Source organism: Janthinobacterium woesei (assembly GCF_051380875.1).
GTDB lineage: Bacteria > Pseudomonadota > Gammaproteobacteria > Burkholderiales > Burkholderiaceae_D > Janthinobacterium.
Window position 1 is genome coordinate 1 of the sequence record NZ_JBNYXW010000017.1, and the last position, 110346, is coordinate 110346.

109 protein-coding genes, 3 tRNA genes and 1 pseudogene (1 of these 113 only partly in view) are annotated in these 110346 nt (G+C 61.2%); 46 read left to right on the plus strand and 67 right to left on the minus strand.

Going from position 1 to position 110346, the window contains the following annotated elements; all coding sequences use genetic code 11:
- Positions 1-71: 71 nt before the first annotated feature.
- Together ACQ4W6_RS19405 and alaC are read right to left on the minus strand one after the other, a co-directional pair.
- Positions 72-926: an HNH endonuclease gene (locus ACQ4W6_RS19405; protein WP_436568813.1), complete on the minus strand. Its 855-nt coding sequence runs from the start codon at positions 924-926 to the stop codon at positions 72-74.
- Between the two features lie 341 nt (positions 927-1267).
- Positions 1268-2485, minus strand: coding sequence for an alanine transaminase (gene alaC, locus ACQ4W6_RS19410; protein ID WP_436568814.1), 1218 nt, complete (start codon positions 2483-2485; stop codon positions 1268-1270).
- 305 nt (positions 2486-2790) lie between these two features.
- On the opposite strand from alaC, the gene ACQ4W6_RS19415 reads away from it, so the two are divergent.
- Both ACQ4W6_RS19415 and ACQ4W6_RS19420 read left to right on the plus strand, forming a co-directional pair.
- Complete coding sequence (locus tag ACQ4W6_RS19415) at positions 2791-3474, plus strand: pentapeptide repeat-containing protein (RefSeq protein WP_436568815.1); 684 nt, start codon at positions 2791-2793, stop codon at positions 3472-3474.
- A 115-nt stretch (positions 3475-3589) separates the two neighbouring features.
- Complete coding sequence (locus ACQ4W6_RS19420; protein WP_436568816.1) at positions 3590-3751, plus strand: hypothetical protein; 162 nt, start codon at positions 3590-3592, stop codon at positions 3749-3751.
- A gap of 205 nt (positions 3752-3956) precedes the next feature.
- Here the strand turns inward: ACQ4W6_RS19420 and ACQ4W6_RS19425 are convergent, their stop codons facing one another.
- The gene (locus ACQ4W6_RS19425) at positions 3957-6230 is read right to left on the minus strand and encodes a carboxy terminal-processing peptidase (protein ID WP_436568817.1); all 2274 of its coding nucleotides are present in this window, start codon (positions 6228-6230) and stop codon (positions 3957-3959) included.
- A 537-nt stretch (positions 6231-6767) separates the two neighbouring features.
- Between ACQ4W6_RS19425 and ACQ4W6_RS19430 the strand changes: the two genes are divergently transcribed.
- Together ACQ4W6_RS19430 and ACQ4W6_RS19435 are read left to right on the plus strand one after the other, a co-directional pair.
- Positions 6768-8738 carry a methyl-accepting chemotaxis protein gene (locus ACQ4W6_RS19430; RefSeq protein ID WP_436568818.1) on the plus strand — a complete coding sequence of 657 codons (1971 nt, stop codon included), beginning with the start codon at positions 6768-6770 and terminating at the stop codon, positions 8736-8738.
- A 63-nt stretch (positions 8739-8801) separates the two neighbouring features.
- Entirely contained in the window at positions 8802-9074 is a 273-nt protein-coding gene (locus tag ACQ4W6_RS19435) for a putative signal transducing protein (protein WP_436568819.1), read from the plus strand.
- 66 nt (positions 9075-9140) lie between these two features.
- Here ACQ4W6_RS19435 and ACQ4W6_RS19440 read toward each other — a convergent pair whose 3' ends face one another.
- Positions 9141-9689, minus strand: a complete 549-nt coding sequence (locus ACQ4W6_RS19440) for a thymidine kinase (RefSeq protein WP_436568820.1) — start codon at positions 9687-9689, stop codon at positions 9141-9143.
- A 433-nt stretch (positions 9690-10122) separates the two neighbouring features.
- Here ACQ4W6_RS19440 and ACQ4W6_RS19445 point away from each other — a divergent pair, with 433 nt between their 5' ends.
- Together ACQ4W6_RS19445 and ACQ4W6_RS19450 are read left to right on the plus strand one after the other, a co-directional pair.
- Positions 10123-11520, plus strand: coding sequence for a pyridoxal-phosphate dependent enzyme (locus ACQ4W6_RS19445; protein ID WP_436568821.1), 1398 nt, complete (start codon positions 10123-10125; stop codon positions 11518-11520).
- A complete protein-coding gene (locus tag ACQ4W6_RS19450) occupies positions 11517-12698 on the plus strand; it encodes a trans-sulfuration enzyme family protein (RefSeq protein WP_436568822.1) in 1182 nt (393 codons plus the stop codon). Before ACQ4W6_RS19445 ends, ACQ4W6_RS19450 begins: the two co-directional genes overlap by 4 nt.
- A gap of 24 nt (positions 12699-12722) precedes the next feature.
- On the opposite strand, the gene ACQ4W6_RS19455 is transcribed toward ACQ4W6_RS19450, so the two are convergent.
- Together ACQ4W6_RS19455 and ACQ4W6_RS19460 are read right to left on the minus strand one after the other, a co-directional pair.
- Positions 12723-14981 (minus strand): penicillin acylase family protein, encoded by a 2259-nt coding sequence (locus ACQ4W6_RS19455; protein ID WP_436568823.1) that lies wholly within the window; start codon positions 14979-14981, stop codon positions 12723-12725.
- 27 nt (positions 14982-15008) lie between these two features.
- Positions 15009-15845, minus strand: coding sequence for a hypothetical protein (locus ACQ4W6_RS19460; protein WP_436568824.1), 837 nt, complete (start codon positions 15843-15845; stop codon positions 15009-15011).
- Positions 15846-15969: 124 nt separating this feature from the next.
- On the opposite strand from ACQ4W6_RS19460, the gene ACQ4W6_RS19465 reads away from it, so the two are divergent.
- From ACQ4W6_RS19465 to ACQ4W6_RS19480, 4 genes and pseudogenes are all read left to right on the plus strand, one after another.
- Positions 15970-16422, plus strand: a complete 453-nt coding sequence (locus ACQ4W6_RS19465; protein ID WP_436568825.1) for a DUF2939 domain-containing protein — start codon at positions 15970-15972, stop codon at positions 16420-16422.
- 115 nt (positions 16423-16537) lie between these two features.
- Entirely contained in the window at positions 16538-17041 is a 504-nt protein-coding gene (locus ACQ4W6_RS19470) for a DUF2939 domain-containing protein (protein ID WP_436568826.1), read from the plus strand.
- Positions 17042-17111: 70 nt separating this feature from the next.
- Positions 17112-17324, plus strand: a complete 213-nt coding sequence (locus tag ACQ4W6_RS19475) for a hypothetical protein (RefSeq protein WP_436568827.1) — start codon at positions 17112-17114, stop codon at positions 17322-17324.
- 578 nt (positions 17325-17902) lie between these two features.
- Positions 17903-18445 (plus strand): annotated as a pseudogene (locus tag ACQ4W6_RS19480) (TonB-dependent receptor plug domain-containing protein); the annotation flags it as partial.
- Positions 18446-19025: 580 nt separating this feature from the next.
- Here ACQ4W6_RS19480 and ACQ4W6_RS19485 read toward each other — a convergent pair.
- From ACQ4W6_RS19485 to ACQ4W6_RS19610, 26 genes are all read right to left on the minus strand, one after another.
- Positions 19026-19295: a hypothetical protein gene (locus ACQ4W6_RS19485; RefSeq protein ID WP_436568828.1), complete on the minus strand. Its 270-nt coding sequence runs from the start codon at positions 19293-19295 to the stop codon at positions 19026-19028.
- Entirely contained in the window at positions 19292-19687 is a 396-nt protein-coding gene (locus ACQ4W6_RS19490; protein ID WP_436568829.1) for a hypothetical protein, read from the minus strand. The genes ACQ4W6_RS19485 and ACQ4W6_RS19490 overlap by 4 nt, the downstream gene beginning before the upstream one ends.
- Positions 19684-20007, minus strand: coding sequence for a ubiquitination-like system serine protease family protein (locus ACQ4W6_RS19495; protein WP_436568830.1), 324 nt, complete (start codon positions 20005-20007; stop codon positions 19684-19686). Before ACQ4W6_RS19495 ends, ACQ4W6_RS19490 begins: the two co-directional genes overlap by 4 nt.
- Positions 20008-20051: 44 nt before the next feature.
- On the minus strand, positions 20052-20489 hold the full coding sequence (locus tag ACQ4W6_RS19500; protein ID WP_436568831.1) for a D-Ala-D-Ala carboxypeptidase family metallohydrolase: 438 nt from the start codon (positions 20487-20489) through the stop codon (positions 20052-20054).
- Positions 20486-20917 carry a phage holin family protein gene (locus ACQ4W6_RS19505; RefSeq protein ID WP_436568832.1) on the minus strand — a complete coding sequence of 144 codons (432 nt, stop codon included), beginning with the start codon at positions 20915-20917 and terminating at the stop codon, positions 20486-20488. Before ACQ4W6_RS19505 ends, ACQ4W6_RS19500 begins: the two co-directional genes overlap by 4 nt.
- A complete protein-coding gene (locus ACQ4W6_RS19510; RefSeq protein WP_436568833.1) occupies positions 20896-21330 on the minus strand; it encodes a hypothetical protein in 435 nt (144 codons plus the stop codon). Before ACQ4W6_RS19510 ends, ACQ4W6_RS19505 begins: the two co-directional genes overlap by 22 nt.
- Positions 21330-22538, minus strand: a complete 1209-nt coding sequence (locus tag ACQ4W6_RS19515) for a tail fiber domain-containing protein (RefSeq protein ID WP_436568834.1) — start codon at positions 22536-22538, stop codon at positions 21330-21332. Before ACQ4W6_RS19515 ends, ACQ4W6_RS19510 begins: the two co-directional genes overlap by 1 nt.
- 2 nt (positions 22539-22540) lie before the next feature.
- Positions 22541-23395: a hypothetical protein gene (locus ACQ4W6_RS19520; protein WP_436568835.1), complete on the minus strand. Its 855-nt coding sequence runs from the start codon at positions 23393-23395 to the stop codon at positions 22541-22543.
- 1 nt (position 23396) lies between these two features.
- Positions 23397-25841, minus strand: coding sequence for a phage tail tip fiber protein (locus ACQ4W6_RS19525; RefSeq protein WP_436568946.1), 2445 nt, complete (start codon positions 25839-25841; stop codon positions 23397-23399).
- Positions 25842-25846: 5 nt separating this feature from the next.
- The gene (locus tag ACQ4W6_RS19530; RefSeq protein WP_436568836.1) at positions 25847-27346 is read right to left on the minus strand and encodes a hypothetical protein; all 1500 of its coding nucleotides are present in this window, start codon (positions 27344-27346) and stop codon (positions 25847-25849) included.
- Complete coding sequence (locus tag ACQ4W6_RS19535) at positions 27336-32693, minus strand: tape measure protein (RefSeq protein ID WP_436568837.1); 5358 nt, start codon at positions 32691-32693, stop codon at positions 27336-27338. The genes ACQ4W6_RS19530 and ACQ4W6_RS19535 overlap by 11 nt, the downstream gene beginning before the upstream one ends.
- A gap of 148 nt (positions 32694-32841) precedes the next feature.
- A complete protein-coding gene (locus ACQ4W6_RS19540) occupies positions 32842-33021 on the minus strand; it encodes a DUF1799 domain-containing protein (protein WP_436568947.1) in 180 nt (59 codons plus the stop codon).
- Positions 33022-33203: 182 nt separating this feature from the next.
- Entirely contained in the window at positions 33204-33551 is a 348-nt protein-coding gene (locus ACQ4W6_RS19545) for a hypothetical protein (RefSeq protein WP_436568838.1), read from the minus strand.
- Positions 33552-33590: 39 nt separating this feature from the next.
- Entirely contained in the window at positions 33591-34562 is a 972-nt protein-coding gene (locus ACQ4W6_RS19550) for a phage tail tube protein (protein ID WP_436568839.1), read from the minus strand.
- Positions 34563-34565: 3 nt separating this feature from the next.
- Positions 34566-34730, minus strand: coding sequence for a hypothetical protein (locus ACQ4W6_RS19555; protein ID WP_436568840.1), 165 nt, complete (start codon positions 34728-34730; stop codon positions 34566-34568).
- Positions 34727-35170, minus strand: a complete 444-nt coding sequence (locus ACQ4W6_RS19560; RefSeq protein ID WP_436568841.1) for a hypothetical protein — start codon at positions 35168-35170, stop codon at positions 34727-34729. The genes ACQ4W6_RS19555 and ACQ4W6_RS19560 overlap by 4 nt, the downstream gene beginning before the upstream one ends.
- Positions 35167-35487 (minus strand): head-tail joining protein, encoded by a 321-nt coding sequence (locus ACQ4W6_RS19565; protein WP_436568842.1) that lies wholly within the window; start codon positions 35485-35487, stop codon positions 35167-35169. Before ACQ4W6_RS19565 ends, ACQ4W6_RS19560 begins: the two co-directional genes overlap by 4 nt.
- Positions 35487-35816 (minus strand): DUF2190 family protein, encoded by a 330-nt coding sequence (locus tag ACQ4W6_RS19570; protein WP_436568843.1) that lies wholly within the window; start codon positions 35814-35816, stop codon positions 35487-35489. The genes ACQ4W6_RS19565 and ACQ4W6_RS19570 overlap by 1 nt, the downstream gene beginning before the upstream one ends.
- A gap of 58 nt (positions 35817-35874) precedes the next feature.
- Positions 35875-37944 (minus strand): ClpP-like prohead protease/major capsid protein fusion protein, encoded by a 2070-nt coding sequence (locus ACQ4W6_RS19575; protein ID WP_436568844.1) that lies wholly within the window; start codon positions 37942-37944, stop codon positions 35875-35877.
- An 87-nt stretch (positions 37945-38031) separates the two neighbouring features.
- Positions 38032-39582 carry a phage portal protein gene (locus ACQ4W6_RS19580; protein WP_436568845.1) on the minus strand — a complete coding sequence of 517 codons (1551 nt, stop codon included), beginning with the start codon at positions 39580-39582 and terminating at the stop codon, positions 38032-38034.
- Positions 39582-39812, minus strand: a complete 231-nt coding sequence (locus tag ACQ4W6_RS19585) for a DUF6148 family protein (protein WP_436568846.1) — start codon at positions 39810-39812, stop codon at positions 39582-39584. Before ACQ4W6_RS19585 ends, ACQ4W6_RS19580 begins: the two co-directional genes overlap by 1 nt.
- Positions 39813-39898: 86 nt before the next feature.
- Positions 39899-40177: a Mor transcription activator family protein gene (locus ACQ4W6_RS19590; protein WP_436568847.1), complete on the minus strand. Its 279-nt coding sequence runs from the start codon at positions 40175-40177 to the stop codon at positions 39899-39901.
- Between the two features lie 2 nt (positions 40178-40179).
- The gene (locus ACQ4W6_RS19595) at positions 40180-42243 is read right to left on the minus strand and encodes a phage terminase large subunit family protein (RefSeq protein ID WP_436568848.1); all 2064 of its coding nucleotides are present in this window, start codon (positions 42241-42243) and stop codon (positions 40180-40182) included.
- Positions 42240-42752, minus strand: a complete 513-nt coding sequence (locus tag ACQ4W6_RS19600; protein ID WP_436568849.1) for a terminase small subunit — start codon at positions 42750-42752, stop codon at positions 42240-42242. The genes ACQ4W6_RS19595 and ACQ4W6_RS19600 overlap by 4 nt, the downstream gene beginning before the upstream one ends.
- Before the next feature lie 150 nt (positions 42753-42902).
- Positions 42903-43655: a hypothetical protein gene (locus ACQ4W6_RS19605; RefSeq protein WP_436568850.1), complete on the minus strand. Its 753-nt coding sequence runs from the start codon at positions 43653-43655 to the stop codon at positions 42903-42905.
- Between the two features lie 293 nt (positions 43656-43948).
- Positions 43949-46561, minus strand: a complete 2613-nt coding sequence (locus ACQ4W6_RS19610; RefSeq protein ID WP_436568851.1) for a DUF5906 domain-containing protein — start codon at positions 46559-46561, stop codon at positions 43949-43951.
- A gap of 187 nt (positions 46562-46748) precedes the next feature.
- Here ACQ4W6_RS19610 and ACQ4W6_RS19615 point away from each other — a divergent pair, with 187 nt between their 5' ends.
- Entirely contained in the window at positions 46749-46958 is a 210-nt protein-coding gene (locus tag ACQ4W6_RS19615) for a hypothetical protein (protein WP_436568852.1), read from the plus strand.
- Here the strand turns inward: ACQ4W6_RS19615 and ACQ4W6_RS19620 are convergent.
- From ACQ4W6_RS19620 to ACQ4W6_RS19630, 3 genes are all read right to left on the minus strand, one after another.
- Positions 46934-47335: a hypothetical protein gene (locus tag ACQ4W6_RS19620; RefSeq protein ID WP_436568853.1), complete on the minus strand. Its 402-nt coding sequence runs from the start codon at positions 47333-47335 to the stop codon at positions 46934-46936. The two genes, ACQ4W6_RS19615 and ACQ4W6_RS19620, sit on opposite strands and share 25 nt — an antisense overlap.
- 71 nt (positions 47336-47406) lie before the next feature.
- Positions 47407-48018: a toxin YdaT family protein gene (locus ACQ4W6_RS19625; RefSeq protein WP_436568854.1), complete on the minus strand. Its 612-nt coding sequence runs from the start codon at positions 48016-48018 to the stop codon at positions 47407-47409.
- 68 nt (positions 48019-48086) lie between these two features.
- Entirely contained in the window at positions 48087-48437 is a 351-nt protein-coding gene (locus ACQ4W6_RS19630; protein ID WP_436568855.1) for a helix-turn-helix domain-containing protein, read from the minus strand.
- An 83-nt stretch (positions 48438-48520) separates the two neighbouring features.
- Between ACQ4W6_RS19630 and ACQ4W6_RS19635 the strand changes: the two genes are divergently transcribed.
- The 7 genes from ACQ4W6_RS19635 to ACQ4W6_RS19665 all read left to right on the plus strand — a co-directional run bounded on the left by ACQ4W6_RS19635 (position 48521) and on the right by ACQ4W6_RS19665 (position 52852).
- On the plus strand, positions 48521-49306 hold the full coding sequence (locus ACQ4W6_RS19635; RefSeq protein ID WP_436568856.1) for a LexA family transcriptional regulator: 786 nt from the start codon (positions 48521-48523) through the stop codon (positions 49304-49306).
- Between the two features lie 110 nt (positions 49307-49416).
- Complete coding sequence (gene dinD, locus ACQ4W6_RS19640) at positions 49417-50439, plus strand: DNA damage-inducible protein D (protein ID WP_436568857.1); 1023 nt, start codon at positions 49417-49419, stop codon at positions 50437-50439.
- Positions 50440-50561: 122 nt separating this feature from the next.
- The gene (locus ACQ4W6_RS19645) at positions 50562-51173 is read left to right on the plus strand and encodes a hypothetical protein (RefSeq protein WP_436568858.1); all 612 of its coding nucleotides are present in this window, start codon (positions 50562-50564) and stop codon (positions 51171-51173) included.
- A gap of 5 nt (positions 51174-51178) precedes the next feature.
- Positions 51179-51529, plus strand: a complete 351-nt coding sequence (locus tag ACQ4W6_RS19650) for a hypothetical protein (protein ID WP_436568859.1) — start codon at positions 51179-51181, stop codon at positions 51527-51529.
- A gap of 148 nt (positions 51530-51677) precedes the next feature.
- Positions 51678-52304 carry an Lcl C-terminal domain-containing protein gene (locus tag ACQ4W6_RS19655; protein WP_436568860.1) on the plus strand — a complete coding sequence of 209 codons (627 nt, stop codon included), beginning with the start codon at positions 51678-51680 and terminating at the stop codon, positions 52302-52304.
- 30 nt (positions 52305-52334) lie between these two features.
- The gene (locus ACQ4W6_RS19660; protein WP_436568861.1) at positions 52335-52661 is read left to right on the plus strand and encodes a hypothetical protein; all 327 of its coding nucleotides are present in this window, start codon (positions 52335-52337) and stop codon (positions 52659-52661) included.
- Complete coding sequence (locus tag ACQ4W6_RS19665) at positions 52658-52852, plus strand: hypothetical protein (RefSeq protein WP_436568862.1); 195 nt, start codon at positions 52658-52660, stop codon at positions 52850-52852. The genes ACQ4W6_RS19660 and ACQ4W6_RS19665 overlap by 4 nt, the downstream gene beginning before the upstream one ends.
- Positions 52853-52898: 46 nt before the next feature.
- On the opposite strand, the gene ACQ4W6_RS19670 is transcribed toward ACQ4W6_RS19665, so the two are convergent.
- On the minus strand, positions 52899-53111 hold the full coding sequence (locus ACQ4W6_RS19670; protein ID WP_436568863.1) for a hypothetical protein: 213 nt from the start codon (positions 53109-53111) through the stop codon (positions 52899-52901).
- Here ACQ4W6_RS19670 and ACQ4W6_RS19675 point away from each other — a divergent pair.
- The 13 genes from ACQ4W6_RS19675 to ACQ4W6_RS19735 all read left to right on the plus strand — a co-directional run bounded on the left by ACQ4W6_RS19675 (position 53110) and on the right by ACQ4W6_RS19735 (position 60171).
- The gene (locus ACQ4W6_RS19675) at positions 53110-53298 is read left to right on the plus strand and encodes a hypothetical protein (RefSeq protein ID WP_436568864.1); all 189 of its coding nucleotides are present in this window, start codon (positions 53110-53112) and stop codon (positions 53296-53298) included. The two genes, ACQ4W6_RS19670 and ACQ4W6_RS19675, sit on opposite strands and share 2 nt — an antisense overlap.
- A gap of 46 nt (positions 53299-53344) precedes the next feature.
- Positions 53345-53695 (plus strand): YfdP family phage-associated protein, encoded by a 351-nt coding sequence (locus ACQ4W6_RS19680; RefSeq protein ID WP_436568865.1) that lies wholly within the window; start codon positions 53345-53347, stop codon positions 53693-53695.
- Positions 53692-54585, plus strand: a complete 894-nt coding sequence (locus tag ACQ4W6_RS19685; RefSeq protein ID WP_436568866.1) for a DUF2303 family protein — start codon at positions 53692-53694, stop codon at positions 54583-54585. The genes ACQ4W6_RS19680 and ACQ4W6_RS19685 overlap by 4 nt, the downstream gene beginning before the upstream one ends.
- The gene (locus ACQ4W6_RS19690; RefSeq protein WP_436568867.1) at positions 54582-54797 is read left to right on the plus strand and encodes a hypothetical protein; all 216 of its coding nucleotides are present in this window, start codon (positions 54582-54584) and stop codon (positions 54795-54797) included. Before ACQ4W6_RS19685 ends, ACQ4W6_RS19690 begins: the two co-directional genes overlap by 4 nt.
- A 4-nt stretch (positions 54798-54801) precedes the next feature.
- Positions 54802-55179 carry a hypothetical protein gene (locus ACQ4W6_RS19695; protein WP_436568868.1) on the plus strand — a complete coding sequence of 126 codons (378 nt, stop codon included), beginning with the start codon at positions 54802-54804 and terminating at the stop codon, positions 55177-55179.
- A 20-nt stretch (positions 55180-55199) separates the two neighbouring features.
- Positions 55200-55589, plus strand: coding sequence for an Lcl C-terminal domain-containing protein (locus ACQ4W6_RS19700; protein WP_436568869.1), 390 nt, complete (start codon positions 55200-55202; stop codon positions 55587-55589).
- A 36-nt stretch (positions 55590-55625) separates the two neighbouring features.
- Positions 55626-55988 (plus strand): Lcl C-terminal domain-containing protein, encoded by a 363-nt coding sequence (locus ACQ4W6_RS19705; protein WP_436568870.1) that lies wholly within the window; start codon positions 55626-55628, stop codon positions 55986-55988.
- Positions 55989-56006: 18 nt separating this feature from the next.
- Positions 56007-56378, plus strand: a complete 372-nt coding sequence (locus ACQ4W6_RS19710; protein WP_436568871.1) for a four helix bundle protein — start codon at positions 56007-56009, stop codon at positions 56376-56378.
- Positions 56379-56578: 200 nt separating this feature from the next.
- Positions 56579-57742, plus strand: coding sequence for an RNA-directed DNA polymerase (locus tag ACQ4W6_RS19715; protein WP_436568872.1), 1164 nt, complete (start codon positions 56579-56581; stop codon positions 57740-57742).
- Positions 57739-58059 carry a hypothetical protein gene (locus tag ACQ4W6_RS19720; protein ID WP_436568873.1) on the plus strand — a complete coding sequence of 107 codons (321 nt, stop codon included), beginning with the start codon at positions 57739-57741 and terminating at the stop codon, positions 58057-58059. The genes ACQ4W6_RS19715 and ACQ4W6_RS19720 overlap by 4 nt, the downstream gene beginning before the upstream one ends.
- On the plus strand, positions 58056-59603 hold the full coding sequence (locus ACQ4W6_RS19725) for a DNA cytosine methyltransferase (RefSeq protein ID WP_436568874.1): 1548 nt from the start codon (positions 58056-58058) through the stop codon (positions 59601-59603). Before ACQ4W6_RS19720 ends, ACQ4W6_RS19725 begins: the two co-directional genes overlap by 4 nt.
- Positions 59600-59905 (plus strand): DUF4406 domain-containing protein, encoded by a 306-nt coding sequence (locus ACQ4W6_RS19730; protein ID WP_436568875.1) that lies wholly within the window; start codon positions 59600-59602, stop codon positions 59903-59905. The genes ACQ4W6_RS19725 and ACQ4W6_RS19730 overlap by 4 nt, the downstream gene beginning before the upstream one ends.
- Entirely contained in the window at positions 59902-60171 is a 270-nt protein-coding gene (locus ACQ4W6_RS19735) for a hypothetical protein (protein ID WP_436568876.1), read from the plus strand. The genes ACQ4W6_RS19730 and ACQ4W6_RS19735 overlap by 4 nt, the downstream gene beginning before the upstream one ends.
- 21 nt (positions 60172-60192) lie before the next feature.
- Here the strand turns inward: ACQ4W6_RS19735 and ACQ4W6_RS19740 are convergent, their stop codons facing one another.
- The 3 genes from ACQ4W6_RS19740 to ACQ4W6_RS19750 form a co-directional block, all read right to left on the minus strand.
- Positions 60193-61176: a tyrosine-type recombinase/integrase gene (locus ACQ4W6_RS19740; protein ID WP_436568877.1), complete on the minus strand. Its 984-nt coding sequence runs from the start codon at positions 61174-61176 to the stop codon at positions 60193-60195.
- 175 nt (positions 61177-61351) lie between these two features.
- Positions 61352-61438 (minus strand) — tRNA-Leu (locus ACQ4W6_RS19745).
- Positions 61439-61516: 78 nt separating this feature from the next.
- Positions 61517-63016, minus strand: coding sequence for a nucleobase:cation symporter-2 family protein (locus ACQ4W6_RS19750; protein WP_436568878.1), 1500 nt, complete (start codon positions 63014-63016; stop codon positions 61517-61519).
- A 214-nt stretch (positions 63017-63230) separates the two neighbouring features.
- Between ACQ4W6_RS19750 and ACQ4W6_RS19755 the strand changes: the two genes are divergently transcribed.
- On the plus strand, positions 63231-63551 hold the full coding sequence (locus tag ACQ4W6_RS19755; RefSeq protein WP_436568879.1) for a hypothetical protein: 321 nt from the start codon (positions 63231-63233) through the stop codon (positions 63549-63551).
- A gap of 45 nt (positions 63552-63596) precedes the next feature.
- On the opposite strand, the gene ACQ4W6_RS19760 is transcribed toward ACQ4W6_RS19755, so the two are convergent.
- The 7 genes from ACQ4W6_RS19760 to ACQ4W6_RS19790 form a co-directional block, all read right to left on the minus strand.
- Positions 63597-65483, minus strand: coding sequence for a propionate--CoA ligase (locus tag ACQ4W6_RS19760; protein ID WP_436568880.1), 1887 nt, complete (start codon positions 65481-65483; stop codon positions 63597-63599).
- Positions 65484-65557: 74 nt separating this feature from the next.
- A complete protein-coding gene (gene prpF / locus ACQ4W6_RS19765; protein WP_436568881.1) occupies positions 65558-66760 on the minus strand; it encodes a 2-methylaconitate cis-trans isomerase PrpF in 1203 nt (400 codons plus the stop codon).
- A 114-nt stretch (positions 66761-66874) separates the two neighbouring features.
- Positions 66875-69469 (minus strand): Fe/S-dependent 2-methylisocitrate dehydratase AcnD, encoded by a 2595-nt coding sequence (gene acnD / locus ACQ4W6_RS19770; protein WP_436568948.1) that lies wholly within the window; start codon positions 69467-69469, stop codon positions 66875-66877.
- A gap of 14 nt (positions 69470-69483) precedes the next feature.
- The gene (prpC, locus tag ACQ4W6_RS19775) at positions 69484-70638 is read right to left on the minus strand and encodes a bifunctional 2-methylcitrate synthase/citrate synthase (protein WP_436568882.1); all 1155 of its coding nucleotides are present in this window, start codon (positions 70636-70638) and stop codon (positions 69484-69486) included.
- Between the two features lie 151 nt (positions 70639-70789).
- Positions 70790-71677, minus strand: coding sequence for a methylisocitrate lyase (gene prpB / locus ACQ4W6_RS19780; RefSeq protein ID WP_436568883.1), 888 nt, complete (start codon positions 71675-71677; stop codon positions 70790-70792).
- Positions 71678-72019: 342 nt separating this feature from the next.
- Entirely contained in the window at positions 72020-72268 is a 249-nt protein-coding gene (locus tag ACQ4W6_RS19785; RefSeq protein WP_436568884.1) for a hypothetical protein, read from the minus strand.
- Between the two features lie 136 nt (positions 72269-72404).
- Positions 72405-72641: a hypothetical protein gene (locus ACQ4W6_RS19790; protein WP_436568885.1), complete on the minus strand. Its 237-nt coding sequence runs from the start codon at positions 72639-72641 to the stop codon at positions 72405-72407.
- A 177-nt stretch (positions 72642-72818) separates the two neighbouring features.
- On the opposite strand from ACQ4W6_RS19790, the gene ACQ4W6_RS19795 reads away from it, so the two are divergent.
- The gene (locus ACQ4W6_RS19795) at positions 72819-73676 is read left to right on the plus strand and encodes an MBL fold metallo-hydrolase (RefSeq protein ID WP_436568886.1); all 858 of its coding nucleotides are present in this window, start codon (positions 72819-72821) and stop codon (positions 73674-73676) included.
- Between the two features lie 78 nt (positions 73677-73754).
- Here the strand turns inward: ACQ4W6_RS19795 and ACQ4W6_RS19800 are convergent, their stop codons facing one another.
- Positions 73755-75200: a M20/M25/M40 family metallo-hydrolase gene (locus ACQ4W6_RS19800; RefSeq protein WP_436568887.1), complete on the minus strand. Its 1446-nt coding sequence runs from the start codon at positions 75198-75200 to the stop codon at positions 73755-73757.
- A gap of 181 nt (positions 75201-75381) precedes the next feature.
- On the opposite strand from ACQ4W6_RS19800, the gene ACQ4W6_RS19805 reads away from it, so the two are divergent.
- The 3 genes from ACQ4W6_RS19805 to ACQ4W6_RS19815 all read left to right on the plus strand — a co-directional run bounded on the left by ACQ4W6_RS19805 (position 75382) and on the right by ACQ4W6_RS19815 (position 77580).
- Positions 75382-75912, plus strand: coding sequence for a GNAT family N-acetyltransferase (locus ACQ4W6_RS19805; protein WP_436568888.1), 531 nt, complete (start codon positions 75382-75384; stop codon positions 75910-75912).
- A 120-nt stretch (positions 75913-76032) separates the two neighbouring features.
- Positions 76033-76500: a glycine zipper 2TM domain-containing protein gene (locus ACQ4W6_RS19810; RefSeq protein WP_436568889.1), complete on the plus strand. Its 468-nt coding sequence runs from the start codon at positions 76033-76035 to the stop codon at positions 76498-76500.
- Positions 76501-76650: 150 nt separating this feature from the next.
- A complete protein-coding gene (locus ACQ4W6_RS19815; protein WP_436568890.1) occupies positions 76651-77580 on the plus strand; it encodes a PP2C family protein-serine/threonine phosphatase in 930 nt (309 codons plus the stop codon).
- Here ACQ4W6_RS19815 and ACQ4W6_RS19820 read toward each other — a convergent pair.
- The gene (locus ACQ4W6_RS19820) at positions 77570-77752 is read right to left on the minus strand and encodes a hypothetical protein (protein ID WP_436568891.1); all 183 of its coding nucleotides are present in this window, start codon (positions 77750-77752) and stop codon (positions 77570-77572) included. The two genes, ACQ4W6_RS19815 and ACQ4W6_RS19820, sit on opposite strands and share 11 nt — an antisense overlap.
- Positions 77753-77827: 75 nt before the next feature.
- Between ACQ4W6_RS19820 and ACQ4W6_RS19825 the strand changes: the two genes are divergently transcribed.
- Entirely contained in the window at positions 77828-79474 is a 1647-nt protein-coding gene (locus ACQ4W6_RS19825; protein WP_436568892.1) for an FHA domain-containing protein, read from the plus strand.
- 395 nt (positions 79475-79869) lie between these two features.
- Positions 79870-80463, plus strand: coding sequence for a metal-dependent hydrolase (locus ACQ4W6_RS19830; RefSeq protein WP_436568893.1), 594 nt, complete (start codon positions 79870-79872; stop codon positions 80461-80463).
- A 96-nt stretch (positions 80464-80559) separates the two neighbouring features.
- On the opposite strand, the gene ACQ4W6_RS19835 is transcribed toward ACQ4W6_RS19830, so the two are convergent.
- From ACQ4W6_RS19835 to ACQ4W6_RS19850, 4 genes are all read right to left on the minus strand, one after another.
- Positions 80560-81444: a pirin family protein gene (locus ACQ4W6_RS19835; protein WP_436568894.1), complete on the minus strand. Its 885-nt coding sequence runs from the start codon at positions 81442-81444 to the stop codon at positions 80560-80562.
- Positions 81441-81839 carry an OsmC family protein gene (locus ACQ4W6_RS19840; RefSeq protein ID WP_436568895.1) on the minus strand — a complete coding sequence of 133 codons (399 nt, stop codon included), beginning with the start codon at positions 81837-81839 and terminating at the stop codon, positions 81441-81443. The genes ACQ4W6_RS19835 and ACQ4W6_RS19840 overlap by 4 nt, the downstream gene beginning before the upstream one ends.
- 171 nt (positions 81840-82010) lie before the next feature.
- Entirely contained in the window at positions 82011-84350 is a 2340-nt protein-coding gene (locus tag ACQ4W6_RS19845; protein ID WP_436568896.1) for a bifunctional serine/threonine-protein kinase/formylglycine-generating enzyme family protein, read from the minus strand.
- A gap of 21 nt (positions 84351-84371) precedes the next feature.
- Positions 84372-86717, minus strand: coding sequence for a coiled-coil domain-containing protein (locus ACQ4W6_RS19850; RefSeq protein WP_436568897.1), 2346 nt, complete (start codon positions 86715-86717; stop codon positions 84372-84374).
- A gap of 332 nt (positions 86718-87049) precedes the next feature.
- Here ACQ4W6_RS19850 and ACQ4W6_RS19855 point away from each other — a divergent pair, with 332 nt between their 5' ends.
- The 3 genes from ACQ4W6_RS19855 (at position 87050) to ACQ4W6_RS19865 (ending at position 89320) form a co-directional block, all read left to right on the plus strand.
- The gene (locus ACQ4W6_RS19855; RefSeq protein ID WP_436568898.1) at positions 87050-87286 is read left to right on the plus strand and encodes a hypothetical protein; all 237 of its coding nucleotides are present in this window, start codon (positions 87050-87052) and stop codon (positions 87284-87286) included.
- Positions 87287-87487: 201 nt separating this feature from the next.
- On the plus strand, positions 87488-88168 hold the full coding sequence (locus tag ACQ4W6_RS19860; protein ID WP_436568899.1) for a YXWGXW repeat-containing protein: 681 nt from the start codon (positions 87488-87490) through the stop codon (positions 88166-88168).
- A gap of 120 nt (positions 88169-88288) precedes the next feature.
- On the plus strand, positions 88289-89320 hold the full coding sequence (locus ACQ4W6_RS19865; RefSeq protein WP_436568900.1) for a transporter: 1032 nt from the start codon (positions 88289-88291) through the stop codon (positions 89318-89320).
- A gap of 65 nt (positions 89321-89385) precedes the next feature.
- Here the strand turns inward: ACQ4W6_RS19865 and rnk are convergent, their stop codons facing one another.
- On the minus strand, positions 89386-89793 hold the full coding sequence (rnk, locus tag ACQ4W6_RS19870) for a nucleoside diphosphate kinase regulator (protein WP_436568901.1): 408 nt from the start codon (positions 89791-89793) through the stop codon (positions 89386-89388).
- Positions 89794-90377: 584 nt separating this feature from the next.
- Between rnk and ACQ4W6_RS19875 the strand changes: the two genes are divergently transcribed.
- A complete protein-coding gene (locus tag ACQ4W6_RS19875) occupies positions 90378-92270 on the plus strand; it encodes a putative bifunctional diguanylate cyclase/phosphodiesterase (protein ID WP_436568902.1) in 1893 nt (630 codons plus the stop codon).
- A gap of 75 nt (positions 92271-92345) precedes the next feature.
- Here the strand turns inward: ACQ4W6_RS19875 and ACQ4W6_RS19880 are convergent, their stop codons facing one another.
- Positions 92346-94013: a peptide chain release factor 3 gene (locus ACQ4W6_RS19880; RefSeq protein WP_436568949.1), complete on the minus strand. Its 1668-nt coding sequence runs from the start codon at positions 94011-94013 to the stop codon at positions 92346-92348.
- A gap of 174 nt (positions 94014-94187) precedes the next feature.
- Here ACQ4W6_RS19880 and ACQ4W6_RS19885 point away from each other — a divergent pair, with 174 nt between their 5' ends.
- Positions 94188-96242 carry a methyl-accepting chemotaxis protein gene (locus ACQ4W6_RS19885; protein ID WP_436568903.1) on the plus strand — a complete coding sequence of 685 codons (2055 nt, stop codon included), beginning with the start codon at positions 94188-94190 and terminating at the stop codon, positions 96240-96242.
- A 240-nt stretch (positions 96243-96482) separates the two neighbouring features.
- Positions 96483-97292: a Crp/Fnr family transcriptional regulator gene (locus ACQ4W6_RS19890; RefSeq protein ID WP_436568904.1), complete on the plus strand. Its 810-nt coding sequence runs from the start codon at positions 96483-96485 to the stop codon at positions 97290-97292.
- Between the two features lie 78 nt (positions 97293-97370).
- On the opposite strand, the gene ACQ4W6_RS19895 is transcribed toward ACQ4W6_RS19890, so the two are convergent.
- The 12 genes from ACQ4W6_RS19895 to ACQ4W6_RS19950 all read right to left on the minus strand — a co-directional run bounded on the left by ACQ4W6_RS19895 (position 97371) and on the right by ACQ4W6_RS19950 (position 108102).
- Entirely contained in the window at positions 97371-98786 is a 1416-nt protein-coding gene (locus ACQ4W6_RS19895) for a sensor histidine kinase (protein ID WP_436568905.1), read from the minus strand.
- A 144-nt stretch (positions 98787-98930) separates the two neighbouring features.
- Entirely contained in the window at positions 98931-99563 is a 633-nt protein-coding gene (locus ACQ4W6_RS19900) for a response regulator (RefSeq protein ID WP_034783185.1), read from the minus strand.
- Positions 99564-99753: 190 nt separating this feature from the next.
- Positions 99754-100158 carry a MerR family transcriptional regulator gene (locus tag ACQ4W6_RS19905; protein WP_436568906.1) on the minus strand — a complete coding sequence of 135 codons (405 nt, stop codon included), beginning with the start codon at positions 100156-100158 and terminating at the stop codon, positions 99754-99756.
- A 10-nt stretch (positions 100159-100168) separates the two neighbouring features.
- Complete coding sequence (locus ACQ4W6_RS19910; protein ID WP_219114052.1) at positions 100169-100516, minus strand: integration host factor subunit alpha; 348 nt, start codon at positions 100514-100516, stop codon at positions 100169-100171.
- A gap of 170 nt (positions 100517-100686) precedes the next feature.
- A complete protein-coding gene (pheT, locus tag ACQ4W6_RS19915) occupies positions 100687-103113 on the minus strand; it encodes a phenylalanine--tRNA ligase subunit beta (protein ID WP_436568907.1) in 2427 nt (808 codons plus the stop codon).
- Positions 103114-103191: 78 nt separating this feature from the next.
- Positions 103192-104208: a phenylalanine--tRNA ligase subunit alpha gene (gene pheS / locus ACQ4W6_RS19920; protein ID WP_436568908.1), complete on the minus strand. Its 1017-nt coding sequence runs from the start codon at positions 104206-104208 to the stop codon at positions 103192-103194.
- 149 nt (positions 104209-104357) lie between these two features.
- On the minus strand, positions 104358-104717 hold the full coding sequence (gene rplT / locus ACQ4W6_RS19925) for a 50S ribosomal protein L20 (protein WP_010399214.1): 360 nt from the start codon (positions 104715-104717) through the stop codon (positions 104358-104360).
- Positions 104718-104743: 26 nt separating this feature from the next.
- Positions 104744-104941, minus strand: a complete 198-nt coding sequence (gene rpmI, locus ACQ4W6_RS19930; protein WP_010399216.1) for a 50S ribosomal protein L35 — start codon at positions 104939-104941, stop codon at positions 104744-104746.
- A 227-nt stretch (positions 104942-105168) separates the two neighbouring features.
- Complete coding sequence (gene infC, locus ACQ4W6_RS19935) at positions 105169-105729, minus strand: translation initiation factor IF-3 (protein WP_436568950.1); 561 nt, start codon at positions 105727-105729, stop codon at positions 105169-105171.
- Positions 105730-105741: 12 nt separating this feature from the next.
- On the minus strand, positions 105742-107649 hold the full coding sequence (gene thrS / locus ACQ4W6_RS19940; protein ID WP_436568909.1) for a threonine--tRNA ligase: 1908 nt from the start codon (positions 107647-107649) through the stop codon (positions 105742-105744).
- 215 nt (positions 107650-107864) lie between these two features.
- Positions 107865-107941 (minus strand) — tRNA-Val (locus ACQ4W6_RS19945).
- An 84-nt stretch (positions 107942-108025) separates the two neighbouring features.
- Positions 108026-108102: transfer RNA gene (locus ACQ4W6_RS19950), tRNA-Val, on the minus strand.
- 159 nt (positions 108103-108261) lie between these two features.
- Between ACQ4W6_RS19950 and ACQ4W6_RS19955 the strand changes: the two genes are divergently transcribed.
- A complete protein-coding gene (locus tag ACQ4W6_RS19955) occupies positions 108262-108726 on the plus strand; it encodes a hypothetical protein (protein ID WP_436568910.1) in 465 nt (154 codons plus the stop codon).
- On the opposite strand, the gene ACQ4W6_RS19960 is transcribed toward ACQ4W6_RS19955, so the two are convergent.
- Positions 108727-109842, minus strand: a complete 1116-nt coding sequence (locus ACQ4W6_RS19960; RefSeq protein ID WP_436568911.1) for an acyltransferase family protein — start codon at positions 109840-109842, stop codon at positions 108727-108729.
- 150 nt (positions 109843-109992) lie between these two features.
- On the opposite strand from ACQ4W6_RS19960, the gene ACQ4W6_RS19965 reads away from it, so the two are divergent.
- Positions 109993-110346 carry the start of a M14 family metallopeptidase gene (locus ACQ4W6_RS19965; RefSeq protein WP_436568912.1) on the plus strand. The gene runs 609 nt beyond the window's last position, so only the first 354 of its 963 coding nucleotides appear in the window; the start codon lies at positions 109993-109995; its stop codon lies off the right edge, out of view.

Sequence of the window (110346 nt, forward strand, 5' to 3'; positions counted from 1 at the left end):
GTGCCGCGAAGTCGGCGCAGGCGCCGGCCAGCGGCAAGGCGACAACTCAGAAGGATTAACAACAACTCGCTTCACCGGCCAAGATAATTGACGCCGACCGGCCAAGATAGTTGACGCGTACCACCGATGAGTTCACGATGCCGCACCAGCACCGATGGGGCACACAGCATGGCGCCATCATCATCAAAACTGATCAGACCTCGATCAAACAAGGCATCGAGCGTCGCTATCAACGGCAAACCATTGTGGGGATCAAGCCGCTGCTGGTCAGTGGCCCCTTGCCAGGACAAGGCATGCGAAGCACGCAGGACAGACTCAAGATCGCAGCCGGTTACGGCGCATTTCCTGTCCCACAAGGCAAGCAATTCGTCGCGATACCTGCCTTGCCCGCGCCGCGCCTGGCAAAGTATCTCTATCTGCGTTGATCGCCCCTTCCCTCTCGCCATCAAATCATCGATATCATTCTGCTCCACCCTGCTGGCAATCAGGCCCAGGATAGATTCTTTCCCCTTGTTTAAGGCCCCAAACGCCTGTCGAGGATTGGTGCCGTGAAATACGACGACTTCGGCAGCCGAAACAGGCGTGCTGCGCAGATCCGCATACCAGCGCACCATGCGATGATACTCCTCTGGTTCGTTTGGGCTGATCACTGCGCCGCCTCGAAACACCACCACCGGCGCGTCGTCGAGAACCGTACCCGCAGCAACAATTCCCACCTTATTTACCCATAATAAAAGGGTATCGCCACGCTTGGGACGTTTAATCTTTTCCAGGAACTCGGGGCCGCCACTGGTCACCGCAACACCCTTTACCAACCATTCATTGTGAAAGCTGAACGCGTTATTGGACTTTGCGTCGCTATTGATGAAAAACGTGTCCGCTTCAGGGACTTTCTGATGCGCCTCGCTGAGATTTCCCTGTGTCATGCCTGACTTTCATAGGTGGATAGCCGCGCATTGAAACATGCATTGCATTCAGCGTCCATGAAATACATGTCAGACAATCCATAACACCTGTACCCCAACTCAGCGGGGCACTTTTTTTCCAGGCCATATCCAGGTTGGCGAACTTGAACAAGCAAACAGCTGCGGATTTTCAGGCAAAAAAAAGCCCGCTGCGGGAGCGGGCTGAATCTATTTCCTTGGAGGAGATAGAGGAGACAAGACCATGATGCCGCGTCGCAGCATATAAGGCCACTTTATATTCATGATGTCAGAAATAAGCAGCAGTGATATTACGGGCAAGAGATCATTCCACGCGGCAACTTTTACACTATTGTTTCCGTCTTGCCGCCGCCAGAGCGCAACATATTCTTGATGCCGCGCAAGGCCTGGCGCACGCGCGCCTCGTTTTCGATCAGGGCGAAGCGCACGTATTCATCACCATATTCGCCGAAACCGATGCCGGGCGAGACGCTCACCTTGGCTTTTTCCAGCAGCAGCTTGGCGAACTCCAGCGAACCCAGATGACGGTAGGCCTCGGGGATATGCGCCCAGATATACATCGACGCCTTCGGTTTTTCCACCATCCAGCCCGCTTCATGCAAGCCTTTCACCAGCACGTCGCGGCGGCGCTGGTACTGGGCGCAGATTTCCGTCACGCAGCTTTGATCGCCTTCCAGCGCGGCAATGGCGGCCACTTGCACGGGCGTAAAGCTGCCATAGTCATGGTAGCTCTTGATGCGCGCCAGGGCCGATACCAGTTCCGCGTTACCCACCATGAAGCCGATGCGCCAGCCCGCCATGTTGTAGCTTTTCGACATGGTAAAAAACTCGACTGCCACGTCGCGCGCGCCGGGAACCTGCATGATGGACGGCGCCTTCCAGCCATCGAAGGTAATGTCGGCGTAGGCCAGGTCATGCACCACCAGGATGTTGTGCTGTTTCGCCAAGGCAACGACGCGCTCGAAAAACTCCAGTTCCACGCATTGCGCCGTCGGGTTCGAGGGGAAGCCCAGCACCATCATCTTCGGTTTCGGATAGCTTTCGCGTATCGCCCGCTCCAGTTCGGCAAAGAAATCCACGCCCGGGCCCATGCGCACGGAGCGGATATCGGCGCCCGCGATCACCGCACCCCAGATGTGGATGGGGTAGCTGGGATTGGGCACCAGCACCGTGTCGCCCCGGTCCAGGGTGGCCAGCATCAAATGCGCCAGGCCTTCCTTCGAGCCGATGGTGACGATGGCTTCGCTGTCCGGATCGATCTCGACGTCGTAGCGCTTCTTGTACCAGTGGGCAATCGCGCGGCGCAAGCGGGGAATGCCCTTCGAGGTGGAATAGCCGTGCGTGTCGGGGCGTTTCACCGTGTCGATCAATTTGTCCACGATGTGGGCCGGGGTGGCGCCATCGGGATTGCCCATCGACATGTCGATGATATCTTCGCCACGGCGGCGCGCGGCCATCTTGAGTTCGGCGGTGATATTGAAAACGTAGGGAGGAAGGCGATTGATGCGCGAAAAACTGCGCGGAACTTGGCTGTCGGTCATGGTATCTCTCTACGTAAGCGCCCGGATCCGTCCGAGCGACGTTGGCGCAAGGCGCCTGCAACGATACTAACCCGGCGGCGGCGGCGCTGGCAAGGGCAATTCGGACGCGCTACAATACAGCCTGATCGAAAATGAGCGCACCGGTTGGTAACCCGGTAAGTGCCTGGCACCGTCCAGCATGCTCCCGCCCGCGCGGACCCACGGCGCTGACCTTTGGCTGTTACACCAGCCGGGGAGGTGGTCTGGTTCGTGCCTGCCTTTGCGCCGCGCCATCCCTCCCCTGCTTCACTTTAGGAAATAGACGGATGGAAACACACGACACTGTAGCAACTGGCATGACCCTGGACCGCGCCGGGATGGAACAGCAACTGGCGCTATCGGTGCGCCACTTTACGGATTGCGCGTTTGACGGCGAAGACCTGTCGCGCCTCGATTTGCAGGGCTGCACGTTCGAACGCTGCACCTTTGCCGAAACGATTCTTTTCGCCAGCAAGTTGGCGCGCAGCACCTGGCGCCGCTGCCGCGCCGGCAGCGCCGATTTCGAATCGGTGGACGCCGTCGACGCCAGCTTCGAAGGCTGCGACCTGAACAACACGAAATGGCGGCGCGCCAAGCTGGCCTCGGCCACCTACCGCGGCTGCAAGCTGACGGGCGCCGCGTTCGAGGAAGTGGCCCACCTGGGCCTCACTTTCGAAGACAGCCTGCTGGTGGGCGCCGATTTGCGGGGCTTTTCCTTCCGCAAGGCAATCTTGAAACAGCTCGATTTTTCCGACGCCTACCTGGCAGGCTGCGATTTCCGCGACGCCGTCTTCGAAGGGGGCAGCTTGCGCAATGCCACCATCAAACTGGCGAAGTTCCAGGGTGCCGACCTGCGCGGCGCCGACATCGACGGTTTCAAATTGAGCGAAGCGTCCCTGCTGAAGGGTGCCGTCATCACGCACGCGCAAGCGGCGAACTTCATGCGCGCACTCGATCTGGTGGTGATTTAATTTAACAGGCAAAAAAAAGCCCGCTGCAGGAGCGGGCTGAATCTATTTCCTTGGAGGAGATAGAGGAGACAAGTGCATGATGCGGCATCGCGGCATATCACGCCACTTTATATTGATGATGATAGAAATATCCACCAGTGATAACGTGGCGCCAGCTAGCGCTTCAGGCCGTGCGGCGCCTGGTCTGGCCACGCCCAAGCTGCAAGTGTTTACCGCCTGGGTCACGGCCCTGTCCGCCGCGCAGGCCGATGTGCAATTGCCGCCGCATGAAATTTGAGGCAAAAAAAAGCCCGCTACGAGAGCGGGCTGAATCTATTTTCTTGGAGGAGAATAGAGGAGACAAGTGAATTATGCTGCATCGCGGCATATCATGCCAATTGATTGTTGGAATGATAGAAATACGCAGTACATATAACTGTCTTTGCCTTGCACGAAAAAAAACCGGCTCCGCAAGGAACCGGCTTTTGAGCAAGTGAACCGCCTTACTTGGTTGCCGCCACCGGCGTCGCCTTGACGTCGACACCTGCGCCATACGGCAACACCTTGGCTGCCAAACGCGTATCGGCCTTGATCAGCGCCACTTCGTCGGCCAGGATGCGCGCCGTTTCGTTCAGCAGCACGTCCTTGGCGCTTTTCGCGGCCGTCTCGGCGTCGAGTTCGGCGCTAAGGGCACGCTCGTCGCCCTGCAAGCCGTCGTCGGTACGCAAGGCGCCCTTCACGGCGGCGATCTGCCTGGCCGTCTTGCTGGCCGCTTTCGCGCCTTTCAGCACGTCTTTCGGATCAGGAATCACCACCAGGTCGTCGGCAGGATTCGAAATTTGCGCGATCAAGCGTTTTTCACGGGCCTTGGCGCGCGCTTCCTGGCTATCGCGCTCCTTGCGGCGCACGCTTTCATTGAGCGAAATCTGGTTTTCCTTGCGCTGCTTGAGGACGAGGGCGATGTCATCTTGCAAGTACTGGAAATCCTTGTCCTTGGCCACGCGCGCTTCGTGCTTCTTGTCCAGCAGCGGCACGATATCTTTCAGGTCACCCGTCGGCATGTAGGGCGCCGGCTTGATGGCCACCCACGGCAAGGCATTGTCGTAGCTCGATTCGCCGAAGTTTTCCGTATCCGACATGGCTGGCAGCTTGATGTCGGGCGTGACGCCGCGCAATTGCGTGGTGCCGCCATTGATGCGGAAGAACTGCGCGATGGTCATTTTCAGCTCGCCGAAACGGGCTTTCTCGCTGCCGCCGAAACGGTCGAGGCTGAACAAGGTCTGCACCGTGCCCTTGCCGAAGCTGCCTTCACCGACGACAAGGCCACGGCCGTAATCCTGGATCGCGGCGGCGAAAATCTCGGAGGCGGAAGCGGAACCGCGGTTGATCAGCACGCCCATCGGGCCATCCCAGGCCAGGCCGGCGTTGGTATCGCTTTCCACCTCGACCTTGCCTTCGGCATTGCGCTGCATCACCACGGGGCCCTTGTCGATGAACAAGCCCGTCAGTTCGACGGCTTCGATCAGCGAACCGCCGCCGTTGTTGCGCAAGTCGATGAGGACGTTGTCAACCTTGTCTTTCTTCAACTCGCCCAGCAGGCGGGTAACGTCGCGCGTGGCGCTTTTATAGTCCTTGTCGCCACGCTGGCGCGCCGCGAAGTCCTGGTAGAAAGTCGGCAGGGAAATGACGCCGATGCGGCGCTTGACATTGTTCTCGCGCACTTCAATGATCGATTTCTTCGCTGCCTGCTCGTCCATGCTGATTTTCTTGCGCACCAGGGGCAAGAGCAAGTGCTTGGCGTCCGGGCCGGCATCGGCCGGCAGGATGTCCAGACGCACCACGGAATCCTTGGCGCCACGGATCAATTGCACCACGTCGTCGATGCGCATGCCCAGCACTTCGGTGATGGGGCCGCTTTCGCCCTGCCCCACGCCGACGATGCGGTCGCCCACCTTCAGCTTGCCCGACAGGCCGGCCGGGCTGCCCGGCACGACTTCGCGCACCACCGTGTATTCGTCGCGTGTCTGCAGCACGGCGCCGATGCCTTCGAGCGACAAACGCATGGCGATGTCAAAATTTTCCGAGGCGCGCGGGCCCAGGTAATTGGTGTGCGGCTCGATCGACATGGCATACGCATTCATGAAGATCTGGAACACGTCTTCACTGTTGAGCTTGCGCGAACGGGCCGTGTAGCTTTCATAGCGCTTGTCCAGCGTGTCGCGGATGGCCTTGTCTTCCTTGCCCGCCAGTTTCAGGCGCAGCCAGTCATTCTTGACGCGCTTGCGCCACAGGTCGCGCACTTCCTCGTCGTTCTTCGGCCAGGCGGCCTTTTCGCGGTCGAGCTGGTAGCTTTCATCGGCGGTGAAGTCGAACTTGGTTTTCAGCAATTCACGCGCATACGCCATGCGCTCGTCAAAACGCTGCTGGTACAGATTGTAGATAGCGAACGGCGCTGTCAGGTCTTCATTGATGATGGCGTCGTCGAGCTTGGTGCGCAGCGGCGCGAAACGGTCGATATCGGCTTGCACGAAAAACAGTTTTTCCGCGTCGAGCGACTTGAAATAGCGGTCGAAAATCTTTTCCGACATGGCGTCATCGAGCGGCGTGGCCTTGTAATGGACGCGCGTCAACACGCGCGACGCCCACAGGGCGGCCTGCGTTTGCTGGGCCAGCGGCTTCATGGGGGGCGGAGGAGTGGCGCTCTTGTCCGTCTGGGCTGCGCCAGCCTGGGCTGACAGGGCAAGCACCAGGGTGACCAGCATCATTTGCTTCTTCATCGGCTTCTCCGAAAATTAATTGAATCAATTCCAGGCGGCGCAGATTCGCATGCGTCGCCAGCAAGACAGTAAGGGGGAATACACGACTGGTCTGCATATTATTCTACAGGATACGCACTACCAGTCTCCCATGGAATATCAGTTTCTTCCCGGAAGCTTAAACGCGGATTAAGGCCGGCGTTTCATTCATTACAAACTGAAACATCCGTGTGCATGCGCAGCGCGCCACACGATCAACGCAGTTGCAAGTCAAAAAAGGCAACGCGCCATCTTTGCATTGCTTGATCCAAGTGACGTTTTTATGCAAAGTAATGATACTTACGGGAAACACTTAGTAACAAAACACAAGTGCCATGCTATTATCGCGGCCTGTTTCACGGGCTGTTGACACCGCCACAGCCCAGTCTTGCCCCTTTCCAGACGTACCAGCTTCCGCAGATTGCCCTTCTTCACATTGCCTGCCTCTACCTATCCAGCGGCAACGCGCACGGCGTGTGTGCGCTGCGCCGCCAACCCAGACTTGATTTGACTATTGCCATGCAAAAAATTTCCCTTCATCCCCGCCACTGGAGTGTCGGCGGCAAGATTACCGTCTTCACCTTTGCCCTTGTCAGCCTGATCCTGGCCAGCCTGACGGCATTGATCAGTATCAGCACCTCCAGGGTGCTGGAACAGCGGGCCGAAGCGGCCGTAGCCAGCGAACTGAACAGCGTCATGACAACCACCGAAGTGTTCCATACCGCCATGGTCCATGAAGCGGCCAGCTTCGCGCGCCTGTTTGCGGCCGAATTTGCCGCTCCGTTCGCTCTCGACACGGACAATATGGTGGCCGTGGCCGGCAAGGCCACGCCAGCGCTGCGCAATGGCGACAAGGTTCTCAACCTCGATACGGCCCTGGTCGACCGCTATACAGCCCAGACCGGCGCAATCGCCACCATTTTCGCCGTCGACGGCGAGCAATTCGTGCGCGTCAGCACCTCGCTGAAGAAGCAGGATGGCACGCGCGCCATCGGCACCCAGCTCGACCATAATCACCCCAGCTATGCGCCGCTGCGTGCGGGCCAGCGTTTCATTGGCATGGCAACTTTGTTTGGCAAGCAATACATCACGCAATACGACCCCGTGCGCGACGCCGCTGGCAAGGTGGTGGGCGTGCTGTTCATTGGCCTGGACATCAGCCAGAATCTGGCCATGCTGAAAGACAAGATACGCCAGGTCAAGATCGGCCAGACGGGCTACATCTTCATCGTCGACACGGCGCCCGGAGCCAATTACGGCCAGCTGGTGCTGCACCCCAGCAGCGAAGGCAAGAGCGCGCTCGACTTCAAGGCCAGCGACGGGCGTTTATTCATCCAGGAAATGCTGGCGCAAAAGAATGGCGCCCTGCGCTATACCTGGACGGCGCCGGGCGAGAGCAGCGCCAGCGCGCGCGAAAAGCAGCTGAGCTACCGTGCCTTCGCGCCCTGGCACTGGGTCATCGCGGGCGGCACCTTCAGCGACGAGATCACGCTGGAAGCCCGCCAGTTGCGCAACCAACTGGCCCTGTCCGGCTTCATCGCCGTGCTCGTCTTTGCGCTGCTGCTGTACTGGCTGGTGCGCGTGCTGGTGGCGCGTCCGCTGGCACAGGCAGAAGCGGCTGCCGCGCAGATGGCAGAAGGCGACCTGACGGTACACCTCGATACGACCAGCGGCGACGAGATCGGCCGTTTGCTGCGCGCCATGAACCGCACCAGCGACAATCTGTCGCAAGTGGTCAGCAAGGTGCGCGGCAGCGCCGGGCAGATCGCCACGGCGTCGGGAGAGATTGCCGGCGGCAACCTGGATTTGTCGAGCCGCACGGAACAGCAAGCCAGTTCACTGGAAGAGACGGCTGCCTCGATGGAAGAACTCAGCTCCACCGTGCGCCAGAACGTTGATCACGCTCAACAAGCGAGCCGTTTGGCGCGTGAATCGTCCAGCCTGGCAGCCGAAGGCGGCGCCGCCGTGGCGCAGGTGAACAGCACCATGCAAGCCATCCGCAGCGCGTCCGGCAAGATCGCCGACATCATCGGCGTGATTGACGCCATCGCCTTCCAGACCAACATCCTGGCCTTGAACGCGGCCGTGGAAGCGGCGCGCGCCGGTGAACAGGGACGCGGCTTTGCCGTCGTCGCCACCGAGGTGCGCACCCTGGCGCAACGCTCGGCGGCGGCGGCGAAAGACATCAAGGACTTGATCCAGACCTCGGCCAACACGGTCGACCTGGGCCATGCGCAAGTGCACCAGGCCAGCGCCACCATGGACACCGTGGTAGCCAGCGTGCAGCAAGTGAGCGCCATCATGGCCGAGATCGCGCAGGCGAGCGAAGAACAGCGCAGCGGCATCGAGCAAGTCAACCAGGCCATCGCGCAGATGGACCAGGTGACCCAGCAGAACGCGGCCCTGGTGGAAGAAGCGGCAGCGGCCGCCGACGCCCTGCAGGAGCAAGCGCAGGAGTTGCAGCAGGTGGTGGGCGTGTTCAAGCTGTAAGCGCCAGCCGGGTGCTAAGATGGAGCGACATCGACCACGCCAGCGACCGCGCCAGGAGACACCATGCACAACGACTACGTTTTGATAGCCCGGCTGATGATACCCACGGATGCGCATGTGATCCGCGGCTGTTTGGAAGCGGCCGGCATCGACGTCATCCTCACGGACGACCAGCACATGCAGGCGAACTTGCTGCTGGCGCCCGCCATTGGCGGCGCGCGCGTGCTGGTGCGCGAAAAAGATGCGGCGCGCGCGCATGACATCCTGGCCGCCTACGAACGGGGCGACCTGGCCTTGTCCGACGATGCCGACGTCGGCGCGCCGGCGGTGGAGTAAGCAGATGGAGTAAGCAGGTGGCGTAACTAGCTGGAGTAACTAGGTGAAGTAACTTCCTGGCATCGATCAGGAGTAGAAACAGCGCCCGCACGCCTGGCGATAGCTTTCATTGCCGCCAATACTGATCTGCTCGCCTTGCTTGATGCGGCGGCCCTGCTCGTCCACGCGGATGTTCATCGTGGCTTTCTTGCCGCAAGTACAGATATTTTTCAATTCCTCGATATCGTCGGCCAGCGCCAGCAGATAGGCCGAGCCGGGGAACGGTTCGCCCTTGAAATCGGTGCGCAAGCCGTAGCAGATGACGGGTACGCCCTTCACTTGCGCCAGTTGGTGCAATTGTTGTACCTGTGCCGTGCTGAGAAATTGCGCTTCGTCAACCAGCAGGCACGCTACCTGGGGAATATCGGCCAGAAAATTCGTCTCGGCATCGAAAATATCGACCTGGCGCTGCGGCCCCAGGCGCGAAGTGACCCGGCCCACGCCATAGCGGCTGTCGATGGCGGCCGTGTACAGGCGCACCTTCTGCCCCTGCTCTTCATAGTTATGCGCGACCTGCAACAAGGCCGTCGACTTGCCCGCGTTCATCGCGGAATACCGGAAATAAAGTTTTGCCACTGCCGCCTGCCCTATCTGAGTAAATTTCAATACTATTTCGAACACCTAACCAAACCTACTGCGCGTCGCGATTTGCGGCCTACGATGCTCACTGTGCATTCGCACAGCTGCGCTTCTCAGGCCAACGGGGGCGCCGAGCCTCACATCCACTCGCTACGGTTTTGTTAGGCGTTATTAGCACCTCTCGAAGGCGTGATTATAAATCGCAATGGTAACTTGCGGCAGCTTAATCCACGCGCCGACAGCGCGGCAAGCGGCGAAAAAACGGCGCATACTGGCATGGAGAAAGCCGCTGTCCATATGCGAAAGCCGACTATGCAAGCATTAAAACATTCGTTCGCAGGCCAGGTCCGCCAGCCTACACTGCGGCCTTTTGCACGGAAAGCTTCTCGGGACACAATCCGGAGCGGCTGTTTCGCTGACAGGAGCCACCATGAATGACCGCATGCCATCCTCACCCCCCTCCCGGCCGCCAGCGCTATACCAGCTGATCGGCCATACCCCACTGGTCGAAGTGACCAGGCTCGACACGGGCCTGTGCCAGCTGTTCCTGAAACTGGAATCGCAAAATCCGGGCGGCTCCATCAAGGACCGCATCGGCCTGTCCATCATCGAAGCGGCCGAAGCCGATGGCCGTTTGCAGCCGGGCGGCACCATCATCGAGGCGACGGCCGGCAACACGGGTATCGGCCTGGCGCTGGTGGGCCGCATCAAGGGTTACCGGGTGATCCTCGTCGTGCCCGACAAGATGTCGACGGAAAAAGTGCTGCATCTCAAAGCCCTGGGCGCCGAAGTGCATACCACGCGCTCGGACGTGAGCAAGGGCCACCCCGAGTATTACCAGGATTACGCGGCGCGCCTGGCGCGCGAACTGCCGGGCGCCTTCTTTGCCGACCAGTTCAACAATCCCGCCAATCCGCTGGCCCACGAAACCACCACGGGGCCGGAAATCTGGGAGCAAAGCGGCCACGACGTGGACGCCATCGTCGTCGGCGTGGGCTCGTCGGGCACCCTGACGGGCCTCACGCGCTACTTCCGCAAGGCGCAGCCGAAGCTGGAATTCGTCCTGGCCGACCCGCAAGGCTCCATCCTCACCGAATACATCGACACGGGCAAAGTAAGTGACACGAGCGGCTCGTGGGCCGTGGAAGGCATCGGCGAAGATTTCATCCCGTCGATTGCCGACATGGACAGCGTGGCCAAGGCCTACACCATCAGCGACCAGGAAAGCTTCGACAGCGCGCGCGCCCTCTTGCGCGCCGAAGGCATCCTCGGTGGCTCGTCCACCGGCACCCTGCTGGCCGCCGCCCTCAAATACTGCCGCGAACAGAGCACGCCCAAGCGCGTCGTCACGTTCGTCTGCGATACGGGCACGCGCTACCTGTCAAAAGTCTACAACGATGGCTGGATGCGCGACCAGGGCTTGCTGCAGCGCGTCCTGTCGGGTGACTTGCGCGACCTGATCGGGCGCCGCTACGACGAGGGCGACGTCGTCAGCGTAGCCCCGGGCGACACCCTGCTGACGGCCTTCAACCGCATGCGTGCCAGCGACCTGGCGCAACTACCCGTCATCGCCGCAGGTCAACTGGTCGGCATCATCGACGAATCGGACTTGCTGCTGCACGTCTCAAGCGATGCGGCGCATTTCGCTACGCTGGTGGGCGCCACCATGACCACGCAGATCGAAACGCTGGCGCCATCGGCAGGTCTGCCCGCCCTGCGCGCCACCCTGGACCGGGGCTTGACGGCTGTCGTCGCCGACGCTGACGCCTTCTATGGCCTGATCACCCGCTTCGACCTTCTCAACCACTTACGCAGGACACTATCTTGAGCCAGGACACCACCCGCAAGAGCCATCTCGCCACGCGCGTCATCCACGCCGGCCAGTCGCCCGACCCCTCGACGGGCGCCATCATGCCGCCCATTTACGCCACCTCCACCTTCGTCCAGGAAAGCCCCGGCGTGCACAAGGGGCTGGACTATGGCCGCTCGCACAATCCCACGCGCTGGGCGCTGGAGCGCTGCGTGGCCGATCTGGAAGGCGGCAGCGCCGGGTTTGCCTTTGCTTCTGGCCTGGCGGCCATTTCCTCGGTGCTGGAATTGCTCGACGCGGGCAGCCATATCGTCGCCGGCGATGACATGTACGGCGGCACCTACCGCTTGTTTGAACGCGTGCGCCGCCGCTCGGCCGGACATGACTTTACCTACGTAGACCTGACGAATCCGCAAAACCTGCTGGCCGCGCTGCGCCCCGAAACGAAGATGGTGTGGGTCGAGACGCCGACCAATCCGATGCTGAAACTGGCCGACTTGCGGGCCATTGCCGACATCTGCCGCGCACGGGGCATCATCGCCGTGGCCGACAATACCTTCGCCAGCCCGCTGGTGCAGCGCCCGCTGGAACACGGCTTCGACATCGTGGTGCATTCGACCACCAAGTATCTGAACGGCCACTCGGACATCATCGGCGGCATCGCCATCGTCGGCGCGCAAGAGCGCCAGGCGGAATGGCGCGAGCAGCTGGGCTTCTTGCAAAACTCGGTGGGGGCGATTGCCGGGCCATTCGACAGTTTCCTGGCCTTGCGCGGCGTCAAGACGCTGGCCATCCGCATGCAGCGCCACTGCCAGAGCGCCCTGGCGCTGGCGCAATGGCTGGAACAGCAAAAGGAGGTGAAAAAAGTGTTTTATCCGGGGCTGGCTTCGCACCCGCAGCATGCGTTGGCGCAGCGCCAGATGGACGGCTTCGGCGGCATCATCTCGATCGACCTCGATTCCGACCTGGCGGGCGCGCGGCGTTTCCTGGAGCGCTGCGACATCTTCGCCCTGGCCGAAAGCCTGGGCGGCGTGGAAAGCCTGATCGAGCACCCCGCCCTGATGACGCATGCCAGCATCCCGCCAGAACAGCGGGCCAGGCTGGGCATCGGCGACGGCTTGATCCGCCTGTCGGTGGGCATCGAAGACCTGGAAGACTTGCGCCACGACTTGCGCACGGCGCTCGACGCGATTTGATACTGAACGGTAGCGCGATTCAGCTCAATCCGTGGCCGGAATACGCTGCACTGTAGCGTGTTCCCCAGGCCGGTACCTGCGCTCCAGGTGCTGTGCCACGTCTTCAGGATAAAACAGCACGTCCCTGAACTCGCCGCGCGCATACATGGCCGCCTGGTCATTGAAGTGTGGCGAGGTCGGGTCGCCGCTCTGGCCACCGGCAAGGATGCTTTTCGCCTTGATGCGCGGGCCAAATTCCACGGCTGCCACAAAACTGTTGCCCCTTTCCCCATAAATGCGCCGGTTTTTTCCATTCGTGTTCTTGCTGCTTTGCCCAAACGCGGCCAGAGCGCCCCAGTTGCCCGAGGCGTAAGGCACGGGCAAGCTGGCTTGCGCATCGTCAAACGGCTGCAGCACGTCGCCCGTCAGGCGCTGGAAGCGGTTGATGTCGCCCCACGGCGTTTGCCAGTGGCCGAAATCGCGCTGCAGTGTATCCGCAGCGCTGGTCAAAGAGGCGAGGCGCTGCGCCGCGCTGACCTTGTCCGTTGCCATGAAATCGACCACGGGCACGCCCTGCTCGCGCGCCTGTTTGCCCACCAGTTCGGCCAGTTCCTGGCCCCAGAACACGGCCAGTGACGTGGCCGTGGACGTGAGCGAATAACGCCAGTCCCAGGCCCGCAGCAGCGCGATCTTGTCGGCCAGCGCCAGCTTTTGCGCAGCATGCTCCGGCAGCGCATCCCAGGCGGCGAACAAGGGCGGCAGCAAGGACTCGAACGCCGTCAGTTCGCTGTCGTAGGAAGCGGCGATCAGGCTGTCGAGGGTAAAACCCGTCTTGTTCTGGAAGACCTTGAGCGCATGCAGGCCGCGCGCGTTTTCGCCGTACACGGACATGTAGGCGGGATAGTCCTGCTGGCGCGGGCTGTTGCTGCCGGCCGCCGAATACGGCCAGTTATTCGTGTTCTGTATCCAGCCGTTTTTCGGGTTGAACAGGGTGATAGTTTGCGCCACCGTGTGCAAGCCCTGCCATTCGGTAGCCGGATCGCTGCCATCGACGGGCTGCTTCCAGTTGAAGCGCGGGTCGCGCACGGGGATGAAATTGCCGTGGAAATAGGCGATATTGCCGTCCGCATCCGCGTACACAGTGTTGTTCGACGAATTCGTGCGCAGTTCCATCGTTTGATAAAACGCAGCATAATCGCGCGCCTTGGTGCGCGTGTACGATTGCATGAGCGCCTTCAAGGGCGAGTGCATCAGGCGCACGGCTATCCATTTTCCATCCAGCGCCCGCACGATGGGTCCATGGTGGCTGTAGTAGACCGTGATGGTTTTCGTGCCCATGCCGCCACCGGCCAGCTTGTACGGCAAAGTGATTGGCACGGTTTTCAATGGTTTCAAGGCGCCGTCATAGCGGTAGAACCAGGCGCCGTCCTTGTCGACGATGCTTTCCAGGTATTCGTCGATGACATCGCCGCCACCCGAGGTGTGCATCCAGCCGAGTCGCTCGTTGAAACCCTGGTAGACAAAGAACTGGCCCCAGGTGACGGCGCCATACGCATTCAGGCCTTCACCGCTGGCCATCTGCACTTCGGGACGGAAATAAAACGAGGTGTGCGGATTGATCATCAGGAGCGCATGGCCGTTTTTGGTGATGGCGGGCGCGATGGCGAAGCCGTTCGAGCCGCTCGGCTCAGGCTCCATCCCGGTTTCCACGCTGGCCAGCGCCACGGCAGCGGACCCGCCCTGCTGGCCATAAAACGCTTCGAGCTGCGCCAGGTTGATCGATTCGATATCGCCGCCGATGCTGCCTTCACTGAAACTCAAGGCCATCCACGGCTCGAAATGCGTGATCAGGCGCGGTTTCACCTGCGGATGCGTGGCCAGGTAAAAATTGAGGCCATCGGCAAACGCATCCATCAACTTGCGCAGCCAGGGCGGGCTGGCGCGGTACTGCGCCTGCAGCTCTTGCGGATGGATGAAGAGCTTCATGCGCAGGTCGCGGTATAGCTCCTGCTCGCCCTCCACTTCCGCCAGGCGCCCCATGGCGTTGATGTAATTGCGTTCCACGCGCGGGAAGTCATCCTCGGCCTGTGCATACATCAGGCCAAAGACCGCATCCGCGTCGCTCTTGCCCGTCACATGGGGCACGCCCCAGGTATCGCGCGCGATGCTGACATTGGCAGCCTGCGCCTGCCAGCGTGCCATCTCGGTGACAGCAGTGGCAGCGGCGGCGGGAGCGGCCAGCACGGGAGACACGGCAACGGCGCCGCAAGCGATGGCGGCAAACAGGGTACGGCTGTGCAGCATGCACTACTCCAGAATCAGGTCAAACAATCAGGATGCGTCGATTAAAGCCGAAATACGCTGGTTCAGTTCCACATTTTCTGCCTGCAGCTGCACATTGCGCTGCGTCAAACTGGCGATCTCGCCGCGCAGGCGCTCCATTTCGGACGGCGCCTGCGCCGCGTTCTCGGCCCACGGCTCGTTGCCCGTCTCCGGCGTATCTTGCGACACGTGGATCTTCGGCTCGCGCGGCGTGCGCGTGGCGGCGCGCTGTTCGCGGATTTCCTTGGCCGCCTGGCGCAACAGCTTCTTGCCGCCAGCGACGGCTGCCACCTGCTCGTCCTGCGGCAAGGACGCCACGGTAGCCGCCGCATTGATGGAAATCATGCCCGAACGGACCGCTTCCACCAGTTCCGGCGAGGCCGCCTTCTGGATCTTTTCGATCTGGCTGATCTGGTTGCTGCTCAGCCGCGCCGCCTTGGCCACTTCTTCGCGCGTGCTCATGGGGGGCTTGGGCGCATGCTCGCCGTCGGGCGCGTCAAGCGCGTTGACGGGCGCCGGGCTGCGCGCGGCGACGATTTCCTTCTTGCGCAGGGCCAGCACGCCGCGCTGGAAGTCCGACACGCTGCGCCGCGCCAGGTGATTATCGATCATCCACAGCATGACGTCGTCGAGCGAGGTAAAGCTGGTGTTCTGGATGGTCTTGAAGTCGATGCCGTGCTGGCGGCAGATGGCGTAGCGGTTATGCCCGTCGATCAGCACGTCGTTCCACAGCACCAGCGCGTCGCGGCAGCCCTCGGCCAGCAGGCTGCGTTCAAGCGCGGCGTACTCGCTGGCGGTGAGCGGGTCGATATACGACTGCAGCACCTGATTGATAGTGATATTCATGGTTGTCCTCAATATTGCGGCGCGATGGCCCGCGCCGGCACGAATGCTACACCATCTGCCCATCCTGGCCGGGTAAAATCACGGCGGCAAAGATCATCCAACATATCATCACACTACACAGACCATGAAAAGAAAATACGCCGTCGCCGTGATTTTTAGCGTCGCCGCCATCGGCATTACCTGGGTCAGCCCCTACATCGCCATGTACCGCATCAGCATCGCGGCCAAATCGGTGCGCCTGGAAAACCTTGCGCAGCAGGCCGACCTGCCGGCAGTGCGCGCCAGCGTGGCACGCCAGTTGCAGGCGGCCGGCGAAACAAGCAATGCGGACGAACTGAAGGAAATGCTCGACACCATCGTCTCGCCGCCTGGCATCACGGTATTGATCTTGCACGGCAAGCACGGCGCCGATGGCCGGCGCCACGATTTCGGCATGGCTTACCGCTCCTGGAATGAAGTAGTGCTGCGGCGCAAGGGCGCCGGCCCTGCCGCCACCCAGTTCCTGCTGCGCCGCCATGGCATCTGGGATTGGCAACTGGCGGACATCGTCCTGCCACCCGAGCTATTGAAATATTGACTCAGGACAATAATTACCTAAAACGCTATATTGATTTCTAGAAATATTATGTAGAATACCAACACTTCAGGCGCACCGGGTCGCCAGGCATCCGAGAGACTGCATGATGAAAAAAATGTTGCTTCTAGCTCTAGTAGCACTGGCCGCACTGGCCGGCATCTTCTATGGCAGCCCGTATTTCACCATGAACCGGATCCGCACGGCAACCCTGGAGCAAGATACGCATGCGCTCGCTACGCATGTCGACGTACCCCAGCTGCGCGGCAGCCTGGGACAGCAATTGCACGCGCTGTTTTCGGCACCGGAAGTGGGCGACGGCATCAGCCCGGACGTCATCGATCCTCTGCTCGACACCATGCTGATGCCGGAAGGCATCATCGCCTTGATGAAACTCAACGACCGCTACGAAAACCCGGTCACCAAGGTCAGCGATATCAGCGGCCGCAAGCGCAATGCCAAGCCCGACTACACCCTGCGCTACACCTCCTGGAACAGCGTCGTCGTCCAGCGCGCCCACAGCAAGAGCCACATCGGCGAGCTGACCCTGACGCGCGACGGCGTCTGGGGCTGGAAGCTCACGTCAGTGGCGCTGCCCAAGAATCTGCTGGCCGATGCGTGAAGATGCGTGAAGCTGCGTAAAACGCCTGCGCGCTGCTATTATCTGTCCACCCACACTATACGGAGGCAGCATGACTGACCTGGTACAACACGCACTGGCCCACGCGGGCAAACCGGCCACCACGCCCTGGGTCGTGACCTTGGTCAGCGGCGAAAAGCTCACCGGCCCCATCACGCCAATCAACGACGGCTGCTATGCCATCGGCCTGGGACAAATCAAGTATTTTTCCAGCGACAAGGTTGCCTGCCTGAATGTGTCTGGCGCCGGGGCATTCCCCATCTGACGGGAACGGCGGTGCAAGCCAGGCCAGCGCCGCGCGCGCGTGCCTGATGCCTCCCGCACCAGGCAGGCGGCGGCGCGACCGGCAATGTAGCGTTGCAACACCACCACCACCACGAAAAAAATGTTGGGCCGCATGCAAAATTGCCTGCCCCGCAGCCCAATCAACGCTGCAAAATTGATAATTCTTTTTTGCACTGCCGCAGGGAAGATCCCTTCTTCATCTGGCCGTATTTGCGCTGGCACAAGCCTGCCGGCACCCCACTATGCACCCGCCTGATATGGACGACAAATACGATTTTATTGGCCTATTGAGTCGAATTTGATATGAATCGTCGCGCCTGGACAATGGCGTGAATAGCAATACTTTCCGTGCTAGCATGACTTTTCGTCTGGCTGGCCAGCACCTGCCAACAGCGCCCCACCACCCCGAGCGTTAGGAGCCGTTTCATGATGACACCGCATGCCCGCACAGTACGCCGCACCCTGGTCGCCCTGGCAATTACTGCCGCCTTCCCCTTGCAGGCGATGGCGCAGGCACAGGCACCGACGTAGGACGGCGTTCCGGCTACCGCCGCCGACCTGCCTGCCGCCCCGGCGGCACAGGCCGGTCCGGGTCAGCTGGAAACGGTGATCGTCACGGCGCAGCGTCGCGCCGAAAACATCAAGGACGTGCCCATCTCGATCGCCACCTTAAAAGGCGACAAGCTCGACACATTGACGGCCGGCGGCGCCGACATCCGCTTCCTCAACAGCCGTTCGCCCAGCGTCTCGGTTGAATCGGACTACGGCCGCACCTTCCCGCGCTTTTACATCCGTGGCCTGGGCAATACCGACTTCGACTTGAACGCCTCGCAACCCGTGGGCCTGGTGATGGATGACGTGGTGCAGGAAAACGCCATGCTGAAAGGCTTTCCCGTGTTTGACGTGGATCAAGTCGAGGTGCTGCGCGGCCCGCAAGGCACCTTGTTCGGCCGCAACTCGCCGGCCGGCGTGATCAAGTTTGATTCCGCCAAGCCCGTCTTCAAGACGGAAGGCTACCTCAGCGGCGGCTTCGGCAAGGACGGCATGAAGAACCTGGAAGGCGCCTTCAACGTGCCCGTCAGCGACACGGTGGCCTTGCGCTTTGACAAGCGCTGTGCAATGGGCGTGGCGCTAATCAACAACGAGGGCGGGCAAAAAATGACAACCTTCATGCTGCGATATGCGTTCGAAAGCGCTCGTGCAAAGGCGGCGGTGGACAATCCCAAGATCGAAGCGGAAATACGCAACTTCCAGTTTCGAGATTTGCGGGCCAAGGCAGGGACGGATACAGAAGAGGAGAGAGGAATTGATGCGGCCCAGGCCCAGCTGGGGCACTCGACTGCGACAATGACAGCGCAGTATGTCCGGCATCGTCGAGGCAAGCTAGTGAAGCCGACAAAATAGGCGCAGGTGGCTTTTTGCGGAACAAAGCCAGTTTTGCGGAACTGGTGAAGGCTTTAAAAATAGTGAATACTATCTCGGAGAGTTGCATACGCGCTGGTGCCCGGAGCCGGAAGTCGAATGCCAGTAATAATGCGGCCTTTGGAGCGCAGTGGGGATATTTTGGGGAGGTGCGAATTAGATTCCAGAAAAGGGAATGTGCAATCACGCTCATGAGTATATCCACTATACATGCTAACGAGAGGGCTCCCGAATATGACCAAGTGAACTTGACGCCGCGCTACCGGCAACCCGCAATAACCGCCTCCAACTCACCCTCATATTTCCGACCACGCGGCCAGTCTCGCGCCAGCGCCAGGACGATCTCACCATCCGTTGCTGCCGACCCCAGTTTGTCGAATTCGTATGCAGGCGCCTGAATTGCCATCTTTACACATGGTGTAAATACGGGAATTTCGACCAGTTGCGGCGCTGGTGGCGTGCTGGCGCATCCGGCCAGCAGTGCGACCGCTGCGAGTTGTAAAGCATTTCTTGACAACTGCCCCATCATCGGACGCCCTCCAGCAGCAGCCTGACGGCAGGCATAGCCTCGTCGCAGGTGGCGGCGCGCGCGCCAGCGATCTGCGCCAATGCCGCACTGTATTTCCGGCTCGATGCAGCAGCCACCGCCTGCGCCGCAGCGCCGCGCTCCTGCGCTGCCATCGTGGCCTTGGCCATGCCATCGATAGCGACGTTCTGCTCCCCGATCGATGCGCGCAGGGTAGCGCTGGCGCCCTGCTCCACCGCCAGCGCCGCGCGCGCCGTATCGCGGTCGTCTACAGCCAGCCACCAGCCGGTACCGGTGGCGCTGGCCACCATCAGCAGCGCGGCGGCCAATGCGACGGCCGCCGCCTTCCAGATGCCGCTGACGGCGGCGCCCGCCAACGCCGTGACGGCGCTCACGCCCCATCCCCCAGCAAGCCCGTATCCCAATCGGGAATGTCGACCGTCTGGCCGGCCAGCTCATGCGTGCAGTCACCCAGGAACTGGATGCGGCCATCGACCACGAACGAATGACACACGAACGGCACCGGCTCAGGCAGCGATGCCTCGCCACGCATCCATGCCGCATGCGCCTCGTCAGCAAGTGGCTGCGTGCCGCGCACCAGGAGCGACGGCGAGAACGTCGGCCTCTCGGCGTCGCCGTTCCATGCCCATCGTGGGCCGGCGCCGATGCCAACCCAAACCCGGTGCGGCACACCGCAACCGGGGCACTCGAACATGAGCCCGTCGCCCTGCACGCTCCGCAGGATCCGCGAGAGCGCGCTCATACAATACCCGCCACGTAGCTAACAGCGCCGCCGGCGAACTTGGCTGTCAGCACCTGACGCCGCGGTGCGCCTGCCGACAGCGCGATGTGCACCCACGTTCCCTCGTAGATCAGCTGATCGAACACGATGCCGCTTTGCCGGATCAGCATGGCCAGCGCCTTGGGCGCCAGCTTGGCGGTGCTGATGTCGGCGGCCAGGCCGGTCAGGTGCGCGCTACTACCCGCGCCGCCGACCGCTTTATTGAGCGCCGGCGAGCGGTAGCCGCTGGAAATGGTGATGGGCGCGCCCACCAGCTGACGCACCTGCTCGAGCAACGCAGCCAGGCGCGTGAGGTTGACGAGGACATCAGGCGCTGGCGCGTTGTCGATGCCCTTGCGGGTGGCCACCTGCGAGGCGACCAGTTCGCCCAGGGTGAAATTCTTGGTTAAGTTCATGGCGTACCTTCAGGTGGTGGTGGGCCGCCGAGACGGCTATTCAGTTTGGCCAGCGCGCCGGACAGGTACGCTTCGAGCACACGCGCGCCGCCGAAGCCGGCCAGCGGGATCAGCGCCGCCTGCAGCAGGATCGGCACTTCCTGCCAGGCGCACAGGAAATATGTGACCAGGCCGGCCAGCATCGACAGCAGCAGATCACTCGTCACCTCCAGCGGTACCGATTTGATGGTGATGGCCGGACTGGCGATTTTGCGCAGCGTGGCCGAGGCACCGCCGATCAGCGACAGCACGACCGCCACAGCCACAGCCGCCGGCGGGATGGTCGACAGGTCGCTGCCGAACGTGGCCTGCGCCGCCCATGCGCTGGCGCTCCAGAATGAGGCCAGCCAGGCCCAGCAGATTTTTTTCAGTTGCAGACTGTCGAGCATTGGGCGTCCTGGTTGCGTTGGTGGGCGTCGATGAACGCGATGAGCATGATCGTGGCGGCATTCCACAGGTAGTAGGCCAACAGGCCGCCGCTGCGCAGGTTGAAAAACTCGACGTAGAGCTGGGCGATGTAGCAGAACGCGAGCGCCGCCAATATGTAGTGACGCTGACGGCGCCCCACCCGCCAGTGGAAACGGTCGGGCAGCACGTCGTTGACGACCGCGTCGAGCAGCGCGGCCGCGCCGACGGCCATCAGCAGCCAGATCAGCACGGCGCCGTCCCGTGTCGATGCCACCAGGTGCATCAGCGAGCGGTCGTCGGTCATGGCCACGTACCAGGTCACGATGGCATTGCCGCCGACGTACATGCGGAAGGCGCTGCCGGCCAGGTCGATGCCGGTGTGTAGGGCGCGCATTACTGGGCCGCCTCAAGCGCCGCCAGCCGAGCCTCCTGGCCGGCCGCAATAAACATGGCCAGCTCGTCGTAGCGGAATGCGTAGCGGTCGCCAGCCTCCAGCGTGACCTCGGTATAGGCAGCGCGCGCCTCGACGGCCGGGAAACCGGGGCTGGCAGGCATGGCATGCGCGACGATCTGGCCGAACGTGTTCAACACAGCAGGCACCGCCTCGGCAGCAGACACGGCAGGCCGCGCCTCGATGGCCGGATGCTCGACGGTTTGCTGTTCCCATTCGTCGTAGCAAATGAATCCGTAATTGAACGGGTCCAGGCCGTGCGCCTGCATGATCTCGATGGCGCGCTGCACGGTGGGGCCGATGTGTTCGCGCGCATCCTCCCCCTTGCTTTCCACAGCATCGCGCCAGCGGTAGATGCCGATGGCGCGGGCAATGTCACGGGCAGCGGCGATTTCGGTCGAGGTGAGATCGCGGAAATAGCATTTCAGGCGGACGTCGGAGGTGTTGATGGTGCCCGTCCGGGCGTAGACAGTGCTATACGCCAGCGCCGACGAGCCCAGCGTATGCGCGTTGTCCACCAATGGTCCGACCGAACCTGCCGTGAGCGTGGCGCGCGCCACTATCGCGCCAGGCGTCACCGTGAAGGTCGACTCGGCGCCACATTTCACGCCGAAAATGGCAGGTGCCTCATACGCGTCGACCGGAGGGACTGCCTGCTCTGGGATTTGATGCACAGCAATCGACGAGTCGATGTATGGCTCAATGGTAAAAAAATCATTCGTTTTGATGTACACCGAGCCATCCCGCCCAATGCGCACCGCCGACACAGTATTTGTCGGCAGCGCGCCGATTGAATAAAAATGGCCGCGAATTTGCCCATCATTATCATAGCGGAGCGAAATGACCGTCTCCATCGCATTACTCGCCCCCGTAGTATCGTACGACGCCGTGCCAAGCACTCGTACCGACGCCTGCGAGGGGGAGCCCAGCGCATTGAGTTTCGCTACCCGAAACCACATACCGGACACGCCACCGGCATTTACGCCAATCGCACCGCGGATGGCGATAATCGTGCTAGTACTCTCCACTAGCCCGGTCAATTTCCCACCAGTCAGCGGCAGCGCGTTATACGGCCCGGCCGCAAACGCATCCCACATCTGGTTCAATACCTCCAGCACGTTTTTCATACCTGGTAAAAATTTCGATGCCATTTTTAGATCCCTTCAATTTCTAGTGGTACGGAATAGGTTTCGTAATACGGGGTACTGACCGCACCCAGATTGGTGACCCGACCGTAAATCATGTGGTCCTGTTCGAGCAACGGGTCAGCATTCTCGGGAAATAAGCTGAACATCAGCGGCTTGATCGGACCGTACTCGCGCAGGATATGCATCAGGCGCGCGCGGTCCGGTGGTGTCAGGTGCTCTAGGTTGATGCTGAGTTTTTTGCTGGTCGTGCCAACAGCCGTTTTCGGGGAGCCGGCGCTGGTGCGGTAGGCTTCGCTGGTGTCCTGCAGCTGGAGTGATGCACCGTATGATGCGTTGTACTCGGGCGCAAAATAATTGCCCGCCACCAGCCACGACATTTCAATGTAGCCCTCCGGCGTATCAATACCGGTCACGTCGACAACCATCTGACGCACCAGCACGGCGGAAAACCAGCTCACCAAATTACTCCCGCCGCCGCGCGCCCAGGTGTTCACGCCGCCCCATTTGTAGGCATTCCAGCCCAACGGCATCTCGCCAAATGGGTAACTGCCCAGCGGCGCCTCAGGACACGGCATCGTCCAGCCGGTGTCGAGCACTGGCACGGCATCGCCGGGCTGGGCATAGCCACGCACGCGCATGCGAGCGGTGCTGGTGAGGTTGGTGTCGAACATGGCCACGTAGGCAACCACCTCCTGCGTCGGCCAGGTGGCGGTAATGGTCTGCGTCGTGCCGGTGGCGCGCAGCACGGCGCTCTTGCTATCGCGCTGCAGGTTGGCCGGCCCCAGCGCACCGGCCTGGCTCGATGCGGTGAGCACGGCGCGGTCGGCGGCGTTGTCGTGGAGGATGCGAAGATTTGGCATGTTATTCCGTGGTGATGAGGGTGAGCCGCTGGTAGACACTATCCTGATCGGCACTGCCAGTACCACCTGGGCGCGGCGTAACCGTTATCGCCTGAATCGTCAGCGACAGGACAGCGCGGTATGTGCGGTTCAGCGTGCTGGCAGCCGTATCCATATAGGTGAATGACCCCTGAATGGACTGCTGGCAGGTCGATTTCTCCTCAGAGGCCAGAGTGTTAATGATTTCGGTAGGTCCACTAAATGTGCCGGTCTGCACCATTTGTTCCGCACCACCGCCAATCGTGCGGTACAGCGTAATGGTTGCGGTATTTGTGCCAGCACCGGCTGTATATTTATCTCGCGTCGAGGCCCTGGCATATATCCATGACAGGCTGCAAACGACGTTGATAGCACCACCGTTCGAGCCAAATGGGCCATCCACCAGCTGCGCGTTCGGATTGATTTCAGGATTGGTCACGGCAGTTTTGAGCGCGCCTGCCGACAGGGAACCGCCGAAATAGCCGGAGCCACCCCGTTTCAAATAGAAAATAGCGTTGGCATCGGTCTTGGCGCCTGAGCCGGCCCACATGGCATAGATCGGGTCATCCGGTCCCATTTCGACGCGGAATCCAGTTCCTGCGCCTGAGACGACGTTGCCGGAAAAAGTGGCCTTGCCGTTGATGATGGTAAATCCCGGTGCGGCGACATCCCCCTCGCCGTTAATCTGAAAATACCGCCCAGTACCGGGGTTGCCAAGCAGTAGCCCCGCTTCGCCCAGAAAATACCCCAGGCCACCGTTCGCAGGCCATGCGTAGCCAGTAAATGCGCCACCAGCAATGGAGCCACGCGCGCGCAGATTGTTGATTTCCATATCGCCACTGCGATACAGGCGCCATCCGGACGAGCCCGCAACGAAATTGCTCGACCAGATATCCCCGCCGATTTTGGCGTTGGTGATCGAGGCGTTCTGGATATACGCGTTGGCGATATACACACCGATGGGGATGGTGACGCCATCGATCACTATTTCGGTGGTGCGCACGATGAACGGCATCGATGGCGCCACGCCCGGCCCAGATGGGCTAGCGATGTAAAACGCATCCGCACGCACGGCAAATGCCGAGCTCGGCGTGGCGTTGTTCGCCGTGGTCGCCAGGCCGTAGCCGCTGACGTAGCCGTTGACGTCCTGCTTGACCGTGTACTGTGCGTACAGATCGCCGGTCTGCGTGGCCCGTGTTTGCGCCTCCACCTGGATGGCAGCCGTATTGGCGCCTGCACTGGCTGAAATCGTATCGATACGACCAGATAGAGCGCCGTCGGCATTGGCGCGTGCTGTCTGCTCGGCTGTAATGGCCGCCGTGTTCGAGCCGGTGGTGGCCGCGACGGTATCGACGCGCACGCCCAGCGCGCTATCGGCGTTGGCGCGGGTGGTTTGCTCGGCCGTAATCGCGGCCGTATTGCCACTGCTGGTTGCCACAACCGTATCAATACGGGTTCCGAGGGCGCCGTCGGCATTGGCTCTGGCTGTCTGTTCTGCGGTAACGGCTGCGGCGGTGGAGCCGTTGGCTGCCACGACGGTATCAATGCGCGTCGACAGCGCACCGTCGGCATCGGTGCGAGAGGTCTGCTCTGCGGTGATGCCAGTTGTCCGCGCCAGGGCCTCGGCCGCGAGTGCTTGAGTGCGTGCCGTCGCCTCTGTCGCCACGCGCGCCGCCACACTGCCCGCCGTCGATGCTGGGCCGTCGATCAGGTTAATGCGCGCACCCAAGTCTGCATACAGTTGGCTCTGCGTGATCTGCCCGGTCAGCACACCCAGCAGGTGCTCGACCTCGGCGTCGGACGAGCCGATGGTGCCGCTGCCGGCGTTGTACGGGCCAGGGATCGCCGCGCGCGACACATAGCGAATCCAGTAGCAACGCGTAGCACCTGGCCCCACGGGGTCGATATATTCACGGCCATCGGAGCGGCCAGCCAGCGTGGCCATCGCAAAGTTGTTCGATTGCGCGCGCCAGATCTCCGTGTGCGACAGGTTGCTATAGTTGCCAGGCGCCGCGTCCCAGTGCAGCACAATCGTTGCAGGCGTGCCGGTCGCTACAAGGCCGGTCGGTGCCGGCGGCGGCGTCAAGTCCAGCGCCTGTTGCTTGGACACCGTCTGGCGGTCGTAATAGGTCAGGCCGTCAATCACGGTGGTGGCCGTGATTGTGACGATACTGGCCGTCATATCTTCAAATTTCAGCACGGCGTCGCCATTGGCCACCGTCAGCGGCACGGGCGGTACACTGGAAAACGTGATCTCGCCCACGGCGCCCAGCATCAGGGCCGAGAATGTGATCGCCGTCGGCGTCGGTGCTCCGGCCACCGACACCTCGAACATAGTGGCGCTGGGCGTGAGCTTCAGCGCGCGGTCTATCGGCGCCGCATAGCGCGGTACCGTATTCATAATGAGCGTGTCGCGCTCACCTACCACGGCGCTCAAACCAGCACCCCAACGGTCACGCGGCCCGTCAGCCAGTAACGCGCCAGCAGCACCACCACCCCCGGCTTGCCATCCTGCAGGCCATAGCGCGCGTCACGCAGCGTCACGGCCTGCCCCAGTTCCAGCATCATCATCTCGGGTTCTCCGTCAAATTCGTAGATCGTGCGTGGCACGCTGTTCAGGGCCAGGCGCCGCGCTGCTTCGGCATGCGCGTCGGCGCGGGTTTTCAGGCACGTTTCGATCTGCGCGGGGTCGTCCGTCAGGCGGTAGCGCGTGCGTACCGCCTCATCGACCACCGTTTCCGTCAGCCATTCGGTGGCATACAGGTCGGCATGCACTGGCGGGATGGATGTGGTCAGGCTGGGCTGCACTGTGTAATTCCGGTCGAAGGCGATTTTGACGGCCGCCACCACCGCCAGGCGCTCGGCCGGGTGCAGCAATCCCTGCAGCTCCCCCGTCATCTGATCCGGCCCGATCTGTACGGGCACGCCAATGCCAGGCAGCGCGATCTGCACCAGGCGCAGCTTGCCAGTGCGCGACATCAACGCCTGGGCGCCCACGCTGGCAGCCAGCTGTTGAATGGCCTGCGCCTGGTTCGTGCGGTCGGAGATATACAAGCCCACCGTTTGCGGGTGGGCGGCGTCGAAGGCGGCCAGGTTGACCAGATCCAGATCGGCCAGGGCGAAACGCCCGGCGACCGTGCCGTAGGCGGTGGCGATGCGCTGCACCAGCGGCGCGATGCGCGGCGCGTAGCCGCCAACGTTGCCGCCCTGCACGCTGCACGTCACCGTGGCGCCGTTTGGATTTAGTTGCAGGCGGAAGCTGCCAGCCGCTAGGTCGGGAGTGATCGAGACGGGCTTGCCGTTGTAGCGCACCTCCGGACCGAACTCGTCGCCACCCATCACCCGCTCCACTGGGCAGCCGAACCGATACAGCAAATTCGTATCGGAGAGAAGCGGCACCACGTTGCTACACTCGCCGAACGGAATCGGCAAGATGGCGTCCATATTCTGCGTCGTGCCGCCCAGCTTGGCCTCGGTGATCGGCACGTTCAGGCGCTGCAATTTGTCGCGCAGCACCAGGTTGATACTTTCGCGGCTGGAGCTGGCTACGTCACTGATAATGCCGTCAAACACCAGGCGAAAATCCGCGCGCGGCCAGCTCGGGTCGCCGGACCAGGCGCGGATGGCACGATTGCGCCACACCTCGCCCAGCCAGCTATCCAAGCCGCCATCGCCGTTGTCCAGCTCGATATCACCGCCCGACAAGCCCGCCTCGCCCGTCAGGCTGACCTGCTCCGTGAAAGCCAGGCCGCCCGTGGCCAGCGGCAGATACTCCGTGTTGGCCGGCACATCACCCGGCCCGGTGATGTATGGCCGCGAGGCGATATAGCGCGTCACCTCGCTGCCGTCCACGTTCACCTGGGCCTCGATCAGCACCATGCGCACGGCCGACGAGCTTTGCAGCCATTCTAAAAATTGCACATCAGTTGTCATACGCCAACTCCTTTTCACTCGTTTTTTTCCAGGTCGATGTTTTGGCCGATTTCTCTACGCCGGCAACGACAGCTTGCGCTGCCTGCTTGTTCGCATCGAAGTTGCTGGCGACCAAGGCTCCCGTTTGTTTTCCTTGGTCGGCGCGCAGCCCCTTAACCTCTTCGCGCAGGCTCTTGATTTCCGCCACCAGCGCGTCCGTGTTGCCGCCGCCCTGGCTTGGCGAGCCGCCGAAGTAGCGGCGCATGGCAGACGCTGCCTGCGCGTCCACCACCACCTCACCCCGGTGCAGCTCGGCCGCGTAGCCGTCGAATGGCACGTTGGCCAGGCCGCTGGCATGGGAGCCGTCGAACTGCACGCCCAAGCCGGTGGCAAAACCCATCGCCGCCTGCAGGTTGGCAATGCCCTGCGCCACCGTCAGCACGCTGTCGTTGATGGTGATCAGACCCGACACGGATGCTGTGAGCGCATCCAGGCTGGCCTGTTGCACGTCGACCTGCATACCGGCCCATTTCGCTGCCTCGTCGTTGGCCGCCATCACGCGGGCGTAATCTGCGGCGTATTTGGCATCCGACGCGTTGACCACCTGCGAGGCGGTCAGGAATGCCTGCTCAGCTGCGGACAGGCCAGCCTGCGCCGTCGTGTCGCCAGCATTGGCGGCGGACAGGGTTTTCTCGAACTGGGCACGCGCCTCGGCGTATTTCTGCTCTGGCGTCAGGGTCGACTGGCTGCCCAGGGCGAAACTGGCGTTCAGGCTGTTCAAGGTGGTCACCCACGATTTGGATTTCTCCAGCGCCGTCTTGGCCGCTGCCGCCTCAGTGTCGTAGGCTTTGGACAACGCATCCTTGGCCGATACCACAGCCTTGGCCGCCTGCACCTGGTCGAACAACGCCTTGTTGACGTCGGCGATACCGGCGCGCTGGATGGCCAGCAGTTCGGTTTCGCTTTTCGTCAACTCGTTCAGCTGCTGCAGCAAGTCCTTGCGCTCGCTGGCGATTTCGCTGGCTGTTTTGGTCACTGCAGCCAAGTCACCGGTGGCGGTCGCCAGCTCGGCCGCGTAATCAGCGGCCTTCTTGAACGGCTCGGCGATGGCGATCAGCTGCGCATACATGGACTGGCCAGCAGCCGTGTTCAGGTCCTGCGCCAGTACCAGGGACTTGAATTGGTCGGCAGTGGTCACGCCGGACTGGCCCAACGCCGCCATGGCACTCTTCACCGAAGCGGTGATCGGCGCCATTTGCTCGGCTTCGCTCAGGAAGTTCTGCACAAAGAAGTTGGTGCCACTGGTCAATGCCTCGATGTCGCCTGCTGCAGTGATCAGGCTTTCGCTGAGCGCCACCGCGCCCAGGCCAGTGACGTTGAACGATTTGCCCAGTACGGCCAGCACATCCGACACCTGCATGTAGTCATTGGCCACACGCGCCAGCGTTTCTAGGTAGCCCTCGCCCACTGCCTGGTATTGCTCCAGGCCAGCCACGCCGTAGCGCGCCATGTCGTCGCCAGCCTTCGAGAATGCCGTTTCCAGCGCCGCCTGCAGCTCGTCGCCCTTCAGGTCTTTCAGGCTAATCTTGCCCAGGTCGACCACGAAGGTGTTCAACTGGGCAGTAAAGGCGTCACCGCCCAAGCCCAGCATGTCCGCCGCGCCGAGGACGGTCGTGCGCAGGCCAAGGATGATCTTGGTGAACTGGGCACTGGTTTCAGCTCCCAGGCCGGTCAGCGCGGTGTTGTACTTGTCGCTGGAGAACCAGCCGCCGCTCTTTTTGGTGTCGACATACGAGCTGACATTCAGGCCAGAGGTGTCCAGGGCGCCCAGATTGGTCTTGCCCGTGACAATGCCGGCGTCCTGCACGGTCGTCTTGCCGCCAAAGATGCTGCTGACAACACTGCCGAGCCAGCCGCTGGAACTACCCTGGGTGGCCAGTGAGGTGGTCAGCGTATCGGACTGCACCAGCAGGCTGCCAAGCCCGCCGATGCCGCTCACGATCTGCTTGAGCGACACGACCATCGATGAGGAATAGGCCAGGCCCAGGCCGGAGTTTTTCTCCATGATGGCCAGCGAGTGCGCGATGGATTCCGATTTTGCGGACGAGTCGCCCAGCACCGAGCCGGTGCCGTTGGCGGCCTGGCGTTGTTCGGACACGCTGACGCTGCCCCCGCCTGCGCCGCCCATCATCGTGGCGCCGATGGCGACGACAGCGGCCAGCGTGGCAGCACCGGCGGCCAGGTTCCAGGGGAACGGCAGCGATGCAAGTGCCTTGACGACGGCTGTAATACCCCAGGCGCTGGCTTCGGTTGCGGCCAGGCCCTTAGATGCAGCGCTGGCGGCCGCCTCACCGGTCAGCTTGGCGCCGTTCAGCGTCAGGTTGGCGGCGACTTCCGTTTCTTTGAAGAATATCTTCTTGATCATCGACTCGACAGCCATCGCCATTTCGTAGGCACGGAAGGCTTTCTCAGTGGTCTGCATCACCTTGTAGCCGGCGGTGTTTTCCTTGAAAAATCCTTTCGCCGCGCCGGCCATGTCGCCGTAGGATTTGACTTGAGCTTGCGCACTTTGTTGTGCAGCCGCTGCCTTAGCCTTGTCGATCTTGGTCGGATCACCTTTGGCATCACTGGTTGCTGCCGTCAGCTGCGCTGCGATAGCCTGTTGCTGCACGGCATAGCCAGACAATGCCGTCGTCAGGCCGCCAATAGCCTCGCCAACCGAGCCGAACGAGTCGGCCATGCCGCTGGCAGCGGAGCGTGCTGCAGCATCGATCGATTCCAGGATTTTCAGCACTTCCGTGGCGCGCGTGACATCAACGTCGAGCAAGACCTTGGTCGACTGGTTCGCGTACCAGGTATTGAATTCAGTTTGCAACGCCTTTTGCGCATCGGTGCCGGCGCCAGCCAAGGTAATGCGTTCGCGCCACACATCGGCGTCGATCTTCAGCAGCGCATCGGCGCGGGCCTTTGGGTCAGCGATAGATTCGGCGGCGAATTTTTGATTGTCGACCTTCAGCCCGGCTGCGTAGTTCAATGCCGTGGTCTGCGCCAGCGTGGCCTGTTCGACCAGCACGCGTGCGTCTTTTTCGGCCGTGAGACGCGCGATCTGGTCTTCTGTGACGATCTTGCCTTTGATTTTGGCATCGAGCAGGAACTTTTCCTGGTCGGCCTGAGCCTTGACGGCGATCATTTCGATGGCGCGGGCGTCACTGGATTTGCCGTACATGGCATATTCGGCAGCCAGCGCGGCAGTCGATGCGCCGCGCGCGGTGGTGCTTTCAAGCAAGGAGTCTTGCACGTCTTTCTCTTGCTCACGCGCTTTCAATGCTGCCTCGGAAGCTGCCAAATCGGCAATCGCGTCTTTCGCCAGTTGGCGGTGTGCGACGGACAATGCCCGCTTGCCGGTGCCAAGCACCTCATCAAGCTTGATGCGCATTTTCTGGCTTTCGGTCGCATTCTGATCGGTCTTTGCCTCCAGCGTGTTTTCGGCGGCCTTGGTCCGAATGGAGGCAATCAGACTCTCATATGCGGATTGCTCTTTTTTGAGCGCTGCAGCGGTACCTTTATCTTCGTATTTGGCGCGGACGATCTTTTCCACTTCCGGAGTTAGCTCCCCAAATTTCTTTTTGAGCTCATCCAGTTCGGCTGCCATCTTCTGCGCGGCACTGCCGTTTTCTCCCAACCAAGTCTTGATATCTGCATCACGCGTGAATGCTTTATTTTTTGCTTGCACAGTGTCAAAAGTTTTCGCGTCGACGTCCAGCTTATTCAACTTCCCACCCCAAAGTGCCATCAACGCATTTTTAGCGGCGCTATCTAAATCGACTTGCTTCCCAATCGAGTTAATTTCGGCCAGGATTTTTTCGCGGTTCTTTTCATTTTCGGTAACTGGAGCTGCACCGGTTATCATTTTTTTCCCAGCAAGCTCGTTACGCTCTTTCAATTTCTCAATTTGCTTGTTCAAATTCTCCAAATACTCATCAATTTCGCTGGCCAGCGTCGCGGTAACGGCTTTTTCAGCCTCGCTACCTTTGCTACCCCACAGCACCCAAGCTGCAGCCCCCACACTTAGCAGCGTAGTAATGATGCCGATCGGTCCACCGAGAAAACCAAGCGCCTTGGAGGCCAGGCCTGCAGTGACTACGGTACGACCGATGGCGCCATTCAGACCCACCGTTGCTGCGGTGCGGGCGCTTGTGGCGGCCGTGTCGGCAGCCTGCGCGGCGGTGACCGACGCTGTAGCGGTCGTTAATCCGGCCGAGACGCGTCCCAGCGCGATGCTCGACGCTGTGAGTTCAGCCAGTGCTACGGTGCGCGCCTGCTCGGCCACGGCCAAATCCAACGTTGAGGCACGCACCACGCGCAATGCAAAGCTGAGCGCTCCCGCGGACGATGCTGCGGCGATGGCCGCTTCGGCGGATGCAATATTTGCCTTGGCCTGACTATACTGGGCAAATACCATCTCGCGCGCCGCCACCAAGGCGGTTTTTTGCGCCACCAGCCCAGCCAATGTCGCCTGCGTCTCGACCAATTTTGCCGAGGTGGAAGCAGCCACGGCAGTGGTGCTGGCCACCAGCGCCTCCGCCTTTGAAATCAACGCCGCCCTCTCGATCACCAGCAAGGCGGCTAGCTCGGCATTGGCAGCGAAATAGGCCTGAACGGCAGCAACGCCCGTGAAGAAATACCCCGCCAATTTCAGCGTCAACAATCCAGCCGTGACAGCAAACAGCACATTGATGTTGTCTGAAAGTAATTTTATGCTGGTAGTTAAAATATTCACCGTGCCGTTCGCCTGCGCCTTGATGGCCGTGAATTCCATGAATTCATTCTTCAGGACGGTAAAAGCACCACCGATCGTGGCCACTTTCTTGCCTTCTTCACGAAGTGCGGCAAGGGCGTTTGGCAAGACCTCGGCCATGATCTTGGAAGTGATTTTCCCTTCGCCCGCCATGCCCTTCAAGGCGCCAATCGGCAAGCCCATGCCATCAGCCAGGGCCTTCATCAACCGCGGTGCAGCCTCGTTGACGGCATTGAACTCCTCGCCGCGCAAGGTGCCGGAGGCGAAGGCCTGCGACAACTGCAGCTGGGCCGATGCAGATTCCGTCGCCGTGGCGCCGGAAACCTTCAGCGCCATGTTGACGGTTTCGGTTATTTCGGCAACCTGCTTTTGCGTCGTGCCCAGTTCACGCGTGCCGTTGGCAATGCGCGCATACAGCGTGCCGGTGGCGGCCATCGCCTGCTGCGAGGCGTTGGCAATGCGCTTCACATCAGCGTAGGCGGCGTTGTATTCGTTTTGCGACACTGTCGCCAGACGCAGCTGGGCGGTGAATTTCGCATATTCGTCGCTCATGCTAACGATGGCGGCCAAGCCCGTACCGAGACCAATTGCGCCAAGAGCAGCGCCGACCTTGTCGCTGTACGATGCAATATCGCGAAGAGAAGATGTTGACTGCGTGCGGAGGCGATTGAATTCCCGGATCGCCTGGGCCGAGTCGGCAGTAATGATTACGCGTGATTCATTTGCCATCGGTTTTCTCTCTCCAGGCGCTCAAGGTCGCCCGCTCCATACATTGAATTTCATGAAAAACACGTTCTTCGTCGCAGCGCTTGACGCGACACTTGCGCATGACAACTTCCACGCCTGGGTACGACAGGCCGGTTGCGCCGGCCATGCCGACCATCCACTGCGTGCTCATGGCCTGGAACAGGTTCCAGCTGGGCACGTTCTCAGGCCACAAATGAAGCTCGTCGCAGACGACAGGCGCCCGCCGAATCCGCAGACCTATCGCTGCCGCTGCATCTGCGGTCGATTCGCGCCGTTGCTGTTCGTCTTCTTCCGACTCAACCAGGCCGAGCGCCACATGGCGCGCGACCTGACTTAGTTTTTTGCCTTGGCGCCAGCCTCTTTCATGTAGGCGGCGAAGCACAGCATGCCCAGGCCGCTGATATTGAGCAGCGCCGCCAGGGCGTCATCGCAGAAATCCGCAGGCGTGTCGTCGTCTTCCAGCACCAGGCGCTGATCGCGCCAGCCGGTGGCCACATTGGTGACAAACTCGTCCACCTGGGTTTCGCCGCCAGCCAGGGCATCCTTCAGGTCGGCAGCATCCAGGCGCTTGCAGATCAAGGTGAATTTGAAGGGAATGGCCTTACCACCCTCATTGGTATGGGAGCCGGACACCAGCACCGCTACGGTATTGCCAACAACGATTTTGTATTTTTTGGTCATGATGTATTTCCTGATAACGGGGCGCGGTGGCCCCGGGGTTTAAAAACTGGTAACGATGCGGATTTCGTCGTTGCCGACGACTGGGTTGACCAGCAGCTTGTAGCCAATCATGCGGGTGCCGTTGAGGTCTTCCTTGGTCGGTTCGATACGCTGCACACCGGGCATGAACACGGCAACACGGCTGCCTGCGACTGTTCCGTGGATCATGCCGAGACTGGTTTTGGCAGTGGCCAGCACGGCGGCCATGGCGGCAACTTCCTGCGCTGCCGTCAGTTCGAGCTTGACGGCGCCAGTCACTTTGCGCTCGGTGATCGGCACCGATTCGCCACCCAGCAACGACTGAAACGGCGTAGAAATGCCGAGTTCAATGGTCAGGCCCTGGCTGGGGTAGAGGTCGCCGCCAACCAGTGCAGGGGCCGTGGCGATCGCATGCGTAGCGCCCCAGACCAGGCTGCCGGAATTGGCATCGAGGACGATTTCCGGGATTTGCCACTCTTCCAGGTCTGCGGTTGGCGCTGCGGCCACGGCAATGCCGCCGTAAAGACAGACGAATTTGCAAGAGATAACCGGCTTTTCGCCGACGCTGAGCTTGAGCGAGGCAGTGCCGCGCCCACCCAGCCCCTTGTGCAGCACGCCATCGTCGTACCAGTAAATGCTGACCGATTCAAATCCGGTCGAAATTGGCACATAGTCCACGCGCACGCCTGCGGTGATTACCTCGGCAAAGCCGCAGGCGCGCAGCAGCGGGCCCCACGCGGGGGCATCGCCCAGCGTGCCGGCGCCGACCAGTTCGACGTCAAAGCCCATTTCGACGTGGCGGCTGCCGACCAGCTGCTCGTCGCCACCGAGGAAGGGTCGGATATTGTTGCGGTCGACGTTTTGCGCGTTCAGCGGATTAATACTGAGGTTACTGACCAGCAGGGCATTGGCCGCACCAGTGGGCACGGCGTCGGTGCCGTACACGGGCTCTGTTTTGGCGAGGATCGCCGTATTGCGAATGAGGCGCGACATGACTTACTCCTGTTTTGGTTGTGCGGCCGGTGCTGCGTTCTTGACAAGAGCGCCGGTGACGAGATTGCGGGTGTAGCTACCGCCCGTTTTTGGGTCGGCATGCCGGATTGGCGCGGGCACGGCCGGCACTGGTGCGGCGGCCTGCGTTAATGTTTTGGCATCCATCAAGTCAATTTCCTTCCTTTGGTTTTGTGCATCACGATGAATTTGGCGGTAATGCAGGCAATTTTTGAATCAAGTTCGTCCACTTCCCACGACAAGGTGTCGCCAGGAAGCGGCTCGAACGACATGACGGCGCCGTTCAGGGTTGGCGCCAGCGCCAGGCGCTCAAAGACTTCCACCAGCAGCGCGTCGGCAGCAATATCCGGCTCGGCGCCGGTAGCGCGCGCATAGCACTCCACGTTGACCAGGGTGGCCCAGGTAGTGGGACCGCCGATGACGTCTGCCAGGGTGGAGGTGCTGCGCTCGATGCGCACGACGATGGCGCTGGGCTGGTCAACCCCGATGGCGCGGGTTCGCGAACGATGGATGCGGCCAGCCGCCAGCGCGGGCGCGACTTGCAACTGGTCGAGAATGGCGCTGACGACGCCAAATTGCGCGCTGCTCATGGCTGCTCCAGGTAGACCAAAGTGATGCCAGTCGGCTGTTCGCCATCCGGCTGGCGCTCTGCAACCCGCCAGGCCACGGCTTGCGCCTGGCTGCCAACGGTAATCTGGATGATGCTGCCGGCGAAATCGTCCGGCACGTCAGCGTTCATGATCTGCATTTGCGGCGAGGTGGCACCCATGCGCGCGGCGCCCACCGTCGCGGCCGAGTATTCGGCGTCAAAAATCACCGGCACCGCATTGGCGCCGATGGTGGCCATCGCATTGGCCAGTTTTTTATGCGCCGTGCAGTTCATGCGCGCTTCCAGGACGTCGAACATCAGGCGTTGATCTTGATGTTGACCGTGGCGACGCCCGCACCGGCTGGCGCCGCAGCGAAGCCAGCCGCCGTGTTGCCGGCAGCGGTGGTAGTCAGGCGATTATTGGCAGCATCCCAGTACAGCAGATCGCCCTGGCCGACGACGTCGGTGCCCAGCTTCGCGAGGGCCCAAACGTCGGTGACTGAGACGCTACCGCTACCCATCGCTGGAATATCGGCCTGCGAGATGCCGATGCGTTTGCCCATCAGCACGACCGCGCCGGATGGAATGGCGGTGGCGCCGGCGGTGTACGCCAGGATGTCGCCTTCCTGAATGTAGTTCTTGGCCATGGTGGCTCCTATGAAATGGGGGACGTGCCGCCGCAGCGGCACTTGTCAGGTTGGCGGCTTATTGGCCGGGGTTTTTGGTCATGGTGCGGAAATCGAGCGCTTTCACGCCGGCGTCCAGGCGCACCTTGAATTCCACGCCATCGACATTCCAGCCGTTTTGCTGCTCCAGGGTCGGCGCTTCATTGCCGTCCAGATAGCTCACTTCCACAGTGTCATGCACGCCGGCGTTGGCGGTGCTGTACCAGGCCGCCGAGGAATTGGCGTCCAGGCGCGATTCGGCGATCACGTCAAAGGTGCCGCGCACGGAGTTGGGGACTGTGTTGTTCTTGGCGGCGGCGCCCACTTCATATTCGCTGTCGCGCACGACGTTGGCGGTACCTTCCAGTGCCAGCGGCACCAACAGATGCGCCATGCGGATACCGAGCGTGGATGCGCCTTCTTTTTGCAGGCCCATGGCGACGCGCATGGCATCGACGCCGGCGGTGCTGATGCCTGCAGCGGCCAACAGATTTTTATGGTCGGCGTGGAACAGCGCCACACCATCGGACATGGCCGGGTTGCCGGTCAGGATGGCATACACCAGGTCGCCGACCGTGCGAATAGCCGCACGCCCCATGCGCTGCGGGATCTTGACGAACGAGTCCAGGTCGTCGTTGATGATGCCGTGACGGGTGATCGAAAACATCTTGCCGTAAGTGGCCAGTTGCACGGTCTCGCCGCGCTCACCGATGGTGGCGTAGCTGTATTCGCCGCCATCCTGCACCTGCGCAAGGGCCGGGAACATGTTCAGGTCGACGCGCTTGCCCGGTTTGAAGTCGCCCAGCGTGCCTTTGGCGGTCCACAGCTGGAAGGTTTCTTCCGCTTCTTCATAGCCTTTCAGCATCGCCTTGTTGGCAACGTTGGCCAGCAACAGCGGGAAATCGCTGCCAGTGTGTGTGAAGGCGGCAGAAATCAGGCCCATTTTGTCCATGCCGGTGGTTTTGAAACCGGCGTGGACCAGGCTTTCACGGGCGATATCGAGCAAGGTGAAGCTGCGATAGTTGTTGTTGGCCTCGTCCTTGGCCAGCTTGCCGCGTGCCATGATCGAGGCGGCGGCACCGGCGCGGAACTTGTCGCGTGAATCTTCGAGGGTGACGATGTGCGTGCCGGCCACCGGCGTGGCGCCTTGCGCCAGGTGCGCCAGCAACTTGGTATTGGCGTGCTCCAAGCTGCACTGCTGATCGTCGGCGCACGCCGCTTGCAGCGCGGGGACGCCAGCAACGGTGCTGAATTTGGCAAATGCCGCGCCGATATCGGTGCGGCGGGCCTTGTCCGCTTCGAGGGCGGCGGCGACGATTTGGGCGTGCGTCAATACAGGTGCTGCTGGGTTGGGTGCCGCAGCGGCCGGGGCGTTAGTTCCTGGCATGGTAGGGTGCTCCTTTGTGGTGATGGGTGGTGTTGGCGCGGCGGCAGCCGCTGGGGTTTGTGGCAAAGTGAATGAGGCAAAACGGGCCTTGACCGAAAGGGCCAGGCTGGCCGACGCGGCAACCGGCAGCGCAGAAACAGTGACGTCAACCAGGTTGGCGGCCAGCGCCTGTTCGGCGGTATACCAATGGTCCTTGCCGTCGGTCAGCAGTGCCAGGATGTCGGCGCGGTCGCCACCAGTCTTGCTGGCGTAGCTGGTGGACATGGCTTCCGACCAGGTATCGAGCATGTCGGCGTATTCGCGCATGGCAACGCTGTTACCCTGCTGCCAGCCCCATGGCGCATGGATCATCAGGGCGGCGTTTTCAGCCATCTGCACGGTGTCGCCGGCAACTGCAATCAGGCTGGCGATCGAGGCTGCGATGCTGTCGATGATGGTGGTGACGTGCGCCTTGTGGCGTTTGAGTGCGTTATGGATGGCAATGCCGTCGGTGACCGAGCCGCCGTAGCTGTTGATGCGCACGGTCAGGTGCTCGACATCGAGGGCGGCCACATCGCGCACGAAATCCTTGGCAGCGATGGTGTCGCCATACCAGCTTTCGCCGATATCGCCGTAAATCAGGATTTCGGCCGAGGATGCCGACGCGCTTGCGCCGGCCCGTGCGCTGGGGCGGATGGTGTACCAGTTTGCGGCTTGGGTTGGCGCTGTATTCGGGGTAGGCATGCTGTTTTCCTTGGTCGATGCAGACAGTGTCTTTTTAACGGTGTCTCATTTCTAGGGAAAAAATGAGACACCATTAAATATATTTTTTTAGCTCGTTTCCGCCCCGTTTTTCGGCGGCGCTTCATCGCCCGCGACGGGTGGATTTTTTTGCTCATTGGCGTAATCGGACTTGAAGACCAGGCCTTTTTCCTGGGCCGCAGCGCGGTGCGCAGCGATTTGTTCCTGCACGTCGCGCGGGTTGGCGCCGCGCTTGCGGATCACTTCCACCTCGCTGGCAAAGCCGTCCTGCACCAGGGTGTGCCAGGCCAGCGCCTCTTTCAGCGGGTCGATCCATGGCATGGACTGACCGACGAACAGGGCGTCGTCCACGCTGGCCGGGTCGACGTCTTTCGGCGTGCGCACCACGCCGGACAGGTTGGCGACGTTGACGAAATCGATCCAGGTCGGCTGCAGGTATTGACCAACAAATTCGTCCGTCAGCACGGCGTAATTGATCCATTGTTCGACCAGCTCCTGGCGCTGACCGGAATAGGTGCCGGTATAGTCGCGCGCAACGCTGGAATAGCTGGCCTGGATGCCGGCCGAGACGGCGCGCAGCTGGCCCTGGCGGAAGGTGATCAAGTTCGGGTTGGGGCGGTTTGAATCGATCATGCCGATTTCTTCGCCGGCCAGCAGGCTGTCGATGATCATGCCGGGCGCCATGTTGAGCTCACGCGGGCCAGGCTCACCGTTCGGGCCAGTTGCGTTAGGGTCTCCGTAGGTGCTGGGGTCGCCTTTTTTAACGTAGGCAGTCAGGGAGGCCGCCACTTTCGCGGCGATGCGTTCGCTTTCTTCGTAATCCTTGATATCTTCCAGGCGCGTGATGACGCTGGCGAAGACGGAGACGCCGCGCATCTGGCCGATGCGGTCGACCATGGCGATGTGGTGCATGCGCGATACATCGATGCGCTTCATTTCGGTATTGTGTTTGCTCCAGGTGCCACCGTTGGGGAATTCCTTGTAGGTGTAATAGCCGGTCGGCCGGCCCCAGGCGTTGCGCTCGATACCTTGCTGGATGTTGCGGCCGATGTCGTGGTAATCCATGGGAATCAGGTCCGCCTCGATCAACTCCAGCGAGTACGGCACACGGGTACCGTGATCAAGGCCTGGCACCGGCCCGATCAGGCGCTGCGAGAAGCATTCGCCGTCGCGCAGCCAGGTACTGGCCACCAGGCGCTGCACCTTGCTGAAATGGTGACGGTGGGTCACCTCCGGAATCAACTGCCAGTCGCGCCAGGCGTCGCGCAGCGCTTTTGCATATTCTTCGTGAATGGTGCCGTCCAAGCGGCGAGGCTGCGGCTCGATGCCGATGCCATTCGGGCCGATGACGTTATTGACCAGAACACCCAGTGCGCCACGGGCAATATCATGGTTCTCCACCAGGTTGCGCGCCAACGCGCGCACGGTAGTGGCACCGTGCTGCACTACCGCATTCGGCGACAGGGCATCTTTGACCATCTTGCGCAAGCGCGATGGCTTGGCCGCCTCGTATTGGCTCAGCACCTTGCGCGCCTGCATGCGGCGCAAGCCGGTGGCCGGTGAAAAATAGGCCAGCAGGCGATCAAAGGAATTAAATGGGATGTCTACGGACTGGGCCATTATTGCCCCCGGAAGCTGGCAAGCGAGTAGCTCATGCCGCCGATGCTGGGTGCCTTGACGATGGCGGCAGCTTCCTGCTGCACGCGGCGCTCCCATTCTTTTCGGCCGGCGGTGATGCTGGCCAGGTCTTCCATGCGCAGCTTGCGGTCGCCAAGAGAAACTTCTTTCCCTTCCAGCACCGCAGATTCGGCGGCAAGGTATTTGGCGAGCATGTCGGTGGCGATGGTCATTGGGCATTCCTTCAGGTGAATGCCCAACGTTAGCGACGGCGCTGTCTCATTTCTAGGGAAAAAATGAGACTGCTTCAATTATTTTTTCATGCGCCCCTGACGATTCTGTAGAAGTGCCCACGGCTCAAGCCATATTCTTCCATCAGCTCGCGGCGATTGCACATGTTGTATTGGCGACGAATGGCCTCGTCGCGGGCATTGGCGAGGTTGCCGATCTTTTTGACATAGACATCCTGGCCACCCCATTCGATGCGCAGCTTTTCCTCCAGTGCGCGGCGCACGTCGGTGGTGATTACTTCGGCGCCGAGCACGTCGCGCAGCTGATGAAGCATGGAGCCGATGATGTCATTTTTGTGGTAATACATTATTAAAATCCTCTTTTTAACCAGTTGTCTGAAGCGAAGCGGTTGCCGCTACGCTGTTGTGTTGGCGCCGCCAGTTTCGCCGGCGCCATTATTTTTTGTGGTTCGGCCACGCGATTGGTCGCGGCCGGCTCGGCAATGTTCAAAGGTGCACTGAACAGGTCGGCCATCGATGGCTGCACTTCTTCCTCCAGTTGATCCCAAAATTTTGCCGTTTTTTTCGCCAGCTCGAAATGCGTCTCCAGCCATACGGCATAGACGGTGCAGTCCCACGCCTCGACGCGCTTGCGTATCGCCGACCAGCGCGATTCCGTTCCGCCGGCGGTAATTCGCTCAGCACGGATTTCACCGGCCATTTGCTTGAAAAATTCATCGGGCAACTCCTTCGAAAAATGGATGTAGCCAGGGCCCGGCCTGGTGATCTGCAGGCGCCCGTAAATCAGGTCTTTGGCCAAGTTGGTGCCGACCTGCCACAGCAGCGCGCCATGCTTGCGGATGCGGCCGCGCCAGTCGATATCGACCTTGGTGGCGCCGTCCTTGATGTGCTTTTCCTTGCCCGAGCGGCCCTTGACGGCGAACACGCGGCGCGCGGCATTGGCGGCGCAAAATGCGTACACGGCGTGCGTGTTGTGGCCGCCGCTGTCGATGGCGGTGCCGTAAATTTTCAGTTCCTGGCCGCTGGCGTGGCGAAATTTGGTTTCGAACAAATACTCGGCGACGTCGGCCCACACTGCATCTTCGTCCGGATTGCCGTAGAAAATGCGATAGTCGATCAGCCAGGTCTGGCAGCCGCGGCCATAGCCCCAGGCTGCGATCTCGATCCGGTTTGGCTGGGTGTCGGCGCCGGCCAGTAGGCGCACGCAGCCGTGCGGCACTTCGGTCAGCTTGTACGGCTCGGCCCGCTGCTTCAGCTGTTCGGAGTCGGTTTTTTCGACGTCCAGCTCCCAGGTGCGGCCCAAGGTGGTGTTGGTGAAGGTCTTGAGCGATGTGATATCGCCTTCCTGCGCCTTGTTGTGCGCGGCCATGAATTCGCGCACCAGCTTGGCCCAAGTGACCAGCGGGCTGTAGGCGGTCCAGACGTGGAAGGCAATGTGGCGCAGCGCGCTGATCACGGCGCCGCTGGCGTTGCGGAAGACGCCGGCGTGGTCGATGGTGACGCTGGCGTCGTCGTTTTGCCAGCGGCCGGCGGGCGCCGCCGCCAGGTATTGCCCCTGGTCGATCATCGAACTGCAGTGCGGGCACAGGTGGCGCACACTGCCCGGATCGTTATCGAGCCATTTAAAGCCGTGTGTCTCGTCCTTGCCGCCCCAGGTCAGCGCGTGAAATTCGCCGCAGTCGGGGCACGGTATGGCGAACTGGAAGCGCGCATCGGCCAGGATGAAGCGGGCCTCGATCAACGAGAAGCCTTTCAAGCCAGGCGTTGAGCCGGCCACCAGTTTCGGGAAGGTGGCACCTTCGACGCGCTTGGCCGCCAAGGTGATGGGGTCGCCTTCTTTTTCGACGTCGCCATCGAAGGCGTCCAGCTCGTCCAGCAGCGCATTGTCGACGGAAATACGGCGATAGCTGCGCGCCGCCTTACCGCCACGCGTGTGCAGCATGCAGCCGAGGAATTTCTTTTGCTGCAGCGTGTTGTCCTTGTGGCGCGACATGTGCGCCGGGAACGCTTTACGCATCGCTTTCACGTCGCGCAGCATCGGTTCCAGTTCGGTCTTGACGAATTCGTCGCTGTCGCCGTCGGTCGGCTGCCACAGCGCCTGATTGCGGCGTTTGTGCTCGATGAAGTAAGCGATGGCAGCCAGCAGCATCTTGGTGTAGCCGACCCGGGCCGACTTCATGAAATCGACTTCGCCGATGTCGTCATTACTGATGCAGGCCATAATGGCGCGCTGGAACGGCCACGCCTCCCAGGCCTGCTCGACGTACGACGACTCTTTCGACAGGTAGAAGTGCTTGCCCGCCCATTCGTCCAGCGTCATTGGATCAGGTACGCCGAAGGTACTCAGCCCGCGCGTCAGGCAGGCGGACAATTCGGGCGAGCGCCAGTTGAGGACTTCGGCCAGATCGCTCATTCGCCCTGGCCCTCGATCACCTGGTGCTCGGGCGCCACACCATCTTCTTCTTCGTCGTCGTCGCGCAGGTCGGCCAGCGATATGTTGGCGACGATGTTCCGGACCTTGGCGATCTCTTTTTCGATGTTGCCGATCTCGTCCGACGAAAGCGACGGCACGCGGCGCTTGACGGCGCCGGGGATGGCATCGAACAAACCGCCGATACGCGCACCGGCCTTCGACAGCACCTCTTCGATCAGCACCACCGGCGCCAGCTCGCCGCGCGTCACGCCGTTTTGCATTTCGATGCGCTCGCGCTGCACCTTGGCCAGCATGGCGCGCTCAGCCACCAGGTCGAGGTCTCCACCGGACGAGCGGCCAGCGGCTGTTTCGCGCAGATGGGAGCAGTAGGCGTGCAGCATCTGCTGGCCGGACATGCTCGAATCGAGCACGCCGCGCCCTGCGAGATTACCGACGGCCTGCTGGCTTACGCCGACCAGCGCGCCGAAGGCAGCTTGCGTCATTGGCATAGACAAATCAGACAACACAACCCCCTTGCAAAACATCCCTGACTAGCGAAAAAAGGGGGTTCGAATTACCCTTGCAAGCCCCCTCGCCGGAGTACCTTTTGAGAATTATTCTCATTTGATATTGATTCTCATTTGATGTTGTTGTAAGCATCACCTTGCAGTCCGCATCGCTTCGGCATAGGCGCGCGCGAACTGGCCGCCAAACTCTTTCTCGACCGTCTTCTCGACCACGTACGTGAAGTCAAAGTTCTTGTGGTAGCTGGCCCAGCGGACGAAGATCATCACCGGCTTGAGTGAGCCGGGGCCGCCGCCGCGCAGGCTTTGGTACACGCCCAGCGCCCCACGGTCACCTGGCCGGCCAACGAAGTAGCGGAAGCCTGCGCGCTTCTTCGTGCCCAGTGCCAACTTGGTGCGCCCGCCCGCTGTCATGTTGGCCTTGTAGCCAGCCTCGGGGAATGATCGGAAATAGGCCAGGATCTGCACGATCTGGCCCCGGTTCATATTGCCGTAGCTGTCCATCTTGGCACCGGCGCCTGGCACGATGCGGTAGCCAGGTGGCAACGCGCCCACCGACTGCATGGCGCGCTCGAAGCGTTTCATTGGCCGTGTGCCGCCCTTGATCTGCGGCGCCAGGTAGGTGGCTGCTGGCGTGGCCTTGGCGGCGAAGTCCTTCAACTTGACTTCGGCAGTGAGGTTCTTCGCGGTAGCCGGCCGCACGAACAGGCTCGACAAGGTGTAAGGCGTTGGGCTGCGGAAAATGTCGCGCATCTCGTGCTTGAGGCTCGCGCTCGCCAGCTGGGCCGTGCGCGTCAACGCCACACGCGTGGCGAACGTGATCTGCTTCTTGCCAGCATCCGTGAAGGCTGTCAGTTGCTGAATGGCTGGGCCTACATTAATCGTCATATCGTTATTACCTTCGTTTTCTACAATTTCAGCCATAAAGCAGGGTATGTCATACTTCAATTCAAACCCTGCATCGCTATAACCCGCATCTACACTCACTCTCAGCAGGCTATATAGGGTATGCATGGTTATTTGGTAATCATGGGATAAAAAAACACAAACAAATATCAACCATATAAATATCCGCACATACGTGTAACAAGCCTGCAAACCCTGCGTACCCTGCTGCAACCTATAAGCCATGCGGGTTTGCGCGATGCAGGGTATGAAAAGAACCCTGATGAAGCCGGCAATCAACCCTGCGCAGTGCCCAAGCCGCGCACATCGGCAGTAGACCGGAAGCGCTCAATCTGCTGGTCCAGCGTGCCAGTTTCGGCGTCATTCTTGATCTCGAACACCATCCGTGATGCCTTGCCCTTGCTGCCAACCGATACCGTGCGCTTGACCTTGTGCTCCCTGCTGGCCACCAGGCCGGCGAACTTGCACAAGGTGAGCGGCTTTTCTCCGGTCTTGTCGCACCAGCGCTTATAGATGGTGAACAGGTCTTCGGACAGGCAAGAGCAGTACGGTGCGGTCAGGTAACCGTCCTTCCAGGAGCGATGGAACGACATCCAGCCGTTCAGGCCGAATTCGATCACGCGCTCTTTCGCCAGTGTCATCATCGGTTTGGTATGCTCATTGAAGCCGTCGAGCGGGAAGTTGAGCAGGAACTGATAAAAGGCCTCGATTCCGCCCATCTTTATCGAATCGCTGACCCGGTCGTAGAATTCTTGCTCTTGCTTTGCCCTGGCCTCGATCACCATGAAGCGGCGGTCTTCCAGCTCGATGGGGATCGGCTGCGGCTCATTGGACAGAAACGCCCCATTCATATGGTTCCGCTCTGTGCGTTCCGGCAAATTCTTCTGGTTGATGCTCATCGACTTGCCGGTGATCATGTATTTCAACGTGCCGTTGTGGCTGTACTTGTCGTCACGCGACAGCACCTCTTCAAACAGCACAAACAGCTTGCGCGAACGCCAGGCTGTAAATGTCGAGTCGAGTTGATGCTGGCTGGCGATGGTGCCGTACTCGCCGTAGATCGGCGCGATCACGTCCTGGAAAAACAGGCTTTTACCTGTGCCCTGCTTTTCGCCGAACATCAGCAGCGCCGTTTGCATTTTGGCACCAGGGTTTTGCAAGGGGAACGCCAGCCAGCGCAGTATCCAGGCCACGCATTCATCAACGTTATCCTCGGCGCCGCACAACGATTCAAGGAGTGCGAGGATCGGCATCACCAGGTCGATATTCGCCTTCGGGACCAGCGGCCAGCCCAGGAAGATATTGACGTGCAGCACCGGGTCTGATTGCTGGGTTGGATCAAATACCAAGTTGCGCGCCTCAATGGTTTTGCGCAGCGCGTTTTCCTGCCATTTCAATGTCAGGTCGGCGGTGTAATCGGCCCGGACGGCGCCCAGCGTCATCACCTGCTGGCCGATTGCGTCCCACACCGTTTCGGTACCGCGCAACAGCGTCAGGTTGTCGAGCATCTCGCCAAGCTTGCCGCCCCCGGCGCCCCCAGGGATGGCGCGGCCGCCGACCAACATAGGCAAGCTGTCGCGCATGACGGTGCGGCGCTTGGGATCCTTTTCCCATGTCAGCGCCGCATCCTTGCCGACCCAGGCGTTCAGTGCTGAGCGCTTCATGCGCTGCTTGCGCAGGCCATCCCAAATATCCGTCGTTGGCCAGATCAGCGAGAAGTGCGCAATAAGCTGTTCAGCGGTCGGCGCGTTGATGCCGACCGGGTCCGCGATATCGTCGTCAGCCGGCATTTGCCCTGGCGCGTCATCCTGCAATGAGGGCGCGGGAGAATTAGCCAACACCTCGACCGGCGCAATGGCGGCAGGCGGCAGAACAATGGCGGCCGCCGCCAGCGCCGCCTCGATCTGCTCCGTGACAACCGCCAATGACTCATTCACCTGCAAATCATTGAAGTCGTTCAGGTCTGGCAGAGACTCGTCATTTTTCTTTTGGCGCCGCGGATTCTTGAACACCGGCAGGATCACCAGCGCATTGCCCTCGGCTGTTGCCGCCGCTTGCGCTTTCAGGAGGCCAGCGTGGCCCGTCATGTGATCATCATCGGCAAAGAACACCAACCGGCTGTTCGGGAACAGGCGGCGCAGCATCGCGGCCACATGCACCAGGTTGCCGGCGTCGAGCGCCATATACACGGCGAAGCGATGGTCAATGGCCATGCGCGCAGTCAGGCAGGTGGCATAGCCTTCGCCGATACCGATATCGTCGCCATCCATCGGCACGTCGCCCAAGCGGCAGGAGGCAGCGAACTTGTCCATGCCGCCGCTGTTTTTCTTGCTACCGTCGGCAGCAATCGCCTGCTTGCCGACCATTTTGGGTGGATTGAAATCGTAACGCATCAGGGGAATGAACAGCCCACCATCAGCCAGGTAGCGGCACGCCTCGGGCGTGACCTGCTTGCGCACCAGGTAGGGCGATTCACCCTCGCGCGCGGCCATGCGCCACTGCGCCGGCGCGCGCACGGCAGCTGCTTGCGCACGGGCCAGTCGGTCAGCCTCTTCCTTGGCCTGGCGTTCAGCACGCGCCTTGCGGTCTGCTGCCAGCTTTTCCGGCGACACCTCGACACCGTCGGCGCCGAACTTGAAGCCTTCGGCCTGGGCTTCGGCAAACAAGCTACCGATGCCGACCTTGCCGGCCTTGAACGAGCGCCACGATGCATTGGCGGCACCGGCGTCATAGCCGTCGTAAGCCTGACTCCACTCCAGCCACATGTCCTTGGCTGTGTCGCCAAATTCCGCCTTCAGGGCCATGCCCATACGCACCCATACGTCGCGCACCATCGGGCTGACGAAATGCAGCGCCTGGCGCGCGGTTTCTAAGGATGCGGGAATCACTTGGACTCCATCTTGCTGGCATAACCCGAAAAATTACTCATGCTCGTCCAGTCAAATAATGATAAATGAAACTTGTAAAAAATATAGGGGCGTTGCATTACGTTAATATCTCAACTCCATCACCGCGAAGGCGCCCGCTCCACATTGTTGGCGCCACAACATCAACCTGTCTAAGATCGGAAACAGCATGAAAGAACTTGTCACCATGACGCTTTGGGAGCTGCGCTTGAAACTCAAAATCCTTGACGACCTGCCAGATGACACGCTGGTCACTTTCGGATCGGGTGATTTGTCCATTCACCGCGCCCGTGAGCTGAGGTATCCGCCAGAAAAAAACATCCCGCCGATGGTCAATATCGAGTTCAACGAAATTTACAAACTGATCCCGACCGAATAATCGCGCTCAGCCTGCACCATGCGCGCAAAGTCGGGCTTCCAGGTGCCGCCATTGCGGATGAACGAATCGACAGCGATACCAGCCGAACCGAGTGGCCGCGAAAAGAAATCGGAAATCACCCCTTCGCGGCCAAAGGGGGCGTAGCCTGGCGCATAGCTGACCGCGTCCCAGCGATCAGTGCCAAAGCGCAGCACCAGCGTACAGCCGGCGACAGGATGCGTTTCGCCGCAGTAATCACGCATGTCGGCATTCGCTTGGTCGGCGCCAGGCCACACGTGTGATGCGCATCCTTTCATGCGCGCAACCTGGACCTCGGCCAGGCGTGCCGTAGCCCGCTGAACGTCGTCTTTTGCCGCTTGTTCATCTTGCTCAGTCATAATTAATTTCCTCATTGCAACATTTTAGACACAAAAATACCGGCCTCATCAGACCGGCCACTGAAAACTGTTTAATGCTGCCGCGTCGGGTGCAGCACCTTGGCGATGACGGCTTTGGTGCGGCTCATGGCGCGCTTGGCGCCTTCGAGCATGCGGCGCACGCGGGCCTTCTTTTCGTCGGCGCGCGCGGTGCGGCGCAAGGCCAGCTCCACATTGGCCTGCGTCGGCTGGGCAATTGCGGCTGCCACGGCTGCCAAGGCCTCGGCGTCTGCGCTGGCCATCTCGCACACGTCGGCCAGGCCCAGGCCGATTTCCTCGGCCGTCTCCAGCGAGCGCACGCACAGGCCGAAGCGGTGCAGCAACTCGTTCAGGCAATCCATGCGCTCGGCGGGCGGCAGGCCGGCCAGCGCCGACAGCACGAAATTGGCGGGCAGCAGGTTGTTTTCCTTGGTTTCATCGTCAAGCCAGCGCAGCACGCGGTCGCCGTTGTTTTTCATGCGCTGATATTCGTCCGGATGCGGCTCGAAGCGAATGCCGGTGGCCGACGGCCCGCCGATGTCGTCATGCGCCTGGACGATCACGTTGATCGCGCTGTAACTGGACAGCCCAACATCCTTGCGCCAGGCACTGACATGCTCGCGCAGGATGGCGATCAAGGTTTTTTTGTGCGAATCGTTCCGCATGCTATTTCTCTCCGGAATGGGTATTCTTGAAACATGAACAAAACAACAAAGACGAACAGCCACGCATTTCAACCGCCCGAGGCGCCAGGGACACGCGGCGCGGCGCCAGCGACCACAATCACCGCATGTTCTGGCACCGTGTCCAGGATGTTGTTGGTAGAGGGTGGCTGGCGGCCGGGGTGGCCGGGCGCGGGGTCGGTGGCGAGGCGCGACACAGTTATAGGCTCGCCGTAAATGTCGTTGTATGTCACCACCAACCCAAGTGAAGATGCAAACTTAATCAGCAGCTTCGCGACTGACGGCGGCACCTCCTGGCCCTGCTCGTAATGAGATACGTTGCCCTGCGTGACACCAAGTTCCTTGGCTAGAGAAGCTTGGGTGACGCGCAAGCGTCTGCGAATTGTTTGAATTGGGTTCATATAACGAATATTAGTCCGACTGTTTGACTATGTCAACAGTCTGACTGTTTGAAAAATATTAGCTTTACTTATAGCCTTGCACAATGCCAGCACTCCCCCTATCTTCCGAACAGCTCGCCGACGCCGCCAGGCTCAAAGCACTCTTTCAAGAGTGGCAACGCTCGCGCAAAGAAAGCAACCTTCCTCACTCGCAAGAGGCTGCGGCAAGCGCGCTTGGCTTCGGCCAGAGTGCCCTCACGCAATATCTGAATGGCCGAATCCCGCTGAACGTCGCCGCAGGCGTGAAGCTTGGAAATCTCTTGGGAGTTTCGCTTTCCGATTTCAGCCCCGCATTGGCCGAAGACGCCGGGAAGATTGCGGATGCGGTCGCGCCGCATACCGATGATGTCAGCGCAGTATGCCTACCCGGCGCACGAGGCGTAACTGACGATGACAGCATGGCCCCTGTGATGATTGCCATTCGCATGGTCCCGGAGCATCTGCGGGCTGGGATTACTGGATTTGAAACAGATCACAACTTCGAGGACGGAGGCCAGCTACACGTCCCCCGTCAATGGCTCGAAGAGCGCGACCTAGCGCCAGGCGCCCTGCTGGCAATCAAGGTCAAAGGCGACAGCATGGTTCCGATGCTATATGAAGGCGATATCGCAGTCGTGAATATCGCCGACAAGAGCCGGGTGAACGGCGGCGTTTTCGCTTTGAATTTCAAGGGCGAGGCGGTCGTGAAACGCTTGAAATATGAGCGTCGCGAATGGTATTTAACCTCCGAGAATCCCGACTTCCGACAAGAGCCATGCCGCACAGGCGATTGCAATGTCATTGGCCGTGTCGTGCGCTTCGAGCCGCGCAACTTCAAAGATCGGCTGTGAGGCGCCGCCAGGCTTTGGGTGCGCGGCTGGTGATGTGGCCCTCCCGTCAGATGATCGCGAGACAGGCGCACCCTTTGGTGAATGCCCATTTTTTTTCATAAGAGATCGAAATGACAGACAATTCGGACGGCAAAGGTGTCGCACGGGCAGCAATTGAAGAAATGCGCCGCATGCTATCTAGAGATGCAAGCTCAACTCCAAATCCCGTTGATGAGGATGACTACGATCCACGCGCAGACCAAGAGCAAATGACCGTCATGGAGAAAACATCCGAAACGGTCGAGGATCTTCTTGCTGCGCTTGAGAGTGCCGCCCTGCGGCTGGACGATGGGACTGAATACTGGAGCGCTCGACAACTCCAAACGCTGCTTGGCTATGGCAGTTCTTGGCAAAACTTTCAGAAGGTTATCGACAAGGCTCAAATTGCATGCCACCAGAGCGATCATACGATTCGGGACCATTTTAATGACGTCATTAAAATGGTCGACATTGGATCAGGAGCAGAGCGCACAACAAAAGACGTTCAGGTCACAAGATACGGCGCATACCTAATAGCCCAAAATGGCGACTCAAGAAAGCGGCCAGTCGCGTTTGCGCAAACATATTTTGCCACTCAGGCGCGGCGCCAAGAATTGCAAAATGAAAGCGATTCCTGCAGCGCCGAAGTTGCCGAGGATCAAAAACGACTAATGCTCCGCGATGAAATGCGGGAGCACAACAAGCAATTAGCTGATGCGGCAAAAGATGCCGGTGTTGAAAAGCCGATTGAGTATGCCATTTTTCAAAATCATGGATACCAGGGGTTGTATGGCGGCTTGGATAGGGCCGGCATCCAGAAGAAAAAGGGGCTAAAAGGGTCATCCAATATTCTCGACCATATGGGCAGTACCGAGCTAGCCGCCAACCTATTCCGAGCAACACAAACAGAAGACAAGCTTCGCAGGGAAAATGTAAAAGGCAAAAATAATGCCAACAGCGTTCACTTTGAAGTTGGTCAGAAGGTTCGCAAAACAATAGCTGAGATTGGTGGAATCATGCCGGAGCACCTGGAGGCGGCAGAAGATCTTGTGAAGGTAGGGCGCCGCCTGGAGGGCGCCTCAGCGACTGGACGCAAGACCAAAAAAATTAAGTGAATTCGCGCGCCGCGCGCGGGCTTTTTTACGCCAGCAGTGCAATAATTTGATAGATTTCCTGTTGCCAATATTTTATATAATGCAAGGTACACGGCAGGCTTGCCAAACCACTGGGGCATCATATGAACGCAAAGCAGGCAGGTATATTCTCCCTGGTGACACTCCCGATAATACTAGGGAGTGCAGTCGCCCAGGAAATTCCAAAATCATCCGGCCCATTTGCGCCGGGAGCGTCCGTGAATGTGGGCGACTCCGGTAAGCTGGTGGAGACTGGCATATTAAACAAAATAGCGTACAGCGCCTACTATAGCGATGGGAGTGCTAGTTTTTCTGGCGGCGAGAATCGCACCTTAGATTATTCCGACGACTGGAGCGTAGGCTGCACCAAGGATTCAATGACAGACGCCAAGGCCTGCCAACTTCACCGCAAAAATCTTTGGATTTTTATTCCCGCAAAAGGATCGCCACTGGTTAGTGTTGGCAGCGATCACTTTCCAGGATCATCGGTGTCCGTTAGGCTTGGCGCCGATGCCCCTATTACATCATCTTCGCCGAATGGCTATTTTTCAGCCAAGCAAAGCACTGCCATTATCTCGAAACTGCAGCGATCCGACAAAATATCTACCAGGTACATGGAATGGCCGCATAATTATTACGCTGATGAGACTTGGGCGATTTATGGATTCAATGAGGCATTTCAATATGCAAAATGGGCGGTGAAAAACATCAGGTAGCGCGTGTGAACTTGATCACCTGCCAAGCCTCAAAAGGTGCTCCACCATCCATCATGCCTACAAATAATGCAGTGGCGCCATTTTACGGCGCCATTATCACGGTCAAGAATATCCGCCTGGCCGTGGTGCGGGTCGCGCCGGAGCACACATGGCCAGTCACTGGCGCGGCCATGCTAAAGTGCGCGCAAGCATTCTTCCCCACGCTTCCTATCGTCCTGCTGTCGCCGCGCGTCGGCGGGTTTTCGCGCAGCTATGCCACGTTCGACCTCACGCAGCTAATTAAGCACATCAATGCCGACGAGATTGCCTGGCATGCTTGCGAACTGACGCCGCCCGAGCACGAGTTACCCTTCTGAGCGCTCACCGCTAATCCCAATCTTTCGGGTATTTTTTTCACACATCAATAATTATTTCTCATTTTATTAGTCAGACTGTTGACTTTGAGTTAGCAGTCGGACTAATATACATCCATCGACGCACCAACCTCAACCGATGGAGAGCCACATGGCACCGCAAACCGCAGCCGCAGCACCTTCCAGCCCAACCCACCTCAGCATCCCGTTCGCTATCTGCTTCGTTTGCAAAGGCCTTATCGCGGGAAGTGCTGTTTTGGGCGGCTGCCGCAATCTCGACGCCGACCTGCACCCGCTCGACAGCGAACTCGTCCACGAAATCCGCGCCATGTTCCTGAGCCATTGGAACATGGACGGCGTCCAGGCCGATGCTCGCATGCAGCACCTCAACTACGGTGCCGCCGTCGCAGCATTGCCACTGCCCACGCCCGGCGCCATCGGCAGCGCCTTTGGCGGCGGCACCTACGCCGGCATCAGCCGCGGCATCGATGGCGCGCCAGACGAACACCTGGTGCTGCTCGACGGCGAAGCTGAAGCAGTGACCTGGGACGCAGCAGTTGCCTGGGCCACGGCCAAGGGCGCCAGCCTGCCAACACGCGCCGAGCAGCGCCTCTTGATGGCCAACCTGCCCGATCAATTCAAGCCGGATTGGTACTGGTCTGGCGAGCAGGCCGGCCCCTCTACCGCGTGGCTTCAGTATTTCGGCAATGGCACCCAGGACTACAACTACCGCTCGTACGAGGGCCGCGCCCGCGCCGTCCGCAGATTAGCAATTTAATCCTTTATCCATTTCAGCCTGAGATCCGCGATGACTCTCGACAACATCAAGCGCGCGCCAGCTGCTGCGCCAGCGCGCGTGCACCGTGTCAGCCTGGTGCTTTCAAACCGGGTGCGGCGCAACGCCGTTGGCCCGACCTTTAGCCTGGCCAATGGCCGGGGTCAGCGTATTGCGCTGGCGTCGGTGGCACCGCAGGGCCTGGGCACCGCGCATGCAGCAGCGGCGCGCATGGCGTATGCATCGGAACTGACCGGCGCCGTGCGCACCGCCAGCATGGACTATGAGCGGACGGGCGCGGTATCGCCGGAAACCGTCAGCCTGATGCGCCGGCTGCTTGACGACATAGGTGCGGCATGAGCGCCCCGGATCTGCTGCTGATGATCCGGCATTGCGCCGCAGGTGCCCTGCAGCGCGAACCACTGGACATCGAGGCGCGGGCGCATGCCTTCATTGCCGCCTTGTCCGGATCGCTGGAGCAGCACGACGCCATCGCCGCCGAAATGGTGTTTTCGATTCTTCAACAGCCTGTAAAGGATGTGCCGAAATGATCACCTTCATCGTCACGGTGCGCCAGGAGGGCCACCGGCCAGAACGCTACACCGATATCGCTTGCGACAGCAGCACCGCGATCATGAATGCCCAAGCGCGCTTCGGTGCTTGCTGCGTGTCGGTACGGCCAGCATAGGGGCGACGATGACCATGCTGCTCACCTTGCTGCAGATGCATCGACACTTCCGCCGCCTGGGCGCCGGCCAGCTGCAGGCCACCCTGCAGGCCATCCGGGTTTATCGGGAAGGATTTTGACATGACCCGCATCGAACCTGACCGCGCCGCACTGCAGATTGCGCACGGCATGCTGCGCAGCACCAGGCCACTGGACGACATGCTCAAGGTGCCGGGCCTGAAAGCCGTGCTGTACGCGGCGGCGCGCCGGCATATGAAGCGCCGCGACAGGTTCGACCCGAAAAAAATGCAAGCGAACGACAACGATTAATTTCCGCATCACCAACCGCAGTACTTATTTACGAAAGACCATCCTCATGGCATCGAAAGCATTCGCCGTGTTCTTGCAAGACCTGCGCGACGGCCGCGCCCACTCGGAGCTGTCCGGCATGCTCGGCGAGCTGCTCGCCAAAGTGAAGGAAACCGGCAAGGGCGGCGCCATCAACCTGAAAATCAAGATCAAGCCCGCCGGGCGCGGACAGGATGTCGACAAGGTCACGATTTCGGACGAAATCAAGCTGGACCTGCCCAAGCCCGAGCGCGGCGAGGACTTCTTCTGGCTCACGGAGGACAACGATTTGTCGCGCAATCACCCGAAACAAGGAAGCCTGGAGCTGCGCGAAGCCCCAGCTCCAGCCCCATCGACCTTTAAGGAAGCAACGAAATGAACGACACCACCACACAGGCAGCTGAGTCCACGTTGAGCCACTTTGCCGCCACCGAGAACATTCACGTCGATTCGTCGGTGATTGCCAAGCTGGGCGCGCTGACGGCCACCTCCAGCGCGGTCAAGGAGGTCGGCAATGCCAGCTACATGCTGGTGCCGGAAGGTTTCGAGCTGAAAGACCTCACGGCCGCCATCGAAAAGGCGCAGTCGGCGCCAAGCCGCAAGACGGGCACGGTGCAACTGGGCGACTTGGACAGCTTCCTGACGTTTGTCGGCAAACAGGGTGCGGCCAGCGACTGCTACATCTATGCGGATCTGGATACGCGCACGCTGACGGCCGTGCTCAATGACCACCAGCACCTGGCCGATCACGAGCGGGCCGGCTGGCGCGACTTCCGCGCGACCTACAAGGCAGAACTGAGCCGCGAGGCGGCAATCTGGATCGCCAACGACAAGAAGCTCAAGGAGCAAGAGGAATTCGCCATTTTCCTCGAAGACAATATCGCCGACGTGGTGCCAGGCGAAGGCATGCCGACCGGCGACACGCTGCTGGCCGTGGCGCTGACCCTGCAAGCGAAGACGGAAGTCAATTTCAGCTCGCACAAGCGCCTCGACAATGGCCAGACCCAGTTGGCCTACTCCGAAACCATCGACGCGCGCGCCCAGGGCGGCGCCATCGAGATCCCGCGCGAGTTCGCTATTGGCGCTCGCCTGTTCAAGGGTGGCGAGGGATACCGCATCAAGGCGCGCCTGAAATACCGCCTGGGTTCGGGCAAGGTGAAGTTCTGGTATGAGCTGGACCGCCCGGAAAACGCGATCGAGGAGGCGTTCAGCGAGTATGTCGAACAGGCCCGCATCAGCGGCTTCACCGTGCTGATGGGTAAGCCATGATGCGCACCGCAGCCAGCCCCACGGTGATCGCCAGCGGCAGTCGCGTTGCCTTCGACAGCGAGGAAGGCCCGCAAGCTGGCGTGGTCGAGTGCGTCAAGCCAGATCTCGGCAACGGCCAGCGCATCGCCCTGGTGCGCGTGGCCGACACGCTCGATGGCATGCCTTGGCAGGTGCCGGTCGAGCAGCTGCAGGCCGTCGGCGCCCGGAGCTAGAAGCATGCGCCGCCCACTTCCCACAGGCAATGTGCCGATGATGACCGAAACCCAACGACAACTGGCGTTGCAGCTGCGCATGGCTGTCGAGGCGATCATCGGCGCGCCATCGGTCGACACGTTCAACACGCTGTCGAAGATATTTGCCGCCCTGTGCGGCTGCGGGATGGCGGGTGACGCAATCGACCTGGCGACCGACACCATGAGCGGGATCTGCGACCGCTACGAGCGTGTGCAGCGCGTCGGCGTCAAGGACGGCGAGGCAGCAGCGCTGCGCCTGGCCGCCGACGGCATCGACGCCAGGCTGTCGATGATCCCAGTCAACAAGCTTCGCCGCGCCATCGCGGAAGTACAAATTTTTTGCGCCAGTGTTGGCGCGTGACATCAACCAATAAGGAAGCCATGAATACCACCACATCCACCGCAGTACTTGCCACCATCCCCGCCGCCATCGGCGCCGCATTTGCAGACGGCATCTATGCCGGCATCAGTCGCGGCGTGGCCGGCGCGCCCGACCAGCACCTAGTGCTGCTGCCGGGCGAGGCTGTCGATGTCGACTGGGAGGCCGCTGGCGCCTTCGCTATCAGCGTCGGCGGCGAGCTGCCTACCCGCGCTGAACAGGCGCTGCTCTTCGCCAATTTGAAGGACCAGTTCGAGCCGCGCTGGTACTGGTCTGGCGAGCAGGCCGGCCCCTCTACCGCGTGGCTTCAGTATTTCGACACTGGCTACCAGGGCAACGGCCACCGCTCGTACGAGGGCCGCGCCCGCGCCGTCCGCAGATTGCCAATTTAATCATTTATCAATTTTCTTTCACTTCGAAAGTCCAGCATGAGCAAACAACAATTCATGGCCGAGAACCTGCAGGAAGGCGAGATCTATGCCGGCCTGGTCCTCGGAAAAGACGGCGCCGCCGACTGCCACGTGTTCCTGCAGCCCGGCGTGGCCACCGGTGTGACGTGGCAGGCGGCCATGGACTGGGCCAAGAAACTTGGCCACAGCCTGCCAACGCGCGCCGAGCAGGCGCTGCTGTTCGCCAACCTGAAGCACGAGTTCGAACCACGCTACTACTGGTCCAGCACGCAGGCCGGCCCCTCTAACGCGTGGTTTCAGCATTTCGACAATGGCGCCCAGCTCGGCTACGACCGCTCGTACGAGGGCCGCGCCCGCGCCGTCCGCAGATTAGAAATTTAACACTTTAATCATTTCGACATGGCCAACCATACCGACCTGCCGATTTCCAAAGTCGCCTACGACCTACTGGTGGTGGCGACTGACTTAGCCAAGAACATGCCTCGCGACTTCAAGGCATCAGTTGGCAAGGAAATCCGCGACGAGTGCGTGCGCTTAACGGTGCTGATCTTCCGCGCAAACGTCGCGGGCGACAAGACGCCGTACCTCGACAAGCTGATCGAGCGCACGCAGGTGATCGAACTGCTGTTCCGGCTTTCCAAGGACATGCGCTTTATCTCCGTCGCGCAGTATGCGCGGGCCATCGCACTGACCAGCATGATCGGCAAGCAAGCCGGCGGCTGGAAGAAATATGCCGCATCGTCGCCTGTATCCCCTCGGTCAAGGCCGTAGGGACTGTGCGTATTTTTTAATCTGGTCGTGCCGCTGGCCCACAAGGCCACCGCTATGCGCACCACAGTAACCACCTGGCGGCGTCCAGGCAGGCCTGGCGCAGTTTCCCCGCTGATCGGCATGGCCTTCGGCGGGGTGACGTAGATAGCACGAATTGACGCAGGCCGGCCCCTCTAACGCGTGGAATCAGAATTTCAACAATGGCAACCAGAACAACAACAACCGCTCGTACGAGGGCCGCGCCCGCGCCGTCCGCAGATCATCCCGATGCGAGCTTCACGCTTGAGCAGCTGGCCGTCGCGTATTTCGACTGCCGCCGCAGTAAACGTAATACCCCCAGCGCCCTGGTGTTTGAGCAGCATCTGGAGCGCAACTTGATCGAACTGCACGACGAGCTGCAAGATGGCTCGTACAAGCCTGGCCAGTCGATCTGTTTCGTCGTCACCCGCCCGAAGGCACGTGAGGTATGGGCGGCCGACTTCCGCGACCGCGTCGTGCATCACCTGCTGTACAACAAAATATCGCCGCGCTTCTATGCCTCGTTCATCAAGGATACCTGTGCCTGCATCCCTGGGCGCGGCACGATGTACGCGGCCAAGCGCCTCGAAGCGAAGATCCGCAGCGTGACGCAGAACTGGGCCCGACCCGCCTTTTACCTGAAATGCGACCTGGCCAACTTCTTCGTCGCCATCGACAAAGACGTGCTGCGCGGGCAGATCGCTGCGCGCGTCACCGAGCCATGGTGGCTGCGCCTGGCCGAAACCATCCTGTTTCACGACCCACGCGAAAATTACCAGCTGCGCGGCGAGGCCGGCATGCTGGCGCGCGTGCCGGCGCATAAGCGGCTGGTCAATCAGCCGGCGCACCTGGGCCTGCCAATTGGCAACCTGTCGTCGCAGTTCTTCGCAAATATTTACCTCGATGCGCTGGACCAGCACTGCAAGCACCGCATTGTCGCCCGGCACTACATCCGCTACGTCGACGACTTCCTGCTGCTGCACGAATCGCCTCAGTGGCTGGGCGCGGCGCTGGCCAACATCAACGAGTTCCTGCCGCGCGTGCTGCGCGCCAATCTGAACCCCACCAAGACCATCCTGCAGCCTATCGCGCGCGGCGTCGACTTCGTCGGCCAGGTCATCAAGCCTTGGCACAGCCGTACACGGCGCCGCACCGTACACGAGGCGACAAGCCGTGTCGCAGGCATTGCAGCCGACGAGGTGTTTGCCACAGCAAACAGTTACTTCGGCCTGCTGCGCCAGGCTGGCAGCAGCCACGCCGACCGGGCGGCGCTGGCGCGCGCGGTGCTGCGCCGCGGGCATTGCGTCAACCAGGCACTGACTCAAACTTATCGGAAACTTTCATGACACAGCTTGCTCTATTTGAAGTGCCAAGGCGCGACAGTCGGGAGATTACTTGGGAGCTGGCGTTCTCCAGGTCAGTCGAAGTCGCCGTGCTGGCAGTCTTCGCAGCACGGCCGGATGAATGGCTGGACTTCCGAGACTTCAAGAAAGTGATTGAAAAATACAAGATCGGCTGCTGTTTTGGGCATGTGCTCTCCCACATCAGCCGCGCAGGGAAGACTGTGCCGAAAAATATTTACTTCGGGTCAGACCACCCCGGCACACCCAATTACCTGGGATTTAAAACCGTGTACATGCTGCAGAAAGGCGCAACCGCATGAAACGAGACAATTTCACCATGTCGCTCGACCTGGGCAGTGAGCTGCTGATCGACAACTTTGCCGGTGGTGGCGGCGCATCCGAAGGTATCGAGCAGGCGTTCGGCCGCCCCGTCGACGTGGCCATCAACCACAATGGCGAGGCCTTGGCCCTGCACGCTGCCAACCACCCGCACACAGCGCACTATCAGGAAGACGTGTTTGCGGTTCACCCTGGCTTCATTACCGGCAATCGGCCTATTGGCCTGGCCTGGTTCAGTCCCGATTGCAAACACCACAGCAAGGCCAAAGGCGGCAAGCCGCGCGAAAAGAAGATCCGGGGTCTGGCCTGGGTGACGCTCAAGTGGGGCGCTTTCCAGATGCCACGCTGTATCGCCCTGGAAAACGTCGAGGAATTCCGCGATTGGGGGCCGCTGGACGACGAGGGCGATCCGATCGCCAGCGAAAAAGGGCGCACGTTCGGCGCCTTCATCGACGCACTGTCTACGGGCCTGGCAGCCGATCATCCGGACGTGCCTGAAATCTATGAAGCGCTGGGTGCCGACTTCCCGATGGAACGCCTGTATCGCGGGCTCGGTTACAAGGTCGAATACAAGATTCTTCGCGCCTGTGACTTCGGTGTCCCGACCATTCGCAAGCGGCTGTTCATCTTCGCACGTCGTGACGGCCTGGCTATCCACTGGCCCACGCCTACGCACGGCAACCCGAAGCTGAAAGGCTTTGCCCAGTCGGGCCTGAAACCATGGCTGACCGCCGCTGACTGCATCGACTGGTCCATCCCTTGCCCGAGTATTTTCACGCGCAAGAAGCCGCTGGTCGACAAGACGCTGGAACGCGTCGCCAAGGGCGTCATGAAGTACATCGTCAATGCCGACCAGCCTTTTATCGTGCCTGGTACCGGCGCGCCATTCCTGACGGAGCATGCGAACGGCTCAACCCAGCGCAATTTCAGCGCCACCGAGCCGCTGCGAACCCAGTGCGCCGAGATCAAGGGCGGCCACTTCGCACTGGTCAGTGCCATGTTGGCCAAGCATTACACCGGCGTGGTCGGCACGGCAGTCACCGTTCCTTTCGGCACCGTGACCACAGTGGATCATCACGCGGTGGTGGCCAGCACGATCATCAAGCTGCGTAATAACCAGTTCGGCCAGGACATGCTGGAGCCAATCCCAACGTTGACCGCCGGCGGTGGCCATGTGGCTGAAGTACGCGCCTTCCTGATCAAGTATTACAGCGAAGGTGGCCAGGATCAGCCGCTGACCGACCCGATGCACACAATCCCGACCAAGGACCGCATCGGACTGGTGACCATACGCGGCGAGGACTATGCCATCGTCGACATCGGCATGCGCATGCTGACGCCGCGCGAACTGGCGCGCGCCCAAGGATTTCCGGAGACTTACATTCTTGACCTGGTGCACAACGGCAAGCAGCTGACGAAGGAGGCCCAGGTACGCATGATCGGCAATAGCGTCTGCCCGCCGCTGGCGCGCGCGCTGATCGCTGCCAACTTTGAACATGAACAACAATTTGCGAGAGCCGCATGAAAATCTACATTGCAGGCCCTATGACCGGCCGCCCCGAATTCAACTACCCGGCATTCCACCAAGCCGCTGCGCTCTTGCGCGCTAATGGGCACGCTGTGATCAATCCTGCCGAGAACCCGGCGCCAGCGTGCGGCAGCTGGCTCGGCTACATGCGCATGAGCGTCGCCCAGGTGGCCAGCGTTGATTGCCTGGTGATGCTGCCTGGATGGGCGTTCAGCAAGGGCGCACGAATCGAATACTTACTGGCCAGGCTTTTAGGGCTTGGCGTTAAATCACTGAAGAAAATGGGAGCACGAGCATGACAGCCGCCGAAACTGACATCTTGGTCAAACTGGCCGAGGCAATTGAAAAAATACAGCGTCCGGCGCTGCCACTATCCGTCGACCTTTGGGATATGGAAATGCTGGGGCAATACTTCAAGCGAAACCCGCAGGTAGTGCGCCAGAACATCGCCTGTCTCCCGAGCTTTCCAAAGGCGATCAGGCTGCCGACGAAAGCGAAATCGCACCCGCTGTACAGCGCCAAGGAGGTGATCGAGTGGGCGCAGCGTCACCGTGACAAAAATTGATGCCCGGGAGTTGGCGGAGGGTTACAACTTCTTCGCCAACTCTGCGGCCGTCTCGTTGTAGTAGATTTGCAACATCGTCAAATCTTTGTGCCCGACCATGCGCGCCAATTCCAACACATTGAGCTTCTTGGCCAGCCGCGTGATTGCCTCATGGCGAGTGTCATGAAAGGTCATATCGACAACACCGGCAGCACCCCGGGCCTTCCGGAATAAAGCATCGAGGCTTGCCGCCGAAATACCAAAACATGTATCTTTGTCCCTTGGCAACAATGCAAGCAATTCAATTGCGCGCCCCGATAAAGGCACGGACCGCTTCGTGCCGTTCTTTGTGCGCGGTAAATGCGCCACATTGCCATCAATATCACCCCAGGCAAGTCCGCAAATTTCGCCGGCACGCATGGCCGTCTCGATTGCAAACAGGAAGGCGACCGCAATTGCGGATGACTTGGTCGCGACTTCCCCATCGAAAGCCAGCGCCAGGCACAATCGCTCAATCTCGTCATCAGTGATGCGCCTGTCGCGCGGCGGGGGATTTTGCGGGCGCCGCACGTCGACTGTAGGGCTAGCAACGATCCACTTCCATTCACGGCGCGCAGTCGTAAAAACATGAGATAGCAAATTCATATCGCGATTCACGGTCGACCCGGCAACCGACAAGAGCCGATCATCGCGCCACTTGCCAAGGACGTCGGCTGTGACGTCGCACAGTTTCATCTCGCCAAGCGGAACTCGGTCGACAACATGGCGGGATATCGCAGCCAACCGGATGCCCTCCCAGCGCGCACCGCGCTTGTGCGGCGAAACCTCGACGCCGTATCTGTCGAAGGCGTCCTGGCACGTTTTATCGGTGTTTACGCCCGTCACCGCCATGCGCCGCATCTGCGATTCGCGCTCGACAGCCCACGCCTGAGCCTCAGCCTTGGTTGGCAGCACCGCTGAATCGCGCGTGCCCTTGACCGAAATCTGGACGCGCCAGCCGGTTTTCTGTTTTGTAATCGATGCCACTATCTAATCCCCGGGGAAAACATGGGGACATTATGGGGATTTTTTGGGGAGTTGGTGATGTTTTTTAATCGCTTCGTATCGCAATTCCTAATGGATGGCGAGACAAAAAAATGGCGATAAACCCTTGATTTTATTGGATTTATCGCCATTTATCGCTTACTGCAAAATTGTCTATTGGTGCCCGGAGCCGGAATCGAACCGGCACGCCCTTACAGGCGGGAGATTTTAAGTCTCCAGTGTCTACCAGTTTCACCATCCGGGCAGCGCGGCAAGATTCTAGCACAAGTGATACTGATTACACCATCTTGCTCGGCAAATGCACCATTGCCGCAGCTATGCGCTACTCACTGCCATGACTGTTCTCCCGCGCCTTTTCCCTTGCTTCGTCCGTTGACGCCAGCCCATTGAAGAACAGATTGAGCAGCACGGCGACGATGGCGGCCAACAGGATGCCGCTGTGCAGCAGGGGCGACAGAGCTTTCGGCATGTGCTGGGCGTATTGTTCGGCCACCAGCGGCAACATGCCGAAGCCGATGGACAGGGCCACGATGAAGAGGTTGTTGCGGTTGCTCTTGTAGTCGACGCCGGCCAGGATGCGGATGCCGGTGGCGGCGACCATGCCGAACATCACCAGACCCGCCCCGCCCAGCACGAACGCCGGCACGGCTTCGGCCGTTTGCGCGATCTTCGGGATGACGCCCATGAGCAGCAGAATGATGCCAGCCGCGACGCAGACCCAGCGGCTGCGCACGCCCGTCACGCCCACCAGGCCCACGTTTTGCGAGAACGAGGTGTAGGGAAAGGTGTTGAAAATGCCGCCAATCAAGGTGCCCAGGCCATCGACGCGCAGGCCGCGGCTGATGTCGGCCCGCGTGATGCGCTTGTCCGTCATTTCGCCCAGCGCCAGGAACATGCCCAGGGATTCGATCATGACGACGATCATCACCAGGCTCATGGTCACGATGGCGACCAGGTCGAAGGTGGGCATGCCGAATTGAAAGGGCGTGACGATGGCAAACATCTTGGCGCTGGCCACCTTGGCGAAATCGGCCTTGCCCAGCGCGAACGACAGGGCCGTGCCGGCGATGATGCCGATCAACACGGCGATGTTCGACAGGAAACCCCGGCCATACTTGGCTACCAGCAAGATAACGGCCAACACGAAAAAGGCGATGCCCATGTTGTCGAGCGCGCCATAGCCGGGATTGGCGATCATCGGTACGGGGCCGGTGGGCGCGGGCAAGCCTGCTGCTGTCGCGGCCGTGGCCATCTTGACGAAAATGGGATCGGCAATTTGCGCCATGGCTGGCGGCCCACCCATGGCCCAGTTGATGCCCACGCGCATCAGCGACACGCCGATCACGGCGATGATGCTGCCCGTCACCACGGGCGGAAACAGCGCCAGCAAGCGGCTGATGAAGGGCGCGATCAGCATGGAAACGACGCCGGCACCGATCACGGCGCCGAAGATGCCGGTGATGCCCAAGGCAGGATTGCTGGCCATGGCGAGCATGGGGCTGACGGCGGCAAAGGTCACGCCCATCATCACGGGCAGGCGGATGCCGAAATACTTGCCCATTCCCAAGGACTGGATCAGGGTCACCAGGCCACAGCAAAACAGGTCCGCGCTGATCAGCGCCGCCACCTGCTCGGGCGGCAGCTTGAGGGCGCGGCCGACGATCAGCGGCACGGCGATGGCGCCGGCATACATGACCAGCACATGCTGCAAGCCCAGTGTGAACAATTTTCCGGCGGGCAGTATTTCATCGACCGGGGATGGCGCAGCAGGCGTGGCGCCAGGCACGCTGCGGTGGATGGATTTCAGACGGGGAGAGGCCATTTATGCTCCATTTCCAGGGTTTCCGCGGCCCGGATGGACGCAGATGAAATGGGAAAGTACGAGAGAGACGGGACGACAGGAACACAACGGCGGCGGCTGATGCATGCGAAGCTCCTTGGAATGAGGGAATGCCCAAGGCTAACCATGCACGCATCGTGCCAGGGTAGTTGTATACAGTTTGTGCCTACAAACTAGCGTCAAAGTACCAAGTCGCATGGCCCCCGCACCGATTTCAGGCACGCCGCCTGGCGCTCGCACCAAAACAGCTCTCCTGCAGCGCCAGCGCCTGGCGCGCACCTTCTTGATGGCGGCCGCCGCGTCTGCCGCCAGCTCGCCGATGTCCTTCTCGCGGCGCTGGCTGCGCGCGCCCTGGGCGCGATGCAGCCAGTGGTCAAGCGCATGGCGCGCGATATCGGCGATATGGTGGCTGACGTCGGATAACCCGGACCAGCGCAAATACCACCGCAAGCTCTGTCGCGGCAACGAGTGTTTGATCGTGGGCAGGGTCGTGCGCAAGGAAAGCGACCGGATTTGAAATCGAAGTTTATCGTTTGATAAACTTCGATAAAGTAACGCGGAGTTAAGCCAACGCAGCCTGGATTTGCTGCAACGCTGCCGGATCGTCCATCGACGTCAGGTCACCCGGGTTGCGCCCTTCGCAGATGGCCTGGATCGAGCGGCGCAGCAGCTTGCCCGAGCGCGTCTTCGGCAATTGCGCCACAAAGAGCACGCGCGCGGGACGCGCCACGGCGCCCAACTGGCGGTCGACCACGGCCATCACCTCGCGCTCCAGAGCCGCCCTGTCCTCCACGCTTTCGGCCAACTGCGGGTTCTTCAGGATCACGAAGGCCATCGCCACCTGGCCCTTGAGCTTATTCTCCACGCCCACCACGGCCACTTCCGACACGTTCGGATGGCTGGTGATGCTTTCCTCGATCTCGCGCGTGCCCAGGCGATGGCCGGCCACGTTGATCACGTCGTCGGTGCGGCCCAGGATAAAGTAATAGCCATCGGCGTCGCGCATGCCCCAGTCGAAGGTGGAATACACTTGCCGGCCGCTGAAGGTGGACCAGTAGGTGTCGACAAAGCGCGCGTCGTCGCCGTAGACAGTCTGCATGCAGCCCGGCGGCAGCGGGCCTTCCAGCACCAGCACGCCCTTCTCGTTGGTGCCGCACTCCTCGCCCGTTGCCTCGTTGAGCAGCTTGACCTGGTAGCCGTACATGGCCAGGCCCGGGCTGCCCAGCCGTGTCGCTGTATCAGCCACGCCTTTCGCCACCGACAGGATGGGCCAGCCCGTCTCCGTCTGCCAGTAGTTGTCGATGATGTCGATCTTGAGTTCATCGGCAATCCATTGCGAGGTGGTTTCATCGAGCGGCTCGCCGGCCAGGTACAGCGCTTTCAATGACGACAGGTCGTGCTTGCGCATCAGTTCCACCGGATGCTTGCGCAGCACGCGAATGGCCGTCGGCGCCGAAAACATGCGCGTGACCCTGTATTTTTCCACGATGCTCCACCAAATGCCCGCGTCGGGACAAATCGGCAATCCCTCGTACAGGATGGTGGCCATGCCCGCGATCAGGGGGCCATACACGATGTACGAATGCCCCACCACCCAGCCGATATCGGAAGTAGCAAAGAAGGTTTCGCCCGGCTTGCCGCAAAACGTGTACTGCATCGAGGACGCCAGCGCCACCGCATAGCCACCCACGTCGCGCTGCACCCCCTTGGGCTTACCCGTGGTGCCCGAGGTGTACAGCACATATGACGGTTCGTTCGATTCAAGCCAGGTAACGGGCACCTGCGCGTCCAGATGCCTTGCACGCAGCGCCGCGTAATCGACGTCGCGGCCCGGCGTCAGTTCCATCGGCACGAGCTGGCGGTCGACCAGCAGCACATGCTGCGGCTGGTGCGCGGACAAAAAGATGGCTTCATCGAGCAGCGGCTTGTAGGCAATCGCCTTGCCGTTGCGCGAACCGGCATCGGCGGAGAACACCAGCTTGGGCTGCGCATCGTCGATGCGGCTGGCCAGGCTGTTGGCGGCAAAACCGCCGAAGACCACCGAGTGGACGGCGCCGATGCGCGCACAGGCCAGCATGGCAAATGCCGCCTCGGCGATCATCGGCATATAAATCAGCACGCGGTCGCCCTTGACGACGCCCAGCGACAGCAAGATGGCGGCGCAGCGCTCCACTTCGCGCTGCAGTTCGCGAAAGCTGTACGTGCGCTCGGTATTGGTCTCGGTAGAAATGGCGATCAGCGCGGGGTTGTCGCCCTGGCTATCCACCCAGCGGTCGATGGCGTTGTGGCACAAATTGGTGGTGCCGCCAACGAACCATTTGGCAAATGGCGGGCGGGAATAATCGAGCACCTGCGAAAACGGGGTATGCCAATCGATCTTTTCCGCTTCCTCGCGCCAGAAAGCTTCTGGCGTGTCGATCGAGCGTTGATAGAAATCAGAGAAACTCATGTTGCCTCCGGTATGAAAATCGATGTCGGCCAGGGCCAAGCCCCGGCCATTTGCTTAATTTTCTTACGTCATGCTCAGAATGCGTCCCCTGGTACGCGCACAGAACCTTCCATCAGCACGCGCGCGCTGCGGCTCATGATGGCCTTGGTGACGCTCCATGCGCCATCGACCAGCGCCGCCTCCGCGCCCACCATCAGCGTGCCGGACGGGTGGCCGAAACGCACGCTGCTTTTTCCACGTCCTTGCGCGCCGCCGCCCGCCGCCAGATTCACCAGCGTGCCGGGAATGGCTGCCGCCGTGCCGATGGCCACGGCCGCCGTGCCCATCATGGCGTGGTGCAGCTTGCCCATCGACATGGCGCGCACCAGCAAGTCGATATCGCCCGCTTCTACCCGCTTGCCGCTGGACGAGACATAGCTGGCCGGCTTGGCGACAAACGCCACTTTCGGCGTGTGCTGGCGCGTAGCCGCTTCATCGAGGTGCGCGATGAGGCCCATGCGCAAGGCGCCATGCGCGCGGATGGCCTCGAAGCGGGCCAGCGCTTGCGCGTCGCCATTGATCGCCTCCTGCAGCTCCGTGCCCGTATAGCCGATAGCCTCGGCGTCGACAAAGATGGTCGGGATGCCGGCGTTGATCAGGGTGACGGTCAAGGAGCCGATGCCGGGTACTTCCAGCTGATCGACCAGATTGCCCGTGGGGAACATGGCGCCACCGCCCCCTTCTTCTTCCGCCGCCGGGTCGAGAAATTCCAGTTTCACTTCGGCGGCCGGGAAAGTCACGCCATCGAGCTCGAAGTCGCCCGTCTCCTGTACTTCGCCATTGCTCACGGGGACATGGGCGATGATGGTCTTGCCGATATTGGCTTGCCAGATGCGCACCGTGGCCACGCCATTGCGCGGCACGCGCGCTGCGTCCAGCAGGCCGCTGGCAATCGCAAACGAGCCGACGGCGGCCGACAGGTTGCCGCAATTGCCGCTCCAGTCAACGAACGGCTTGTCGATGGAAACCTGGCCAAACAGGTAGTCGACGTCAAGCTCCGGCCTGGCACTTTTCGCCAGGATCACCGTCTTGCTGGTGCTGGAGGTGGCGCCGCCCATGCCGTCGATCTGCTTGCCGTATGGGTCGGGGCTGCCGATCACGCGCAGCAGCAAGGCGTCGCGTGCGGCGCCAGGCACCTGCGCGCTGGCGGGTAAATCCTGCAGGCGGAAAAACACGCCCTTGCTGGTGCCGCCGCGCATGTAGGTGGCGGGGATCTTGATTTGGGGTACGTGGTTCATTGAGTATTCCGGAGAGAGTCTTTTACATCTGGCGCAGGGGAGAAAAAACTACCCCAACGGCAAAGGCTGGGGGCGGACCCGTAGGGTATGCCCCCTTGCCAACTACAACTACACTTACGCTGCCTTGGCCGACTCGAGGAAATCTTGCGCGAAGCGCTGCAAGACGCCGCCCGCCTCGTAGATCGACACTTCTTCCGCCGTGTCGAGGCGGCAGGTGACGGGCACTTCGAGCGTTTCGCCGTTCTTGCGGTGGATAAGCAGGGTCAGGGTGGAGCGCGGCGTGCGCTGGCCCGTGACGTCATAGGTTTCGCTGCCGTCCAGGCCCAAAGTCTTGCGGTTCACGCCAGACAGGAATTCCAGCGGCAAGACGCCCATGCCCACCAGGTTGGTGCGGTGGATGCGCTCGAAGCCTTCGGCCACGATGGCTTCCACGCCAGCCAAGCGCACGCCCTTGGCGGCCCAGTCGCGCGAGGAACCCTGGCCGTAGTCGGCGCCGGCGATGATGATCAAGGGCTGCTTGCGCTCCATGTACGTCTCGATGGCTTCCCACATGCGCGAAATCGTGCCTTCTGGCTCGATGCGCGTGAGCGAACCCGCCTTGACTTTACCGTCTTCGATGACCATCTCGTTTTTCAGGGTCGGGTTGGCAAACGTGGCGCGCTGCGCCGTCAAATGGTCGCCCCGGTGCGTGGCGTAGGAATTGAAGTCTTCCTCCGGCAAGCCCATTTTCGCCAGGTATTCGCCAGCTGCGCTGTCAAGCATGATGGCGTTCGATGGCGACAGATGGTCGGTCGTGATGTTATCGCCCAGGACCGCCAGCGGACGCATGCCTTTCAATGGGCGTGCGCCAGCGAGCGCGCCTTCCCAGTAGGGCGGGCGGCGGATATACGTCGTCTGCGGACGCCAGTCGTACAGGGGGCTGACCTTCTGGCCATCGTCGACCTGCGCGGCGAACATCGGGATATACACCTTGCGGAACTGCTCCGGCTTGACGCTGGAAGCGACGATGGCGTCGATTTCCTCGTCCGACGGCCAGATATCCTTCAGCAAAATCGGCTTGCCGTCCGCGTCCAACCCCAGCACGTCCTTCTCGATATCGAAGCGGATGGTGCCGGCGATCGCATAGGCCACCACCAGCGGCGGCGAGGCGAGGAAAGCCTGTTTCGCGTACGGGTGGATGCGGCCGTCGAAGTTGCGGTTGCCCGACAAGACTGCCGTGGCGTACAGGTCGCGCGACACCACTTCGTCCTGGATGACAGGGTCGAGCGCGCCCGACATGCCGTTGCACGAGGTGCAGGCAAAACCGACTACGCCAAAGCCCAATTGTTCCAGTTCCGGCATCAGTCCCGCTTCCTGCAGATATAGTTCCACGGTTTTCGAGCCGGGCGCCAGCGACGATTTCACCCAAGGCTTACGCGTCAAACCGAGGCGGTTCGCATTGCGCGCGATCAAACCGGCGGCGATCATGTTGCGCGGGTTGTTCGTATTGGTGCAGCTGGTAATGGCGGCGATGATGACGGCGCCGTCCGGCATCTTGCCCGGTTCGTTTTCCACCACGCCGGAAATGCCGCGCGCAGCCAGTTCGGAGGTCGGCACGCGGTTGTGCGGGTTCGACGGTCCGGCGATATTGCGCACCACGGACGACAGGTCGAACGTCAGCACGCGCTCGTATTGCGCGTCCACCAGGCTGTCGGCCCACAAACCCGTCTCTTTCGCATACAGTTCCACCAGTTTGACCAGTTCATCGTCGCGGCCCGTCAATTTCAGATACTTGATGGTTTGCGCGTCGATGTAGAACATGGCCGCCGTGGCGCCAAATTCGGGCGCCATGTTGGAAATCGTGGCGCGGTCGCCCAGCGTCAGGTGCGAGGCGCCTACACCGAAAAATTCCAGGTACGACGAGACGACCTTCTGCTTGCGCAAGAATTCCGTCAGCGCCAGCACCGTGTCGGTGGCCGTGATGCCCGGCTGCGGTTTGCCCGTCAGCTGGACGCCGATGATGTCGGGCAGCCGCATCCACGAGGCGCGCCCCAGCATCACGCTTTCCGCTTCCAGCCCGCCCACGCCGATGGCGAGCACGCCCAGTGCATCGACCATCGGCGTGTGCGAATCCGTGCCCACCAGGGTATCAGGATAGGCGACACCATCTTGCACCTGGATCACCGGCGACATGCGCTCCAGATTGATCTGGTGCAAGATGCCGTTGCCTGGCGGAATCACATCGACGTTCTTGAAGGCCTTCTTGGTCCAGTCGATGAAGTCGAAACGGTCTTCATTGCGGCGGTCTTCGATGGCGCGGTTCTTGGCAAAGGCATCGGGGTCGAAGCCGCCGCATTCGACGGCCAGCGAATGGTCGACCACCAGTTGCGTCGGCACGACGGGGTTGACCAGCGCCGGGTCGCCGCCCTGGGCCGCGATGGCGTCGCGCAAGCCGGCCAGGTCGACCAGGGCCGTCTGGCCCAGGATGTCATGGCAGACGACGCGCGCGGGGAACCATGGGAAATCGAGATCGCGGCGCCGTTCAATAAACTGGCTCAGCGAAGCGTTCAGGGTGGCCGGGTCGCAGCGGCGCACCAGGTTTTCGGCCAGCACGCGCGAGGTGTAGGGCAAGCTGGCGTAGGCGCCTGGCGCGATGGCATCGACGGCGGCGCGCGTGTCGAAGTAGTCCAGCCCGGTTCCCGGCAAGGGTTTGCGGTACAGGGTGTTCATCATGTTGGCACTCATTATTTGCGGTCCTTGATCGGCACGAATTCCAGGTCTTCCGGGCCGACATAGTTGGCGCTTGGGCGGATGATCTTGTTGTCGATGCGCTGCTCGATGATGTGGGCGGCCCAGCCCGAAGTGCGCGAAATGACGAACAGCGGCGTAAACATCGCCGTCGGCACGCCCATCATGTGGTACGACACGGCCGAAAACCAGTCCAGGTTAGGGAACATGTTCTTGATTTCCCACATGACCGTTTCCAGGCGCTCGGCGATGTCGAACATTTTCGTGGAACCGGCTTCCTGGGACAGCGAACGCGCCACTTCCTTGATGACTTTATTGCGCGGGTCGGAAATCGTGTAGACGGGGTGGCCGAAGCCGATCACCACTTCCTTGTTCGATACGCGCTCGCGGATGTCCGCTTCCGCTTCGTCGGCGTTGTCGTAGCGCTTTTGAATATCCAGCGCCACTTCATTCGCGCCGCCGTGTTTCGGGCCGCGCAGCGCGCCAATGGCGCCCGTGATGGCCGAATGGATGTCCGAACCCGTGCCGGCGATGACGCGGCTGGTGAAGGTGGAGGCATTAAATTCGTGTTCCGCGTACAGGATCAAGGAGGTGTGCATGGCTTTTTCCCACGACGCCGAGGGTTTTTCGCCATGCAGCAAGTGCAGGAAGTGGCCGCCGATCGAGTCGTCGTCCGTTTCCACTTCGATGCGCTTGCCGTTATGGCTGTAGTGGTACCAGTACAGCAGCATGGAGCCGAACGAGGCCATCAAACGGTCGGCGATGTCGCGCGCGCCCGGCGCGTTATGGTCGTCCTTTTCTGGCAAGGCGCAGCCCAGGACCGACACGCCCGTGCGCATCACGTCCATCGGGTGGGCGGCGGCGGGCAGCGCTTCCAGCGCCGCTTTCACGCTTGAAGGCAAGCCGCGCAAGGACTTCAGCCTGGCCTTGTAGCCTTTCAGTTCGGCGGACGTCGGCAGCTTGCCGTGCACCAGCAGGTAGGCGATTTCCTCGAATTCGCAGCTGTCGGCCACGTCCAGGATGTCGTAGCCGCGGTAGTGCAAATCGTTGCCGGTCTTGCCGACCGAGCACAGCGCCGTGTTGCCGGCAGTGACGCCGGACAGGGCGACGGATTTTTTAGGCTTGAAGGGGGCGGCTTGCGGTGCGTTCATTGGTTTCTCCAAAATATAATAGTAATTTATAACGCCTGACAAAACCGTAGCGAGCGGCAGTGAGTTGTGGCTAAGAAGCGCAGCTGTGCTGGAGCACAGCGAGCATCGCAGGCCGCAAATCGCGACGCGCAGTAGGTTTGGTCAGGTGTTTTTATTTCTTTTGCGCGGCGAACAGTGCATCGAGCTTTTGCTCGAAATCGTGGTAATTGATCGATTCATACAGCTCCATGCGCGTCTGCATGGTGTCGACGACATTCTTTTGCGTGCCGTCGCGGCGCAGCGCCTTGTAGACGTTTTCGGCCGCCTTGTTCATGGCGCGGAAAGCAGACAAAGGATACAGCGCCAGGCCCACGTGGGCGCTGCGCAGTTCGTCCAGGGTGAACAGCGGCGTAGCGCCAAATTCCGTGATGTTGGCCAGGATAGGCACGTTGACGGCCTTGGCGAAAGTGGCGTACATGTCCAGGTCCGTGATCGCTTCCGGGAAGATCATGTCGGCGCCCGCTTCGACGCAGGCGACGGCGCGCTCAAGCGCAGCTTCCAGGCCATCGACGGCCAGCGCATCGGTGCGCGCCATGATGACGAAGTTCGGGTCCGTGCGCGCATCGACGGCCGCCTTGATGCGGTCGACCATTTCTTCCTTGCTGACAATTTCCTTGCCCGGACGGTGGCCACAGCGCTTGGCGCCTACCTGGTCTTCGATGTGCAGGCCGGCGGCGCCGAACTTGATCATCGATTTGACGGTGCGCGCCACGTTGAAGGCGGATGAACCGAAGCCCGTGTCGGCGTCGACCAGCAGCGGCAGGTCGCACACATCGGTGATGCGGCGGATATCGGTCAATACGTCGTCCAGGCTGGAAATGCCCAGGTCGGGCAAGCCCAGGGAGCCGGCCGCGACGCCGCCGCCGGACAGATAAATGGCCTTGTAGCCAGCGCGCTTGGCCAGCAAGGCGTGGTTGGCGTTGATGGCGCCGACGACTTGCAGCGGGGATTCTTCCTGGACGGCCTTGCGAAATGCGGCACCTGCGGAGTATTGAGTCATGTATGCACCTTATGGGGTATCGGGTCGTCCCGAATGTTTCATGGACTTGCTATGAGGATCAGTATTGCAAATGCCGTGCCAGGGCGATGCGGCGTTGCGGAAAACGCCACGCGGCAGAGTAAAAACGCAGGGAAACAGCCGCAGGCGGGCGTTACGTGGCTGTCACGCATGGCAACATGCGCTGTCACACTGGATGCTTGAGATGTTTCATTTTTGCTTCATTATTTCACATGAAACATTATTGAAACATGCAATACGCACAGGATTGCACGATGCAGCAGGGCGCGCAAAGAAAAACAGCCGGCGAAGGCCGGCTGCAAGCGTGAAAAACAAGACAGGAAACTAGGCCAGCCGCACCAGCGGATTGGCGATGATGTTGTCGATCTGGCGCACCGCTTCTTCGCAGGCTGCGGCAATGGCGCCGTCCTCGTCGTCGCGCACGAACTGCATGGTCGAGCCTTCGAAGACTTCCAGTCCTTCCTCGGTGGCGCGTTCGATGTCGCAGCTGGCTGACCATTTGCCATCGGTGGTGGGCACGACCAAGGGAACGATTTCCCAGCCTTTATAGTGAATTTTAGAACTGCTATCCATGGGTGCCTCCATATGAACTGACTCAATATTGTAAATCGTAGCATGAAGCGCAGCCGGCGGCGATATGTTTCACGCGCCATGTTCACGCGCCGCGCCGCGATCAGGCCAAACTTCTGGCTAAACGATTTACGCTGGCTCAAGGGCGCAGCAAGTTATCCACTTCCGTCTTGGCCACTTCCAGCCCGGCCAGGCATGCCGTCTCGGGGGCCTGGTAGCCACCCAGGGTGCGGCTGCGCGTGATGGCCTGCGCCTCGGATTCACCTTCGCGCTGCAGGCGGTAGCTAAAGTCCCACAAGTCGCCATTGTCTTTTTGCGGGGTCACGGAAATCGTAAAACCGCGGTATTGCTCGCTGCGTGCAGTGGTATCGTTCATGAATTCCTCCTTGTAGGAATGAGATTACCACGCAGCAAGGCGCAGGGTGCGCACGGCTGTATAGCGTGCAAGCCCGATCCCTTATCTGTTTTTTGCATGACAAAAGCTAATTCACAGCATTTTTTTAGCGAACTGTGACGATATAATGGCGCTCCCTCTCCGCACCTTGCCGCCGTGATGACTCCTCAAATCCAAGCCTTCTTCGACCCGACCACCGCCACCGTCACCTATGTCGTCTACGCAGCCGATGGCCTGGACTGCGCCATCATCGATTCCGTGCTCGACTACGATCCGAAGGCGGGCCGCACTTCGACCACGTCCGCCGACAAGGTGATCGCCTTCGTGCGTGAACACGGCTTGCAATGCCGCTGGCTGCTGGAAACCCACGCGCATGCGGACCACCTGTCGGCCGCGCCCTACCTGCAGCAGCAACTGGGTGGCGACGTGGCCATCGGTGCGGCCATCCAGACGGTGCAGCAAGCCTTCGCCAAGGTGTATCACCAGGACGGCGCCAAGGCTGACGGCTCGCAGTTCGACCAGCTGTTCGCGCCCGACCAGGTGTTTCATATCGGCAAGCTGGAAGTACGCGCCCTGCACGTGCCGGGCCACACGCCAGCCGACCTGGCCTACCAGATCGGCGACGCCGTGTTTGTGGGCGACACCCTGTTCATGCCGGACGTGGGCTCGGCCCGCTGCGATTTTCCCGGCGGCTCGGCCGCGCTGCTGTACCGTTCCGTGCAGCGCTTGCTGTCGCTGCCGCCGCAAACGCGCTTGTTCATGTGCCACGACTACCCGCCCACGGGCCGCGAGCCGCGCTGGGAAGTGACGGTGGCCGAACAGCGCGCCAGCAACATCCATTTGCGCGACGGCATCACGGAAGAGCAGTTCGTGGCCATGCGCACGGGCCGCGACGCCACGCTGGACATGCCGACCCTGATCCTGCCGGCGATCCAGGTCAACATCAATGCGGGCAAGCTGCCCGAGCCGGAAGAAAACGGCGTGCGCTATCTGAAGATACCGCTGAACGCGATCTGATTTCCCTTCTTACCCCAAGGGCAAAGCCCGGGGCCGCCCCCTGAGGGTACGACCCGCTGCTACGCCTGGCGCCAGACTTTACTCGCCCTGCTCCGGCGCCCGTCCGATCTCGCCATCGATATTGGCCAGGAACCAGGCCAGCGACGACATCAGCGCCACGTTGCGCTTCAGGTTATCCGGGTCGACCTTGTCCAGTGTGTCGGCCGGCGTGTGGTGGTAGTGGAAATAACTGTGGCTGTCGACCAGCGGCTCGAAACTGGGCACGCCGCCCGTTTCAAGGCGGTGCAAGTCGCCCGTGCCCAGCGCGTCGCGGCGGGTGAATGCGTGCGCGCCCATGGGCTGCAACGCGGCGCGCAGGGGCGCGAACAGTTTTTCCGCTTTCGGCCCCACGCTGGCGAGGATGCCGAACGGCCGGCCAGCGCCGCTGTCCATCTCGATGGCCGCATACTGCTTGCCCAGCGCCTGCTTGTGGGCCTCAAAATACGCCTGGCCACCACGGCCGCCGTTTTCCTCGTTCATCCAGGCGATCACACGGATGGTGCGGCGCGGCCGGTAATCAAGCTTTTTCAGCGTTTCCACCACGCCCATGGCCGCCACCACGCCGGCGCCATCGTCATGCGCGCCCGTCGCCAGGTCCCAGGAATCGAGGTGGCCGGAGACGACCACTACTTCATCGGCCTTGTCCGTGCCCGGCCAGTCGGCAATCACGTTGTAGCTGTCGGCGTCGGGCAGGTTTTGCGGCGTCAGGGTCAAATGCATTTTCAGCGGGCCGCGCGCGGCCAGGCGGCCGATCAGCAAAGCGTCTTCCACCGTGACGGCGGCAGCCGGAATGCGCTTGCCGTCTTCCAGTCCCGTGGCCCCCGCGTGCGGAATGCGGAAATCGGCGCCGCCGATCGAGCGCACCAGCGCGGCGGCCGCACCCAGTTCGGCCGCTGCCTTAGGCCCGTTGAAGCGGAAGCGCGAGCCCTGGCCGTAGGTGACGCCGGCCAGGCCACGCTCGGCCATCTCCTGGTCAAACGGCGTGTCGATCAGCACGATGGCGCCCTTCACTTCCACCGCGCGGGCCTTGAGTTCCTCAAAGCTCTTGACGATGATGACGGGCGCCGTCAGGCCGGCGGCCTGGGTGGCGCCCGAGCCGCCCAGGGCGGTCAGCACCACGCGCTGGCTGACTCCCTGAGGACGGCCCGCGTAGTCGACGATTTCCGCCGTTTCCACGCCGCGCACCCAATGCGGCACTTTCACCGGCTGCAGGGTGACCCTGGCGCCCAGCTGGCGCATGGTCTCGGCCACTTGCTGCACGGCGGCCGCCGCGCCGGGGGAGCCGGACAGGCGCGGACCGATCAAGTCCGTCATGTCGGCTAGGCGGGCGTACGCCCAGTCGCTTTGCAGCGCGGTATCGCGCACCTGCGCCAGCGCTTGCGGCGCATTGCCTGGCGCGGCGGCAAAGGCGCCGTCACCAACGCAGGCGAGGGCCACGGATAAAACGCAACGGCGCAGTGGCGCGCCAGTCAAAACGGTAGTCATAAAATATCAGTTCCAGTCAACGAAGTCAGAGCGGGGGCGCCGTGGCCATGGGCAAAGGCAAGCGGCGGCTCAATACGATAGCGTATTTATTCTGTCATTGCAGCAACTTTTGCCATGGCGGCCGACCTGCGCGGGGCCGCGTGGATTATCATGCAAGCTACGCTCGCCATGGGAACCCATCATGCTCAAAGGAACACTGTGTACCGTCCGGCATGTGCTTGCCGCCGACCTCACCACGTTTATCGCGCTGGTCAACGACCTGCCCTCGCGCGGCGCGTTCTTTTCCATGCAATTCAAGTCGCCCGAGGCGATGCGGCGCGACTTCCTGCAATCGGGCTTTGTCACCGAAGACAGCGAGTTGTTCCTGATCGAGGATCACTCGCAGCACATCATCGGCACCATCACGCATTTCAAGAGCCGCACGCCGGCCTCGCGCGAAATTGGCTACCGCCTGTTCGACCCGCAGCGTGGCGGGCAGGGCTATACCAGCGAGGCGACGCGCTTGCTGGTCGATTACCTGTTCAATGCCTACCCCTACCACCGGCTGGAGTTGCTGATGGATCCGGACAACACGGCGTCCGAACGTATCGCGCAAAAGCACGGCTTTACCCAGGAGGGGCTGATGCGCCAGGCCTTCTTCATCCACGGCGTCATGCGCGATGTCAAAATGTACAGCCTGTTGCGGCCCGAGTGGCAAGCCCGCTCGCGCTGAGTTGTTACGGTCCGGGCATGAATGTAATAAGTTGTATTAGACATGGAACAAGGCGCAAGCAGCAGATATAGTCCAATCCATGCAGATCATTGTGATCTCGCCGGAATGGAAGGAAATGCCATGTTGAACAAGAAACTCCTGGGTGCGGTAATGGTAGCGGCAGTGGCTGTGTCTTCGGCCGCAGTCGCCGGTGACCGCGACTTCAATACCGTTGCAGGCGCCGTCGTCGGAGCTGCCATTGGCAACAGCACTGGCGGCCGTAACGGCGCGATCGTCGGTGGCGTGCTTGGCGCCGCCGTCGGCAACAGCATCAGCACGAATGACCGCTATCATGACCGTGGCGGCTATCGCGGCGGCTACCGCGAAACGTATTACCAGCCTGCGCCACAGCCAGTGTATTACGCACCAGCGCCGCAGCCCGTGTATTACGCGCCGCCTCCGCGCTACTACGGCCCGCCAGCCGTCGTCTACGTGCAACCGGGCCGCGGCTATTACCGCGACCATGGCCGCCGCGACTATTACGACAATGACCGCGATGACCGCGATGACCGCGGCCATCGTGGCCACGGCTGGGGCCATCGCCGTTAAGCACGGCCCTGCCCCACAAAAAACCTGCGCCAGCCTGCTGCCGCAGGTTTTTTTATAAGATAAGCAATATGCTGGCCACGCACTACGCACAATATCGGCTAAGCTGTGTCTTATGATTAACATTGATGCCCGCCTGGACCGCACCAACCGATGCATTTAATTAAAGACGAGCTCGACTTCGGCCCCTGGCTCGACGCCGCCGCCGGCAGCAGCGTGGGCGCCGGCCCCCTGCCACGGCGCGAAAACCAGGACAATTTCCTGCTGATCGACGCCCATGGCCATGCCATCTGCCTGTCACAGCAACAGCCCTTCCATTGCCAGGTAGCAGGCTGGCCGCCTGGCCATGTGCGCGCCGCCGTGCTCGACGGCATGGGCGGCCACGGCCATGGACGCGAAGCGGCCGAAGCGGCCGTGCAAGGCTTGCTGGCCATCCCCGCCTGCCACGACACGGCCAGCCTGTCGGCCAAGCTCGATCAATTGCACACCCGCCTGCAAACGCGCTTCGCCCAGGACGCGCCGGCACAGGCGCGCCCGCCCGGCACCACGCTGACCCTGCTGGAAGTGCCGCCCGGACAGGCACCACTGCTGTACCACGTGGGCGATTCGCGCCTGTATGAAATGTTCGACGGGGCCGCCAGCATCCTCACTGTCGACCATGTGCCAGCCACCGTGTACGCCATGCGCGGCGCGCTGGACGAAGCGCGCTGGCGCGCCAGCGTGCATGGCGAGCACCATCCGCAAATCTCGCAGGCATTTATCTTGGGCAATGCCATCGGCACATCCTTGCAGCTAGACAAACCCTTGCGCGCGCTCGATGCAGGCAACTTGCCGCCCTTCCTGGCCCACCTGAGCGACCGCAGGGTGTTGCAAGTGCGGCGCGGCGCCTGTTATCTACTCGCCAGCGACGGTTTCTGGGCGTGCGGGCAGCCCCTGGCCCTGACTGCCCGCTGGCCGGCGCTGTGTGCGGGCAAGACAGCGGCGCAAGCCCTTGCTGCGCTGTTCGACGATTTCCTCGCCAAGCCGCCAGAAGGCTTGCACAGTGACAATATCACCATGCTGGCGCTACGCTTTAACGGCTGATCTTGCCCAGCTGGCTGGCGGCGGCGCTCTTGAAGGGAAATATCAAAATAACATATTCAAAAGATATAAAATGTGCTTCAGAAAATAGTTTCCATGACATGTATGGCTGGGTGTGGCCAGTGGCATGAATTCGGGCAAAAAGAGCGCGTCCGCTTGCCATGAAGGTTGCCAAGGGGGCGCAAAAGCGCGTAAGCTCTCAGGTATAACAGAGGGCAAAATGCCCCCGCTCGATTCGAGTCAGAATGTCATGAAAAAATGCAGCAACCCGGAGCACCCGCACTGTACGTTCTGGGTCTTGCCTGGGGAAAACGTCTGCGCGGCCAACCACCCGCAAGCGACGATTGCTCCCAGCAGCTACGACCTGTTGACCGCACTGCGCAGCGCCCGTTCCGAGCAATCGGCAACGGCGCCTGCGCACGCCCCTGCTACTGACGCTGACGCTTGTACTGCGCCGCTGACTTCCATGGCCGCTGCCATTGCACCTGTGGCGGCTACGGGCATGGCCGCAGCCGCCCGTGCGAGCATGCCGCCGGCACACGTCCCCGCAGCGCCCGCTGCCGCCATGCCAGCGCCAACCGCAAGCATGGCCCCTGCCCGCCCGGCTTACCAGCCCGTGCAGGCGCACCTGCACATCAGCGGCTTCGATCCCCGCGCGGCGGGCGGGCGGCAAACCTTGAAAATGGAATTGCGCGGCATGCTTGCTGCCTGCGCGCCACAGCTGACCTTGCGCCTGCGCTCGGACCTGATACCGCGCGGCGGCGTGCAGCATGATTTCGTGCGTACCACGCGCGGCGACTGGCGGCCTGTGTTTGTCGAGTTTTCCTCGCGCAACAAGGAACACGGGCAATACCAGATCGAGGTGGAAGTGCACAGCCACGCCGATGGCGCCGTGGCGCAGAAATGGGTGTGCACGTTTGTCATCCTGGTGCCGCGCCGCGACGCCACGCTGACAGAAATCCACCAGATCTTCCTCAGCACGCACAAGAACGTGCGCGTGATGGCCGATGACGCCTCGATTGCCCGCGTCACGGGTGGCGACGGCTGCAATCTCGACATCACGGCGCGCAATGCCGGCATTGCCCACATAGACTTGTCTGCCCCGCAAGGCAAGATCGACATGGGCTTTACCACCATTGCCTGGGACGAGGAATTGATCGAGGTCGACCTGCCCGCCGCCAGCGACTGCCATCCGCATCCCAGCCATGCAGCTTGCCTCGTGAATGCGGCGCCGGAAGCGGGTGAACAGCGCCAGATCCGCCTGTTTGCGCTGGAAGAGTGCCTGCTGGGGCGTTTTGAGCTGGTCGATCCGGAAGCCGATGTGCTGCTCAGCCATTTCAGCCCCGACGGCCAGGACAACAATGGCCTGACGCGCCGCCTGTCGGGCCGCCACGCCATCATCCGGCGCGGCCAGCAAGGCTTTGAAATCGAAGATGTATCGCGCTATGGCCTGCTGCTCGACGGTGTCTGGCCCGGCAAGCACAAGCCCGTCGCCCTGCGCCTGGGCATGCGCATCGAACTGTCGGCCAGCATCAAGGGCATCGTCGTGCTCAGCGTCACTGCCATCCTGGCGCACGGCGTGATCTTGCACCGCATCGACCACGGCGAGCGCGCCGAGTGTTTTTATCTGCTGCTGCCCGAAGCCCAGCCCACCCTGGCGGCCCACGCCGCCACGCCACAGGCCGCCTTCCTGCCCGTGCTGTTTCACCGCCACGGTGGTTTCTGGCATGTGGACACGGCCAGCGGCAAGGAAACGCCACTGGCGCCCGCCACCGCACTCGACAAGCTCAGCGGTTTCGCGCGGCATAACCGTTTCGCCAGCGAAGCGTATCCGGAATGCTGGATCATCCGCACCGAAGGCGCGGCGCTGTGCGACAGCACCTTGCAAACCGCGTAAGAACACCTCCCAGATAGTAGCTAGCGCGGCGCCAGCACGAGAAAGATCAGCGACAGGCCGAGTATAAACACCGCTTCCAGTGAGAAAACGAGTGCGGGAATCTGCAATTCAGGCGGAATTTTCATGGCGACACCTTCATCTGGTCAAACAACTGTTTACAGCATAGCGCGTCATGCGTCGAATACATTATCAGTCGCACAATACACTTGACCTGCCGGCACGGCTTGCCGAGCTCACCTCCAGATCCGCCTCGATACAAAATTTAACAAATAATTGACAGATATTCTGCAATTAGCCTCCCTTTACGCCCCTTGATACTGTATATTCATCCAGTTAATATCCCCATTGTTTCACAAAGCGTACACACAGCGCCCGCATGGCGTTTTACATTTTCTATGGCTTCCAACAAAGCGCATCATGCGACTGGTTGGGCTGCCGGCGTGATCGCCGCAGCTCTCGTCGCGCACGCTGGCGCCGGCGGCCCCTATCAAGTGCTGAGCATGCTCGCCTTTGTCATGGGGGCGCTGGGCGGCACGGCGCCGGACTGGCTGGAAGTGGCCTGGTGGGCGCGCACGCACCGCTTGTGGATCACGCACCGCACCTGGACCCACTGGGGACTGGCCTGGATCGCCCTGCTCGCCTACACGTACCTGCAATTGCCGCACCACGTCTGGGCGCCACCCCTGTTCGGCTTTGCCGCAGGCGGCATCATGCATCTGCTGGCCGATTGGCCCAATCCGCTGGGCGTGCCGTGGATTTTCCGCCGCCACTCGCTGCGCTGGTGGAAAAGCGGCCGTCACGACATCATCGTCATCCTTGCCGCCTGGCTGGCCGCCACCGTGGTGGCCGACCATGTGTTTTTTGACGGCATCCATCGCCAGCGCACCCTGCTTGCCCTGGATAGCTTGCTGCACTGGTGTGCAGAAACACTGCGTGCGCTCTGGGCGGATCTGCAACAGTGGCAGGAACGCTGGCGCCTGGGCGGCTGACGCCAAGCTGAAGCCCCGCTACCGCAATCGCCGGCTGCATGGCTGGCCGCCAGCGCTGGCGCAAGGCCGGATTGACCCTGCACGCGCTTTGAAGCGTCAGGCGGGGCGCAGCGGCGCCTTCGGCAGAGGGATGAATTCCGTCTCGCCCGGCACCTGGCCCATGCGCTGGGCGCTCCAGTCGTCGGCCGCCTGCGCCAAACGCTCCTTGCTCGACGAGACAAAATTCCAGAACAGGTAGCGGTGGCCATCCAGCGGCTCGCCGCCGATGACGACGAATTGCGCAGCAGCGCTGCCGGCAGTCACCACCGCTGCGGCGCCCGCCTCCAGCAAGGCCATGGTATGCGGCACCAGCGCCACGCCATCGACCAGCACTTCACCGCTGATCGGGTAAATCGCCGCTTCCGCCGGCAAGCCATCCAGGCGCAACGTTCTTCCCGCCTGCAGCGCCACGTCCAGGTACAGCGTCTGCATGTAGGTGCGCACGGGCGACGTCTGGCCAAAGGCCGTGCCAATCAACACCTTCACCACGGCGCCATCGAGCGGCACGACGGGAATGTCGGCCTGCGGCGTGTGCGTGAAACCCGGCTCATCCTCTTCGTGCGACTTGGGCAGCGCGGCCCACAATTGCAAGCCGTGCGTGCGGTGCGGCTGGCCAGCCAAGTCGTGCGGCGTGCGCTCCGAATGCACGATGCCGCGCCCCGCCGTCATCCAGTTGATGGCGCCAGGTTCAATGCGCTGGTTCGAGCCGATGCTGTCGCGGTGGTCGATCGCGCCTTCGAACAAGTAGGTGACGGTGGCCAGGCCGATATGCGGATGGGGGCGCACGTCGTGGTTGGCGTCGGGCGCCACGTCGATGGGGCCGAAATGGTCAAAGAAAATGAAGGGGCCGACGGCCTGCTTGACGGCGGAGGGCAGCAGGCGCCGCACGACGAAGCCGCCACCGAGGTCTTTTTCGTGGCTTTTCAGGATGGCCGCACTCATGCCAGCACCGTCGTCACTTCGGTTGTCACAGCCGTCATCAATTTATGCAGCGGGCATTTTCCAGCCGCAGCCAGCAATTCCTGGCGCTGCTCGTCCGTCAAATCTCCCGTCAGGTGCAAGGTGGCGGCCAGGCGGTACACGCCCTTGCGCTCTTCGCTGGCATCGCGCTGGGTCGACACTTCCACGTGTTCGAGCGCGATACCCTTGTGTTTGGCGTACCAGACAACGGTGAGCGCCTTGCAAGCCGACAGGGCCGCGTCATACAGGTCGTGCGGCGACGGGCCGGCGTCCCTGCCCCCTTCGGCCACCGAGGCGTCGACAGAAATGATGTGATCGCGTACGTGCACGATGTGGCGCATGGCTTGCGACTGGTCGCGGATGGCAGTGATGGTCATGGCGTTCCCTGGAGCGTTTGGAAAGCCACAATTTACACCGTTTGCCCGCTTTGCGCAGAGCGCTCCCCCGGGCGCCTGATTACTTGATGCGGAACAAGGCGTCCACCGTCTGCGCCATCTTGATGCCGGTGACCATCAGCATGTCCTCGGGATTTTTCCGCTCACGGCTAATCAATCGAGCGTGCGCGCTACCCGGAAGCCTACGATGTCATTTGAGAACACGGTAGAAAAGCCATTGCGCAGGGCCGAGCGCAAATAGCGCGGGTGGTACAGCCACGAGCCGCCGCGCAGGATGCGCCGGCTGCTGTCGCTGCCCTCCTCCCACGCGCTGCCGTCGACGGGTGCGCCTGCATAATTGTCGTGCACCACGTCCTGTACCCATTCCCACACATTGCCATGCATGTCGAACAGGCCCCAGGGGTTCGGCGCGAAGGTGCCCAGGGGGCTGGTGCCGCCCCGGTACACGCCGCGCGGGCCGCCGTTGTAGACATACAGGCCGTCGTAATTGGCTTGCTCGGTGCTGATGGTGTCGCCCACATTGAAGGCCGTGCGCGTGCCGGCGCGGCAGGCGTATTCCCATTCCGCTTCGCTGGGCAGGCGGTATTGCCGGCCGGTGCATTCGCCGAGCCACGCCAGGTACAGCTGCGCGTCGTTCCAGCTCACGCCCACCACGGGGTGCAAATCAGTTTGCACGAAACCGGGGTTGTCCCAGTCCGTTTCCGCACCGCAGGCCTCCCATCGCGTCGCCTTGACGAAGGCGCGCCATTCGCCCACGCTGACGGGGTGGCGCGCCAGGGCAAACGGGCGCTCGATGCCGACCCAGTGCTGCGGCGTCTCGCGCTCCAGCCAGGTTTTTTGCGAGCCTGCCTGCAGGGCCGCCTTGTGCTCCATTTCGTGCGCGCCCATCTGGAAGCGGCCGCTGGGGATAAGCACCAGTTCCGGCCCCCGTCCCTGTCCCTGTCCCGCGCCATCGAGGAAATCGTCGCGCAGCACGCCATCGGCATTGGCTACTGGTGCGTCGGCCGGCGGCAATGGTGGCGCTGGCACCATCGGCTGCACCGGCTGGACTTGCTGCTGCGCAGTGCGGCTGGCCACCTGGCTGGCCACTTCGCGGCGCGCCCGTTCCTGCTCGGCGCGGTAGGCCGCCTCCGCCTTGGCAACGGTGGCCTTGCGCTGCAGTTCCTGGTGCTCCTGCAGGGCGGTGGCCGCGTCGGCTTCGCGGCGCGCGCGCAGCTGGCCGCGCAGCGCTTCCTTGCGCAGCTTGCGCGCCTCTTCCGCCTCCACATGGCGCTGCGCCTCCTGCTCGCGGCGCAGCTTGTCCTGCCGCTGTTTTTCCAGCGCGGCCGCCTGGATCTCGGCCTTGCGGCGCTGCTCCAGTTCTTCCTGGCGCAGACTCGCTTCCTTCTGCGCTTCTGCGCGTGCCTGTCCGGCCGCCAGCGCCGCCTGCTTTTGCTGCTGCGCTGCGCGCGCCTGCTCCTGGCGCGCCTGTTCGGCCAGTTCTTCGGGCGACGGCCCCGCAGCGCGCTCCAGCGCTTCGAGCAAGGCTTGCACCGATTGCGGGCGCAATTCAACCGTCAGCGAAAAACCATTTTGCAGCACTTGCCACTGCGCGGCATTGAGCGCCTGCGGTGCCGATGGCAAATGGCTGGCGCTGCGCGCATCGTCGAACGGCATGCGCCCTTCGAGCATCTGGTAAATCATCACCGCCACCGCATACACGTCCAGGCGCGGGCTGGGCTGGCGCTGGTGCGTGCCCGCCTCGGGCGCCCGGTAGCCGTGCGTGCCCGCGTTCGGCGTTTCCAGCGCCAGGCTGCTGCCCGCATTGCGCACGCGCGAGGCAATGCCGTAATCGAGCAGCTTGATGTCGCCTTTCGCCGTCAAAAAGACATTGCCCGGCTTGATATCGCGGTGCACCAGCTTGTGCTTTTCCCATGCATACGACAGGGCCTCGGCCACTGGATGCAGCAGCTGCTGCACGGTGGACAGCGCCAGCGCGCCCTGGCGGCCCAGGTAGTGCTCCAGGTCTTCGCCATCGAGGCATTCCATGATGATGAAATAGCTGGCCGTGGCCGGGTCCTGCGCCCACTCGTAGACGCGCACGATGTTTTCATGCGCCAGTTTGCGCGCCTGGGTGGCTTCCTCGATCAGCAGCTTGGCGTGCGTGGCGCTTTGCGTCAGCTGCGGAGGCAGAATCTTCAAGGCCACCATTTCGCTGCTGCCCAGCTCTGCATGCGTGGCCAGGTCGGTGGCTTGCCAGACCTGCCCCATGCCGCCCGTGCCAATCAGCCGTTCGAGCCGGTAGCGGCGGTTTTGCGGGCCGATTTCCTGCCCCGTCATGTAGCCCAGCTCCGTGCCCTGGCGCACGGGCGGGGGCGCAGGCATGCCAGCGGGCGGCGCGTATTCGGCGTCGAGGATGGCGTTCTTGCGGCTTTCAAATTCCTGCTCGCTAAGCAGCCCGTCGTCATGCAGGGCGCGCAGTTCACGCAGTTTGTCTCGTGCTTTTTGCATCATCTAAGGTGAAACGCTTCCCAATCAAGACTGCAAGGCGACGCCGCAGGCGACGCAAAATTTGTCTTCCGGATGGCCAGCGCGCAGCGCGTGGCCGTTCTTGCAGCGCAGTAGCGCCATGCCGCCACCGGCCACCGGCTGCAGCGCCTGCGCCACGGCCACGCCCACTTGCGCCTGCGCCGCCAGGCCTTGGCTGTGCACCGCATTCTGCAACTCATTGTGCAACTTGATCAGTTCAAGCTGCTGGCGCCGTTCGCGCTCAAACTGGCCTTCCAGGTAGCTGCGCTCGTGCGCCACGCTGTCTTGCGCCATGCGCAGCGCGTCGGGCGGCGCGATGCTGTTCTCGGCCGCCGCCAGCGCCGCCAGTGCGTGCAGCTGTTCGGCGCTCATGCCCGCCTGCAGCTGCGTTTTCAGCACCTGCGCCAGCACGGCCGCATTCGGCCCTTGCGCCAGGGCCACCTTGCCCGTGTCGCTCAGGGTGCCGATTTTCTCGATGCGGTCGATGTCGATGCGCGCCAGTTCGGCCGCATGCGCCTGCTGCGCCAGCAAGGCTTCGTATTCGCCCTTCCAGCGCGCGTAATCGCTTTCGCGCTGCTGCGCCATGGCCAGCAAGTCGCGCTGCCACTGGGTTTCCTGCTCCAGCTGGCGCAGCTGCTGACGCTGTTCCTCGATGGCCAGCGCGTCGAGCTGCGCCAAATGCGTTTGCTGCTGCAACTGGCGCGCATACACGCCGTCGGCCTCGATGGTGCGCAACAGCTTTTCCTGCTGCGCGATGGCATCCTCGCGCGCGCCGCCACGGCGTAGCGCCGTGATCTTTTCCCCGATGTCCGCCGCCTGCACCTGCGCCGCTTCATCCTTGTGCGCCTCGGCGCGCAGCAGTTCGCGCTGGCGCGCCAGCTGCATTTGCTCTTCCCATTCCTGCACCCGCTCCGCTTCGCGCTTGCGCGCCGCATTTGCCAGCATGAGTCCCTGCCAGGCTGCCTTGTGCTGTTCCGCTTCGAGCTGCGCTTCGCGCTGCGCCGCAGCCATCTCGGCGTGGCGCAGGCGCGCCAGCTGGGCGCGGCGCCCCGCTTCATCGTCGATCAGCAGCGCGTTGTCGATCTGCTGGGCGATGGCCTGCAAATGTACCTGGTGCGTAAAGCGCTGCTGCGCCAGCTGGATCTGCTCGCGCCCGTTCAGCTGCGACAATTCCAGCTCGCTGCGCATCTTGATGGCGGCCAGCGCGCGCACGTGCTCCCAGTTGGCCGCTGCATCGGCGTGCTGCGCACCTTTCTGCACCAGTTCCTGTTCCAGCTCGCCCAGCGCCAGCGCGGCACCATGGTCGAGCGCCTGGCGCCGCGATTTCGCCTCCAGGATGCGCCCATACAGGTCGATCTGGCGCCCGCGCAGCGCTTGCAGGCGCTCCGCCTCCTGGTGGCCCAGCTCGGCCTTCCCGGCCGTCGCCTCCTGCTGCAGCTCGGCGCGCCGGTGCGCGTGGCGCGCCGCCATTTCTTCACGCCGGATGCGCTGCCATTCTTCCTCGTCATACAGCCCGTCGAGCTGTTGCATGCGCTCCAGGCTGCGCTGTTCCAGCTCGTGCGCCGGCAAGCCGCCCAGCCACAGCGTGCCGATGCTGGCGCCAGCGTCGCCATCGCTACCATCGGCAGCGCGTTTGTCGTGGCGCAAACTCAGCGTTTCCACGCCCGCCACGGCCAGGCCGCTGGGCGCCAGGCGCTGCGTCAGCGCCGACTGCAGGCGTTCGTTCAATTCGGGACGCAGGTCGGCATTCGCGTCCATCTCGCGCAGCGCGCGGCTGCCGACGAATTCCAGCGCGATCTGGCGCACGGAGGGCAGCAGCAAGGCGTGCAAATGGGCGCGCGTGACAGCGCCCGGCGCGCGCATGAACTGGCGCGCGAACGCATCGGGCTGGCCCAGCGCGATGTCGACGCGCACGGTAGCGGCGACGCTGAGCATTTCCGTGCTGGCCAGGTCGGGCAGGTCGAACGCGAGGCTCAGTGCATCGGCGCGTGCGATCAGCACTTCGGCCGGGCGCGCCGGCAGCAGCGCAGGCAGGCGGGCAAAGAAGGCGGCGCCGTCGTAGTCGCCAGCCGGTATCAAGGTGAAAGCGTCCGTTTGCACGATCCAGGCGCGCGACTCGGCGGGCACCTGCAGGCGCCGCGCGGCGCTGCCGAACAGCGAGGACAGCTCGCGCACGCCAAAGAACAGGGCCAGCTGCGCGTCGGCCAGGCGCCATTGGTTGGCATGCAGCACCGTGTCGCTGTCGGGCGCGCCCAGCGACAGGCCGCACTGGGCGCAATAGCCGGCAGCGGCGCCGTTCTTGTGCTCGCAACGGGGACAGCGGGCGCCGCCAAAACCAAACAATTGGAACATGTGTGACTCCTGATGATCATTTATTCACGCGACGGGGCCGCCATGCCGATTCTAGCAGGACGGCCGGTGCTGCACTTGCCGCACGCCGAGTGTGCACGGCATTGCGCAACATCAAATAATGCCATGCGGCAATTACATTCATATGCCCGGATACAGGGCTAATCAGCCCTCAATTCAAGCACTCGCGTGCCAGCCGCGCCCCAGGGCGTTTCAGCGCCGCTTTTTTGCAGGCCATGCCGCCAAAACCACGGCTGGTCGCATGCGCATGGCGCAGCGGCACGCGCCTGGCTACAGTGCATGCATACCCACCCGCCGCCCCGAAAGGAACGATCATGAAAACCTTGAAAAACCTGGAAGCCATCTTCACCATCGCCGTCGCCCTCGCCTGCGGTGCCAGCTATGTCAGTTTCATGCAGCCACACGCCACGCACGCTGGCAATGTGGCGCAGGCCAGCAGCATGCCCGTGGTGGTAGTGAGCGCCAAGCGCATGACGGAGCAGGAAAAGAAAATCTCGCTGATCGAGGAACGCCAGTCGCTGCTGGGCAATGCCACCGCCAGCACCCTGTGAGCCGCCGATGCTGATCCCACGCCGCCTGGCGCACAGTGAGTTGCCGCAGTGAGCTTTCCCGCGCCAGGGCGCCATTTGTATCGGCTGCGGATACACAGACACACAGCATTGTGTCAATTGTAATAAGTTGAATCAAAGGCGAAGACGCCGCCAGCAAGCCGCTATAGTCCATTTCACGCACTTACCGAAATGGAGACGCACATGAAACCCCTCACACTTTACGCAGCAGCCATGCTTGCCATTAGCACTGCGGCCTTCTTGCCCGTGCAATCGATGGCGCAAAGCCAGGTCGGCGTCAGCATTGTCCTCGGCAGCGCCCCGCCCCCGCCACGCTTTGAAAGCGTGCCGGCGCCGCGCTCGGGCTATGTCTGGGCCCCAGGCTACTGGAACTGGGACGGCCAGCGCCATGCATGGACCGGTGGTGAATGGCTGCGCGAACGCGACGGCAACCAGTACCGCCGCGCCGCCTGGATACAAGAGAACAACCGCTGGCGCCTGGACCGCGGCGGCTGGAGCGCGGCGCAGGTGCAGCCGGTGCGCTACGACGCCATTCGCAACGCCCCGCCGCCACCGCGCCGCGAAGCCATCCCGCGCGCCCGCCACGGCTACATCTGGGCGCCCGGCCACTGGGAATGGCGCAGCCAGCGCTACGCATGGACCCCGGGCCTGTGGATCACCGAACGCCCCGGCTATGCGTACGCGCCGCCCGCCTGGAACCAGCGCGATGGCCGCTGGCAGATGGAGCAAGGCCGCTGGTCGCCACGCGGCCCGAACGGCGACCGTGACCGCGACGGCGTCCCGAACCGCAACGACCGCGACCGCGACAATGACGGCGTGCCCAACCGCGACGACCATCGGCCGGACAATCCGCGCCGCTACTAGAAACGTTAGGCAATAATTGCCCACCAAGGCCACCGTTCGCGGTGGCCTTGTCATTTTCCCGTCATCTGGCTGTATTACAATCGCGCGACGATCAATGATAATGCGCGAGAAAGATTCACGATGGCGATGGAAACTGCCGGTTTCACCTATGGCTCTGACACCTCTGGCCTGGTCTGGGGCTTCCTATTTGGCCGCCATGCGCAGCCGCTGGCGCTCGATTCAGGCGCCGCGCTGGCCTGGCTGGCGGACGGCGCGGCGCGCCCGGCGCACGAATTCGTCTGGCTGCACTTCAACCTGTCGCATGCGGCCAGCGAAAAATGGCTGATGACGCACACGCAGCTGGCCGATGAATTCTATGAAACGCTGCACCAGGGTTCGCGCTCGACGCGCATCGAACAGGTGGAAAACACCCTCATCGCGGTGGTCAATGATGTGGTGCACAATTTTTCGTTCGAGGCATCCGACATTGCCACCATGTGGGCCAGCGTGGCGCAAAACCTGGTCATCACGGCGCGCCGCGCGCCGCTGCAGTCGATCGAGCGCCTGCGCCAGGCCGTCATCAAGAATCACGAGCCGATCCGCTCGTCGGTGGAGCTGCTGGTCCACTTGCTGCGCGACCAGGCCGACGTGCTGGTCAACATCGTGCGCGATGCCGTGGCGCGTGTCGACGATATCGAAGACCATTTGCTGGCCGGGCGCCTGGTGCCCAAGCGCGAAGACCTGGGCGCCATGCGGCGCGTGCTGGTGCGCCTGCAGCGCCTGCTGGCGCCGGAACCGGCAGCCCTGTTCCGCCTGCTGCAGCGTCCGCCGTCGTGGGTATCCGAGCTGGACAGCCTGGAATTGCGCCAGTCGACTGAGGAATTCTCGGTCGTGCTCAGCGACATGTCTTCCTTGCAGGAGCGCATCAAATTGCTGCAGGAAGAAATCGCCGCGCGGGTCAACGAGGAAAACAGCCGCAGCCTGTTCGTGCTGACCATCGTCACCGTGCTGGCCTTGCCGATCAACATCATCGCCGGCATGCTGGGTATGAATGTGGGGGGGATACCGCTGGCCCAGCATCCGCAGGGCTTCTGGATCATCGTTGCCATCATCGTCACGTTTACGGTCGTGGCCGGATGGCTGGTGGTGCGCGTGCAACGCAATATTAACTAGCGAAAACACGGCCTTGCAGGCGAACGGCAGGCGCCGTCCGCCATCCTTGCTCAATGACCGCCAGCCTAGCGGTGATATTCGCCGGCCCGCTCAGGCTGATAGACGATTTCTTCGATCTTCACCTTGACCACGCCGCCGGGCATGGGCCAGGCGATGCTGTCGCCGACAGACAGGCCCAGCAATGCGCTGCCGACCGGCGCCAGCACGGAAATGCGGTCGGCCTGGCCTTCCACATCCTTTGGATACACGAGCGTCAGGCAGAATTCATCCTTGTTTTCCACCGTGAAGCGCACGGTGGAATTCATCGTCACGACGGTGGGCGGAATCTCTTGCGGTTCCAGCACCTCGGCGCGGCCCAGCTCATCGAGCAAAGCGGCCTTGTCGGGCGAAAGATTGTTTCCCAAGGCATACAACAACACTTCCAGTCGTTCCAGGTCTTGTGACGACAAAATAATTTTTGGTTTTTTTTCCAAGATATCCTCACTGATTATCATTAGGGCGACGTCCGGTTTTGCTGGCGGCGAGTGACCTAAACGCACGAAACAAAACAAACAGCATTAGAACGTCCATCATCAGCGGATTATGGACGAACTCGCGGAACAAGGCCATAGCGTTCGCGCATTCCCCATTAAAATTTATTAAAATCAAAGACTTGCAAGGCAATATTTACAGGCGGCATAAAAATACGCCGGCGTGCGCAGATGCATGCCAGGGTGCGCCGGGTTATTCCGCATGGCATTATTTTTACGGTCAGCATGTCTTGCGCAAAAAAAAACAGAATGGCAAAAAAAAGGATTAAAATCAAGCCTGCTTATTATTATAAAGACACGTATACTCCCGGTGTCCGGCGCCGCCCCGCTGGCTGGCGTTGCGCCGTAGCCTGTGCAGGGCCGCGCCCCCTGTACTTTCACGCTACAAAATGACAATATGCCGGCCTTAACAACACCTTGAGAGTTCCGGCTCACCTCGGTTTTCATCTGACTGGAACGTAAAGTATGGCAGGGCAAGGCGGGATCAAACGGGGCGGCAGCAGGCGGGACCGGCAGGGAAAAGCGTCATGATGGCACCATTGATGCTGCCCTCGGCGCAGTTGCGCGGCGATAAGGTAGCCAGGCTGAACTTGCTGACCGCGGCTGCCATGCTGGCCGGCGCCAGCTTGCTGCTGATCCTGTTCCAATGGTTTTCCCTGCAAGCAGCATTGCAGGGCAACTTGCTGATACAGGCCGACATGCTGGCCCCGGTGGCTGCCCAGGCCTTGCAGCAGAATAACCACCTTTCTGCGGAGCAAATCCTCGCGCGCTTCTCGGCCGATCCGCACATCCAGCAGGCGCTGATCTACAGTCCGTATGGCGTGCCATTTGCCCGCTACGCGCGCAGCGGCGCCGATGCCGCACCCGCCGCACCGCGCGCCGGCGTGCAGATCGACCTGCTGGCCGGCAGCGCCACCATGCTGCGCTCTCTGCCTGGCGGCGGCGCCCTGTTCCTGCGCACCAGCCTGGCGCCGCAGTACCGCAGCCTGGCGCAGTTTGCCGCCTTCACCCTGCTGGTGAGCCTGTGCGCTTTCGGTCTGACGACATTGATGGTGCGCCGCACGCGTATCGCCGCCCAGCATGCGGAAAGCCATTTGCACTACCTGGCCCATGTCGACCCCGTCACGCAGTTGCCGAACCGGCATGAATTCAACGGCGCGCTGGCCTATGCGCTGGCGCGCGCCGACCGCCAAGACAGCAGCGTGGGCCTGTTGCTGCTGGACCTGGACAACTTCAAGGTCGTCAACGACACCCTGGGCCACCACTGCGGCGACCAGCTGCTCAAACTGGTCGCCGAGCGCTTGGTGGCCATCGTGCGCACCACCGACATCATCTGCCGCATCGGCGGCGACGAATTCGTCGTCATCGTCGAACCGGCCGACGACGCCTCGGAAATGGCCAGCGTGGCGCGCAAGATCCTCGCCGTGCTGGCCGCGCCATTTGCCCTCGAAGGCCACCAGCTGTATGTCAGCGCCAGCATTGGCGTGAGCCTGTACCCGTTCGACGCGCAGGACGTGGCGACCCTCACGCGCAATGCCGATACGGCCATGTACCACGCCAAGCACCAGGGCAAGAGCCGCTACGCCGTGTTCCAGTCCGAGATGGAACAGCGTGCCCAGCGCCGCCTGCGCATGGAGGCAAACCTGCGCCGCGCGCTGCAAAATGAAGAATTGTATGTGCATTACCAGCCGCAGATCGACTTGCGCAGCGGGCGCATCGTCGGCGTGGAAGCGCTGATACGCTGGAACTGCCGCGAGATGGGCCAGCTGAGCCCAGCCGAATTCATTCCCGTGGCCGAGGAAAGCGGCATCATCGTCGACCTGGGGCGCTGGGTGCTGCAAAGCGCCTGCCGCCAGGCAGCTGTCTGGTGCAAGGCGGGCCTGCTCGATTCGTTGGAACACGTGGCCGTCAACCTGTCGGCCTGCCAGGCGCGCGATCCGGGCCTGATGGACGATATCCGCGCCATCCTGCACGAAACCCAGTTGCCGCACGGCTTGCTTGAGCTGGAAATCACGGAAGGGGTCTTGATGGACAATATTCACGCCAACGTGGAATTGATGCGGCGCTTGCAGGAAACGGGCATCCACCTGTCGGTGGACGATTTCGGCACCGGCTATTCTTCGATGTCGTATTTAAAACGCCTGCCGATCGACCAGTTGAAGATCGACCGCAGCTTCGTGCACGACTTGCCCGGCGAGGGCGAAGCCATCGTCACGGCCATCATCGCCATGGCGCACAGCCTGCATTTGAAAGTGGTAGCCGAAGGCGTGGAAACGCTGCAGCAGGTGGAGTTCATGCGCAAAGCCGGCTGCGACAATGCGCAGGGCTTTTTCTTCGCGCGCCCCATGACGGCGGCGCAGTTGACGGCATTACTGCTGGAGCGGCGCGACTGGAGCACGCGCACGGCCATGCTGGCTTAGGGCAGTCCCTGCGGGATCGGAATGCTCTCCATTGGAGAGCATTCCCCCGGCGGGACTGACCCCGGCTGCCGCTTATCAAGCCAGCTTGGCAGAGTGCTCGCGCGTGGCGTGGAACTTCAGCTTCGGCCAGCGCTCTTCCGTCAGGCGCAGGTTCACGCCCGACGTCGCCAGGTAGGCCATGTTGCCGGCCGCATCGTAGGCCACGTTGTGGCCCAGCGCGTTCTCGAAATCCTGCAAGATGCGCTTGTCGTCGCAGCTGACCCAGCGTGCGCTGCTGATGCTGGTGCCTTCGAACACGGCATCGACGCCATATTCGTTGAGCAGGCGGCTGGCCACCACTTCGAACTGCAGCACGCCGACGGCGCCCAGGATCAGCTCACCGCCCTGCACCGGCTTGAAGACCTGCACCGCGCCCTCTTCGCCCAGCTGCTGCAAGCCCTTGTGCAACTGCTTGATTTTCAAGGGATTACGGATGCGCACCGAGCGGAAGAAGTCTGGCGCGAAGTACGGAATGCCGGTAAAGGTCAGCATCTCGCCTTCGGAGAAACTGTCGCCGATCTGCATGTTGCCATGGTTCGGCAAGCCGATGATGTCGCCAGCGTACGCTTCTTCCACCTGTTCGCGCGAAGACGCCATGAAGGTCACCACGTTCGAGACCTTGATCTCGCGGCCCAGGCGCAAGTGCTTGACCTTCATGCCGCGCTCGAAACGTCCCGAGCACACGCGCAAAAAGGCAATGCGGTCGCGGTGTGCCGGGTCCATGTTGGCCTGGATCTTGAAGACAAAACCGGTAAATGGCTGTTCGACCGGATCGACGGAACGCACGGTGGCATCGCGTTCGCGCGGTGCCGGCGCCCAGTCGACCAGCGCCGACAGGATTTCGCGCACGCCGAAGTTGTTCACGGCCGAACCGAAGAAGACCGGCGTCTGCACGCCGGAGAGGAATTCTTCCAGGTTGAACGGATGCGAGGCGCCGTGCACCAATTCGACTTCCATGCGCAGTTGATCCATCTCAAGGGGGAACATCTCTTGCAGGCGCGGATTGTCGATGCCCTTGATGATTTCAAAGGCGCCGTCGGCCTTTTCCTCGCCGGCCTTGAACAGCATGATTTCATCGTTCAGCAAGTGGTACACGCCGCGGAAATTCTTGCCCATGCCGATCGGCCAGGTAACGGGCGCGCACTGGATCTTCAGCACCGATTCGAGTTCATCGAGCAGTTCCAGCGGATCGCGCGTCTCGCGGTCCATCTTGTTCATGAAAGTGACGATCGGCGTATTGCGCATGCGGCACACGGCCAGCAGTTTGATCGTCTGCGCTTCCACGCCCTTGGCCGCATCGATCACCATCAGGGCAGAATCGACGGCCGTCAGCACGCGGTAGGTATCTTCCGAGAAGTCCTGGTGGCCCGGAGTATCGAGCAGGTTGACGACGTGGTCGCGGAATTCGAACTGCATCACCGAGGATGCGACGGAAATACCGCGCTGCTTCTCGATCTCCATCCAGTCCGACGTCGCGTGGCGGCCCGATTTACGCGCCTTGACGGTACCGGCCATCTGGATCGCGCCCGAGAACAGCAGCAGCTTTTCCGTCAAGGTGGTCTTACCCGCATCCGGGTGGGAAATAATGCCGAAGGTACGGCGGCGCTTCACTTCGCGCGCGATCACGGCTGGCGCCTTGCTGCTGGCGGAGACCGTCGCGGTATCGGTGGAATCGGGGGTAGTGATGTCGTTCTCGTTGGCCATATTGGTGACCATAATATGGCCCTCGCAAAAAACCCTCGATTTTACAGACTCTTGCCGCATCCGTGTGAACTGCTTCACTCTGGCGGATGGCAAAATCGGCCACTTCATCAAGGGGTCACAATTCGCAGGCAACATTGCGGTGCAGAAATGTTGCCACTCTATCCTGGAAAGCCGATGAAAATCCTCCTCACCCCCGCCATCCGACTCATGCAGCGTTTGCGCCTGCTGCCCAAATTCATGCTCGTCTGCCTGGTCTTCCTGTTGCCGCTGGCGCTGGCGACCACCCTGCTGATCTCGGAACTGGGCAAATCGCTGGCCCAGGCACAGGACGCGCAGCGGGGGGTGGCCTACGTGCGCCAGTTGCAAGATGGCATGCGGCTGCTGCAGCAGCGGCGCGGCCTGGAGCACTTGCGCCTGAGCGGCAAGGCCGGCATGGACAATGCCGCCCTCGCTCCACGCATCACGGCCGCGCTGGCGGCCCTGGCGCGCCTGCCGGCGGGCGCCGGCCTGCCGCAGGCGGGCGCACTGGGCAAGCAGTGGCAAGCCCTCCTGGGCCGCCAGGCGGGCCTCACGGCACGCGACAGCTACGCCGCGCACACGGCGCTGCTGCGCCAGGCGGGCAAACTGGGCCAGCTGGTAGCCGACCGCTCGCACCTGAGCCTGGACCCGGACGCCGGCGCCAACCACCTGAGCGCCGCCTTTACCGCCACCCTGCCCGACTTGGCCGAGAGCCTGGCCGACATCGCCGGGCGCGGCGCCGCCTACATCGACACGGGCCTGTTCGAGGCGAATGAAGACCAGCTGGTCAACGCCACGGCGCTGATCGCGCGCCACGAACTGGAACGCCTGCCGGCCCGCTTCGACGAAATCATCGCCGCCAAACCGGCACTCGGCGCCAGCCTGCAGCCAGCATTGAAAGCCGTGCCGGCCGCGCTGGCCTTCCTCGAACGGGCCAAGAATGAAGTGACGAACTCCTACGACCAGACCTCGGGCGCGCAATTCCACGCAGCCGGCATGCAGGCGATCGACGCGCTGCATGCGCTCTCTAGCGCCTCCGCTGCCGCCCTCGATGGCTTGCTTCTCGATCGCATTGCACGCGACCAGGCGCGCCGCGCGCTGATCCTGGCCGCCATGCTGCTGGTACTGCTGGCCGCCGCCTACCTGTGCGCCGGCTTCTATGCAGCGTTTGCGCGCGACGTGGGGCAGCTGCGCGTGGCCGTGGCGGCAGCGGCGGCGGGCGACCTGTCGCAGCGCATCACCTCGCAGGCGCATGACGAAATCGGCGAACTGGTACGCGACTTTGGCGCCATGACGCATGGCCTGGCCACGCTGGTGCAGGAAATCCGCAGCGGCGCGGCCGTCATCGCCACCGCCAGCGCCGATATCGCGCAGGGCAACGCCGCCCTGTCCGGCCATACGGCCACGCAATCGGAAGCGCTGGGCGCCACCGTCGACTCGATGCGCGAGCTGACAGCCACCGTGGGCCGCAACGAAGCCCACGTAGGACAGGGACGCACCCTGGTGGCGTCGGCGGCCGAAGTGGCCCTGCGCGGCGGCGCAACCGTCAGCGCCGTGGTCGAGACCATGGCCTCGATCAAGGCCAGCTCGCACAAGATCGTCGACATCATCGGCGTCATCAACGGCATCGCCTTCCAGACGAATATCCTGGCCCTGAACGCAGCCGTGGAAGCGGCGCGCGCAGGCGAACAAGGGCGCGGCTTTGCGGTGGTAGCATCCGAGGTGCGCAGCCTGGCACAGCGCTCCAGCGAGGCGGCGCAGCAAATCAAGCGCCTGATCGGCGATTCCGTGGCCACCGTGGACGCGGGCGGCGAGCTGGTCAACGCAGCCGGCAGCACCATGCGGCAAGTCGTCGATGCGGTGCAGCAAGTGGCCGTGGTGATCGGGCGCATCAGCAGCGCCGGCGCCGAACAGAATAGCGAGATTGCGCAGATCAACCTGGCGCTGGCGCAAATTGACGACATGACGCGGCAGAACGCGGGCCTGGTCGACGAAGCGCGCGCCGGCTCGCAGCGATTGCAGCAGGAAGGCGAAGCGCTGACGCAGGCCGCCAGCCGCTTCCGCCTGGCAGAAAACGAGGAACCGGGCACGCGCCAGACGCTGGCGATGAATACCCGCGACGGCTTGCCCAGCGTGCGTCCGGCAGGCTTGTGGAGCGCGAATAAGCCGCGCGTAATATCACAAAATCGCGGACAACGGCGCAAGGTTTGATATGCAAAAGTGTGCGTGCAGGATGAGTGTAGGACAAGGACTACAATTGTGCCTCAAAGGAGACTACAAAGTGGCGACTGCTAATCTTATGTTCGCCACTAACATAAGCTTTTAAAGTAGTGACATCGCGATCTGCACCGCGCGGCCAACAAAAACGCTGTTATCACATGGATACGGCTTGATTTTCCTGGCCAGCCAGCGGCAGTCGCACTCCGATGTAAAAAGCCTGTGAGGAATACTATGAACCATACTCAACTTAGCACCCCGGTCCTGACGAACCAGTTGCTGCCACGCGCCATGCCGGCGGCGGGCCGGGAGATCAAGCTTGCGTCCCGGGTTAGCCTCAGCAGCGCCCAACAGAACGAGCTGCTGGGCGCCCTGCCGCGCGCTGCGCTCGAATCGCTGTTCGAAGACCTGGAGCTGGTGGAGCTGCCTTTCGGCAAGGAATTGTATGCCTACGGCAATAGCATGGAATACAGCTACTTCCCCACCACCGCCATCATTTCACTGCTGTACGTCATGGAAGACGGCGCCACGACAGAAATCGCCGTCGTCGGCCATGAAGGCGTGGCCGGGGCCTCGCTGCTCGCTGGTGAACGCGCCATGTGCACGGCCGTCGTGCAAAGCGCCGGCTACGGCTACCGCCTGAAGACGCAAAGCTTGCGCGATGCCTTTAATCAAGGCGGCGCCCTGCCCCAGTTGTTGATGCGCTACACCAACGCCCTGTTTGCGCAAATGGCGCAGAACGCCGTCGGCGGGCGCCACAGCTCGATCGAGCAAAAGCTGTGCCGCTGGCTGCTGGACCGCCTGGACCGTTCGCCATCGAATGAATTGAAAGTAACGCAAGAGCTCATTTCCATCATGCTGGGCGTGCGCCGCGAAAGCATCACCGCCGCCGCCGGCAAGTTGCAGGAAGAAGGCTTGATCCATTATCGCCGCGGCAACATCACGGTACTGGACCGCGCTGGCCTGGAATGCTATGCGGGCGAGTGCTACAAGGTCGCCAAGACGGAATACGACCGTTTGCTGCGCGACGTGTCACGTTGCTGATGCGCTGCTGATTGATCCGCTGAATGGAGAATGGCCGGGCATGCATGCCCGGCCATTTTTACGCCTGCACAAAAAGCATCACACCTTGACGTCTTCATCCGCCTCTTCCGGCTCCGGCGTCAGCGGCAGCGGAATCAGGGCTTCCACGCAGGTGCCCTTGCCATCCGGCCCCTGGCGCACCGTCAGGGTGCCGCCCAGCAACAGGGCCCGTTCGCGCATGCCCAGCAAGCCGTGCGACATGGGTTTCTGTAGCGCCTCTTCTGTAATGCCGATGCCATCGTCGGTGACGCGCAGCACCAGGCCGTGCTCATTGCGCTTGAGGGTCACGCTGACCGTGCCGGCGCGCGCGTATTTCAGGATGTTCGTCAGGGACTCTTGCACGATGCGGAACAAGGCAATCGTCAGGGTCGCTTCGCGGCTATCGATATGGATGGCCACGTCCGTATCGCAGCGCACCGAGCTCATGCGCGCGAAATCCTCGCAATAGCTTTCGATGGCGGCGCACAGGCCCAGGTTGTCCAGCAGGCTGGGGCGCAGGTCCTCGACGATGCGGCGCTTGAGCTCCACCGTTTCGAGCAAGGTGGCCTTGGCGCGGCGCAATTGCGCGGCCAGTTCCGGCTGCGTATGCGCCAGTTGCTGCGTGACGGCGCCCAGGTCCATGCTGATCGACGTCAGGTTGGCGCCCAGCTCGTCGTGCAGCTCGCGCGCCAGGCGCGCCTTCTCCACTTCATTGACGCTGATCAAATGGCGCGACAGTACGGATAATTGCTCGGTACGCCGGGTAACCGTCGATTCCAGGGTGTCGTTGGCATTTTGCAGCGCATATTCGACGGCCGCGCGGTTCTGGAAGCTGCGCCGCACCAGCTGGTAAAACATGATCAGCACGAGGATGGCCAGCGCATTGATGCCGATGCCGAGCAGCACGGCTTTCTGGTACTCGTGGTAAAAGGCGGCACTGCCGGACGACAGCGCTTCATTTTGCTCGCGCGTCATGATCACCACCTGCAGGCGGATCTCGTCCATCGTGGCGCGGTCATCGGTCACGCGCGAAATATTGACGATCTCTGCCAGCCCGCCCTGCTTGTAGACGTCGATCGATTGTTGCAGCATCGACATTTTGCGGCGGATCAAGGTTTTCAGCTGGGTAAGGTTCTTCAGCTGCGTGGGACTGCCCGCCAGCAAGGTCTGCAACTCGTTGAATTCGTTTTCAATTTCAGTGGTGGCGGTCTTCGATGGCCCCAGATAGATTGCCGAGCCGGAGATAAAGTAGCCGCGCAAGCTGCTTTCCGCATCGAGCACGAGCACGTTCAGATATTGCAGGCGGTCGGCCACGCGGGCGCTCTGGCTGAGCAAGGCATTCGTGCCCTTCAGCGACTGCAGATTATGGAAGAGGCTGAAACCATTAAGTACAAGCAACAGGGCGCAGGTCACGCACAATATCGTCTTGTACAGGGGCAGGCGGTGATTCGGGGCCGGTTCAACGGTGAAATACATCCTGATGTGCATCCTTAGCAAGGTTCGGCGCGGGAGAGAGCGCCGGCGCCGGCCAATTATAATCCTCGCTACAAATTGCTGCACTGCACAAGTCGTGCCTGCTGGCCAGCTGAGCGATCATACTGCCATGATCGCACCGCTGAGCTAGTCAAGCAAATTGTTTTTCATTGCGTAATAGGTCAAGTCGCTGTTAGATTGCAAGCCCATTTTTTCCATAATGCGGGTACGGTAAGTACTCACCGTCTTGATGCTCAGCGACAAGGCGACGCCGATATCGGAGACGGTGGCGCCGCGCGCCAGGCGCAGGAATACCTGGAACTCGCGGTCTGACAATTCCGTATGCAGCGCGGCATTCGTATCGCGGTCGAAGGACTGCGCCAACAGTTCGCCCACGGTGGAACTGACGTAGCGGCGGCCCTGGAACACGGTACGCACAGCCGTCATCAGCTCGTCCGCTTCGCATTCCTTGTTCAGATAGCCATTCGCGCCCATCTTGAACAGGTTCAGCGCATACTGCTGCGCAGGATAGCCGCTCAGGATCAGCACGGGCAATTCCGGCTGGCCCTGGCGGATCGTGCGCAAGGTATCGATGCCGCTCTGGTCGGGCATGGCGATATCGAGCAACAGCACATCACATATTTCGCGGCGGGCGATATCGAGCGCTTCACGCCCCGTACCGGCTTCCGCCACCACACTGAAATCGCTTGACGACGAAAAAATCTGTTTGAATCCAGCTCGTACTATTTGGTGATCATCACAAATGGCAACGCGTATCATTGTTTCCCCTTAAATTTGCCTGGCCTGGGAAAGACTAGCGGAACCTGAACGCGGCTCCGGTTCAGCGTCACTAACAAAAACGCAACATTAACATTATATTCAAAATGTGGCGCATCGCACGGTAGCGGCCCTGCGCCCATTCAGTATAGTCTGCCGGTATCGAACAACCCGGTCTATATTGGGACAAATCTTATTTTAGCAAGTGTAAAATCGCCATTAATTCATTGCGTACCCACTCGCGGTCCAGCGGCTCTTCCTGTGGCAGCAGGGGTGCGGCTGGCAGCAGCGGCAGATCGTCGATGGCGGCATGCGCCGCACCACGGCTGTCGAGCTTGTTGCGCGCACCGCTGATGGTAAAACCCTGCTCGTACAGCAGTTCGCGGATGCGCCGTATCAGCAGCACTTCATGGTGCTGGTAATAACGGCGGTTGCCGCGCCGCTTGACCGGCTTGAGCTGGGAGAACTCTTGCTCCCAGTAACGCAGCACATGCGGCTTGACGCCGCACAGCTCGCTCACCTCGCCGATCGTGAAGTAGCGCTTGGCCGGGATGGGCGGCAAGGCGATCAACTCAGTTTTACTGATGCGCTCGTTCATCGCCACTCACTCAGGCAGCACGGGCCAGCGGACTGGTCTCTTCGACCATGCTCTTCAACTTCTGGCTGGCATGGAAGGTCACGACACGGCGTGCCGTGATGGGAATCTCTTCGCCCGTCTTCGGATTGCGGCCCGGCCGTTGCGGCTTGTCGCGCAACTGAAAATTGCCGAAACCGGACAATTTGACGGCTTCGCCGCGCTCCAGCGCATTGCGGATCTCGTCGAAGAACGTCTCGACCATATCCTTCGCTTCGCGCTTGTTCAGGCCCACCTGCTCGAACAACAGTTCGGCCAGTTCCGCCTTGGTCAAGGTGGGCAAATCTTTTTCCGCATCCTGGCGCACTTTGGCAACCAGCATGGCCCGATGCAAATCGGCGGCCAGTGCGGATTGCAGTACGGCGGAATCAACGTCGCTATTATTAATTTTCCTGCCCTGCCTTTTCTGTGCGCCCGAGCCCGCCACATGGCGAACTCGTTGACGGTGGTTGGCGGCTCAGCCGTCACACAATGCGACGGCCGATCCGGCAATTACGAACGCAGTTTCGCGTCATGGCCCTGCTTGGCCGCTTCGATCAGGACAGCCATCAGGCCATCGACGACGTCGTCTTGCAGGGTGTTTTGAGTATCTTGCAAGCTAATCCGGAAAGCAAGGCTTTTTTCATCCGCTTCCAACCCTTTGCCCCGATATTCATCAAACAAAACAATGGCTTGCACGATACGCGCTGCCGGGCTTGCCTTGGCGGCGGCGTGGAAGCTGTCGAGCAGATCCTGCACGCCCACCGATTGCTTGACGACTACGGCCAGGTCGCGGCTGGCACCAGGGAATTTCGAAATTTCCTGGTACACGGGCACGTTGCGCTGCGTCAAAGCAGCGGCATCGACTTCGAACAGCACGGGCGCCAGCGGCAGATCGTATTTCTGCATCCAGCGCGGGTGCAATTCGCCGATGAAACCGATGACCTTGCCATCGAGTTCCACGTTGGCCGAACGGCCAGGATGCAGGGCCGGGTGTTCTGCCTTGGTGAAACGCAAGACCAGCGGCGCGAACAGCGCTTCCAGGTCCGCCTTCACATCGAAGAAGTCGACCGTGCGCGAAGCTTGGCCCCATTGCTCGTCAGCCACGGCGCCATACGCCATGGCGGCCACGCGTTTTGGCTGCGCGTAGCCGGCCACCGACAGGGGACCGTTTTCCACGCTGTCATCGCGTTGGTAGATGGCGCCCACTTCAAAGATGCGCACGCGGTTGGTCTTGCGGTTCAGGTTATAGCGCACATTGGCGATCAGGCTGCCGATCAGCGAGGAGCGCATCACGCTCATCTGGCTGGCGATCGGGTTCTGCAATTTGATCGGATGTGTGTTGCCCGAGAAATCGCGTTCCCACGCCGTATCGACAAAGCTCATGTTGACCACTTCCTGGAAACCCAGGTCGGCCAGTTCATGACGTACCGCAAACAGCGAGCGCGTGTTTTCTGGTGCAATCTGCATCACGTTCGCCGCCACGGGAGGCAGGGTCGGGATATTTTCAAAACCGTACACGCGCGCCACTTCCTCGATCAGGTCTTCCTCGATCTCGATGTCGAAGCGGTAGCTGGGCGAGGTGACGGAAAACACGCCGTCGGCCAGGGTAAATGGCAGGGCCAGGCGCGTAAAGATGTCGGCGATCAGCGCGTCATTGAGCGGCACGCCGATGACTTTTTGCGCGCGCGCCGTGCGCATGGATACAGGCTGGCGTTGCGGCAAGTTCACCACGTGGTCGTCGACCGGGCCGACGGTAGTGTTCAGGGTGCCGCAAATTTCCACGATCAGCGCCGTGATGCGCTCGATGTGTTCCGCGTTGGTGGCGAAATCGACGCCGCGCTCGAAGCGGTGCGCCGCATCGGTCGAGAAATTCAAGCGGCGGGCACGGCCCTGGATGGCGTTCGGCCACCAGAATGCCGCTTCCAGGTAGATGCTGTCCGTATCGTCGGATACAGCGCTGGCATCGCCGCCCATGATGCCGGCCAGCGATTCGATTTCCTGTTCGTCGGCGATGACGCCGATCCATTCGTCGACGGCGATGGTATTGCCGTTGAGCAGCTTGACCGATTCGCCGGCCTTGCCCCAACGCACATCGAGGCTGCCGTGGATCTTCGCCAGGTCAAACACGTGGCTAGGACGACCCAGTTCCAGCATGACATAGTTGGAAATGTCGACCAGGGCCGACAGCGGGCGCTGGCCGCTGCGCTCAAGGCGCTGCTTCATCCAGTCCGGCGTGGCGGCGCGGGCGTTCAGGCCACGGATGACGCGGCCCGTGAAGCGGCCGCACAAATCGGCTGCGCTGACCTTGACTGGCAGGATTTCGTCGCTGCTGACGGGAACGGTGGCAAATTGCGGCGCATTCAGAGGCACACCCGTGAGCGCCGACACTTCGCGCGCCACGCCCAGCACGGACAGGCAGTCCGCTTTGTTCGGCGTCAACTTGATGGTGAATTTCAAGTCGTTCAAGGCATAGTAATCGCGGAAATTCTGGCCGATCGGCGCGTCGTCCGGCAACTCCATCAAGCCAGCGTTTTCTTCCGACAATTTCAGTTCGCGCGCCGAGCACAGCATGCCTTGCGACTCGACGCCGCGCAGTTCGCCCACCTTGATTTCAAACGGCTTGCCATCGGCGCCAGGCGGCAATATGGCGCCCGCCGTGGCGCACACGACTTTCAGGCCCGGGCGCACGTTCGGCGCGCCGCAGACGATGTTGAGCATGGTGCCGGTGCCGACATCGACCTGGCAAACGTTCAGGCGGTCCGCGTTCGGGTGCTTCTCCATCTCCAGGACCAGGCCCACCACCACGTTCGAGAACGGGGGTGCGACAGCGTCAACGTCCTCGACTTCGAGACCGGACATGGTCAGCAGATGGGCCAGTTCGTCCGAAGTCATCTTCGGATCGACCATGGTACGGAGCCAGTTTTCGGAAAATTGCATAATTAAGCCTTCAAAGGGTCAAAGCTCACAGCGCGAGCGCACAGGCGCTCAAGCGCCATGAATCAAACGGAACAACGCTTAGTTGAATTGCTTCAAGAAACGTAAATCGCCTTCATAGAACAGGCGCAGGTCGTTGATGCCATAGCGCAGCATCGTCAAGCGTTCCAGGCCGGAGCCGAAAGCAAAACCGATGAATTTCTCGGGATCGAGGCCGAAGTTCTTCACCACGCTCGGATGCACCTGGCCGGCGCCCGACACTTCCAGCCAGCGGCCCTTCAGGGGGCCGGAGCCAAAGGCGATGTCGATCTCGGCCGACGGTTCCGTAAACGGGAAGTACGACGGACGGAAACGCACTTGCAGGTCGTCCGTCTCGAAGAAGGCCTTGACGAAGTTCAGGTACACGCCCTTCAGGTCGGCAAAGCTGATGTCTTCGGCGATCCACAGGCCTTCGACCTGGTGGAACATCGGCGAATGGGTGGCATCGCTGTCGACGCGGTAGGTGCGCCCTGGCGCGATGACCTTGATCGGCGGCGTGTGCGTGCGCGCATAGCGCACCTGCATCGGGCTGGTGTGCGTGCGCAGCAGCAATGGCTTGCCATCGGTGTCGTTGCCATCGATGTAGAACGTATCTTGCATGGAACGCGCTGGATGGTTTTCCGGGCTGTTGAGCGCCGTGAAGTTAGTCCAGTCGTTCTCGATTTCGGGGCCGTCGGCTACGTCGAAGCCGATCGAACGGAAGATTTCCTCGACCCGCTCCCAGCTGCGCATCACGGGATGGATGCCGCCGGGCATGCGGCCACGGCCTGGCAGGGTCACGTCGATCGCTTCGGCGTTCAGACGGCCTTGCATCTGGGCATCGGCGAGTGCATCACGGCGCGCCGTCAGCGCGTCTTCGATCTGCACTTTGACGGCGTTGATCAAGGCGCCCTGCGCCTTGCGCGCGTCAGGGTCGAGCTTGCCCAGGCCCTTCATCATTTCAGTAATCTGGCCAGTCTTGCCCAAATAGCGGGCTTTGGCGTTTTCAAGTGCGGCAGCGTCTGCGGCGGCGATAAAGTCAGCCTGGGCCGAGACGACGAGTTCTTCTAGGGAGTTCATGCGGCATTTCCTGTTTTGGACATCAATTCTGGACTCAGTGATCTAAACCCAACAATCAAAAACGGAAACGGGGCATAGGGTGAATTAGACCCCTGCCCCGCTCTTTATAACGCCACCCTACGGATGGCGTTTTTGCATCAATCGTTTGCTTACGCTGCGATTTTTGCTTTAACTGCGTTGACAATCGCAGCGAACGCTGGCTTGTCCATCACAGCCATATCGGCCAGGACTTTACGGTCCAGTTCGATATTTGCTTTTTTCAAGCCGTTCATGAATACGCTGTACGTTACGCCATGCTCACGGGAAGCGGCGTTGATACGGGCGATCCACAGGCGGCGGAAAACGCGTTTCTTGTTGCGGCGATCGCGGTAAGCGTATTGGCCAGCGCGCATGACTGCTTGCTTGGCAACACGGTATACACGGCTGCGGCGACCACGGTAGCCTTTAGCTTGAACAAGAATTTTTTTATGACGGGCACGAGCTGTAACCCCACGTTTTACTCTAGGCATAGTAACTCCTTAAATTGAGTGTGAGATTAAGCAGTCGGCATCATGCGGTAGACGGATTTCACGTCAGACGCAGCGACATTGGTAGTACCGCGCAGTGCGCGTTTCAGCTTGGTGGTTTTCTTGGTCAAGATGTGGCGTTTGAACGCATGACCACATTTAACAGTACCACCTGGACGCACGCGAAAACGTTTTTTCGCCGAGCTTTTGGTCTTCATTTTAGGCATAGCAATCTGTCCTCTTACGGACAGCTCCATTTATAACAGGATTGCAGGTGGCAACACGACGCTGCGCTTAGATGCCTGCTTTCACATGTTGTGCAGCGGATGCGAGTCCGCTACAGTTCGCACGGCCCGGGCATCACTGACCGGGCCGCGCAAATTCTGCCTGGAATCTGGTGTCGTACCAATGCTGGCACAAATCATGTCGATCCACAGTAAAACGCTATTGTAGCTTACTTCTTCTTCTTAGGCGAAAGAACCATGATCATTTGGCGGCCTTCCATCTTCGGGAACTGCTCGACCTGGCCGTACGGCTCCAGATCGGCTTTCAGACGTTCCAGCATACGGAAGCCAATATCCTGATGCGCCATCTCACGACCGCGGAAACGCAGCGTGATTTTGGTTTTATCACCATCGTCGAGGAACTTGATGAGATTACGCAACTTGATATTGTAGTCACCATCATCAGTCCCCGGACGGAATTTGACTTCCTTCACGAGGATGATCTTTTGCTTCAATTTGGCTTCGTGAGCTTTCTTTTGCTCCGAATACTTAAATTTGCCGTAGTCCATCAAACGGCATACCGGTGGCTGCGCAGTAGGCGCAATTTCCACCAGATCGACGTTTGCCTCTTCCGCCAGGCGGAAGGCTTCAGCCAAACTTACGATACCGAGTGGTTCGTTATCGACCCCGCTTAAACGCATTTCAGGGGCAGTGATTTCGCCATTGATGCGATGTGACTTGTCAGTAGCTATTGTAATTTCCTTTAAAAATCTTGTAGAACGGTCGTGCAGCGAGTTTCCTCGTCAGGCCTTGGTGTCGACTTCATGTTTGAGTCGCTCTATCAGGGCATCGACGGACATGACGCCCAGATCGATATTGCCCCGCGCCCGCACGGCCACTGTATTGGCATCCCGTTCTTTGTCGCCAATTACTAAGATGTAAGGCAATTTTTGTACGGAATGTTCACGTATTTTATAGGTAATCTTCTCGTTACGCAAATCGGCTTGTACGCGCAGCCCCGCTTTGCGCAGTTTTGTTGTTACTTCTTGTACATAATCAGCTTGAGCGTCGGAAATATTCAACACCGACACCTGCACCGGCGCCAGCCACAATGGCATCGCACCCGCATAGTGTTCGATCAGGATACCGATGAAACGTTCCAGCGAACCGACGATTGCACGGTGCAGCATGATCGGCACCTGGCGCGTATTGTCCACGGCCACGTATTCGGCACCCAGGCGGCCCGGCATCGACGGATCGATCTGCACGGTGCCCACCTGCCATGCGCGGCCCAAACTGTCTTTCAGGTGGTACTCGATCTTCGGACCGTAGAATGCGCCCTCGCCCGGCAATTCCGTCCATTCCACGCCACAGGCACGCAAGGCCGCACGCAAGGATTCCTCGGCGAAATCCCAGGACTCTTCCGTGCCGATGCGGTTATCTGGGCGCAAGGCCAGTTTCACGTCGATATTCGTGAAACCGAAGGCCGTGTAGACATCCATGGCCTGCTGGTGGAACGCCGTCACTTCACCGGCGATCTGCTCTTCCAGGCAGAAGATATGCCCGTCATCCTGCGTAAAGCCGCGCACGCGCATCATGCCGTGCAAGGCGCCAGATGGCTCGTTGCGGTGGCATTGGCCGAATTCGCCGTAGCGCAAAGGCAGGTCGCGGTAGCTACGCATGCCGTTGTTGAAGATCTGGATATGGCCCGGGCAATTCATCGGCTTGAGCGCGTAGGCGCGGTTCTCCGATTCCGTGATGAACATGTTTTCACGGTAATTATCCCAGTGGCCGGTCTTTTCCCACAAGCCACGGTCGAGAATTTGCGGCGCCTTGACTTCCTGATACCCATTGACCTGATACACATTGCGCATGTATTGCTCGACTTGCTGCCAGATCGACCAGCCTTTCGGGTGCCAGAAGATCAGGCCCGGCGCCTCTTCCTGGAAATGGAAGAAATCGAGCTGCTTACCCAGCTTGCGGTGATCGCGTTTTTCCGCCTCTTCCAGGTTGTGCAAGTACAGTTCCTGGTCTTCCTTCTTGGCCCAGGCCGTACCATAGATACGCTGCAGCATCTCGTTTTTCGAGTCGCCGCGCCAGTAGGCGCCAGCCAGCTTCATCAGCTTGAACACTTTCAGCTTGCCCGTCGATGGCACGTGCGGGCCGCGGCACAAGTCCGTAAATTTGCCTTCGGAATACAGCGACACTTCCTGGTCGGCAGGAATCGAACCAATCAATTCAGCCTTGTAGGCTTCGCCGATACCCTCGAAGTACTCGATGGCTTCATCGCGCGCGACGACCTTGCGCGTGACTTGCTCATCCTTCTTGGCCAGTTCCGCCATTTTCTTTTCGATCGCCACCAGGTCTTCCGGCGTGAACGGGCGCTTGTAGGCGAAATCGTAATAGAAACCGTTGTCGATCACGGGACCGATGGTCACTTGCGCTTCCGGGAACAATTCCTTGACTGCATACGCCAGCAAGTGGGCCGTCGAGTGGCGGATCACTTCCAGGCCATCGGCGTCCTTGTCCGTGACAATCGCCAGTTCGGCGTCTTGCTCGATCAGGTAGGAAGTGTCGACCAGCTTACCGTCAACCTTGCCAGCCAGGGCAGCCTTGGCCAGGCCAGCACCAATATTGGCCGCAACCTGGGCCACGGTGACCGGGCCGTCAAATTGACGGGCGGAACCATCGGGAAGTCGGATTGTAAGCATATTGATCTCCATATCGGCGCTGGCGCCAGGTAAAACTGCAATGAATGGTGTGGACTGAGAAACTGAAAGGAAAACGCAGACGCAAAAAAACGCGGACTAGCCGCGCTTTTCACTTTTTTGAGACAAAGGAAACCCGTTCGACTAGCGTCACTCCCAAAGCTTGGTAGTAGTTCGCGGTGTCATAACCGGTTTTACCTTTCTCTCTCACTGCATTCTGGTGGGCGGTGAGGAATTCGAATCCCCGACCCCTTGGATGTCGACCAAGTATTCTAACCAGCTGAACTAACCGCCCGTAAAACTTTTATTGATCACTATATTTCAAATGATCGCTTGCGGCTTGCGCCAGCTTAAAACAAAACCATCTACTGCCAAATTCTGGTGGGCGGTGAGGAATTCGAATCCCCGACCCCTTGGATGTCGACCAAGTATTCTAACCAGCTGAACTAACCGCCCCGAAGACCAGCATTATAGAGAGGCTTTCCCGTAAATACAAGGGCTGTTTTACACGAAACTTTAATCTGTTTTTAGCCCACTTCCCGGGCGTCAGCCCCTTTTATATAGAGGCGGCATATAGAAGGCGCAGCGCGCATGGAATGCCGCTAAAATCGCGGCATGAACTCCACCCTATTAGCCTGGCTGAAAACCCTGAGCCGCATCTGCGGCTTCGAAACGGCCGACTCCTTCCCGCCCAACCACCCGTATGCGCGCACGCGCTGGAATGGCGCGTATTTCGATATCGCTTCCGACGTGAAGCCGGACGAGATCGAACGGCGCATCTGCGCGGCCATCGCCAACACGCCCAGCGTATTTAGCTATATCAGCAATCCCACGCCGCGCATGCAGCGCTCGCTGCTGAACGTGATCCACGACCGGCTGCGGCGCCAGCCAGGCGCAGGCGCTACCGACCTGGTCTTGTTGTTGATCAATGCCTACGCCAGCGACCACACCACGGAAGCCGTGCCCGGCCTGCGCACCCTGATCTTCAACACCCGGCACGAAGAGACGAACCAGCGCGTGCACAGCATCCTGGAATTGCTGGTGGGCACGCCCCGGGGGCTGGACGTGATCGACATGTAATCATCGAGCGTGATTGGCGGGAACGTAGCGCGCCCGCAAGCGCATGAACGGCGTTTCCACCACTGCATATAAGAGCCAGCCGGTGGCGATGCTGAGAATAATCATCACCAGCATGGCCGGCAAGCCGTCCGGCCCGTAGCCAAAGCCTTGCAAGATGGGCCGCAGCAAGATGCACAATTGCTTGTGCAACAGATAAATCGCATACGACCACAGGGCCAGGCTGGCGGCGCCCGGCACGCGCAGCTTATACAGGGCACTGGCGGGGCTGAGCGCGGCGATCAGCAGCAAGCTAAAACTGGCCGCCAGCGCCGGGTAGCCGAACACCGTCACCCAAAAGCCAAAGTGATCGGTGAGAAAGATATACAACATCAGCGCAGTGCCGGCGATTCCCGCCAGCAAGGTGCGGTTGCCGTACGAGGTCAGGCGCGCCCAGGCGGCCGGATGGTAGTTTTTCAGCAACGCCAACGCCACGCCTGCCACCAGCTCGTCGAAGCGGCACCACGAAGCATAATAAATATATTTGTAGTAGCCCAGGCCGCCGCGCGGCACTTGCACATATTCATCCCACAGATACGCGCGCACCAGCATGCCCACGATAAAACTGGCCGCCACGGCCAGCCACGCCCACAGCAGGGACTTGCGGCAAGCGGCGATGCCCAAGGCCACGGCCGGCAGCAGTACATAGAACTGTTCTTCCACGCACAGGGACCAGGCATGTGAAAAGGCCGTGCCGGGCGTCAGGTTGATGTTTTGCGTAAAGGTCAGGAATTTCCACAGCGGCAGCAGCGCGCTGTCGCCGCGAAACGTGGGCCACAGGTAATACAGCGCCAGCACGACATAGAAACTGGGCAAGGTGCGCAAAAAGCGCCGCGCATAGAAACGCGGCAGGGAAAAGCCGTGCTCGCTGCGCAGGGCCGCAAAGATCTGGTTGCCGATCAGATAGCCGCTCAGGGCAAAGAACAAATCCACGCCCGTCCAGCCGATTTCGCCCCAGAAGCCAAAGGCGGCGCCATCGCTGACAAACAGCAAATAATGATTCATGAACACCAGCACGATAGCCAGCGCACGCAAGGTGTCGAGGCCGACCAGGCGGGAGGAATGTGGGGACGACGACATGGATATCAGCAATGAAAAACAACGGTGGCGCCGATCATGCCATGCCAGGCCCAGCCGTGCCCACATTTTTACGGACAATGTAGGGGCAAGCGCCACGAATCCCGCTAAAATATGCCGACCCCGCTTTCCCTTTCCGCAACAGCATAGGATATGTCCAGCATGAGCAGCGCACTCCACTTCAAATCCATCAACTACACGGGCCAGGGCAGCGGCCCGCGCCTGATCGTCACCGGCGCCGTGCACGGCAATGAAACCTGCGGCACCAAGGGCATCAAACGCGTGATGGCTGAACTCGACAGCGGCGCCATCTCCATCCTCGCCGGCAGCGTCACCTTCGTGCCCATCACCAACCCATTGGCCTACGCCAAGGGCGTGCGCAGCGGCGACCGCAACCTGAACCGCAACCTGTTCCCGAACGACAATGCGCAAGATTTCGAAGACCGCATCGCCAATTGGCTGTGCCCGTTGCTGGGCCAGCACGACGTGCTGCTGGACTTGCACTCA

What these genes read in the sequence shown, in the direction of transcription:
- ACQ4W6_RS19620 (WP_436568853.1), bottom strand. Translation starts at nt 47,335, where the DNA reads ATGACTGAGCAAGATGAACAAGCGGCAAAAGACGACGTTCAGCGGGCT.
- ACQ4W6_RS19815 (WP_436568890.1), top strand. Translation starts at nt 76,651, where the DNA reads ATGCATTTAATTAAAGACGAGCTCGACTTCGGCCCCTGGCTCGACGCC.
- ACQ4W6_RS19415 (WP_436568815.1), top strand. Translation starts at nt 2,791, where the DNA reads ATGGAAACACACGACACTGTAGCAACTGGCATGACCCTGGACCGCGCC.
- acnD (WP_436568948.1), bottom strand. Translation starts at nt 69,469, where the DNA reads ATGAACACCCTGTACCGCAAACCCTTGCCGGGAACCGGGCTGGACTAC.
- prpF (WP_436568881.1), bottom strand. Translation starts at nt 66,760, where the DNA reads ATGAACCACGTACCCCAAATCAAGATCCCCGCCACCTACATGCGCGGC.
- ACQ4W6_RS19715 (WP_436568872.1), top strand. Translation starts at nt 56,579, where the DNA reads ATGGCAACCAGAACAACAACAACCGCTCGTACGAGGGCCGCGCCCGCG.
- ACQ4W6_RS19785 (WP_436568884.1), bottom strand. Translation starts at nt 72,268, where the DNA reads ATGGATAGCAGTTCTAAAATTCACTATAAAGGCTGGGAAATCGTTCCC.
- ACQ4W6_RS19855 (WP_436568898.1), top strand. Translation starts at nt 87,050, where the DNA reads ATGAAAACCTTGAAAAACCTGGAAGCCATCTTCACCATCGCCGTCGCC.
- ACQ4W6_RS19565 (WP_436568842.1), bottom strand. Translation starts at nt 35,487, where the DNA reads ATGTTCGACGTCCTGGAAGCGCGCATGAACTGCACGGCGCATAAAAAA.
- ACQ4W6_RS19470 (WP_436568826.1), top strand. Translation starts at nt 16,538, where the DNA reads ATGTTGCTTCTAGCTCTAGTAGCACTGGCCGCACTGGCCGGCATCTTC.
- ACQ4W6_RS19420 (WP_436568816.1), top strand. Translation starts at nt 3,590, where the DNA reads ATGATGATAGAAATATCCACCAGTGATAACGTGGCGCCAGCTAGCGCT.
- ACQ4W6_RS19475 (WP_436568827.1), top strand. Translation starts at nt 17,112, where the DNA reads ATGACTGACCTGGTACAACACGCACTGGCCCACGCGGGCAAACCGGCC.
- rplT (WP_010399214.1), bottom strand. Translation starts at nt 104,717, where the DNA reads ATGCCTAGAGTAAAACGTGGGGTTACAGCTCGTGCCCGTCATAAAAAA.
- ACQ4W6_RS19810 (WP_436568889.1), top strand. Translation starts at nt 76,033, where the DNA reads ATGTTGAACAAGAAACTCCTGGGTGCGGTAATGGTAGCGGCAGTGGCT.
- ACQ4W6_RS19590 (WP_436568847.1), bottom strand. Translation starts at nt 40,177, where the DNA reads ATGTATTACCACAAAAATGACATCATCGGCTCCATGCTTCATCAGCTG.
- ACQ4W6_RS19435 (WP_436568819.1), top strand. Translation starts at nt 8,802, where the DNA reads ATGCACAACGACTACGTTTTGATAGCCCGGCTGATGATACCCACGGAT.
- thrS (WP_436568909.1), bottom strand. Translation starts at nt 107,649, where the DNA reads ATGCTTACAATCCGACTTCCCGATGGTTCCGCCCGTCAATTTGACGGC.
- ACQ4W6_RS19835 (WP_436568894.1), bottom strand. Translation starts at nt 81,444, where the DNA reads ATGAGTGCGGCCATCCTGAAAAGCCACGAAAAAGACCTCGGTGGCGGC.
- ACQ4W6_RS19675 (WP_436568864.1), top strand. Translation starts at nt 53,110, where the DNA reads ATGACCCGCATCGAACCTGACCGCGCCGCACTGCAGATTGCGCACGGC.
- ACQ4W6_RS19430 (WP_436568818.1), top strand. Translation starts at nt 6,768, where the DNA reads ATGCAAAAAATTTCCCTTCATCCCCGCCACTGGAGTGTCGGCGGCAAG.
- ACQ4W6_RS19730 (WP_436568875.1), top strand. Translation starts at nt 59,600, where the DNA reads ATGAAAATCTACATTGCAGGCCCTATGACCGGCCGCCCCGAATTCAAC.
- ACQ4W6_RS19710 (WP_436568871.1), top strand. Translation starts at nt 56,007, where the DNA reads ATGGCCAACCATACCGACCTGCCGATTTCCAAAGTCGCCTACGACCTA.
- ACQ4W6_RS19885 (WP_436568903.1), top strand. Translation starts at nt 94,188, where the DNA reads ATGAAAATCCTCCTCACCCCCGCCATCCGACTCATGCAGCGTTTGCGC.
- ACQ4W6_RS19425 (WP_436568817.1), bottom strand. Translation starts at nt 6,230, where the DNA reads ATGAAGAAGCAAATGATGCTGGTCACCCTGGTGCTTGCCCTGTCAGCC.
- ACQ4W6_RS19530 (WP_436568836.1), bottom strand. Translation starts at nt 27,346, where the DNA reads ATGACAACTGATGTGCAATTTTTAGAATGGCTGCAAAGCTCGTCGGCC.
- ACQ4W6_RS19500 (WP_436568831.1), bottom strand. Translation starts at nt 20,489, where the DNA reads ATGAACTTAACCAAGAATTTCACCCTGGGCGAACTGGTCGCCTCGCAG.
- ACQ4W6_RS19575 (WP_436568844.1), bottom strand. Translation starts at nt 37,944, where the DNA reads ATGCCTACCCCGAATACAGCGCCAACCCAAGCCGCAAACTGGTACACC.
- ACQ4W6_RS19910 (WP_219114052.1), bottom strand. Translation starts at nt 100,516, where the DNA reads ATGCTGGTTGCCAAAGTGCGCCAGGATGCGGAAAAAGATTTGCCCACC.
- ACQ4W6_RS19670 (WP_436568863.1), bottom strand. Translation starts at nt 53,111, where the DNA reads ATGTCAAAATCCTTCCCGATAAACCCGGATGGCCTGCAGGGTGGCCTG.
- ACQ4W6_RS19725 (WP_436568874.1), top strand. Translation starts at nt 58,056, where the DNA reads ATGAAACGAGACAATTTCACCATGTCGCTCGACCTGGGCAGTGAGCTG.
- ACQ4W6_RS19635 (WP_436568856.1), top strand. Translation starts at nt 48,521, where the DNA reads ATGCCAGCACTCCCCCTATCTTCCGAACAGCTCGCCGACGCCGCCAGG.
- ACQ4W6_RS19705 (WP_436568870.1), top strand. Translation starts at nt 55,626, where the DNA reads ATGAGCAAACAACAATTCATGGCCGAGAACCTGCAGGAAGGCGAGATC.
- ACQ4W6_RS19875 (WP_436568902.1), top strand. Translation starts at nt 90,378, where the DNA reads ATGATGGCACCATTGATGCTGCCCTCGGCGCAGTTGCGCGGCGATAAG.
- ACQ4W6_RS19840 (WP_436568895.1), bottom strand. Translation starts at nt 81,839, where the DNA reads ATGACCATCACTGCCATCCGCGACCAGTCGCAAGCCATGCGCCACATC.
- ACQ4W6_RS19860 (WP_436568899.1), top strand. Translation starts at nt 87,488, where the DNA reads ATGAAACCCCTCACACTTTACGCAGCAGCCATGCTTGCCATTAGCACT.
- ACQ4W6_RS19550 (WP_436568839.1), bottom strand. Translation starts at nt 34,562, where the DNA reads ATGTCGCGCCTCATTCGCAATACGGCGATCCTCGCCAAAACAGAGCCC.
- ACQ4W6_RS19760 (WP_436568880.1), bottom strand. Translation starts at nt 65,483, where the DNA reads ATGAGTTTCTCTGATTTCTATCAACGCTCGATCGACACGCCAGAAGCT.
- ACQ4W6_RS19570 (WP_436568843.1), bottom strand. Translation starts at nt 35,816, where the DNA reads ATGGCCAAGAACTACATTCAGGAAGGCGACATCCTGGCGTACACCGCC.
- ACQ4W6_RS19680 (WP_436568865.1), top strand. Translation starts at nt 53,345, where the DNA reads ATGGCATCGAAAGCATTCGCCGTGTTCTTGCAAGACCTGCGCGACGGC.
- ACQ4W6_RS19805 (WP_436568888.1), top strand. Translation starts at nt 75,382, where the DNA reads ATGCTCAAAGGAACACTGTGTACCGTCCGGCATGTGCTTGCCGCCGAC.
- ACQ4W6_RS19615 (WP_436568852.1), top strand. Translation starts at nt 46,749, where the DNA reads ATGAAAGAACTTGTCACCATGACGCTTTGGGAGCTGCGCTTGAAACTC.
- ACQ4W6_RS19455 (WP_436568823.1), bottom strand. Translation starts at nt 14,981, where the DNA reads ATGCTGCACAGCCGTACCCTGTTTGCCGCCATCGCTTGCGGCGCCGTT.
- ACQ4W6_RS19510 (WP_436568833.1), bottom strand. Translation starts at nt 21,330, where the DNA reads ATGCGCGCCCTACACACCGGCATCGACCTGGCCGGCAGCGCCTTCCGC.
- ACQ4W6_RS19865 (WP_436568900.1), top strand. Translation starts at nt 88,289, where the DNA reads ATGGCGATGGAAACTGCCGGTTTCACCTATGGCTCTGACACCTCTGGC.
- ACQ4W6_RS19585 (WP_436568846.1), bottom strand. Translation starts at nt 39,812, where the DNA reads ATGACCATCGCCACCGACATGCTCGCCAAATACCTTGCCGCCGAATCT.
- ACQ4W6_RS19685 (WP_436568866.1), top strand. Translation starts at nt 53,692, where the DNA reads ATGAACGACACCACCACACAGGCAGCTGAGTCCACGTTGAGCCACTTT.
- ACQ4W6_RS19625 (WP_436568854.1), bottom strand. Translation starts at nt 48,018, where the DNA reads ATGCGGAACGATTCGCACAAAAAAACCTTGATCGCCATCCTGCGCGAG.
- pheS (WP_436568908.1), bottom strand. Translation starts at nt 104,208, where the DNA reads ATGAACTCCCTAGAAGAACTCGTCGTCTCGGCCCAGGCTGACTTTATC.
- ACQ4W6_RS19845 (WP_436568896.1), bottom strand. Translation starts at nt 84,350, where the DNA reads ATGATGCAAAAAGCACGAGACAAACTGCGTGAACTGCGCGCCCTGCAT.
- ACQ4W6_RS19905 (WP_436568906.1), bottom strand. Translation starts at nt 100,158, where the DNA reads ATGAACGAGCGCATCAGTAAAACTGAGTTGATCGCCTTGCCGCCCATC.
- ACQ4W6_RS19900 (WP_034783185.1), bottom strand. Translation starts at nt 99,563, where the DNA reads ATGATACGCGTTGCCATTTGTGATGATCACCAAATAGTACGAGCTGGA.
- ACQ4W6_RS19825 (WP_436568892.1), top strand. Translation starts at nt 77,828, where the DNA reads ATGAAAAAATGCAGCAACCCGGAGCACCCGCACTGTACGTTCTGGGTC.
- ACQ4W6_RS19405 (WP_436568813.1), bottom strand. Translation starts at nt 926, where the DNA reads ATGACACAGGGAAATCTCAGCGAGGCGCATCAGAAAGTCCCTGAAGCG.
- ACQ4W6_RS19460 (WP_436568824.1), bottom strand. Translation starts at nt 15,845, where the DNA reads ATGAATATCACTATCAATCAGGTGCTGCAGTCGTATATCGACCCGCTC.
- ACQ4W6_RS19465 (WP_436568825.1), top strand. Translation starts at nt 15,970, where the DNA reads ATGAAAAGAAAATACGCCGTCGCCGTGATTTTTAGCGTCGCCGCCATC.
- ACQ4W6_RS19755 (WP_436568879.1), top strand. Translation starts at nt 63,231, where the DNA reads ATGGCCCCCGCACCGATTTCAGGCACGCCGCCTGGCGCTCGCACCAAA.
- ACQ4W6_RS19850 (WP_436568897.1), bottom strand. Translation starts at nt 86,717, where the DNA reads ATGTTCCAATTGTTTGGTTTTGGCGGCGCCCGCTGTCCCCGTTGCGAG.
- ACQ4W6_RS19580 (WP_436568845.1), bottom strand. Translation starts at nt 39,582, where the DNA reads ATGGCCCAGTCCGTAGACATCCCATTTAATTCCTTTGATCGCCTGCTG.
- ACQ4W6_RS19630 (WP_436568855.1), bottom strand. Translation starts at nt 48,437, where the DNA reads ATGAACCCAATTCAAACAATTCGCAGACGCTTGCGCGTCACCCAAGCT.
- ACQ4W6_RS19605 (WP_436568850.1), bottom strand. Translation starts at nt 43,655, where the DNA reads ATGACGATTAATGTAGGCCCAGCCATTCAGCAACTGACAGCCTTCACG.
- pheT (WP_436568907.1), bottom strand. Translation starts at nt 103,113, where the DNA reads ATGCAATTTTCCGAAAACTGGCTCCGTACCATGGTCGATCCGAAGATG.
- ACQ4W6_RS19895 (WP_436568905.1), bottom strand. Translation starts at nt 98,786, where the DNA reads ATGTATTTCACCGTTGAACCGGCCCCGAATCACCGCCTGCCCCTGTAC.
- ACQ4W6_RS19495 (WP_436568830.1), bottom strand. Translation starts at nt 20,007, where the DNA reads ATGTTCGAGTGCCCCGGTTGCGGTGTGCCGCACCGGGTTTGGGTTGGC.
- ACQ4W6_RS19750 (WP_436568878.1), bottom strand. Translation starts at nt 63,016, where the DNA reads ATGGCCTCTCCCCGTCTGAAATCCATCCACCGCAGCGTGCCTGGCGCC.
- ACQ4W6_RS19790 (WP_436568885.1), bottom strand. Translation starts at nt 72,641, where the DNA reads ATGAACGATACCACTGCACGCAGCGAGCAATACCGCGGTTTTACGATT.
- ACQ4W6_RS19445 (WP_436568821.1), top strand. Translation starts at nt 10,123, where the DNA reads ATGAATGACCGCATGCCATCCTCACCCCCCTCCCGGCCGCCAGCGCTA.
- ACQ4W6_RS19520 (WP_436568835.1), bottom strand. Translation starts at nt 23,395, where the DNA reads ATGCCAAATCTTCGCATCCTCCACGACAACGCCGCCGACCGCGCCGTG.
- ACQ4W6_RS19645 (WP_436568858.1), top strand. Translation starts at nt 50,562, where the DNA reads ATGAACGCAAAGCAGGCAGGTATATTCTCCCTGGTGACACTCCCGATA.
- ACQ4W6_RS19695 (WP_436568868.1), top strand. Translation starts at nt 54,802, where the DNA reads ATGCGCCGCCCACTTCCCACAGGCAATGTGCCGATGATGACCGAAACC.
- ACQ4W6_RS19545 (WP_436568838.1), bottom strand. Translation starts at nt 33,551, where the DNA reads ATGACCAAAAAATACAAAATCGTTGTTGGCAATACCGTAGCGGTGCTG.
- ACQ4W6_RS19485 (WP_436568828.1), bottom strand. Translation starts at nt 19,295, where the DNA reads ATGATGGGGCAGTTGTCAAGAAATGCTTTACAACTCGCAGCGGTCGCA.
- ACQ4W6_RS19795 (WP_436568886.1), top strand. Translation starts at nt 72,819, where the DNA reads ATGACTCCTCAAATCCAAGCCTTCTTCGACCCGACCACCGCCACCGTC.
- ACQ4W6_RS19540 (WP_436568947.1), bottom strand. Translation starts at nt 33,021, where the DNA reads ATGAGCACGCAGTGGATGGTCGGCATGGCCGGCGCAACCGGCCTGTCG.
- ACQ4W6_RS19800 (WP_436568887.1), bottom strand. Translation starts at nt 75,200, where the DNA reads ATGACTACCGTTTTGACTGGCGCGCCACTGCGCCGTTGCGTTTTATCC.
- rpmI (WP_010399216.1), bottom strand. Translation starts at nt 104,941, where the DNA reads ATGCCTAAAATGAAGACCAAAAGCTCGGCGAAAAAACGTTTTCGCGTG.
- ACQ4W6_RS19515 (WP_436568834.1), bottom strand. Translation starts at nt 22,538, where the DNA reads ATGGCATCGAAATTTTTACCAGGTATGAAAAACGTGCTGGAGGTATTG.
- ACQ4W6_RS19660 (WP_436568861.1), top strand. Translation starts at nt 52,335, where the DNA reads ATGACTCTCGACAACATCAAGCGCGCGCCAGCTGCTGCGCCAGCGCGC.
- prpB (WP_436568883.1), bottom strand. Translation starts at nt 71,677, where the DNA reads ATGACTCAATACTCCGCAGGTGCCGCATTTCGCAAGGCCGTCCAGGAA.
- ACQ4W6_RS19655 (WP_436568860.1), top strand. Translation starts at nt 51,678, where the DNA reads ATGGCACCGCAAACCGCAGCCGCAGCACCTTCCAGCCCAACCCACCTC.
- ACQ4W6_RS19880 (WP_436568949.1), bottom strand. Translation starts at nt 94,013, where the DNA reads ATGGCCAACGAGAACGACATCACTACCCCCGATTCCACCGATACCGCG.
- ACQ4W6_RS19960 (WP_436568911.1), bottom strand. Translation starts at nt 109,842, where the DNA reads ATGTCGTCGTCCCCACATTCCTCCCGCCTGGTCGGCCTCGACACCTTG.
- prpC (WP_436568882.1), bottom strand. Translation starts at nt 70,638, where the DNA reads ATGAACGCACCGCAAGCCGCCCCCTTCAAGCCTAAAAAATCCGTCGCC.
- dinD (WP_436568857.1), top strand. Translation starts at nt 49,417, where the DNA reads ATGACAGACAATTCGGACGGCAAAGGTGTCGCACGGGCAGCAATTGAA.
- ACQ4W6_RS19955 (WP_436568910.1), top strand. Translation starts at nt 108,262, where the DNA reads ATGAACTCCACCCTATTAGCCTGGCTGAAAACCCTGAGCCGCATCTGC.
- alaC (WP_436568814.1), bottom strand. Translation starts at nt 2,485, where the DNA reads ATGACCGACAGCCAAGTTCCGCGCAGTTTTTCGCGCATCAATCGCCTT.
- ACQ4W6_RS19690 (WP_436568867.1), top strand. Translation starts at nt 54,582, where the DNA reads ATGATGCGCACCGCAGCCAGCCCCACGGTGATCGCCAGCGGCAGTCGC.
- ACQ4W6_RS19720 (WP_436568873.1), top strand. Translation starts at nt 57,739, where the DNA reads ATGACACAGCTTGCTCTATTTGAAGTGCCAAGGCGCGACAGTCGGGAG.
- ACQ4W6_RS19700 (WP_436568869.1), top strand. Translation starts at nt 55,200, where the DNA reads ATGAATACCACCACATCCACCGCAGTACTTGCCACCATCCCCGCCGCC.
- ACQ4W6_RS19595 (WP_436568848.1), bottom strand. Translation starts at nt 42,243, where the DNA reads ATGAGCGATCTGGCCGAAGTCCTCAACTGGCGCTCGCCCGAATTGTCC.
- ACQ4W6_RS19505 (WP_436568832.1), bottom strand. Translation starts at nt 20,917, where the DNA reads ATGCTCGACAGTCTGCAACTGAAAAAAATCTGCTGGGCCTGGCTGGCC.
- ACQ4W6_RS19665 (WP_436568862.1), top strand. Translation starts at nt 52,658, where the DNA reads ATGAGCGCCCCGGATCTGCTGCTGATGATCCGGCATTGCGCCGCAGGT.
- ACQ4W6_RS19735 (WP_436568876.1), top strand. Translation starts at nt 59,902, where the DNA reads ATGACAGCCGCCGAAACTGACATCTTGGTCAAACTGGCCGAGGCAATT.
- ACQ4W6_RS19560 (WP_436568841.1), bottom strand. Translation starts at nt 35,170, where the DNA reads ATGAGCAGCGCGCAATTTGGCGTCGTCAGCGCCATTCTCGACCAGTTG.
- ACQ4W6_RS19830 (WP_436568893.1), top strand. Translation starts at nt 79,870, where the DNA reads ATGGCTTCCAACAAAGCGCATCATGCGACTGGTTGGGCTGCCGGCGTG.
- ACQ4W6_RS19600 (WP_436568849.1), bottom strand. Translation starts at nt 42,752, where the DNA reads ATGCCAATGACGCAAGCTGCCTTCGGCGCGCTGGTCGGCGTAAGCCAG.
- ACQ4W6_RS19890 (WP_436568904.1), top strand. Translation starts at nt 96,483, where the DNA reads ATGAACCATACTCAACTTAGCACCCCGGTCCTGACGAACCAGTTGCTG.